Raw genomic sequence first — 111,713 nt, 5'->3', positions numbered from 1 at the left:
GCAACAAATAAATCTTCAACCTGCTCATCGGAATCTGCACCCGCCGCAACAGAGCCCTTCCGACGGAACTTGCCGTGGCAAGTGTCCGCCGGAAATTCTGCTCAGCGGGCGAGCCAGCCGCCGTCGACCGGCAGCACGACGCCGTGAACATAGTCCGATGCCGGCGACGCCAGGAAGACGGCAGCGCCGCCCAGTTCGTCCGGCCGGCCCCAATGTCCTGCGGGAATGCGGCCGAGGATCGCGGCGTTGCGATCCGGGTCCTTGCGCAGGGCCTCCGTATTGTTGGTCTCGAAGTAACCCGGGGCAATCGCGTTGACGTTGATACCCTTGCCCGCCCATTCGCAGGCCAGAAGGCGGGTAAGGCCCGCAAGGCCGCTCTTGGACGCGGTATAGGAGGGGATGCGGATGCCTCCCTGGAAGGAAAGCAGCGAGGCGATGTTGACGATCTTGCCGCCCTTGCCTTCCGCGATCAGGTGGCGGGCGAAGGCCTGGCTCAGGAAGAAGACGCTCTTCAGGTTGACGTCCATGACGTCGTCCCAGTCGGCCTCCGTAAAGTCCACGGCATCGGCGCGGCGGATGATGCCGGCATTGTTGACGAGGATGTCCGCCCTGCCGCTCCATGCGAGCGTTTGCGCGATCACGTCCTGCACTGGTTCGATCGTCGAAAGGTTCGCCTTGATGAAGTGGCCCCTGCCGCGGCCGTCCTTGGCGATGGCGGCTTCCGTTTCGGCCATGGACGAGCGGCCGACCAGCGCGACGTCTGCGCCCGCCCCCGCGAGTGCCACCGCGATCGCTTGGCCGAGGCCGGTATTCGCTCCGGTCACGATCGCCGTCTTGCCGGTCAGGTCGAATGATATGGTCACGTCTTGCTCCTCCGCATGTGACAAGAAAAAGCCGCCGGAAATCTCTTTCCGGCGGCCCCTGATGCTGTGCCCCGTCGCTTAGAGCGTGCGGGTGATGTGCTCCACGCGGAAGCACTCGATGACGTCGCCTGCGCGAATGTCCTCGTAGTTCTCGAAGGCCATGCCGCATTCCTGGCCGACCGGCACTTCCGCCACTTCGTCCTTGAAGCGCTTGAGCGTCTTGAGCTTGCCTTCGTGGATGACGACGTTGTCGCGCAGAAGGCGAACGCCTGCACCACGCTCGACCTTGCCTTCGGTTACGCGGCAACCCGCGACCTTGCCGATCTTGGTGATGTTGAACACCTCCAGGATCTCGGCATTGCCGAGGAAGGTTTCGCGCCGTTCAGGCGACAGCAGGCCGGACATAGCCGCCTTCACGTCATCCACCAGGTCGTAGATGATGTTGTAGTAGCGAATCTCGATACCGGAGCGCTCGGAGGCCGCACGGGCCTGCGCATTGGCGCGAACGTTGAAGCCGATGATCGCGGCGTTCGACGCCTCCGCCAGCGAGATGTCGGACTCGGTGATGGCGCCTGCGCCCGAATGGACGATCCGGACCCGCACTTCGTCGGTTCCGAGCTTCTCCAGCGCGCCGGCGATGGCTTCGATCGAGCCCTGCACGTCGCCCTTGATCAGCAGCGGGAATTCCTTCAGGCCGGAGCTCTGAAGCTGCGTCATCATCTGCTCGAGCGAACCGCGCGAGCCGGACTGGCGGGCAGCCGCCTTGTCGCGGGCAAGCCGCTGGCGGTACTCGGTGATCTCGCGTGCGCGGCTCTCGCTTTCGACGACCGCGAAGCGATCGCCGGCCGCGGGCGTACCCGACAGGCCGAGAACTTCCACCGGCGTGGCCGGCCCGGCTTCCTTCACATGCTCGCCCTTGTCCGTGACGAGCGCGCGAACGCGGCCCCACTGGTCGCCTGCGACCAGGATCTGGCCGGGCCTCAGCGTGCCCTTCTGGACGAGGACCGTCGCGACGGCGCCGCGGCCACGGTCGAGCTGCGCTTCGATGACCGTGCCTTCGGCCGTCCGGTTCGGATTGGCCTTCAGGTCGAGGATTTCGGCCTGCAGCAGGATCGCTTCGAGCAGCTTGTCGAGATTGGTCTTGTTCTTGGCCGAGACCTCGACGTCGAGCACTTCGCCGCCCATGCTTTCGACGAAGACCTCATGCTGCAGGAGTTCCGTGCGGACCTTCTGTGCATTGGCCGTCGGCTTGTCGACCTTGTTGATCGCCACGATGATCGGCACGTTGGCCGCCTTGGCGTGGTTGATGGACTCGATCGTCTGCGGCATCACGCTGTCGTCGGCCGCGACCACGAGGATCGCGATGTCGGTCGCCTGCGCACCACGGGCACGCATTGCGGTGAAGGCCGCGTGGCCGGGCGTATCGATGAAGGTGATCTTCTGACCGTTCTGCTCGACCTGGTAGGCACCGATATGCTGGGTGATGCCACCTGCTTCGCCGGCGACCACATTGGCCTGGCGGATGGCGTCGAGCAGCGACGTCTTGCCGTGGTCGACGTGGCCCATGATGGTGACCACCGGTGGGCGCGGCAGCATCTCGCCTTCGTCGTCCGCGACATCGAAAATGCCTTCCTCGACGTCGGATTCGGATACGCGCTTGACGGTGTGGCCGAATTCGACGGCGATGAGTTCAGCGAGGTCGGCGTCGATGACGTCGCCCGGCTTCATCATCTGGCCTTCCTTCATCAGGAACTTGATGACGTCGACGGCGCGTTCGGACATGCGCTGCGACAGTTCCTGGATGGTGATGGTTTCCGGCAGGATGACCTCGCGCATGACCTTTTCGCGCGGTTCCTGCATCTGGCTACGGCGGAACTTCTCCTGCCGACGGCGCATCGATGCGAGCGAGCGACCGCGCGACGGCGTTCCCTCGTCGTCGGTGCTGACGGTGGTGACGGTCAGCTTGCCGCGGCGGCGCTCCTCGTCGGTCTTGGGACGCGGCGGGACCTTGGCCGGTGCGGGCACGGGAGCGCGACCACGCGAAGGCAGGCCACGCGGTGCAGCGCGGTCCTCTTCCTCCTCGTCGCCGGCTCTGCGGCCGCGGCCAGCGACCGGAGTTGCCGGCGCAGCAGGCTGCGGACGGGCAGCGGCCGGCCTTGCGGCAGCCGCGGCCGGAGCGGCGGCGACCGGTGCCTCGGCCTGGGGTGCGGGCTCCTCGACCGGAGCGGGCTCGGCAGCGCGACGGGCTGCCTCGGCTGCTTCCTCGGCCTTGCGGCGTTCTTCTTCAACCTTGCGGCGTGCTTCGTCCTCGGCCCTCTGCTTGGCCTCGATCACTTCGCGCGCCTGGGCTTCCTGGAGGGCGCGGCGACGCGCTTCCATCTCGCCGGCGGAAAGGTCGTGCAGAACCGCGCCGCGCGGGCGTTCCGGCTGGCGTCCCTGCGACGACGGTGCGGCGGGACGCTGGCCCTGGGGAGACGGTTGATGGACGCGGGGTACGGGTGCCTGCGGCTGGCGCGGCGCGGGCGCTACCGGTTCCGGTGCGCGTGCTGCTGCGGGAGCCGGTGCCGTGAATGCCGGTTTGTCGTCTTCGGGGCGGATCGGACGGCGCTTGCGGGTCTCGACCACCACCGCCTTGGTGCGGCCGCGGCCCATGTCCTGGCGCACCGTGCCCTGGCTCACTCCCGAAGGCTTCAGGGTGAGGGTCTTCTTGACTCCGAGCGTCTTGTCGTCGTTGTTGTCGGTCATTCCGTTCCTGTTCCTTCAAACGAGGACGGATGACGGACATCAGACCTCGTTTTTCAATGCGTGTCTCTCGGTGCGGCGGCCGGCTGCTGCCGGTGACCGCGTCATGTCTGTGGCCGGCGTGCGCCGCCACCTGCTCCCGATTGACCGGCACCGCGGTACTTTTCGAGCATGGTTGCGCGCTTCACTACACCCTCACCCGCCTGTCCGGCAAGCGCCGCGGCATGGATAAAAGCATTCTGGCCTAACAGATCGTCCATTTCCGCTCCCGTGAAGAACGAAAAGGACGGTATGTCTTCTTCGGCATTCGTGCCGAGTTTCCAGGCCTTGCGGGCCTGGTCTATCTTGCGTACGCCGTCGGCGGCCGCATCGGCGGCGTGGAATACCGCGAGCGCCTCTCCGGACCGGACAGCCGCGTCCACTTTCATGGCGCCGCTGACGAACTGGCCCGCTTTCCGGGCGAGGTTCATCATCCCCACGAGATCGGCCGCCATCAGCCGATCGACGAGGGCCCCGAGTTCGGGGCCGGCCTTCACCTCCCGCTTGAGGGCACGGGAGAAAAGCTTGCGCTGCACGGCGCGATCGACAAGTTCCCGCTCCGCCTTGATCCAGCAGCCCCGTCCCGGCAGCTGCCGCTTGAGGTCCGGCGTCACCGTGCCGTCCGGTCCTGCAACGAACCGGATCAGCATTTCCGGCGAGACCGCCTCGCGGGTGACGATGCAGGTGCGATCATTCACGACCAGTTCCACATCGTCATGCTCCTGGGCGACGTCCTCCGCCATCATTCCTCGGTGGCGGCTTCCGCCTCCTCGACTTCTTCAGCCTGTTCAGCCGCGAGGTCTTCCTCGGTGATCCAGCCTGCGAGCAGGCGGGCCTGGACGATCATGTTCTCCGCCTCGGGGCGGGAAACGTCGAACTTGGAGAAGATGCCCTCGAACTTCTTGGTCTCTCCGTCCTTGCGTTCGCTCCATCCGACGAGGTCGTCTGCGGCGCAGCCGGCGAAGTCCTCGACGGTCTTGATGCCGTCCTCGCCGAGGGCAACCAGCATCTGGCCGTTCAGGCCGTCGATCTGGCGAAGCTCGTCCTGGACGCCGAGTTCCTTGCGCTTGGTATCCATTTCTTCCTCGATCTTCTCGAGGTATTCGCGGGCGCGGGTCTGGATCTCCTGCGCGGTGTCTTCGTCGAAGCCCTCGATGGAGGAAATTTCGTCGAGATCGACATAGGCGAGTTCCTCGACGGCGGCGAAGCCCTCCGAAGCAAGCACCTGGCCGACCATCTCGTCGACGTCGAGCGCTTCCATGAAGAGGTTGGTGCGCTCGTTGAATTCCTTCTGCCGGCGCTCCGACTCTTCCTGTTCCGTCAGGATGTCGATGTCCCAGCCGGTCAGCTGCGACGCAAGGCGGACGTTCTGGCCGCGGCGGCCGATGGCGAGCGACAGCTGCTCGTCGGGAACCACGACTTCGATGCGTTCCGCATCCTCATCGAGAACGACCTTGGCGACTTCGGCCGGCTGCAGCGCGTTGACGATGAAGGATGCCGGATCGTTGGACCACGGAATGATGTCGATCTTTTCGCCCTGCAATTCGCCGACGACCGCCTGGACGCGCGAACCGCGCATACCGACGCAGGCGCCGACCGGATCGATGGAGGAATCGTTCGAAATGACGGCGATCTTGGCGCGGGAGCCGGGGTCGCGGGCAACCGACTTGATCTCGATGATGCCGTCGTAGATTTCCGGAACTTCCATGGTGAAGAGCTTCACCATGAACTGCGGATGGGTACGCGATAGGAAGATTTGCGGGCCGCGCTGTTCGCGACGCACGTCGTAGACGTAGGCGCGGACGCGGTCGCCGTAGCGCATGGTCTCGCGCGGGATCATCTCGTCGCGGCGGATAATGCCTTCGCCGCGGCCAAGATCGACGATGACGTTGCCGTATTCGACGCGCTTGACGGTGCCGTTGACGATCTCGCCGACGCGGTCCTTGAACTCGTCGTACTGGCGGTCACGCTCGGCTTCGCGGACCTTCTGCACGATCACCTGCTTGGCGGACTGCGCCGCAATGCGGCCGAAGTCCATCGGCGGCAGCGGGTCGGCGATGAAGTCCCCGATCTTGGCGTCCGGGTTGCGGTCGCGCGCCAGTTCCAGCGGGATCTGCGTGCCGTAGTCCTCGGCCTGCTCGACGACTTCGAGAAGGCGCTGAAGGCGGATTTCGCCGGTCTTGGAGTTGATGTCGGCGCGGATGTTGGTTTCCGAACCGTAGCGGGAGCGCGCAGCCTTCTGGATGGCGTCGGCCATCGCGGCCAGCACGATCTCGCGGTCGATGACCTTCTCACGTGCCACTGCATCCGCGATCTGCAGAAGCTCAAGCCGGTTTGCACTCACTGCCATTGTCGTTCGTCTCCGTCAGTCGAAAGGGTAGCGGCCGATCGGCCGATTGTTATTCGTCGTCTTCGCCGTTCTGGTTTGCGGCCTGCGCCTTTGCCAGCTTGTCGGCGCGCAGCGCATCCCGGATCAGGTCATCCGTCAGGATCAGCTTTGCTTCCGAGAGCGCCGAGAAGGGGATGGTGACGCTCGGCGCCTCGCCATACGCTACCTGGTCGCGCTCTATCGTGAAGCCTTCTTCATTCGCCTCGGTGATCTTGCCGCGGAACCGCTTGCGGTTGTCGACCATGATCGATGTCTCGCACTTCACGATATGGCCCTGCCAGCGCGAGAAATCGGACTTGCGGACCATCGGCCGGTCTATGCCGGGCGACGACACCTCGAGATGATATGCCTTATCGATCGGATCTTCCACATCCAGGACGGGTGAAATCGCCGTGGAGATCGCTTCGCAGTCCTCGACGGTCATCGTGCCGTCGTGCCGCTCGGCCATGATCTGCAGCGTCAGGCCGTTCTGGTTCAGCATCCGCACCCGGATGAGCCTGTAGCCCATGCCGGAAAGCACCGGCTCGATGATTTCGGCGACCCTCAGGTCGAGCCCTGTCTCGATGATGATGCGCGGTTCGTTTTCGGTTTGCGACATGGAAACTTTCGGTCGTCGTTGCCAGATGAGCCTCGGCCCGTGTCGATCGCCTAACAAAAAAGAGCGGGTCCCGGTGAGGCCCCACTCTTCATCAAACGATCAAGAATATGGGTCCCATATACGTGCTCCGGTCGGCTTTTGCAAGTGCGGGCCCCCAGTCTCATCCGGGCTGGCATCTGTCCAAGCCCGCCCTATACTCGAGGCTTCACCTGCAGACAGTTGGATTCCTGCGTGACAGACTCCCGATCGCCGTTCGCCCCGCTACGCCACCCGACCTATCGCAGCATGTGGATTGCCAGCATGGCATCCAACCTGGGAGGTCTCGTACAGGCGGTCGGTGCGGCGTGGATGATGACCGCGCTCACCACGTCCGAAAACCTGGTTGCCCTGGTCCAGGCGTCGACGGCCCTGCCGATCATGCTGTTCTCCGTCGTCTCCGGCGCGCTGGCGGACAGCTTCGACCGGCGCAGGGTCATGTTGACGGCGCAGTTCCTGATGCTCGCCGCCTCTCTCCTGCTGACGACCGTCGCTGCGCTCGACCTCCTGACCCCCTGGCTGTTGCTGATGTTCACCTTCGTCATCGGATCGGGTACGGCCCTCCACAACCCGTCCTGGCAGGCCTCCGTCGGCGACATCGTCCCGCGACCGGACCTGCCGGAAGCGGTCTCGCTCAACAGCGCAGGCTTCAACATCACGAGAAGCGTCGGGCCCGCGCTCGGGGGTGTGATCGTCGCGGTGGCCGGGGCAGCCGCTGCCTTTGCGGTCAATGCCGTCAGCTACTTCGCGCTGATCTATGCGCTGCTCCGCTGGAGACCGGAGGTTCCGAATAACCCGCTCCCCCGAGAGGCACTGGGCAGTGCCATTTCGGCCGGCTTCCGCTATGTCGCCATGTCGCCGAACCTCGAAAAGGTCATGCTCCGTGGCTTCGTCTTCGGCCTGTCGGCAGGTTCGGTGCTGGCACTGCTCCCGGTCGTTGCCCGCGATATCCTGGACGGCGGGGCGCTGACCTATGGTATCATGTTCGGCGCCTTCGGCGTCGGCGGGATCGCCGGTGCCTTCCTGAACGCGCACATCCGGCAGCGGCTGCGAAGCGAGGCTATCGTCCGCGTAAGCTTCACGGGATTTGCTATCAGCGCGGCGATCATCGGCCTCAGCGGATCGAGCGCCATTACCTTCGTGGCGCTGGTTCTAGCAGGCATATGCTGGGTCGTGACCCTGTCGCTCCTCAATACGGTCGTGCAGCTTTCGACACCGCGCTGGGTCGTGGGTCGTGCGCTTTCCCTATACCAGACCGCCACCTTCGGAGGCATTGCGGCCGGCAGCTGGCTCTGGGGTCAATGGGCGGAAGACCTCGGTCCCGCCAATGCCCTGGTTTCGTCCAGCCTGTTGATGCTGGCCGGCGCCGCCCTGGGCCTACGGCTGCCCATGCCGGATTTCCGCTCCCTGAACCTCGATCCCCTCAACCGCTTCGTCGAGCCGTCGCTCAGCCTGGAGATCCAGCCCCGAAGCGGGCCGATCGTCATCCAGGTGGACTACGACATCGCCGACGAGGACCTGCCGGAATTCCTGTCGCTGATGGCCGAGCGCCGCCGCATCCGCATTCGCGACGGCGCGCGCAACTGGGCCCTGATGCGCGATCTCCAGTATCCGGAAATCTGGACCGAGACCTACCATGTGCCGACATGGGTGGAATATGTCCGGCACAACCAGCGCCGCACGCAGGCCGATGCTGAGACGACGGACCGGATACTGGCGCTTCACCGCGGCGAACAGGTGCGCGTCCACCGGATGATCGAGCGCCAGGCCATCCCGTCGACGACGAACGATGTCTTCCACCAGCCGCACATCGATCCGCATTGACGGACTATTGCAGGCGGCCCTTCAGCGATGCGCTCGGGAAACAGGTTGGGGCGAGGCCGTTCTTCGCCTGCCAGTCGCCGAGCGAACGGCGGGTCTTGTAGCCGGCAAGCCCGTCCACCTTTCCGACATCATAGCCCTGTGCCACGAGCGTCTTCTGCATCGCCAGCACGTCTGAGCGCTTCATCCGCCCGACATCGCCCCAGGACTGCCGGAACGATCCCCCGCCATGGGCGATCCGGTCCGCGAGGTTGCCGATGAAGAGGGCGTAGAGGTCCGAGTTGTTGTATTGCTTGAGGACGTAGAAATTCGGGGTCACGATGAACTGGGGCCCGTGCCTGCCGGCCGGCACGAGCATCATGCCCTCCGCCCGGAGTTCATCGTCGGGAAAGCCGCGCCCGGAGGCTCGCACGATCCCGCTGCCGGCCCAGGAGGAAATCGGCCTGGCAAGGTCGGGCCCTTCCTGGGCGCAGCTGACACTCTCGGGGAGCGTCACTTCAAATCCCCAGTCGCGGCCCTTCTGCCATCCTTCACGGGCCAGATAGTTGGCGATCGAGGCAAGGCTGTCAGGCACCGAGTTCCAGATGTCGCGGCGACCGTCGCCGTCGAAGTCCACGGCATATTTCAGGTAGCTCGAAGGAAGAAACTGCGGCTGGCCAAGCGCGCCGGCCCAGGAGCCCATCATCTTCGACGCGGTGATGTCGCCGCCCTCGATCATGTGCAGCGCCGCGATCAGTTCAGAGCCGAACATGTCCCTGCGGGTCGACATGAAGGCCTTCGTCGCCAGCACCTCGATTGCCGAGTGCGGAAGCTTTGCCCGGCCGAAGCCCGACTCGCGGCCCCATATGGCGACGATGATCTCGCCGGGGACGCCGTAGGTGGCCTCGACCCGGGCCAGTGTCTTGCTGTGCTGGGCGGCGAGGCTTCGTCCCCTGGCGGCGAGGCCCTGCAGGCGCTTCTCGGAAAAATAGGCGCCGGGCGACGAAAACTCCGCCTGGCTCTGGTCCTGGCTCGGGGGCGGCTTGCTGCCGGGCGGCACGAGGTCGGGCAGGTCCCAGTTGAGCGTCACGCCCTGGAATGCGCTGGCAAGCGTCTTGTCAGAAATGCCGTTCCGTTTGGCCTCGGCGGCCAGATCACCGGTGATCCATCGCTGGAACTGCATCTCGACGTCCTGGCGAGACGCGGCATCAGCCGAGGCGGGAAGAAGGGCAAGCACCGCGGCGACGGCGAGAGCGAATTTTCGCATGGTTTCCTCCTCAGATCGCCGTCCGCGCCCGAAGCGCTGCCGTCAGCGTTCCCTCGTCGAGGTAGTCGAGTTCGCCGCCCACCGGCACGCCATGGGCAAGCCGGGTGATCTTCACGTCGAGACCCGCCAACTGGTCGGTTATATAGTGTGCTGTCGTCTGTCCCTCGACCGTCGCGTTGACGGCGATGATGACCTCCCGGACGCCGCCTTCGCTCACCCTCTCGATCAGCGGGCGGATGTTTAGGTCATCCGGCCCGACCCCGTCGAGCGGCGAAAGCGTCCCCCCGAGCACGTGATAGGCGGCATTCATGGCTCCCGCCCGTTCGAGGGCCCAGAGGTCCGAGACGTCCTCGACGACGATGATCATCGACTGGTCCCGGCGCGTGTCGGTGCAGACGGTACAGGGATCGACCGTATCGACATTGCCGCAGCGCGAGCAGACCTTCACCTTGTCATAGGCCTCGCCCATCGCCTGGCCGAGCGGGCCGAGCAACTGCTCCTTCTTCTTGATCAGGTGAAGGGCCGCCCGTCGCGCCGAGCGGGGCCCGAGGCCGGGGACCTTTGCCAGCAACTGGATGAGCTTTTCGATTTCGGGACCGGTAACGCGCTTTGCCATGTCCTCCCTTTAGCCCATATGCCCGTCGAACGGAATCATTGAAGGACCGATCGCCATGAAACTTCTCGCTGTCTGTCTCGGTCGTCCGCAGGCACTGCCGGGCAGGCGTCTCAGGACGGGAATTTTCAAGGCGCCGGTGGACGGGCCCGTCATGATCGGCCGCGAGGGGCTTGCCGGCGATGCGATCTGCAACGGCAAGTACCACGGCGGCGAGGAGCAGGCCGTGCTGCTCGAGGGGTCGCTGACGCTCGACTGGTGGTCGGCGCAACTGAGCTACGAGATCGCGCCCGGTACCTTCGGCGAAAACATCGTGGTCGCCGGTCTCGATAACCGGGACGTTTCGGCGGGCGATCGCTTCATGATCGGCAGCGTCGTGCTTGAAGCCACATCCCCGCGCACCCCGTGCGCGACGCTCGCCGCACGGATGGAGAGCCCGGCCATCGTCAAGGACTATATCCGCGCCGGCCGGCCGGGGATCTATTGCAGGGTGATTGAACCCGGCACCGTCCGGGCGGGCGACGAGGTCCGGCACCACCCGTTCGAAGGCCCCAGGATAGGCATTCCGGAGATGATGACGAAGTTCGGAAAACGTCTCTCCGAAGAGGATGGGAGACGGTTCCTGTCCGCCCCCATCCACGCGGACATGCGTGCCGCGATCGAAGCTGGAAAGCCGGCGAAGTTCTAGTTCAGCGCGCCGCGATGGCCGCCGCCGCGCCTGCCATCGTGCCTGCCGAGACCCGGTTGGCGATCTTCACGGCCCGGCGGCTCCTCAGGAACTGCCGTGCACGCGCGGCAAGCATGACCCAGCTCAGGTGCACGACCACCAGCGTCAGGAACATCGCGCCCAGCAATTCCAGCCATCCCACCGGTGTGACGCCCGCAAGATCGATGATCGAGGGCAGAAGCGCCACGTAGAAGATCATGATCTTCGGATTGCCGAGCGTCACCGTCAGCCCGGCGATGAACATCTTGAGCGCCGAACGGCTTTCCGGAATGGCCTCGCCCGGTTCGGCGGGCTCGGAGAACCACATCTTCCAGGCCAGATAGAGAAGATAGCCGACGCCGATCCATTTGATGGCGACAAAGACCGGCTGGAAGCTTTCCGCGATCGCCGCAAGACCGGCGACCGCCAGCGACAGCCAGATCGCCTCGCCGACCCACATGGCCAGGAGGAACGGCAACACATCACGCGCGCCCCGCGAGAGGACGCGCGCCACGAGAGCAGCGATACTTGGGCCCGGAGATCCGGCAGCAACGAAAAGGGTAGTCGCAAAAACAAGCAGGGAGGCGAGTGTCATGGCGTCCTCCGACAACCAGGAAGGTCAGAAGGGCAGCTTCATCCCCGGAGGAATCGGCAGCCCGGCGGTGAGTTCCCGGGTCATTTCGGCGGCCGTGCTTTCGGCCTTCTTCTTGGCGTCCTGATGGGCCGCAACGATCAGGTCTTCGAGGATTTCGACGTCATCTTCCTTGAAGAGCGATGGATCGATCTTCAGGCCGAGCATGTCGCCCTTGCCGCTCAGGCGGACTGTCACCAGCCCGCCGCCAGACGTTCCCTCGACTTCCAGTGCGGCGATATCCGCCTGCACCTTCTCCATCTTGGCCTGCATTTCCTTGACCTTGCCCATCATGCCCATGATGTCGCGCATCGTCCAGTCCTTCTCTTATAGTTCGATGTCGTCGCCGGGCAGGATGTCTCCCTCGGCGGATTCTGCCACTGCCGGTGGCGCAATTTCGTCGTCTCCGGCATCGTCCTCGACGGCGCGAATCCGCACGTCCGTGATGCGGGCGCCGGGAAACTGCGCCAGGATGGCCGCCACGTCCGGATCGGCACGGGCATCCGTCAGCCGCGCCTCGCGCACACTGGCGTCCCTTTCCACGAGGGTGGCCTCGCCCTCCTCGTTGCTCAGGCTGATGACCCAGTGAATGCCGGTCCATTCCTTGAGCTTGACGCCGAGTTCACCGGGCAGCGAGGCGGGAGCGCCGTTGGTCATGCGCATGTCGAGCCGTCCGGGCTCGAGCTTCACCAGCCGCACGAAGTTGCGCACCAGGGCCTTCAGTTTCGGCTCGCGGTTCTTGGAGCAGAGATCGACGACGTCCTGGAGCGAGTTGACCGGGACGGCCGGCACCGGTTTCTGGGACGGCAGTTCCTCGACGCGCCCGACGGGCATGTCGCGCGGTTCCGGTGACGGCACGGCCTTCAGCATGGCGGTCGGCCCGCCTGCGGGCATGCGCTGGGGGGAGGCGGAGTGCGCCACCGCCTGGGTATTGACGGAGGGAGAGGCGGGGTGGCCGCCGTTGCCCGAGGGCAGGGAAGGGGCCCGACCTTCGCCATTGCCGAACTCTCCCAGACGCCGCGCCGCGTCCTCCGGTGCCGGAAGATGGGCGGCATGGGTAAGGCGGATGAGCACCATTTCCGTCGCGCCTGCCGGCCTCGACGAGTTCTCGGCCTCCGGGATGCCCTTGAGCAACATCTGCCAGATGCGTGAAAGCGTGCTGACGGCCACGGAATTCGCGAACTCCTGGCCGCGAACCCGTTCGACTTCGCTCAGCGACGGGTCCTGTGCCGCCTCCGGGATATACTTGATGCGTGTCACGAGATGCGTGAAGTCGGCAAGGTCGGTCAGCACGACGACGGGATTGGCGCCCGCCTGATACTGCGACTCGAACTCGCTGAGCGCTGCCGTCACGTCACCGCGGATGACATGTTCGAAGAGGTCGACGATGCGGGCCCTGTCAGCAAGGCCAAGCATTCCCCGGACGGTGTCGGCTTCGACGCGCCCGCCGCCGTGGGCGATCGCCTGGTCCAGCAGCGAAAGGCCGTCGCGTGCCGAGCCTTCGGCTGCGCGGGCGACCATCGACAGCGCTTCGGGGTCCGCGACGACGCCTTCCTTCTCCAGGATGGTGGTGAACAGGCCGACGAGGTCCGCGGCGCTGATGCGGCGCAGGTCGAAGCGCTGGCAGCGAGAGAGGACGGTGATCGGCACCTTGCGGATTTCGGTCGTTGCGAAGATGAACTTCACATGCTCCGGCGGCTCTTCGAGCGTCTTCAACAGACCATTGAAGGCCTGCGTCGAGAGCATGTGCACTTCGTCGATGATGTAGACCTTGTATCGCGCCGAGACCGGCCGGTAGCGGACCTGCTCGATGATCTCGCGGATGTCGTCGATGCCGGTATGGGAGGCGGCGTCCATCTCGATCACGTCGACATGCCGGCCTTCCATGATCGCCTGGCAGTGTTCGCCGGGGATGCGAAGGTCGATGGTCGGCTGGTCGATGTCCGCAGTCTGGTAGTTCAGCGCCCTGGCGAGAATGCGGGCGGTGGTCGTCTTGCCGACGCCGCGCACCCCGGTCAGCATGTAGGCCTGGGCTATCCGTCCCGTCTCGAAGGCATTGGTGAGCGTGCGGACCATCGGCTCCTGGCCGACCATGAGGTCAGAGAAGTCCTTCGGGCGATACTTGCGCGCAAGCACGCGATATCCGCTGCCGGGGGGAGGGAATGCTCTGGAATTGGGCCCGGTGTCGTTCATGATTCCTGCCAGCCTTCGCGGGCCGTTCCAGCCTCTTGACCGGACCGGAAGCTGACCAAGATGGTAGAGGGTGGGAGGCTGGCACGGCGACCCGTGCCGGGCTCGTTAGGGCTGCTTCCTTCCGGACCTGACCCGGTTGGCGAGTGGCTCGTCCACCACCAACCTCCCGCCGCACATATCGGCAATAACGCTCGCAAATGCAAGCCAAGCCTGTAAAAAACTGCTAGGCTCATGTCACGACGGAGGAATGGTAGTTGAGGCAATTCGTGCTGGACGAGAGGCTCGAGCGGGATTCGGAACTGGTGACGGTTTTCGGCCTGTGCCAGCTTCGATTGATGAAGGACCGTCGATGGCCCTGGCTGATGCTTGTCCCGCAGCGCCCCGGGATCAGCGAAATCTTCGAACTCACTCCGCTCGACCAGACCCTGCTGACCTTCGAGACCAATGAGGTGGCCGCAGCGCTGAAGAAGGCGACCGGTGCCCGCAAGATCAATGTCGGCGCCCTCGGCAACGTCGTCGGCCAGCTGCACGTGCATGTGGTGGCGCGCAACGAAGGCGACCCGAACTGGCCCGGGCCCATCTGGGGCCACGGCACCCCCGAGCCCTACGAGAACGGGGCGCAGCACAGGCTTCTCCAGACATTGATCGAAGCCCTCTGACATGACCGGATCCCTTTTCGATACCGACGCGCCGCATCCGGAAGCCAGCACCCTCACCGCGTTTTCAGGCAATACCCTCGACCGGCGATCGGAATACCGCGAGGAGAATTGCCTGGAGGAGGCGCTCAAGGTCGAGGGCACGCACCTGCTTGCCTTCACGGGGAGCCGGCTAATCCTCAAGCATGACGGGCAGGTTCTAGATCCGCTGTTTTCAGCCTACGAGTTGATGGAATTGCAGCCGGATTTCGAAAATGCCGTCCTTCTCGGCTATTGCGAGAACGGCGAGCCCCGTATCGCCGTGCCGGTCGGCGTGGCGGCCGAGGACCTGGCCGCCCACTTCAAGCCGACCGAGGCGCGTGCGCTCTATCGAGAGGGAATGCTCGACGGGGAACTGCTCGGGCAGGCGGCCCAGGCGGCAGCCCTTATCAACTGGAATGCGACCAATCGATACTGCGGCAAGTGCGGCGCAGCGACCGAAAGCCGGCTCGGCGGGTATCGCCGCGTCTGCATCGCCTGCGGAAACCTGACATTTCCGCGGACCGACCCCGTGGTGATCATGCTCGTCGTCGATGAGGAGCGCGATTGCTGCCTGCTCGGTCGGAGCCATCATTTCCAGGAGGGGATGTATTCGTGCCTGGCGGGCTTCGTGGAGCCAGGCGAAACGATCGAGCATGCCGTCCGGCGGGAAACGTTTGAGGAATCGGGCATACGCATCGGCCGCGTCCGCTATCACGCATCGCAGCCCTGGCCCATGCCCCACTCGCTGATGATCGGATGCTACGCGGAGGCGACGTCGACCGAGATCCGGATCGACGAGCAGGAGATTGCCGATTGCCGGTGGTTTTCGCGCGAGGAGGTCGGGGACATCCTCGCAGGCCGGCCGGGCGACAGGTTCTTCGCGCCCCCGGTGGGCGCGATCGCCTATCAGCTGATCCGCGACTGGGTCGACTGGCCGCGCTAGGGTCTCAATGCTTCTGCAGGGCGCCCCGCATGGGGTGACCCTTGTAGACGCCGAGGATCCGCACCTTTTCGGAGAAGAATCGCAGCTCCTCGAGCGCCCGCCGCACCGCCGGATCGTCCGGATGTCCCTCGATATCGGCGTAGAACTGGGTCGCCACGAACTTGCCGCCCAGCTGATAGCTCTCCAGCTTGGTCATGTTGACGCCGTTGGTGGCAAACCCTCCCATCGCCTTGTAGAGCGCGGCCGGGATGTTGCGGACATTGAAGACGAAGGTGGTGACGATGATTTCCGACGCGTCGTCCCGATTGGCCCAAGTCTCATCGCGCGAGAGGATGACGAAGCGGGTGACGTTGTTCTCGGTGTCCTCGACGTTTTCCGCGAGGATTTCCAGCCCGTAGAGATCCGCGGCAAGCCGGGGAGCAAGCGCCGCCATGGAGCGGTCCCCTTCCTCCGCCACCAGCTTGGCGGCGCCGGCCGTGTCCCCGGCGACGACCGCCTTCCAGCCGTTCGAGCGGATGATCTTGCGGCACTGGCCGAGCGCGTGAATGTGGCTGTGCACCGTGCGCACGTCTTCCCGGGTGGTCCCCGGAAGGACCATCAGCTGGAAGCGGATAGGCATGAAATATTCGCCGACGATGTGCAGTCGCGATTCCGGCAGCAGATAATGGATGTCGGCCACGCGCCCGGCGATCGTGTTCTCGATCGGGATCATTGCCAGATCCGCCTCTCCGCTCTCCAGCGCAACGAAGGCGTCCTCGAAAGTCGGGCAGGGGAGCGGCCGCATGGTCGGGAACATGTCCCGGCACGCCATGTCGGAATTGGCGCCGAAGTCGCCCTGGAAGGCGATCCTGTTGGTTTTCTGGGTCATGGGGAAAGCGCCTTCAGGAGGAGCGGCTGGAGAGAATTGCGCGGGCCTTTTCAAGATCGGCGGGAGTATCGACACCGAGCGGAACCGAGTCAACGATTTCCACGTCGATCCGCATGCCGGCTTCAAGCGCCCGCAGCTGCTCGAGCGACTCGCGCTTTTCGAGAGCGGACGGCCCGAGCGAGACGAACCGTTCCAGCGCCTTGCGGCGGTATGCGTAAAGCCCGATGTGGTGGTAGAGCGGGCCGGGGCCATGCGGGGCCGTGGCGCGGGTGAAGTAGAGCGCGCGCATCCGTGCCGGTGAAAGCGGCGAACCGACAACCTTGACGACGTTCGGATTGGTTTTCTCGTGCTCCTCGGTGATTTCCACCGTAAGCGTGGCGATGTCGACCTGCGGGTTTTCCAGGGGGCGCAGGGCTGCGCGGACGGCTTCCGGCTCGATCGTCGGAAGGTCGCCCTGCACGTTGACGACAACCTCGATCCTGCCCTCCGGGTCCACCTTCTGGACGGCCTCGTATATGCGGTCGGAACCCGACTGGTGGTCCTCGCGCGTCATCACGACCTCGAAGCCGGCCGAGGCGACCGCCTCGTATGTGTCCTGATGGTCGACCGCGACGATGATTCGCCCGACATCGGCTTCCCGGGCGCGCCTGGCGACCTGGACGATCATCGGCAGCCCGGCAATATCCGCCAGCGGCTTGCCGGGAAGCCGGGTCGAGGCCATGCGGGCGGGAATGAGCACCAGCGTCCGATCAGCAGCAAAATTGGTCATCTCGGTCCTTCAAAAGCGCATTGATCAGTGTCAAAAAGTCTCACGCGGCGCCGTATAATCGTGTTGCAACCGCAGTGCAAAAGACATAGGTTCCGCGCGATTTCAAGATGGCCCGCCTTTACTCCGGCGGTTGCAGGGGAGCGTTTGCATATGAACTCGTACGTGAACATGGCGGTAGGAGCGCTTCTTGCCACCGTTTTCGTGATGATGACGGTTTCGATCGCGTCTGAGGGTATCTGGCACTCGGAAGCGCCGGAACAGGCAGGCTTCGCCATTGTCGCGGCGGAGACGGGTGGAGAAGCTGGTGGCGCCGAGGAAGAGGCAGCCGTGCCGATCGCAACGCTTCTCGCGACTGCCGACGCGGCCGCCGGCCAGGCATCGTTCAAGAAGTGTGCGAGCTGTCACACCGCCGAGCAGGGCGGCGCCAACAAGGTTGGCCCGAACCTGTGGGGCACCGTAAACCGGCCGATCGCATCGCATGAGGGCTTCAGCTACTCGGCGGCAATGAAGGATTTCTCGCAGGGCGGTTCTGTCGTCTGGGACTATGAGCACCTGAACGGCTTCCTGCTGGCGCCGAAGCAGCACGTTCCCGGCACCGCCATGGGCTTTGCAGGCCTGAAGAAGGACGACGAGCGCGCCAACGTCATTGCCTACCTGCGTTCGCTCTCTGACAGCCCGGCGCCGCTGCCGGAAGCCCAGGCCGAAGCCGCGCCCGCAGAGGGCGAAGCTGCCGCTCCGGCTGCCGAAGGTGCGGCCCCCGCCGCAGAAGCCGCTCCGGCAACGGACGCTCCCGCTGCAGCAGAAGGTGAGGCCGCTGCTCCTGCTGCCGGCGAAACCCCGGCAGAGCCGGTTGCCGAAGCTCCCGCCGCTGAAGGTGCCGCACCTGCCGCCGAAGCGTCGACCGCTCCCGCAGCCGATGAGCCGGCCGCTGCCGATCAGCAGACGGCGCCGACCACCACCAACTGAGGTCGCCGACAAGCGATTTTGAAGCCCGGCCCCTGTGCCGGGCTTTTTCGTTGCGGGCCTTCAGCGACCCGAACGCTCTCCGCCTAAGACAGAAGCCAGGCCCAGAAACTGACCGAAACGATGCCGAGGGCGGTGGTCACGCTGATGGTCGATGCGGCTATGTTCTGCCCGGCACGGAAGCGTTGCGCGATCAGCCAGGCATTGATGCCGGTCGGCACCGACGAGGTCAGCACGAGCGCGGCGGCCCATGCGGGGCTCAGCCCCAGAAGCTTGCTCATCAGGAACACGGCGGCGGGCAGGAGAAGCAGCTTCAGCGCGGCGATCCCGCTCGTCAGCCCGATATTGCCGCGGACCGGGTAGCGCGTGAGTGCCATTCCGATCGAGATCAGTGCGGCGGGGCCCGCAGCATTCGAAAGCTGGGTCACGACGGTTGCGATGACCGGCGTCATCGTCAGGCCGGAGAGGCTGAAGGCGAGCCCCGCGGCAAGCGCGATGACCAGCGGATTGCGGACGAGGTTGAAGCCGACCTGCCCGAGGATGGCCTTCAGGCCGCGTCCGGTGCCGCCATCGACGATGACCCCGGCGCGTTCCATCAGGATCGTTCCGACGATCATCATCAGCGGCAGGTGGATGGCAAGAAGGATGGAAAGAGCCACCAGCCCTTCCTCGCCGACTGATCGCCCCACGAGCGGCAGGCCGATGAAGACGTTGTTCGCGAATGCTGCCGACATTCCGGCGATCACCCCGATCTTGTCGTCTCGCCCGAAGACGTGCTTGGCGATCAGGTGGCCGGCGGTCCAGGTGACCGCTACCCCGGCGAAATAGGCTGCCCACAGCCGAAACGGCGAGACGCCGTCGAAATGCGCATTCGCGAGCGTGCTGAAGATCAGCATCGGAACCGCGATCTTGAAGACGAATTCTCCAAGCGCGTCGCCCGTCGCCTCATTGAGGATTTTTGTCCGGGCGACGATCCAGCCGATGAGGATGAGGAGGAATACGGGGGCGACGTTTATGAGGACTGATGACAACTTGCGGTCTTTCCGGGGAAGTATGGGCTGAAGTATGTGATGCGTCGATCATGGCCGAAAAGCCTTAATCCAGAACAGGAATCGGCGGCGGGCTATGGGGTTTTTCCTTCGCATGTGCAAAAAGGATGGCGACGAACTGACAGGAAAGGTTTGGCAGCATGCCGCAGTTTGATGTTTTGACGGTTGGAAACGCGATAGTAGATATCATCGCCCGATGTGACGACCAGTTTCTTGCCGACAACGCGATCATCAAGGGCGCCATGAACCTGATCGACGCCGAACGCGCCGAACTCCTCTATTCGAGGATGGGGCCGGCGGTGGAGGCCTCCGGAGGCTCGGCCGGCAACACGGCGGCGGGCGTCGCCGGCATGGGTGGCAGGGCGGCCTATTTCGGAAAGGTCGCCGAGGACCAGCTGGGAAACATCTTCCAGCACGACATCCGCGCGCAGGGCGTGCATTACGCCACCGAACCGCAGGGGACCTTTCCGCCGACGGCCCGCTCGATGATCTTCGTCACCCCGGACGGCGAAAGGTCGATGAACACCTATCTCGGCGCATGCGTTGAATTCGGCCCAGGCGACGTCGAGCCAGCCATCGTCGCCCAGTCCGCCGTCACCTATTTCGAAGGCTATCTTTGGGATCCGCCGCGCGCCAAGGAGGCAATCCTCGAATGCGCCCGGATCGCGCACGAGAACGGGCGGGAAGTCTCGATGACCCTGTCGGACCCCTTCTGCGTCGACCGTTACCGCTCGGAATTCCTGGACCTCATGCGCTCGGGAACCGTCGATATCGTCTTCGCCAACAGGCAGGAGGTCCTGTCGCTCTATGAGACGGACGATTTCCAACTGGCGCTGGATCGGATCGCGGCGGATTGCAGTCTTGCCGCCGTTACCCTCAGCGAAGAGGGCGCCATCATCGTCCGGGGCGAAGAGCGCTTGAAGATCGATGCCTTCGCGGTGGACGAGGTAGTGGATACGACCGGTGCCGGCGATCTCTTCGCGGCCGGCTTCCTCTACGGATATACGCAAGGCCGGTCGCTTCTTGATTGCGGCAGGCTGGGTTGCCTGTCGGCGGCGATCGTTATCGCGCAGATCGGGCCGCGTCCCATGGGTTCTTTGCGCGAGGCGGCCATCCGCGAGGGCCTGATCGAGGCGGAAGCGGTTACCTGAACGCTTCTCCCGGATAGGCTCCCCAGATCTCCGCTTGGTTGACCCAGCCTTCGGTGCCGTTGACCGACGCATGACACCAGTCGCCGTTGCACTCGTCGATGGAGATTACCACGCCGGGCTGGAGCTTTGCGACGACGGAGGCCGAGGACTGGGGGTCGCGGCGCATGTTGACGAAGACGTCATCCTCCTTGCCGCGCATCCAGGGTGCCGCGACGGCCGTCCGCTCACCCGACAAAAGCGCCTGGTTCACCCACCCCTCTGTGCCGTCGGCATCCCGGACGCGGCGCCAGTTGTCGTATTCCTGGATGATCTCCATCGGCGTACCCGATTTCATGTACATCCAGGCGACGGCGTAGTCGGTGCTCGGCCCGATCCGGATGTTCACGCGCTTGGATTTCAGGCTGACGAACCGAGGCAGGGGCAGCCCGCTCGCGCCCTTGGTTCCCTGTGCGAAGGACGGAAACGCATGAAGCGCCGGAAGCGCTCCGATGAAGACTGCCAGCAGTGTGGAAAGTATGACGCTGCGCATGCGGGTTCTCTCGAGACGGTGCGGCGCCTGCGCGGCCGGCCGCAAGCTTCCGGGCGACCTCGGCAACCCTGCTCCTGCGAGGTTTTGTTTGTCTTCGCCGACGGGTCTGGTAGAAACGCCCTCTGTGCGTAGACTATCGCGCGACTTGGTTAAGGACCTCTGAATACGACGCCCATGACAGCGAAGAAGAAACCCAAGGTCTACATAACGCGCAAGCTGCCGGACGCCGTCGAGACCCGCATGCGCGAGTTGTTCGATGCCGAGCTGAATGTCGACGACGCGCCGCGCACCCGGGAGCAGCTCGCCGCCGCGATGAAGACGGCTGACGTCCTCGTGCCCACGGTGACGGACAGGATAGACGAGGCGCTCATCAACGAGGCGGGGCCCGACCTCAGGCTGATCGCCAGCTTCTCCAACGGCACCGACCACATCGACATCGACGCGGCTGCGCGCAAGGGCATCACCGTCACCAACACGCCGAACGTCCTTACCGAAGACACGGCCGACATGACCATGGCGCTCATCCTCGCCGTGTCACGCCGGCTGCCGGAGGGCGCCCGCATACTGACGGATCGCCCCGGCGACTGGGCCGGTTGGTCACCCACCTGGATGCTTGGACGCCGCATCTGGGGCAAGCGCATCGGTATCGTCGGCATGGGCCGGATCGGTACCGCGGTCGCGCGCCGGGCCAAGGCCTTCGGGCTGTCGATCCACTATCATAACCGCAAGCGGGTTCACCCCGCGACGGAAGAGGAGCTTGAGGCAACCTATTGGGACAGCCTCGATCAGATGCTGGCGCGCGTCGATATCGTCTCGGTCAACTGCCCGTCCACTCCGGCGACCTTCCACCTCCTGTCCGCCCGGCGCCTCGCCCTGCTGCAGCCGACGAGCCTTATCGTGAATACCGCCCGCGGCGACATCATCGACGAGGCCGCGATGATCCAGCTGCTGCGCGACGGCAAGATTGCCGGAGCCGGGCTCGATGTCTACGAGAACGAGCCCATGGTGAACCCGAAGCTGGTGAAGCTCGCAAACGAGGGGCGCGCCGTGCTGCTGCCCCACATGGGGTCGGCGACGATCGAGGGCCGGATCGACATGGGCGACAAGGTGATCATCAACATCCGCACCTTCTTCGACGGCCACAGGCCGCCGAACCGAGTGCTTCCCGGCCGCAACTGACGAGGACCGCCGGAGCGGCAACCGTCCCGTTCATTCGGCCGCAGCCGGCGCGGAACGCCGTTTGTATCGTATGGTATCGAACTTTGCGGTGAGTGCGTCGTAGAGGAGGAGGCGTCCGATCAGGGGCTCGCCGACGCCGGTGACGACCTTGATGGTTTCCATGGCCATGAGGGCGCCGATCACGCCAGTCAGCGCTCCGATGATGCCGGTTTCCGCACAGGCCGGGATCAGGTCCTGCGGAGGCTTTTCCGGAAAGAGATCGCGGTAGCTGGGGTTCTGGGCGCCGTCCGGCGCTGCTTCATAGGGCTTAAGGACCGTAAGTGAACCGTCGAAACGTCCCACCGCGCCGGTGACCAGGGGAATGCGCGCCGCAAGTGCCGCATCCGCGCAGGCGTAGCGGGTATCGAAATTGTCCGATCCGTCCACGAGGACGTCGAAGAGCGGCAGATGCTTCGATGCCCATCGTGCCGAAAATCGCTCCTCGTAGGAGAGCACGCGGATCATCGGGTTGAGCTGGGCCAGCGCTGCCCTCGCGCTCTGCGTCTTCATCTCGCCGATCGTGCCCGTGTCGTGGATGACCTGGCGCTGGAGGTTCGAAAGCGAGACGACATCGTCGTCGATGATGCCGATAGTGCCGACGCCGGCTGCGGCGAGGTAGAGAAGGGCAGGGGCACCCAGGCCGCCTGCTCCGACGACCAGAACCTTCGCGTTCTTCAGGCGTCGCTGCCCCTGGCCGCCGATCTCCGGAAGCAGGATATGGCGTCGATAGCGCTCGATCTCTTCAGGCGTCAGTTCCATGCCGGCAATCTAGCAGCCTTGGATGAGGTGGAAAAGCAAGGATCAGCCGCGGATGCTGCCGCCCTCGACGCTGAGGAACTGCGCCCGGTCCGCGAGCGCGGAGAACATCGACCGGTCCGTCCCGGTCATGAAGGATTGGCCTCCCAGTGCGTCCACGAGATCGAACAGAACTGTCCGCCGGCCCTCGTCGAGATGCGCGGCGATCTCGTCGAGCAGCAGGACCGGGGCGAAACCCGTCATATTCGCCGTCAGTCGTGCATGGGCCAGGATGAGGCCGATCAGCAGGGCCTTCTGCTCGCCGGTGGAGCATCGCCCGGCATCCATGGCCTTCTCGCGGTGGCGGACCAGGAGGTCGCTCCGGTGCGGACCGACAAGGGTGCGTCCGGCAGCAGCGTCGCGATGCCGGCCGTCCGCAAGCAATTCCAGGTAACGCTCTTCCAGTTCCGCTGCCGGCTGGTCCGTTGCATCGTCCATGAAGCCTTCCAGCTGAAGCTCCGGCGAGGGAAACGGCGTCTCGTTGGTGAGACTGCTGAGCAGACCCAGCATCTCCTGGCGGGCCGCCGCCATGGCGACACCCAGCCCGGCCATCTGGGCCTCGACCGCCGAGACCCAGGCAGGGTCGTAGCGTCCTTCCGACAGGAGGCGGTTGCGACTGCGCATCGCCTTCTCGTAGTCGCTAGCACGCCGGCCGTGAGCCGGATCGATCGAGAGAACCAGCCGGTCGAGGAAGCGGCGGCGATCCGAGGCCGGTCCGGTGAAGAGCCCGTCCATCGAGGGTGTGAGCCAGATCACGCTCAGGTGGTCGGACAATTCCTCCGTCGATTTCGCAGGAGTGCCGTTGATCCGCAATTTCCGGCTGACCGGTTCGCCAACAGCGTCGATCCCGGTCCCGAGCGACACCTCGCCTTCCATCCCCTCCAGGTCGACGAAGATGGAGAAGCCGCCGCTCGCCCCCACCCGTGTGACATCGGTCAGCGTTGCGCGACGAAGGCCGCGCCCCGGCGAGAGAAAGGAGACGGCTTCCAGGAGGTTCGTCTTGCCGGCGCCGTTGTCGCCGGTGAGCACGACATGCCGGCTGTCCAGCGAAATGCCCGCTTCGGAATAATTCCGGAAGTCGGTGAGCTTGAGACGGGAAAGAAATGCTTTCTGGGCCATGGGCATCCGTGCCTGATAGGCAGGAGCTAAGACTTCTGGGGGGCGAAGGCAAGCAAAGTTCGCGGCCTTGGAACCAATCGTCGCATAGGACGGTTCGTCGCGCGCGACCAGAGAAGGAGCCTGCTATTGTGCTCCCCCGTCGCCTGGGAGGCCGTCATGCCCCTACCGAAAGATCAGATGACAACCGACGAAGCTCGCCGCGACCATATCGATATGCTGAAGTTCCTCGCCGTCAACGCGATCTTCGGAGCACTGCTCGGCATCGGGGTCGCCTTTGCGCTCTACTGGTTCGACCTATATGGCCTAGGAAGCCGTATCGGCCGGTCGCGGACACCGGTCCTGTCCTTCGTGATGATCGCCGCTCCGCTTGCGCTGACCTTCGGCGGTGCGGTAACTGCATCGGCTATCATGCTGATGCCCTACAAGCGGAAGCGCGAGCTTTGAAGCTTGCCGTCCCTTCGGGCAATTGAGGAGTGCAGTACCGTGGTCGACGATGACGAACGGGTCGTAAGGCTGGAAGAGACGGTTGCCCATCAGGCAAAGACGATAGAGGAGCTTTCCGAACAGCTCGCCGAGCAGTGGAAGGTTCTCGAGCAGACCCGGGCGAAGCTCGACAGGCTGACCGAGCGTTTCCTGGTTCTCGAGGAAGCCTCCGTCGACGCTCCCGCGATCACCAGGCCGCCGCACTACTGAGAGAAAAAGCATCAGCGTCGCGATGGGCTGTCGTGCCCGTCGCGGCGCTGATGATGCACTTATGGCAGTCGGGAGGCGAACTCTCGCCTCAGCCTTCGAAGAATTCCTTCATCCGGGCAAAGAAGCCGGTGGATTCCGGATTGTTGTCCTTCGACGAGATTTCCTCGAACTCCTGCAGGAGTTCCCGCTGGCGCTTGGTGAGCTTCTGCGGGGTTTCGATCTGGATCTGGATATAGAGATCGCCCGTCTGTGAAGACCGCAATACCGGCATGCCCTTGCCCTTGAGGCGGAACTGCTTGCCCGGCTGCGTGCCTTCCGGCACCGTGACGCGCGACTTTGTCCCGTCGAGCGTCGCGACATCGAAGGTCCCGCCCAGTGCCGCCGTCGTCATCGAGATCGGCACGGTGCAGAACAGGTCCGCGCCGTCCCGCTGGAAGAACTGGTGCGGTTTCACCGACAGGAAGATGTAAAGGTCGCCGGCCGGCCCGCCGCGCGTCCCGGCCTCGCCCTCGCCCTGGAGGCGGATGCGGGTGCCATCCTCGATACCGGCGGGAATGTTTACGGAAAGCGACCGCTCTTCCGAGACGCGGCCCTGCCCGTGGCACTTGGTGCACGGATCGGAGATCGTCTGGCCTCGGCCGTGGCAGGTCGGACAGGTCCGCTCCACGGAAAAGAACCCCTGGCTTGCGCGCACCCGGCCGGACCCGTGGCAGGTGCCGCAGGTCTGCGGCTGCGTGCCCGGCTTCGCGCCGGAGCCCGAGCAGACGTCGCAGGTGATCGACGTGGGGACGCGGATCTGTGCGGTCTTGCCGCTGAACGCTTCCTCGAGCGTGATTTCCATGTTGTAGCGGAGATCGGCGCCGCGCTCGCGGCCGCCGGAAGAGCGCCGCGCCCGTCCGCCGCCCATCATCTCGCCGAAGATATCCTCGAAGATATCGGAGAAGCCGCCAGCGCCTGCTCCGCCGAACCCCCCGCCCATGCCGCCGGAGCCCATGCCGCCGGCCTCGAAGGCCGCGTGGCCGAACCGGTCGTAGGCGGCGCGCTTCTGGGGATCCTTCAAGGTCTCGTAGGCCTCGTTGATCTCCTTGAACTTCTTCTCGGCCTCGGCATCGCCCGGGTTCTTGTCGGGGTGATACTTCATTGCAAGCTTGCGGAAGGCGCTCTTCAGTTCCTTCTCGTCAGCGGACCGGCCGACACCCAAAGTTTCGTAAAAATCAGCTTTTGCCATGGAGGTAACGGTTCCCGAAAGGATTCCGGCTGCACGATGGCAGCCGGAGTTTCTAGTCGACTATCTCATGAGGTCGCCAACGGGCGAGCCTCAGGCCGACTTCTTGTCGTCCTTGATTTCCTCGTAGTCGGCATCGACGACACCGTCGTCATTCTTGCCGCCCTCGGTCCCTTCGGAAGCTTCGGCCTGCTGGGCCTCGTAGATGGCCTGGCCAAGCTTCATCGACACTTCCATCAGCGTCTGGGTCTTCGCCTGGATGTCGTCGGCATCAGGCTCGGAAGCCTCGATGGCAGACTTCAGCGCGGCGATGGCGTCCTCGATGGACTTGCGATCCGCTTCGGAGACCTTGTCGCCGAATTCCTGCAGCGACTTCTCGGTCGAATGAACCAGGCTTTCGGCATGGTTCTTCGCCTCGACGCCGGCACGGCGCTTCTTGTCGTCCTCGGCATGCGCCTCGGCGTCCTTCACCATCTTCTCGATGTCGGCGTCGGAGAGGCCGCCGGATGCCTGGATGCGGATCTGCTGTTCCTTGCCGGTACCCTTGTCCTTGGCCGAAACCTGGACGATGCCATTGGCGTCGATATCGAAGGTGACCTCGATCTGCGGAACGCCGCGCGGTGCCGGGGGAAGGCCCACGAGGTCGAACTGGCCGAGCAGCTTGTTGTCCGCCGCCATTTCACGCTCGCCCTGGCTGACCCGGATCGTCACGGCCGACTGGTTGTCGTCGGCGGTCGAGAAGACCTGGGACTTCTTCGTCGGGATCGTCGTGTTGCGGTCGATCAGGCGGGTGAACACGCCGCCGAGCGTCTCGATTCCGAGCGAGAGCGGCGTCACGTCGAGCAGCAGCACGTCCTTGACGTCGCCCTGCAGGACGCCGGCCTGGATGGCGGCACCCATGGCGACCACTTCGTCAGGGTTGACGCCCTTGTGGGGCTCCTTGCCGAACAGCTGCTTGACGGTTTCCTGGACCTTCGGCATGCGGCTCATGCCGCCGACGAGCACGACTTCGTCGATCTCGCCTGCAGTGACGCCGGCATCCTTGAGAGCGGCCTTGCAGGGCGCGACGGTGCGCTGGATCAGGTCGTCGACGAGGCTTTCGAACTTGGCGCGCGTCAGCTTCATCGTCAGGTGCTTCGGACCGGAGGCGTCAGCCGTGATGAACGGCAGGTTGATCTCGGTCTGCTGCGAGGACGACAGCTCGATCTTCGCCTTTTCTGCAGCTTCCTTCAGGCGCTGCAGGGCCAGCTTGTCGTTCTTCAGGTCGATGCCGTTGTCCTTCTTGAACTCGGCCGCCAGGTATTCGACGAGACGCATGTCGAAGTCTTCACCGCCGAGGAAGGTGTCGCCATTGGTCGACTTCACCTCGAAGACGCCATCGCCGATTTCCAGGACGGAGATATCGAAGGTACCGCCGCCAAGGTCGTAGACGGCGATCGTCTTGCCGTCCCTCTTGTCGAGGCCGTAGGCGAGCGCGGCAGCAGTAGGCTCGTTGATGATGCGCAGCACTTCAAGGCCGGCGATCCGGCCGGCATCCTTGGTTGCCTGGCGCTGGGCGTCGTTGAAGTATGCGGGAACGGTGATGACGGCCTTCTCGACCTTCTCGCCGAGGTAGGATTCGGCGGTTTCCTTCATCTTCTGAAGGATCATGGCGGAGATCTGGGCCGGAGAATAGGACTTGCCCTGGGCCTTTACCCAGGCGTCGCCGTTGTCGCCGTTGGTGATCTCGAAGGGAACAAGGCCCTTGTCCTTCTCGACGGTCGGGTCGTCGTAACGGCGGCCGATCAGGCGCTTGACGGCAAACAGCGTATTGGTGGGATTGGTTACGGCCTGGCGCTTTGCCGGCTGGCCGACGAGGCGTTCGCCGTCATCGGTGAAGGCGACCATCGAAGGCGTGGTGCGGGCGCCTTCCGCGTTCTCGATCACCTTCGCGTCCTTGCCGTCCATGATGGCGACGCAGGAGTTCGTCGTGCCGAGGTCGATGCCAATAACTTTAGCCATTTTTCTCTCTCCTTTAAGCGAACCGTCTGAACCCCGGGTAGGCATTCCGCTGACAGTTCCTCGAATGGGATGGTCTTGTGTATTCCGGCAGCATTCGCTGCGTCATGCGGCGTATATAAGGAGGGGATTTTTCGACTGCAAGGCAGGCCGCCATGTCGAAGCCAGTAAAAACACACGCAAATGTGAACGTCGGCAGGGGGCGCCTGGCGGGCTCCCCCTACTGGCCCATGATCAGGTCGTAGAGCGTGGTCTGCCGACGCGGTGCGGGTTCGCTGGGATATCCGACGTCCCCGGGCGGAATGGGGCCGGCGGCATAGCCGTCCCGGCCGCCCGGCGCATTCCGAGCGTCGTCATAGGGACCCCGGTATTCCCGGTAATCGCGGACGGGAGGTTCGCCATGGGGCGTCGGTTCCGCGACGTCGTGCGGCGCCGCGGGTGCGGAGGGGTATTCGCTTGTCGAGGACCGGCCGGGGAGGACGCCTGAAATGATGTCGCTGATCGTCGTCGGCTCCCTTTCCGGTTCGGTGGCCGGCGGCAGCGCAAAGCCGCCATGGCTGCCGAAGAGCGGCGTGGGGGAGTAGCCCGCATGGGCGGAGGTCATGTAGTCCTTCCACGCCTTCGCGGGCAGGCCTCCTCCCGTCACCTTCTTCATCGAGGTACCGTCGTCGTTGCCGAACCAGATCCCCGTGGTCATGATGCTGGTGTAACCCACAAAGATCGCGTCGCGGAAGGACTGGGTCGTGCCCGTCTTGCCGGCCGCCTGCCAGCCGTCCAGCCTCGCGGCCTTTCCCGTCCCCTCCTGGATGACGCGCGTCAGCATGCTGTTCATCGTCGCGACCACGGTTTCGCTGAGGACCCGCGGCGGGTTGTCATAGCTGCTCTCGTGAAGGACGTTGCCATCCGTGTCGAGGATGCGGCGCACGATGTGGGGCGTCGCCTTGTAGCCGCCGTTCATGAAGGGCGCGTAGGCGGCGGTCAGCTCCACGAGCGGTACTTCCGAGGTTCCGAGCGCGATGGAAGCGTTGGGCTGCATCTCCTGCTCGATCCCCATGCGATGGGCGAGACTGACCACTTCGTCCGCTCCGACCTCCATCACCAGTTGGGCGGCGATGGTGTTAAGCGACTGGGAAAGCGCGGAAGAGACGGTCACCTCGCCGCGGTACTTCTGGTCGTAGTTCTCAGGTGTCCATTTCCCGATCCGCACCGGCGCGTCGTTGCGGATGGAATCGGGGCGTATCCCGGCTTCGAGCGCCGCCGCATAGACGAACGGCTTGAACGCGGATCCGGGCTGCCGCTTCGCGGTGACGGCGCGGTTGAACTGGCTCTCGGCGTAGTCCCTCCCGCCGACAAGCGCCCGGATGGCGCCGGTTGCGTCCATCGATACGAGCGCCGCCTGGCTGGCATTGAGTTTGGCACCCTCGTCCTCGAGGACCTGGGTGAGGGCTTCCTCCGCCTTGCGCTCGAGCGAGAGGTCGATGGTCGTCTCCACCACGACGTCCTGGGTCACTTCGCCCAGCAGCTTGCGGACCTCGTCCATGACCATGTCGGCGGCATAGTGTTCTGCGCCGGACCAGTAGCTGCGCGCCTTCGTCGGCGGCTGGGACATGGCCGTCCTGATTTCGTCCTCGGTGACGTAACCCTCTTCCAGCATCGCCCCGAGAACGACCTGGGCGCGCGCTTCGGCAGCCTCGGGGTCGCGCGCCGGAGACAGGCGGGAAGGCGCCTTCAGCAGTCCCGCGAGGAGCGCGGCCTCGCCGAGGTTGACGTCACGGGCGGACTTGTTGAAATACCGCCGGGAAGCGGCTTCGACCCCGTATGCGTTCGAGCCGAAGAAGACCCTGTTGAGATACATCGCAAGGATCTGGTCCTTGTTGAACTTGTGCTCCAGCCAGAAGGCGAGCAGCACTTCCTGGATCTTGCGCTCGAAGGTCCGCTCCGGCGACAGGAACAGGTTCTTCGCGAGCTGCTGGGTGATGGTGGAGCCGCCCTGGATCGGCTGGCCCGTGATGTTGTTGATGAAAGCCCGCGTCAGCCCCAGCGGATCGACCCCGAAGTGCATGTAGAAGCGGCGATCCTCTATCGCCATGACCGCCTGCGGGATGAAGGGCGACATTTCCTCGAGCGCCAGTGCCTCGCCGCCCGTCGCGCCACGGTTGGCGATCACGGAGCCGTCGGTGGAAACGATCTTGATGTTGGGCGGCCGGTCGGGAATGGCCCAGGTGCTGGCAGCCGGCATCTGCGCGCCGTAATAGAGCACGAGCCCGCCCACGGCGATGCCCACCCATATGCCGAGAACCACGCACCAGTAGAAAAGCTTGCGAAGGGGCGCGAGAAGTCCCCCGGACTGTCGGCTGCGCTTGGTCTTGCGGGGAGCACGACGGGTGGTCTTGCGCGCGGAGGCGGCTCGTCTGTTGCCGCCGCCGCCAATCCGGTCGTCGGAGCCAAGCCGCAGGTCCGAGTCGACATACTCGTCGTCGTCGAAGGATGGCTCGACCCTTTGTCCCGATTTCCGCTTCGCCGCCATGTCGCGTCGGTCACCCCCGTCGTCAGCCGGCCGCGACCGGCGGTTGCACATCGCCCGCGCAATCCGCTGGACTTTAAATGCGGCGATTTAAGGGGGCGTTAACCGGAACACATCCCCGGACTTCTCCCGGCGAGGCGGAACAATGTGGCAATTGCTCCGTTGCGTTCCTGAATCACCTGAGGAGTGTGCCATGCCGAACAGAGATCCGATTCCTGCTCCGTCGCCCGAAACTCCCCGTGGGCCGACCTCGACTCCGGGCATTCCGGACAGGACGCAGGGTGAGCCACCCCTGACCCCGGTCCAGGATCCGGGCGACACGAAAAACCCCCAGGATCCGAACCTCGACCCGGCGCTTCTGCCGATCGGGGACCCGGCGGGGGCAGCCTGATCGAGCCCCCTGTCTACGCGGACGGGCGTCCCTTGCGACGCCCGTCTTCCTGCTCGCTGACGTGGCCCCGGGCAGCTTCCTGCAACCCCTGCGCAAGCTCGCCTTCATAAAGACAAAGTTTATGCAATCAATCCGCCTTGGAAACGAGGGGTGCAGATTCACCAAATGGCCGCGACGGCAGGGGAGGTTGGTGTGCCGACACAAACGGTTCGCAATCCGGTAGGGCCGGACCAGCTGAGCATGTTGCAGAAGGTCTTCGACCAGGCATGCGACGAACACCAGATCAGCAAGTCGAGCCCGGACGGGGAGGCGCTTGCCCTGATTCTCGTCCATTCGATGCAAAAGGGGCTGAGCGAACAGGAGAAGCTGGAATCGCTCGCGCATATCCTTGCCGAAAGCCGGGACGCCTGAGCATGCCCTTGCACTCCTGACGGAACCTATCGCAACGCCACAAGTTGACCGGGCGCACGATCAACGATGGAGGCTTGCATGGTCGATACGGTAGGAAGCGGAAATCCGATGGGCGAAGCCGATCGGGATCGGAACGACAGGATCGGCGAAGAGATCGCCGGCCTCAGGACTGAAATCGCCACCTTGAAGAAGCGCCTTGCGGAGCGCGCCGGAAATGCGGCCTCCTACGTGCAGGAGGAAGCAAGTTCCGTCGCCGGCGCCATTCGCGAGCACCCCGCCACCGCGACGACGCTGTTCACGCTCGTAGGAGCCATCGGCTTCGCAATCGGCTATCTCGTCGGGACCCAGTCGGTGGAAAATCGCAGTCCCTGGTATCGTCGCTACTACTGACGGTGCCGTAACCTCAGGCCGTCTGGCAGACGTCCACCCAAGTGGCGCCGGTCAGTTCCGCCATCCGCTCCGGCGATATGCGAACCGCTGAGTTCGCTGCGCCGGCAGCCGGGATCACTTCCGGCAAGGCCCGCAGCGATACGTCGCAGAAGACGGGAATGTCCAAGGCCAGCCCGAAAGGACATACGCCGCCGACAGGATGGCCTGTCAGCGCCGTCACGTCTTCCCCACCGAGCATACGCGGCTTGGCGCCGAAGTGATCGCGGAACTTCCTGTTGTCGAGGCGCGAGGTGCCCGCCATGACGATAAGGACTGCGCGTGGCCCTGCCTGAACCCCGATCGTCTTTGCGATCTGGACCGGCTCGACCCGGTGGGCGGACGCTGCGAGCGCCACGGTGGCAGAGCTTTCGCCCGTGACGAGGACCTCTATGTCGGGCGCATGGAGGGAGAAGAATGTGCGGACTGTGTCTATGGTCATGGCGAATGAATAGATTTTCGCCATCTTTGTGGCAAGCGAGGAACCGGTTATGCAGAGAGCGCAATGCTGCACTGCGAAAAATTAACTGGTCCCCGTGGCGGGGCGGTGTATAGTCAGAACATCGAAGGACGCACTCCTCCTCCCAGCATTCTTCGATGGGACCGGCAACACCTCCTCCTCCCAGTTGCTGGTCAGTTTTGGAAACCCGGCGCTCCTCCTCCCGCGCCGGGTTTTCTGCTTTGCTGGGGGTAGTCGCTCGACGCTCATTCTTGACAGGATAGGGTCCCGCTTCTATTTCCTTCGCGTCGCTATTTGTTTGATAAGCCTGCTCTAAGCGCCCCGGTGCTCTCGACGATCTTTCTGCAAATACGAACTTCCCCGTTCCGGCCTGGCCGGAACATCGCCGATATTTGCATTAGAAAGGCAACGATATGGCTACCGGTACTGTAAAGTGGTTCAACGCAACCAAGGGCTATGGCTTCATCCAGCCGGATGACGGCAGCGCCGACGTTTTCGTCCACATTTCCGCTGTCGAGCGCGCCGGCATGAGCTCGCTCAACGACGGCCAGAAGCTTTCCTACGAACTGGTTACCGACCGCCGTTCCGGCAAGGTCGCGGCTGACCAGCTCCAGGCAGCCTGATAAGGCTTTGAGCTCTTGAGGAAAAGGCCGGCTCCGTCCGGCCTTTTTTGTTTTGCCATTGCAAACAGGCCGATCAATGCCCAAATCCGGGCTCGTCGGCATTTCCGGCGCAGTGAGCAAATGCGGGAAACCGCGCCACCGCGTTGCCGGTCTTCATTCTCGTCATTTACGAAATGTTAACCAGCACGCGCGATGATGATCGCCAGAGCCGCGCATGGACACAAGCGCCGAAGCGGACGCGCCGGAAATGCCAGTCCCGATTCCTGGGTGACCACGGATGTACTGGCGCCAAATGAATCGGGAAGCAGAAAGGTCGGGGTAGCCCGACCTTTTTTGCGTTTGGGAGATGGGGCGCCGGCGCTTCTATCGCGCGCCAAGTGCGGCCATGATGCGCACCCACGAGCGGATGCCCTTGTGGAACGACTTCAGGTCGTATTTCTCGTTCGGCGAATGGATGCGGTCGTCGACGAGGCCGAAGCCCACGAGCAGGGACTCCATTCCGAGCATCTTCTGGAAATCGCCGACGATCGGGATCGAGCCGCCCATGCCGACGATCACCGCCGGGTTCGCCCATTCGTCCGAGAGCGCGTTCTTCGCCTTGGTCAGCACCGGTGAATCGTAGGACAGCTGGATCGCCGGCGAGCCCCCGTGCTCGTGAAACTCTACGGAGCAGTCGGCCGGGACCCTGGAGCGGACATAGGCGCGGAAGCTCTCGCGTATCTTTGCCGGGTCCTGGTGTCCCACGAGGCGGAACGAAACCTTGGCCGATGCCTTGGCGGCGATCACCGTCTTGAAGCCCTCACCGGTATAGCCGCCCCAGATTCCGTTGACCTCGCAGGTCGGACGCGCCCAGGTCAGTTCCAGGACGGATCGCCCCTTCTCGCCGACGGGGACGGACAGGCCGACATCGCCGAGGAAATTCTCGGCACTCCGGCCGAGCGTTTCCCAGCTTGCCTTGATGTTCGCCGGCGTCTCCTCAACACCATCGTAGAAACCTTCCAGGGTCACCCGGCCGGTCTCGTCGTGCAGGCCGGCGAGGATCTCAGTCAGGATATGGATCGGGTTGGCGGCCGCTCCGCCGAAGAGCCCGGAATGCAGGTCGCGATCGGCAGCCGAAATGGTGATCTCCTCGCCGACCAGGCCGCGCAGTGTGGCAGCGATCGCCGGTGTGTCGCCGTCCCACATGCTCGTATCGCAGACCAGCGCGGCGCCTGCCTTCAGTTCCTCGGCATTGGCCTCGAGAAACGGCTTCAGCGACGGGGAACCCGATTCCTCTTCGCCTTCGAACAGGATGGTGACTCGGAGCGGGAGGCTTCCGTTGATCTCCTTGTAGGCGCGGCAGGCCTCCACGAAGGTCATCAGCTGGCCCTTGTCGTCGGAGGTGCCGCGGCCGGTTATCACCTCGCGACCGTTGCCGAGATCCTTGAGCGCGGGAGCGAATGGATCGTCTTCCCAAAGCTCGATCGGGTCGACCGGCTGCACGTCGTAATGCCCGTAGAAGAGCACATGCGGTGCGTCATCCATGGCGCCCGCATGATGGGCGACGACCATGGGATGCCCGGCGGTCTCGCGGATCGAGGCCTCGAAACCGATGTCGGTCAGCGTCTCCACCAGCCAGTCGGCCGCGGCGCGGCAGTCGGCCTTGTAGGACGGGTCGGTCGAGATCGACTTGATGCGGACCAGCTGGAACAGCCGATCCAGGCTCTGGTGGATGTTGTGATCGGCACGATCGAGGACGGGGGAGATGTCGGTCATGGGGAATCCTGTCTTCAAAACAGGCGCTACCATATTGCAAAGCCCACTATGTTTCGAGCCCGGATGTCAGGTCGAGGCCTTGCGACCGTTCTCTATCGCCATGCGCATGAACTCGAGCATCAGTTCCCGCTCGAACTGCCTGAACCCCGCGAAGAGGGCGGCATCGGCCTCGGCAGCTGCGTCGACAGCCTTTGTCTCGAGGTCCCGTGCGCTTTCCGTCAGACGGACGATCTGCGCGCGCCCGTCGCGAGGATGCGGCTCGCGGCGCACCAGCCCGTCCCGCTCCATCCGCGCAAGTGTATTGGCGAGCGTCGCCTGCTCAACGTCCAGCCGGTCGAGCAACTGCTTCTGCGTCAATCCGTCTTCCTGCCACAGCTCGAGGAGAACGGGAAACTGGCCGGGGGAAAAGCCGAGCCCGGTCGCACGGCTCTGCAGCGAGCGCGCAAAGCACTTGGCCAGCTGGCCGGCAAGATAGGTTGCGCTATGCGAGCGGTCGAACGCCATGAACGGGGGCCCTGTCGCCAAGAACTGCGGGGGAGATAGCAGCCCATGCTTTCCCCAGGCCTGCGACGATGCGGCCCCAAAAAGAAAAACCGCCACGGCCGGGAGGGGGTCGGCCGTGACGGTCTCAACGAAAGGACAAAGGCCCGGAGAGGGGGGAAGGCCTTTGCCCGGTCCGGCGCGGCGGGGGACGAGCCAGCTACCGGACTGCGGCGTGATCAGTCGCCGTGACCAGGAGATGAGAAGCGGGATCAGGGTTTTCAAGGGAATGCCGAATTACAAATCGGTAACGTTTGGGTGACATCGCGCATGCGGCGAAGATGCCCGGATTTTCATGGACGGGGCCTATGCCCCACGCTATTCCATAGCCATGAAAAAAGGCGATCATCTCTTCCTCGTCGACGGCTCCGGCTTCATCTTTCGGGCCTTCCACGCCCTGCCTCCACTGACCCGCAAGTCGGACGGCTTGCCGGTCGGGGCGGTATCGGGCTTCTGCAACATGCTGTGGAAGCTGCTCACCGACGCGCGCGACACTTCCGTCGGGGTAACGCCGACGCATTTTGCCGTCATCTTCGACTATTCCGCAAAGACGTTCCGGAAGGATCTCTACAACGCCTACAAGGCGAACCGGTCCGAGCCGCCGGAAGACCTCGTTCCGCAGTTCGGCCTGATCCGCCAGGCGACCAGGGCGTTCAACCTGCCCTGCATCGAGACCGAAGGCTTCGAGGCCGACGATATCATCGCCACCTATGCAAGGCAGGCGGAAGCAGTCGGTGCCGACGTCACGATCATCTCGTCCGACAAGGACCTGATGCAGCTCGTGACGGCGAATGTCCACATGTACGACAGCATGAAGGACAAGCAGATCGGCGTTCCCGAGGTAATCGAGAAATGGGGCGTGCCGCCCGAAAAGATGATCGACCTGCAGGCCATGGTGGGCGATTCCGTCGACAACGTGCCGGGCATTCCCGGCATCGGCCCCAAGACCGCGGCACAGCTCCTGGAGGAGTTCGGCGACCTCGACACGCTCCTGGAACGCGCGTCGGAGATCAAGCAGGTCAAGCGGCGTGAGAACATCGTCGCCAATGCCGAACTTGCCAGGCTGTCGCGCAGGCTTGTCAGGCTCAGCACCGACGTGTCGTTGGAAATTCCCCTGGACGGACTGGTGCTGGAGCCGCAGGACGGACCGAAGCTGATCGGTTTCCTCAAGGCCATGGAGTTCGGGACCCTGACGCGCCGCGTCGCGGAAGCCTGCGACTGCGATGCCAGCGCAATCGAGCCGGGCGAGGTAAGGGTCGAATGGGGTGCCGCAGCACGCGGCCCTGATCTCGATGCCGGTAGCGGCAGTTCGGGGAGTGCCGTCGTGACGGGTGGCAACGGCAAGGCCGCGGCGCTGGATATCTATGCGCCTTCCATGCCGGGCGATCTTGCCAAGGCGCGTGCGGAAGCCTTCGCGAGCGCAGGGATCGACAAGAGCCGCTATGTCACCATCGATGATCCGGAGGATCTCGACGACTGGATACGATCTGCACGGGAAACGGGACTGGTTGCCTTCGAAGCCGAAGGCACGTCGGTCGACCCCATGCAGGCGGAACTCGTCGGCATGTCCCTGGCGATTGCCGACAATACCCATAATCCGACCGGGCTGGACGTCCGCGCCGCCTACATTCCCTTCGGCCACCAGAGCGGCAGCAACGATCTGCTGGGCAATGGCCGGGCGGAAAACCAGATGACCCCGCAGGAGGTCATGGAGCGGCTGAAGCCGCTGCTGGAGGATCCGTCCGTCCTCAAGGTCGGACATAACCTGAAATACGCCTACCTGGTCCTGAAGCGACACGGGATCGAGATCGCCGGCTACGACGACGTGATGCTGATGTCCTACGTGCTGGAGGCGGGCAAAGGCGGGCACGGCCTCGACTCGCTGTCCGACCGCTGGCTCGGCCACATGCCCGCGTCGTTCAAGGACGTTGCCGGAACCGGCAAATCGGGCGTCAGCTTCGACCTCGTCGAGATCGAACGCGCTTCCGCCTATGCCGCCGAGAAGGCCGATCTTACGCTCCGGCTGGCAATGGTGCTGAAGCCGCGCCTGGTCGCCGACCGCCTGACGCGGGTCTACGAGCGGCTGGAGCGTCCCATGGTCTCGACGCTCGCCCGCATGGAAGAACGCGGCATCACCGTCGATCGACAGATCCTGTCCCGGCTGTCCGGCGAACTCGCGCAGAAGGCCGCGGCGATCGAGGACGAAATCTACCAGATTGCCGGCGAGCGCTTCACCATCGGCTCGCCGAAGCAACTGGGCGACATCCTGTTCGGCAAGATGGGCCTGCCCGGCGGCGCCAAGACGAAGACCGGACAGTGGTCCACCTCGGCGCAGGTGCTGGAAGATCTCGCCGCCGCCGGCCACGAGTTCCCGCGCAAGATCGTCGATTGGCGGCAGTTGACCAAGCTCAAGTCCACCTACACGGACGCCCTGCCGGGCTACATCCACCCGCAGACGAAGCGGGTCCACACGTCCTATTCCCTCGCTTCGACCACGACCGGCCGCCTTTCGTCGGTCGAGCCCAACCTGCAGAATATCCCGATCCGCACGACCGAGGGCCGCAAGATTCGCACGGCTTTCATCGCAGCGCCCGGCTGCCAGCTCGTCTCCGCGGACTACAGCCAGATCGAACTGCGGGTGCTTGCCCACGTTGCTGACATCCCGCAGCTGCGCCAGGCATTCGCCGACGGCGTCGACATCCACGCCATGACCGCATCGGAAATGTTCGGCGTGCCGGTGGAAGGCATGCCGAGCGAGATCCGCCGGCGCGCGAAGGCGATCAACTTCGGCATCATCTACGGTATGTCGGCCTTCGGCCTCGCCAACCAGCTGTCCATCGACCGGTCGGAAGCGGGCGAATACATCAGGAAGTATTTCGAGCGCTTCCCGGGCATCCGCGATTACATGGACAGCACCAAGGAATTTGCCCGCCAGCACGGCTATGTCGAGACGATTTTCGGCCGCCGCGCCCACTATCCCGAGATCCGCTCCTCCAACCCGCAGGTGCGCTCCTTCAACGAGCGGGCGGCGATCAATGCCCCGATCCAGGGCTCGGCCGCCGACATCATTCGCCGCGCCATGGTCAAGATGGAGCCTGCTCTGCAGGAGGCGAAGCTGTCGGCTCGCATGCTGCTCCAGGTCCACGACGAACTGATCTTCGAAGTCGAGGACGGCGAGGTGGAGAAGACGCTGCCGGTGATCACGGCGACCATGGAGGACGCGGCCATGCCCGCGATCGCCATGACGGTGCCGCTCAAGGTCGATGCGCGCGCCGCGTCAAACTGGGATGAGGCGCACTAACTCTCATTAGTCCTTGGAGGCCGGGAGGTAGGCCCTCAAGGCTGAAACCATGGCGTCGCCTGCGGCCTTTAGTTCGCCGCTGTTGTCGATGGTGACCAGGTCGAAGGTGCCGGAAATCTCCGGCGTCGTGCGCTCCAGTCGGTGGAGGATTTCCTCGCGGGTCTCCCGCCCCCGTGCCTGAAGCCGCTCCGCCAATACCTCGGGTCGCGCCGTCACGGTGATCACCGTCAGTCGGGGGAAGGCCTGCTCGAAGTGGGGAAGGGCCTCCCGCGAGCCGTTAACGATCGCCACCTTGCCTGCGGCGAGATCACCGCGGACATCGGCAGGAATGCCGTAGTTGAGCCCATGGGCGCCCCAGGAAACGGCGAAAGCACCCTCCTGCGCCAGTCGCTCGAACTCTGTCTCGGATACCGAAACGAAGTCTTCGCCGCCCGCATTGGGGTCGCGCGTGATCACACGCCGAACGAAGGTGAGGTCGGGGCAATGCGCCAACCGGCGCGCCGCATAGGACATCAGCGTGTCCTTGCCGGCACCGCTCGGGCCGACCACGACGATCAGCATGCTCGCTCCCTCCGGATCGGGTGAGGCCCTACCTTCCATCACGCCACCCGTCGACCTTCGCGCCAGGTGGCGCGCGCAACCGGCACCCCCTCGTCTCGCTTGACCCGGACGAGGTCGGCGCGCAGTCCCGGAGCGATCCGGCCGCGGTCGTCGAGGCCGACGGTCCGCGCGGGCGTCGAGGTCACCATGGCGATCGACTTCGGCAGCGAAATTCCCAGCTCGTCGGAAAGAACGAAGGGGGCATGCAGGAGACTGAGAGGCACATAGTCGGAGGAGAGAACGTCGAGCACGCCGCGCTCCGCCAGATCGCGAGCGGCGATGTTGCCGGAATGGGATTTCCCGCGAACGATGTTCGGAGCCCCCATCAGCACGCTCATGCCGGCCTTGTGAGAGGCTTCGGCCGCATCGAAGCTCGTGGGGAATTCCGCCAGCCGGACGCCGTGGCCGATCGCCTCCTCGACGTGGTCGAGCGTCGCGTCGTCATGGCTGGCGACGGTGATGCCGCGTTCGGCGCAGATCCTTGCAAGTTCGTTGCGGTGAGGGGCCGAATATGTCGCGGACGCTGCCTTCCTGCGGTCCACGAACTGGGCGAAAGCCTCGTCGCTGAGGCCACGCTTTTCCTTGTAGTAGAGGATGTACTGGTCCATCGACTGGAACTGGCGCTGACCGGGCGCATGGTCCATCAGCGAGACGAGACGGACATGGGGGTCCTTCTCGAAATCCGCGAAATGCTCGAGCACGTTGTCGGAAGAGACTTCGCAGCGCAGGTGGAAGAGATGCTCGGCGCGCAGGCGTCCGTCGGCCTGCGCGGCCTTGATGGCATCGGCAAGACTGCGCATCTCGCCCCTTTCGAAACCTCCGTCCTCGTCCGCCCCCATGCGCAGGCAGTCGAACACCGTGGTGATCCCGGAGGTCGCGACCTGGGCGTCGTGGGCCTGGATGGCGGCCGTGGTGTTCCAGCGGACGCCGGGACGCGGCGAATAATGCTGCTCCAGATGATCGGTGTGCAGTTCGATCAGGCCGGGAAGCAGGTAATCGCCCTCGCAATCCTCACCCGTGCGGGATGCTCCTCCGCTGAGTTCGGCAATCTCTCCGTCGCGGATGACGAGCGAGCCGTAAATGACCTCGTCTTCAACGACGATGCGGGCATTCGAAAGAATGGTTTCGGCGCTCATGGAAGGGTCTTTCTGTTGGCTCGCGGCGCACCGGTTGGCAGCCACCGATGGATGGTGAAGGGCTCCCCGCGGCTGCGCTCGATGAACAGCGCAAGGCCGCCGATGGTAAGCGGACGGTCGTCGAAAGTGGCGAAGCGGTGCCGCAGCTCGGCGAGGACCTGCGGAGCGCGAGAAACATCAACAGGCCCGGTCAGAGTCATGTGGAAGCGGAATTCGTCCATGACATAGGGATAGCCCCACCGTGCAAGGTTACCGCGCTCCGCGGCGGTGAGGCGATCCGGCTTGCGGCGGGCGAGGTCGGTTTCCGAGAGTGGCGCACGGAACGGCTCGAAGGCCTCGACCACGGAGGCGGCGTAGGCCTGGAGCAGAGGATCAGGATCGCGGGGAACCAGGGCGAAGAAGGGGCCGAGCTGGCCGACGACTATGCGGGGAATGGTGAAGGGTTCGGTCTCGGAGGCGAAGCGCGCCATCGCATCGACAAGCTCCGCTTCCGTCCGTCCCTCGCGAAGCGCGAACGGTGCCTTCAGCGTGGCGTGGAACCCGTACCGCCGGGGCTCGACAACCAGCCCCTCCCACTCTTCGGCCGGAAGCGAGAGCGATGCGGGAGGATCAAGCAGGCGTCCCGAAAAAGCGTCGCGGCCCAGCCACTCGCTTGCCGTCGCGGTGAGAGGGTCGTCGGGGGGCGGCGAGAAATAGAGTGCGTAGCGCATGAACAGGTTAAGGCCTCGGGGTCACTGTCGGACGGCTGCGGGAAGGCGCATGCACCGACCTCGGTGCTGCGCTAGGCGATTTGGATGACAGAATCATGATGGCACGCGGCGAACTAACCTGTCTCTAGCCTCTCGGTCAAAGGTGAGGGCTGCGCATGGCGGCTCAGGAACTCCTCCGCCGTGAGGCTGCGAAAGTCATCGAGCGCAGCGCGCAGTCTTTTATGGTCCCACTCCCACCATGCCAGTTCGTCCATGCGTGCGCCGATCTCCTGCGCGAAGCGCTCGCGGATGAGCTTGGCGGGAACGCCGCCGACGATGGTGTAGGGCGCGACATCCTTCGAGACGACGGCGCCGGCACCGATGACCGCGCCATTGCCCACGGTCACGCCGGGAAGAATGGTCGCGCCATGGCCGATCCACACGTCGTGGCCGATTATCACCCTGTTCCCCCGCCGCCATTCGAAGAACTCCTCCTCGTTCTCGGCATCGTGCCAGTAGTTCGCGGCACGATAGGTGAAGTGGTGGAGCGTCGCGCGCGAGGTCGGGTGATTGGTGGCGTTTATCCGGACCGATGCCGCGATATTGACGAACTTGCCGATCGTTGCGCACCACACCGATCCGTCCTGCATGACATAGGAGTAATCCCCGATCTCAGCCTCGTCGATCCGGCATCGCTCGGCGATTTCCGTATAGCGTCCGAGCACGGAGTTGCTGACGCTGGCGCTCGGGTGGATGGAGGGCTCGAGTCCGACCTTGGCGTTCATGCGGCTATCTTTCGTGGTGAGAATTCCGTGACGTCAAGGATACGATCGGAGACGGCGTCGCGCACCTCCTCGTCGTGGAAGATCCCGAGAAGCGCGACGCCTTTCTCCTTCTTGCGGGCGATCATCTCGATGACGACGCGCCTGTTGCGGGCATCCAGCGAGGCAGTCGGCTCGTCGAGCAGCAGAATGCCGTGGTCGGTGATGAAGCCGCGCGCGATGTTGACGCGCTGCTGCTCGCCTCCCGAGAAGGTTGCCGGCGGCAATCCCCAGAGTTCCCTGGGCAGGTTGAGCTGGGAGAGCAGCACGGCAGCCTCTTCCCTGGCCTGGGCGGCAGGCACGCCCCGCGCCAGCAAGGGCTCGGCGACGACGTCGAGGGCGCAGACGCGGGGAACGGTCCGCAGGAACTGGCTTACATAGCCGAGGGTATGGCGACGCACGTCCAGCACCGTGCGCGGATCGGCACTGGCGATGTTGACGATCCTGTCGCGGTGGGCGACCAGGATCTGGCCCGTATCGACGGCATAATTGCCGTAGAGCATCTTGAGGATGGAGCTCTTGCCGATGCCCGAAGGACCTCCCAGCACCACGCATTCGCCGCTGGCGACCGAAAAGTTGACATCGTTGACGACCGGCAGGCGGATGCCGTCGCGCAGGTGCATGGTGAAGCTCTTGAAGACTTCCGAGACGACGAGGGGAGTGGCCATGGTGCTCTCCTAGACCTGCAGGATGGACGAGACGAGGAGCTGCGTATAGGGCTCGCGCGGATCATCGAGCACGCGGTCGGTCAGTCCGTGCTCGATCACGTGCCCGTCCTTCATGACCATCATCCGGTGCGACAGGAGCCGCGCGACGGCGAGGTCGTGGGTAACGATGATGGCGGCAAGCCCCAGGTCGTTGACGAGGCCGCGGACGAGGTCGAGGAGGCGTGCCTGCACGGAGACGTCGAGACCGCCGGTCGGCTCGTCCATGAAGACGAGGCGGGGACCCGTCACCAGGTTGCGGGCGATCTGCAGCCGCTGGCGCATTCCGCCGGAAAAGGCGCGGGGCGCGTCGTCGATCCGGTCGGTGCCGATCTCCACCCGCGTCAGCCAGTCCGTCGCCGTTGCGCGGATGTTGCCGTAGTGGCGGTTGCCCACCGCCATAAGCCGCTCCCCGACGTTTGCGCCGGCCGAAACCGTCATGCGCAGGCCGTCCGCCGGGTTCTGGTGGACGAAGCCCCAGTCGGTCCGCATCAGGAAGCGGCGTTCCGCTTCGCTCATGTGGTAGAGATCGCGGATGCTGCCATCGCGCATGGCATATTCCACGCTGCCGGTCGTCGGCATGAGACGCGTCGAGATGCAGTTGAGGAGCGTCGTCTTGCCCGATCCGGATTCGCCGACGATCGCCAGCACCTCGCCGGGCCACAGCTCGAAGGAGACGGCCTTGCAGCCGATGCGCTGCCCGTAGAACTTGGAAACGTCATGGACCCTCAGAAGCGGTGTATCGCTCATTCCGCGGCCTCCTGGCGTGCGAGCATTTCTCCGGCGTGGCCCTGCTCCCGGCGGTCCTCACAATGATCCGTATCGGAGCAGACGAACATCCGGCCACCCTTGTCGTCGAGGATGACCTCGTCGAGGTAGACGTTCTCGGCGCCGCAGAGTGCGCAGGGCTTCTCGAAACGCTGTATCTCGAAGGGATGATCCTCGAAGTCGAGGCTTACCACCTCCGTATGGGGCGGGATGGCGTAGATGCGCTTCTCGCGTCCGGCACCGAAGAGTTGCAGGGCATCCGACATGTGCATTTTCGGATTGTCGAACTTCGGCGTCGGCGAAGGGTCCATGACGTAGCGCCCGGCAACCTTCACCGGATAGGCATAAGTCTTGGAGATCCGGCCGTTATGCGCGATGTCCTCGTAGAGCTTGACGTGCATGAGGCCGTATTCCTCGAGCGCGTGCATTTTGCGCGTCTCGGTCTCGCGGGGCTCGAGGAAACGCAGCGGTTCCGGGATCGGAACCTGGTAGACCAGCACCTGTCCTTCGGAAAGCCTCTGCTCGGGAATGCGGTGACGGGTCTGGATGACCGTCGCTTCGCCCGTATGGGTGGTCACCGCCACGTTCGCCACCTTCTGGAAGAAGGCGCGGATGGAGACGGCATTGGTCGTATCATCCGCCCCCTGGTCGATGACCTTGAGCACGTCATCGGGACCGATGATGGACGCGGTCACCTGTACGCCCCCGGTGCCCCATCCATAGGGCATGGGCATTTCGCGTGACGCGAACGGGACCTGGTAGCCGGGAATGGCGATCGCCTTGAGGATCGCGCGGCGGATCATCCGCTTGGTCTGCTCGTCCAGATAGGCGAAGTTATAGGCGGCCAATCCGCCCTCGGACGGAACCTCAGGAGACATGGCGTGTTTCTCCCACTCGAAAGGAGATGCTGATCATGGATACGGGCCTTCTCATCACGGTGTTCTTCTCGGTATTTGCAGCAACGGGCATCTGCTGTGCCTATTGGTATGGTGAAGCCGGCCGCGACTGATCGCGACTGACAGCTATCTCCCGGCGGCGCCGGGAATGGCTCCCGCACTGCCGTCATGCGTCGCCTCGATATCGGCGCGCATCTTCCTGACCAGCGCCAGTTCTGCCTGGAAATCCACGTAATGCGGCAGCTTGAGGTGCTCGACGAAACCCGTCGCCTGCACGTTGTCGGAATGCGAAATCACGAATTCCTCGTCCTGCGCCGGCGCGGTAACGTCCTCTCCCAATTCCTCCGCGCGAAGCGCCCGGTCGACCAGCGACATGCTCATCGCCTTGCGTTCGCTCTGGCCGAAGACCAGTCCGTACCCGCGGGTGAACTGCGGTGGCGCCTTGGCCGATCCCTTGAACTGGTTCACCATCTGGCACTCGGTCACCTGGATGCGCCCCAACGAAACGGCGAAGCCAAGCTCCGGCACATCCATCTCGACCTCGACCTCCCCGATGCGGATCTCTCCGACGAAGGGATGATTGCGGCCATACCCGCGCTGGGTCGAATAGCCGAGCGCCAGCAGGAAGCCCTCGTCGCCGCGGGCGAGCGCCTGAAGCCGCAGGTCGCGGGACAAGGGGAATTCCATCGGTTCCCGGGTGAGATCGCCGGGAGGGCGATCGTCCGGCAGATCCCCGTCCTCCTCGATCAACCCTTCCGCGGCAAGGATATCGGAGACCCGTGAGGTCGCGCCGGCAAGAGGCTCCTTCCGGGAGGGCGCCGGCACCGGCTCGTCGGCCAGGAGGGCGGGATCGAGCAGTCGGTGGGTGTAGTCGAAGGTCGGACCCAGGACCTGCCCGCCGGGGAGGTCCTTGTAGGTGGCGGATATCCGGCGCTCTATCGCCATCCTCGCGGTATCGACGGGAACGGACGTTCCGAAACGCGGCAGCGTGGTGCGATAGGCCCGCAGCAGGAAGATCGCCTCGATCAGGTCGCCGCGCGACTGCCGCACGGCAAGCGCCGCCAGCGCACGATCATAGAGCGAGGCTTCGGCCATGACGCGATCGACGGCGAGGGCAAGCTGTTCGACGATCTGCTCTATGGTGACGGAAGGCAGCGACCGGTCGCCGCGGCGGCGGTCTGCGAGGAGGCTGTGGGCGGCGTTGATGGCGGCCTCGCCTCCCTTGACGGCTACGTACATGCGGGCCTCCTCAGCCGATCTCGATTGTTCGGGGCAGGCAGAGCAGACGCTCGCCGGCCGTCAGGATGACATCAACTCCGCGGGGAAAGATCGCGCGATTGGCTTTCCAGATATCGCCGAACATGTCCGGCAGGCCCGCGACGCTGACGATTCTCTGCCCCTTGATGCCCGGACCGTGGAGAACCATCGCCTTGCCGTCTCCGATTGCGGTCACTTCGATCACCACGGTTGCCGAGCGATCGGGATATTCCTGCGTGCCGGAAGCCAAGAGGTCGAAGGAATGGAAACCGGAGGTCGCCTGCAGGAAGACAAAACTCGCCTCGCTCTTTTCGTCCGCGAACGGTGCGCCCGTATGAAAGCCGATCCACTCCGCCACGGCGGATTTCGCAAAGCAGGACGAGAGCCATACGGGAGTGTCTGCGTCACACAGCGAAAGCGCGACGGCCCCCGCTGCCTTTCCCAAGGGGGAGGGTTGCCCGATCTCGGTGGTGATCGTCTGGACGGTGCCCGGCCGCGACATGCCGTCCATCAGCGACCGGAAAACGGCCTGTGCATCGAATACGGGTTGGGAAAAGCCGCCGGTCAGCGCCTGCATGTTCATGTCGTCAATCCTCTCCGCGGACCATGGTGAAGAAGTCGACGCGCGTTGCCGCCGTCTTCTCCGCCTTGCGCCGATCTTCTTCGGCAATGCGCGCCTCGATGCGCCCAAGGATTTCCGTCTCGACGAAGACCTGCGTCGGGCCTTCCTGCCAGAGAGCGTCGAAGATCGCCGCCATCCGCACCTTCGTCTTGTCGGTCCCGAGAGCATGGGCGTGACCGGCCGTTCCCGAACCGAGCAGGATTGTCGCCCGGGTGACCGTGGCCTCGCCGAGATTGAACGGATCGCCCCCACCGCCGATCCGTCCGCGGACCATCACCAGGCCCGTTTCCGGCCCGCGGACCGGCCGGACCTCCGGTTTTTCGGAAAGCTTATCCCAAGCGGCATTGAGTTCATCGGATGTCGCGCGGGCAAGCAGTGCGGCCGCGCGCTGGCGGCCTTCACGGCGATGCTCCCGGACGTCGGTCAAAGGTTCCGTCATCGGCTTCCCATCAAATGTCTATTGATATAGACAACCATACAAGGTAGCCTATAGGTAACGAGACTGCGTAACAAGAGTATGACAATGGCGGCGGATCGGGGCGTTCAACGGCAGAGCGGAGTGGCCTTGTGGCGACAGATCGCCGACCGCATCCGCGGCTCCATTGCAAACGGCGACTATGACGAAACCGGCAGGGTCCCGCCGGAACTCGTCCTGGCGGCCCAGTTTGGCGTCAATCGCCACACGGTCCGCAGCGCCATTGCGGCGCTTGCCCAGGAAGGCATCGTCCGCGCGGTTCAGGGGCTCGGCACCATCATCGAGCGCAAGGAACGGCTGAACTTTCCGATTTCACGTCGCACGCGGTTTATCGAAGGTTTGGGCGAGCAGGCACGGGAGACGGAAGGCCTGCTTCTGGAAAGCGCCGGGGAGCCCGCGTCGGAGGATCTCGCGCAAAGGCTTCGCCTTGCGGAGGGGGCCTCGCTCATCCGCCTCGAAATCCTGCGAAAGGCCGATGGCCGGCCCGTTTCGCGGGGAACGGCCTGGTTTCCGGCGGCAAGGTTTGAAGGGATCGACCATGCCTACCGCCGGAGCGGCTCGATCACGGCGGCGCTCAACTCGCTCGGGCTTTCCGATTATGTGAGGGTAACGACGGAAATAACGGCCAGCCACGCGGAGCAGGCCGACATGCGGGATCTCGGTCTGTCGGCGGGGGCGATCCTGCTGGTGACGCGGTCACTGAACGCCGATGCAAGCGGCGTCCCCATCCAGTATGCGGTCAGCCGCTTCCCCGCAGACAGGGTCCAGTTCACGATCGAGAACTGAACCCTCTGCCGAACTGCTCAGTGTGCGCCCGACATGTCGCCGAGGACCTGCTTGGAGGCGACCGTCGAATCGGCGTTGAGCCGGTAGACCATCGGCACCCCGGTCGCGAGGTTCAGCTTCAGGATCTCTTCCTTGCTCAGCCGGTCCAGAACCATGACCAGCGCCCGCAGCGAGTTTCCGTGGGCGGCGACCAGGACGGTCTCGCCGCGCAGGACGCGGGGAAGGATCTCGGTCATGTAATAGGGCCAGACGCGTGCGCCGGTATCGCGCAGGCTCTCGCCGCCGGGCGGCGGGATGTCGTAGGAGCGGCGCCAGACGTGCACCTGTTCCTCGCCCCACTTCTTGCGGGCATCGTCCTTGTTCAGCCCGGAGAGGTCGCCGTAGTCGCGCTCGTTCAGCGCCTCGTCGCGGATCGTTTCGAGATCCGGCTGGCCTACCTTGTCGAGGACGATCTTCAGCGTGTCCTGCGCGCGCTTGAGGAGCGAGGTGAAGGCGATGTCGAACTTCAGCCCCGCATCGGCAAGTGCCTGGCCGCCGATCTCGGCTTCCTTGATCCCGAGTTCGGTAAGTTCCGGGTCGCGCCAGCCGGTGAAGAGGTTCTTCAGGTTCCATTCGCTCTGGCCGTGGCGAACGAGGACAAGGGTACCGCTCATGAAATTCAATTCCTCCGGATCGTCAGTGGTTGAGCCCGAGCACGTCGAGCATGTCGTAAAGGCCGGGCTTCCGGTCACGCCCCCAGAGGGCCGCCGTAACCGCGCCGCGTGCGAAGATGGAGCGGTCGAGCGCGCTGTGCGAGAGGGTGACGAGTTCGCCTTCGCCCGCAAAAAGTACCGAATGGTCGCCGACGACGGAACCGCCGCGTAGCGTCGCAAACCCAATCGTACCGGTCTCTCGCGGGCCGGTATGGCCGTCGCGTACCTTGACCGCATGGGACAGCATGTCGATTCCGCGTCCCTTTGCGGCAGCCTCGCCCAGCAGCAGGGCCGTCCCCGAGGGGGCGTCGACCTTGTGCTTGTGATGCATTTCGAGAACTTCGACGTCCCACCGGGCCGGGTCGAGCGCGCGCGCAGCCTGTTCGACCAGGACGCCGAGCAGGTTGACGCCGAGGCTCATATTGCCGGACTTGATGATGCGCGCGTGGCGGGCTGCGGCCTTGATCTTTTCTTCGTCGTCGGCGGAGCATCCGGTCGTGCCGATCACGTGGACGATCCGCGCCTGGGCGGCCAGTCCGGCAAAGGCGACGGTTGCGGCCGGGCTCGTGAAGTCGAGAACGCCATCGGCGTGGACGAAGGCCTGCAGCGGATCGACGGTCATCGGGACCCCGAGCGTTCCGACGCCCGCGATTTCGCCGGCATCCTTGCCGACGAAAGGTGAGCCCTCCCGCTCGATGGCGGCGTGCAGGACCGCGCCGGCGGTTTCATGGATGACCCTGATCAGCGTCTGGCCCATGCGTCCGGCCGCGCCCACGACCACGAGTTTCATCGGATTGTCGCTCATGCCGGCAATGCTCTCATCTTTACGGGCTTGCTTCCTGGGTCTGCAGATTGTTGAGGCGAGCGTAGAGACCGTCCTTGCGCTGCGCAAGCGTCTCGTGGGTACCCTCCTCGACGGCCCGCCCCTCGTGCATGACGACGATCTTGTCGGCATTGACGACGGTGGAAAGCCGGTGGGCGATGACGATGACCGTCCGCCCGCTCATCGCGGTCTCGAGAGCCTTCTGGACGGCGGCCTCGGACTCGTTGTCGAGCGCCGACGTCGCCTCGTCGAGGAGCAGGATCGGTGCGTTGCGAACCAGCGCGCGGGCGATCGACAGTCGCTGCCGCTGGCCGCCCGAAAGCGTTATGCCGTTTTCTCCGACCGGTGTCTCGTAGCCGAACGGCTGGGCGAGGATGAAGTCATGCGCGTAGGCGAGCCGAGCTGCCTCCTCGACCTCCGCATCCGTGGCTTCCGGCCGGCCGTATCGGATGTTGTCTCGGATCGTCCCCTCGAAGAGGTAGGGCTGCTGCGACACGTATGCGATGTGCTGGCGAAGCGACATCTTGGTGACGTGGCTGATGTCCTGCCCGTCGATCAGGATGACGCCTTCCGAAGGATCGTAGAAGCGCGGGATCAGGTTGATGATCGTCGACTTGCCTGCGCCGGAAGGACCGACAAGCGCCGTCGTCTTGCCGCCTTCGGCCACAAGGTCGACACCGCGAAGGACCGGGTCGCCGCTCGCATAGGAGAACGAGACGTCGCGGAACTCGATCCGCGCTTCTGTCACCACGAGGTCCCTGGCGCCCGGCTTTTCCCGCTGCTGAGGCTGCAGGTCGAGGAGCGCATAGATCATCCGCGCGTTGACCACGGCGCGCTCCAGGTGGACCTGGAGCTTCGCCAGCCGCCGCGCCGGGTCATAGGCCATCAGCAATGCCGTCACGAAGGCGAAGAAGGCACCCGGCGGAACTCCGTCGTAGATCGACCGGAAGGCGGCATAGGCCAGCACGCTGGAGATCGCGAATCCGGCAAAGGTCTCGGTCAGCGGCGCCGTCCGCTCGGTCAGCCGGGCGATCCGGTTGGCGCGGTTTTCCGCCTGGCTGATCAGCTTCTCGACCTTGCTGCCGAGGGCCTTTTCCATGGTGAAAGCCTTCACGATGGAAATGCCCTGGATCGTCTCCTGCATGGCGCCGAGCACGTGGCTGTTCAGTTCCACGGATTCGCGCGTCGCGCTCCGCAGCCGTCGCGACACGTAGCGCAGCGCGAGGATGAGCGGAGGCGCCACCACGAAGACGATCAGCGAAAGGATGGGATCCTTGCTGACCATGACGCCGATGAGCGCGACCAGGGTGAGGAGGTCGCGTGCAGTGGAGGTGACCGTGAGGTTGAGGACGTCGCGGACCCCGTTGACGTTCTGGCTGATCTGCGCCGCGAGATGCGCTGAGCGGGCTTCGCTGAAGAAGCCGACCGACAGGCCCATGAGGTGGGTGTAGAGCCGCCGCTGGTAGCGCGCCACGATGTTGTTGCCGATCTTCGAAAGCGTGACCGACTGGCCGTAGGTGGCAAGCCCGCGCAAGACGAATGCCACGAAGATCGCACCGCAGATGAGCCAGACGACGTCGGCGCGCTGGTTTGCGAAGGCCTCGTTGACAACCGCCTCCATGATCCAAGCGGTAAAGGCGGTCGTCGCCGCTACGACCACCAAGCAGAAGATCGCGAACGCGTAGCCCCTTATGTGGTCACGGCCGTTCTCCGCGATCACGCGCTTGAGGACGCTTGTCACGGTCCCGGAATCGAGGTGCGGCTTCTTGTCTTTAGATGAGCCCAATAGGCGTCTTCCCGTGTGTGGACGGCCGAAAGCGGTCGTCCTTGGCCGGTCTATAGCGAGCGAGCAACGGCTTGGCTAGTGCGGGCGCGCCGCGGTGGCGGGAGGAATGATCAGCGCTTCCAGCGCCGGCCCTGGGTCGAAATCCCGTAGGCCCCCGGCGTGCGTGCATAGCTGCCGAGCCCGGCAAGTGCCGCGAGCGGATGGGTGACGACGAAGGTGGGAATATGCCGCATCAGTTCGGAATGCGGCGCCTTGTCCTCGAAGGCGGCACGGAATTCCGGCTGCATGAGCGCGGGAATGATCCTTTGCGAAATGCCGCCGGCGAGAAAGACGCCGCCCTTTGCCATGAAGACGAGTGCGAGGTCCCCCGCGAGCCTTCCGAGATAGGTGGCAAACAGCGAGACCGTCTCGGCGGCCTGTCGGTCGCTCCCCGAATGCCAGGCGGCGGTAACGTCGGCGGGAAGAGCGAGCGTTGGCGCGATGCCATCGGCGGCACAGACGGCACGGTAAATGTTGACCAAGCCGCGGCCGCACAGCAACTGTTCCGCCGAAATCCGTCCTTCGATGGGCTCCAGATGCGGGAAAATCTCGAAGTCACGCCGGGACCGGGGACCGATATCGACATGACCGCCTTCGCCCGGGACCGGAAACCACGTCTCGCGGGCGTGGACGAGGCCCGCAACGCCGAGACCCGTGCCCGGCCCGAGGACGACGCGGGAAGCCGTCACGGGCGGGAACGATGGGCCGATGACCTCGCGGTAGTCGTCCGTCAGGCAGGCCACGGCGAGCGCCTGCGCCTCGAAATCGTTCAGCACCAGCACGTCGTCGAAGCCGAGCTCGGAAATGAGTATCCTCGGTCGGACCACCCAGTCGCAGTTGGTCAGGTCGATCTCGTCGCCTTCGATGGGGCCGGCGACGGCGAGGATCGCGGAACGCGGCCGCACAGGCGTTTTCTCCAGCACGTCCTGCCGGATCGCATCGTCGATCGTCAGATAGTCCGCGGTCCGCACGTTCGCGAACCGGATCGGTTCCGCGGTCTCGTCCGCGAGGATGGAGAAGCGGGCATTGGTTCCGCCGATGTCGCCGAGCAGGATCGGGAAGGGAAGGCGCTCGTTCTCTGTGGCGTGGTGCATCGTCGCGTCCATCTATTGGAAGTCGATCAGTTTTTCGGCGGTCGCACGATTGAGGGCCATCGGGATGTCGTAGACCGTGGCGAGACGCGTCAGCGCCTTGACGTCGACATCATGCGGAAGCGCGGTGAGCGGATCGATGAAGAAGAGAAGCATGTCCACCTCGCCGGTGGCGATCATTGCCCCGATCTGCTGGTCGCCGCCGAGGGGGCCGCTCTTGAGGCGGGTAATCTCCAGTTCGGGGCAGGCCTCCTTAACCCTGCCGCCGGTGGTTCCCGTGGCCACGATCCGGAACCGGGACAACACGGCCTGGTGCCGGCGCGCGAACTCCGCCATGTCGTCCTTTTTCTCGTCATGTGCGATGAGCGCAATGCAGCCGGTCACGTCCCATTCCTTGTCGGGCTTAAATCGATTTACATGGCTTCTACAGCGGCAGCCAATGGTTGAAAAGCCCGATCAGGGCAAGGGGCGAGGCTTCGGCATCGGACCGAAATCCGGCAGCACCGTGCCGTTGATGATCGCCTCGATGTTCTGGGCGGGCGCCGCGCCTGCCGAGCCGCCGGAATAGGCGGCCACGCTCGATCCGGGGGGAGCATCGTCCGCGCCGCGGGCAGGAGCTGCCAGCACCGCCGCGCAGGCTTTCGGCAGGTCGGAAAGCATCATCGGGCGCGGCTTGACCGGTTTTGCCTTCGGATCCTTCTTCGGCTTGGCCCACGGCTCGTCCGTGAACCACCAGGCAAGCGACTTGTCGCAGCCGTCGCCGTCCGCAACCCGGGCCTGCGGCTTGCAGCCGGCCGCGCCCGCCGGGCAATGGAGGCGGATATGGAAATGCTCGTCATGGCCGTAGACGGGCCGCACCTTGCCGAGGAGCGACCGGTCGCCGCGCCAGGTATCGCAGAGCTTCTTCTTGATCGCGGGGTTCACGAAGACGCGCTCCACCTGCGGATAGCTCGCCGCCTGCATCACGACCCGCGCGTGCGTGTCGGTCCAGCGTCGCGGATCGACCGTGAGGAAGCGCTTCTTGTCGAGCATCGAGGTGAAGGGCAGGTCTTCCCGCTGTTGCGGCGAAAGCGGCTGGGAGGGCTTCGGCGTGAACCAGATGTCGGCGTCGAGCCCGATCTGGTGCGAGGCGTGCCCGAAAAGCATCGGTCCTCCGCGGGGCTGCGAAATGTCGCCCAGCAGGATGCCCGTCCCCCAGCCGAGGCTCGCGGCGTCCCGTGAGAAGCGTTCGAGAAGGGCGATCATTTCCGGATGGCCCCAACGCCGGTTGCGGGAAAGGCGCATCGCCTGCCAGGTGGGACCGTCGGTCGGAATGGCGACGGCACCCGCGATGCATCCCTTCGCGTAGGAACCGTGGGGAGCCGGCTCGTTGCGGCTCGGCAGCTTTGCGCCCCCGAAGAGTTCCTTGGCCGGCGTGTCCGCCGCCGCATGGCCGGCGATCAGGAACAGGGCCGCTCCAGCCGCTAGCAGCCGAGCCGTGAAACCTCTGGTTTTGCGCATGCTTGCCGTCTTCCCCGCAAATCATTTCACCCGAATCTAGCGTGAAAGAAGATTTTGTTGAAACGGAGATGGGCGGTCCCTCATCGATAATACGCTTGTGAGCGTCCCGCGCCTGTTTTTTGCCGCGCTTTGGCCTATGCTCCGGCGCAACACAACAGCAAAGGGATTCAGCATGCAATTGGCCCGATCGAAGGCATGTGTTGCAATCGCTCTGGCGGTAATTGTTCTGGGATCAACTGCCACGGTCGCCCAGGAGCCGCGATGGCGTCACGGGATGGCGGTAATCGGCGATCTGGAACTACCCGAGGATTTCAAGCAACTCCCTTATGTAAACGCCGAGGCGCCGAAGGCAGGTGAGTTACGTTTGGCGGATGAAGGGACGTTCGACAATCTAAACCCGGTGATCGACCGAGGGGCTCTGGCCGCGGGCAGCACCATGGTCTTCGACACGCTAATGAAACGGTCGGAAGACGAGGTGTTCGCAACCTATGGCTTGCTTGCAGAGGCCGTAACGTACCCCGATGACATTTCTTCGGTGACGTTCAGGCTGCGGCCCGAGGCCAAATGGGCCGATGGTCAGCCCGTGACGCCCGAGGACGTGATTTTCAGCATGGAGATGCTCAAGGAACATAGCGCGTTCTATTCCGGCTACTACCGCCACGTCACCGCCGCCGAAAAGACCGGCGATCGCGACGTCACCTTCCGCTTCGACGAGAAGAACAACCGTGAACTGCCGTCAATCGTCGGCGACTTTCCAATTCTTCCAAAACACTGGTGGGAAGGCAAGGATGCTCAGGGCAAGACGCGCGATATCACGCGGACAACGCTCGAGCCGACGATGGGATCGGGCCCTTACAAGATCGCCTCTGTTCAGCCTGGCGCCACGATCCACTACGAGTTACGCGACGATTATTGGGGCAGGAACCTGCCGATCAATCGCGGCCAGTACAATTTCCGGACGATTAGCTACACATATTTCGCCGATGCCGAGGTCGAGTTCGAAGCGTTCCGTGCAGGAACGTTCGATTTCCGTCAGGAGAATAGCTCCAGCCGGTGGGCCACCCGTTACGATTTCGACGCGGTGAAGGACGGGCGCGTAATCAAGGAAGCGCTGTCGAATCCGTTGAGGGCCACCGGTATCATGCAGGCCTTCGTGCCCAACATGCGTCGGGACATATTCAAGGACGCACGTGTCCGAGAGGCCCTGAACTATGCCTACGACTTCGAGGACCTCAACAAGAACCTCGCCCATGGCGGACTGAAGCGCGTCGACAGCTTCTTCTGGGGCACAGAACTCGCGTCCTCGGGGCTGCCGCAGGGCCGTGAACTGGCGCTGCTAGAGGAGCTGAAGGACCAGATTCCGGCGCGCGTCCTCACCACTCCTTATACCAACCCCGTCGGCGGTGACCCTCAGAAGGTCCGCGACAACCTGCGAAAGGCGATCGGACTGCTGAAGGAAGCCGGGTGGGAGTTGAAGGGTAATCGGATGGTCAACGCAAACAGCGGCCAGCCCCTGAGCTTCGAGATACTGCTGAGCAGTCCGTCGCAGGAGCGCACCGTGTTGCCCTATGTGGCAAGCCTCAAGAAGATAGGCATTGAGGCGCGTCTCCGTTCTGTTGACGCTTCCCAGTATATCAACCGTATCCGCAGCTTCGATTATGACATGATGTACGGCGTGTGGGCTCAGTCAATGAACCCCGGGAATGAGCAGGTGGATTTCTGGGGCTCCGAATCGGTGGATCGTCAGGGGTCGCGCAATTATGCGGGGATCTCCGACCCGGCAGTCGATTCCCTCATCCGAAAGATCATATTCACAGACGACCGTGAAGAGCAGGTAGCAGCCATCAAGGCCCTGGACCGTGTGCTGCTGGCCAACCACTATGTCGTCCCGATGTTCTATTCCGGCGAAGTGAAGATCGCCTACTGGAGCCGCCTCTCACATCCCGAACGATGGCCGAACTATGGTCTCGGCTTTCCGTCGGCCTGGTGGTCCACCGGGGCATCGAACTAGCCTCGTGTCGGGTGCTGTGGCATCACTATCGGTGCGAATCACCAAACATGCGGCCCGCCGCGAAGAAGGACAATATCGGTTGACGCTGACGACGCCGAGCGTTCGTGCTCCCGCCATGCCAGGGGCTAGCTGCTGATGGGTGCCTATATCCTCAGACGCCTGCTGTTGATGATCCCGACCATGGTCGGGATCATGGGCATTTCCTTCCTGGTGGTGCAGTTCGCGCCGGGCGGCCCGGTCGAACAGGTGATCGCGCAACTGACCGGGCAGGGCGACAGCGCCTCCGACAGGCTGTCGGGCGGCGGAGACCTGCTCGGCTCCCAGGGCGGCTTCGAGGACAATTCACGCTATCGCGGCGCCCAGGGACTGGATCCGGATTTCATCGCCAAGCTCGAGCAGCAGTTCGGCTTCGACAAGCCGCCGCTCACCCGCTTCCTCGACATGATGTGGGACTATATCCGCTTCGATTTCGGCGAGAGCTTCTTCCGCAACGCCTCGGTGATCGATCTGATCATCGACAAGATGCCGGTCTCGATCTCGCTCGGCTTCTGGATCCTGATCATCTCGTACCTGATCTCCATCCCGCTCGGCATCCGCAAGGCCGTCAGGGATGGCTCCGCCTTCGACATCTGGACCTCCGGGATCATCATCGTCGGCTATGCGGTCCCGAGCTTCCTCTTCGGCATCCTGCTGATCGTCCTTTTTGCCGGGGGCTCTTTCTTCGACTGGTTTCCGCTGCGCGGCCTGGTGTCGGAGAATTTCGCAGAGCTGTCGTGGTGGGAGAAGATCATCGACTACTTCTGGCACCTGACGCTGCCGCTGATCGCGCTTTCGCTCTCGGCCTTCGCGACGACGACGCTCCTCACCAAGAATTCGTTCCTCGATGAAATCCGCAAGCAGTACGTGATCACCGCCCGCGCCAAGGGATTGTCCGAGCGGCGCGTCCTCTACGGCCACGTGTTTCGCAACGCCATGCTGATCGTCATCGCGGGCTTCCCGGGCGCCTTCATCTCCGCCTTCTTCACCGGCTCGCTGCTGATCGAGAACATCTTCTCGCTCGACGGGCTGGGCCGCCTCGGCTACCTCGCCGTGGTCAACCGCGACTATCCGATCGTCTTCGGCACGCTCTACATCTTCTCGCTCATGGGCCTCGTCGTCAGCCTCGTCTCCGACCTCATCTACACGTGGATCGATCCGCGCATCGATTTCGAGCGGAGGGACGTGTGATGGAGGCTTCCGCAAACAGGCCGGCTTCCGCGTCGCGTCCGAAGCGCGACTGGCTGTCGCCGACCAATCGCCGGCGGCTGCAGAATTTCAAGGCGAATCGGCGCGGCTACTGGTCCTTCTGGATCTTCATGGTCATCTTCGTCCTCAGCCTGTTTGCGGAGTTCATCGCCAACGACCGGCCGATCGTCGCTTCCTACAAGGGCGAGGTGCTCTTCCCGGTGCTGGTGGACTATCCGGAGGAAAAGTTCGGCGGCTTCCTGGCGACGACCGACTATCGCTCCTCCTTCATTGCCGACGAGATCGAGGCCAACGGCTGGATGATCTGGCCGCCGATCCGCTACTCCTACCAGACCGTCAATTCCAACATCCCGCATTCCGCCCCCACAGCCCCCTTCTGGCTGTTGGACAAGGAACAGCGCTGCGCCGGATATCCGCTGGGATCGGAGGACCCCGCCTGCGTCCTCGGAAATCTCAACTGGCTCGGTACGGACGACCAGGCGCGGGACGTTGCGGCCCGCATCATCTACGGCTTCCGCGTCTCGGTTCTTTTCGGGCTGATACTCACCATTGCCTCGGCCGTGATCGGCGTGACCGCGGGTGCCGTACAGGGCTATTTCGGCGGCTGGACGGATCTCCTGTTCCAGCGCTTCATCGAGATCTGGTCGTCGATGCCGGTCCTCTACATCCTGTTGATCATCGCGGCGATCCTGCCGCCGGGCTTCTTCGTCCTGCTCGGCATCATGCTGCTGTTCTCCTGGGTAGGCTTCGTCGGGATCGTCCGCGCCGAATTCCTCAGGGCGCGGAACTTCGAATACGTGAATGCGGCGCGCGCGCTCGGTGTCGGCAACGGCACGATCATCTTCCGACACCTCCTGCCCAATGCCATGGTCGCCACCCTGACGTTCCTGCCCTTCATCCTGTCTGGCTCGATCGCCACTTTGACCTCGCTGGACTTCCTCGGGTTCGGCATGCCGCCCGGCTCGCCGTCCCTCGGTGAGATGATCGCACAGGGCAAGAACAACCTGCAGGCCCCGTGGCTCGGGCTGACCGCCTTCTTCACCATGTCGATCATGCTGTCGCTGCTGATCTTCGTCGGCGAGGCGATCCGCGATGCCTTCGACCCGCGAAAAACCTTCCGGTGAACCGATGAACGAGCCTCTGCTTTCCGTCCGGAACCTGTCGGTTGCCTTTCACCAGGGCAAGGAAACCACGCGCGCCGTGGACGGCGTATCCTTCGACATCATGCCGGGGGAAGTCGTGGCACTTGTCGGCGAGTCGGGCTCCGGCAAGTCGGTCACCGCCAACTCCATCCTGCGGCTGCTTCCCTATCCCGCCGCAAGCCACCCCTCCGGCGAGATATTCTTCGGCGGACAGGACCTGCTGAAAGCCTCCGATCCGGTGTTGAGGCAGGTTCGCGGCAACGACATCACGATGATCTTCCAGGAGCCGATGACCTCGCTCAATCCGCTCCATACGATCGAGAAGCAGATCGGCGAGATCCTCGATCTCCATCAGGGGATCACCGGTCAGGCGGCGCGCACGCGCATCCTGGAACTGCTGAACCAGGTCGGCATCCGCGAACCCGAGAAGCGCCTGCAGGCCTATCCGCACCAGCTCTCGGGTGGCCAGCGGCAACGCGTAATGATCGCCATGGCGCTGGCAAACCGTCCGAAGCTCCTGGTGGCCGATGAGCCGACGACGGCGCTCGACGTCACCGTCCAGGCCCAGATCCTCGAACTGTTGCGCCGGCTGAAGGGCGAGCACGGCATGTCCATGCTCTTCATCACCCACGATCTCGGCATTGTCCGGAAGTTCGCGGACCGGGTCTGCGTTATGACCGGGGGACGGATCGTCGAAAGCGGCAATGTCGAGGACGTCTTCCTCAATCCGCAGCACGAATACACCCGCCACCTCCTGGCTTCCGAACCGCGGGGCGAGCCGCCGGTGGCGGACCCCTCCAAGCCGGTCGTGATGGAAGGACAGGATATTCGCGTCTGGTTCCCCATCAAGGCGGGTCTGATGCGTCGCGTGGTGGATCACGTGAAAGCCGTGGACGGCGTGAGCCTGTCGCTGCGGGCCGGCGAAACGCTGGGCGTCGTCGGCGAATCCGGCTCCGGCAAGACCACGCTCGGGCTGGCGCTGGCGCGCCTGATCTCCTCGGAAGGCCGGATAGCCTTCATCGGCAACGACATCGGCAGCTACTCCTACAAGCAGATGCGGCCGCTTCGCGACCGCCTCCAGGTCGTGTTCCAGGATCCCTACGGCTCGCTGAGCCCGCGAATGTCGGTGGGGGAAATCATCGCGGAGGGGCTCAGGGTTCATGAGCCGTCGCTCTCGCCGGACGAGCGCGACGAACGGGTGCGCTGGGCGCTTGCGGAGGTCGGTCTCGATCCCGAGACGCGCTGGCGCTATCCGCACGAGTTCTCCGGCGGCCAGCGCCAGCGCATCGCCATTGCGCGGGCCATGGTGCTGAAGCCGCGTTTCGTGATGCTCGACGAGCCGACGTCGGCGCTCGACATGACGGTGCAGGCCCAGGTCGTCGACCTCCTGCGCGACCTGCAGAAGAAGCACGACCTCGCCTATCTCTTCATCAGCCACGATCTGAAGGTCGTGAAGGCGCTGGCCAACCATGTCATCGTCATGCGCGGTGGAAAGGTGGTCGAGGAAGGGCCGGCGGAACGGATATTCCACGCGCCGGAGCAGGACTATACAAGGGCGCTGATGGCCGCCGCATTCGATCTCACGGCGGTCGATTCGGCTGCCATCAGCCAGTAGCGCGACGGAAACCCCCATGACCTCCTCCAAGCCTTCGATCGTCATAGACCTGAAATTCCAGCGCCGTGACGTCGAGCGGGCGCTTGCCGGCGCATTCGAGGGACGCGAGGTGATGCTGGCCGCCGACAAGGACCGGGATATTTCCTCGGCCCGCTACGCTGTCATATGGAAGCCTGATCGCGACCTGTTCCTGCGCGCACCCGATCTCGAGGTTCTGTTCTCCGGCGGCGCCGGCGTGGATCACATCCTCGCTCTTGGCGACCTGCCGGCGTCTCCTATCGTCCGTTTTGTCGATGAAAGCTTGACGACCCGCATGAGCGAGTGGGTCGTGCTCCAGTGCCTCAGCCACCTGCGGCAGGTGCCGGCCTATCTGGGCCAGCAGCGGGAGCATCTGTGGCGCGAACTGCCGCAGCCGGAGGCGAAGGACGTCACGGTCGGCATCATGGGCTTGGGTACGCTCGGGCGGGACGCCGCGGCAAAGCTGAAGGTGATGGGCTTCAACGTCCTCGGATGGTCGCGGACCAGGAAGGAGATCGAGGGCATAGAAACCTTCGACTCGGTCGGTCTGGATCAGTTCCTCTCGAGAACCGATATCCTGGTGGGCCTCCTCCCGCTGACGCCGGATACCCGCGCAATCTTCGACGGGAACCTTTTCCGCAGGCTTCGCCGCGATGGCGCGCTCGGCGGACCGGTCTTCGTCAATGCCGGGCGGGGCGGAAGCCAGGTGGAGACAGACCTCCTGGAAGCCCTGAAGGACGGGACGCTCGTCGGCGCCTCACTGGATGTCTTCGAGGTCGAGCCCCTGCCGGCCGAGAGCGCGTTCTGGGATACGGACAATGTCATCGTCACGCCGCACGCGGCCTCCGCGAGCGACGTAGCGGCCCTCTTCCGCCACGTCGAGCGCCAGATCGACCGTTTCGAGGCGGGGCTGCCCCTGCAGCACGTCGTGGACCGCGCCAGCGGCTATTGACCCGGCGGAACCTCGCGGCGCGCCAATCGTTCCCCTGCCACGCCACCGGCCGAATCGGCCGTGCAGAGGAGCAACCCGATGAACACGCATTTCGATCCGAACGATCCCGATCCCGCCCGCCGACAGACCGGCCCGGCCGGCACGCCCGCGGAGCAACCCTTGAGCGCCACGGAGGCGCGTCAGGGGCGGGAAGGCTTCCCGGTCCTGAAGGTGCTGATCGCGGGCCTGGTGCTTGCCCTGATCGCATGGGGTGTTGCCGAGATGTGGGGGCAATCCACCGAACCGCCTGCAGAGCAGACCGCGACACCGCCCGCGGCGGATACCGTATCGCCCGGTCGGGATGCGCAGCCATCGGCCGATCCGGCCCAGGCGCCTCCCGCAGCCGGTGCGCCGGCCGACTGAGACCCGCTTCGACATCGGTCGCGGTTCGCCGCGGCCGAATTGCCGTGTGGACTTGCCGGTCTTTTTTGCCTAAGTCTTGCGACCGGGAGGCGGTTTTCCGATTTGCCTTCGTTCCGATTGAGACGAGCCGGCCCTCTCTGGCCAAGGCAGCACAGGCATGACGAAGACCGATATCGCGACCCGGGTTTACAACCACACCTGGAAGCTCGACCCGATCATCCGCAGCCTGATCGATACGGACTTCTACAAGCTCCTCATGCTGCAGATGATCTGGAAGCTCTATCCGGACGTCGAGGCGACATTCTCCCTCATCAACCGCACGACCTCGGTACGTCTGGCGGACGAGATCGACGAGGGGGAACTGCGCGAGCAGCTGGATCATGCCCGTGCCCTTCACCTGTCGAAGAAGGAGATGATCTGGCTTGCGGGTAACACCTTCTACGGCCGCAAGCAGATATTCGAGCCGGAGTTCCTGAACTGGCTCGCCACCTACCAGCTGCCGGAATACGAACTGTCGAAGCGCGACGGCCAGTACGAGCTGAACTTCCACGGTCGCTGGATGGAAACCACGATGTGGGAAATTCCGGCGCTCGCCATCATCAACGAACTGCGCTCCCGCGCAGCCATGCGCCACATGGGTCCCTTTGTCCTCGACGTGCTGTATGCACGGGCAAAGGCGAAGATGTGGGAAAAGGTCGAGCGCCTGCGGGCGCTTCCCGGCCTGCGAATTTCCGATTTCGGCACCCGCCGGCGCCACAGCTTCCTCTGGCAGCGCTGGTGCGTGGAGGCCCTCAAGGAAGGCATCGGCCCGGCATTCACCGGCACCAGCAACGTGCTGCTCGCGATGGATTCCGATCTCGAGGCGGTGGGGACCAATGCGCACGAGCTTCCCATGGTCATGGCGGCGCTGGCAAACACCGACGAGGAACTGCGGGCGGCACCCTACAAGGTCCTGAAGGATTGGAACCGGCTTTACGGCGGGAACCTTCTCATCGTCCTGCCGGATGCCTTCGGCACCGCTGCCTTCCTGCGTGATGCACCCGAATGGGTGGCGGACTGGACGGGCTTCCGTCCGGACAGCGCGCCACCCATCGAGGGCGGCGAGAAGATCATCGACTGGTGGCGCCGAATGGGGCGGGACCCGAAGAGCAAGCTTCTGATCTTCTCGGACGGCCTCGATGTAGATGCGATCATCGATACCTACCGTCATTTCGAGGGTCGGGTCCGGATGAGCTTCGGCTGGGGCACCAACCTCACCAACGATTTCGCCGGTTGCGCGCCCCGCAACGTGGAGAGCCTGAAGCCGATCTCGCTCGTCTGCAAGGTGAGCGACGCGAACGGCCGGCCGGCCGTCAAGCTTTCCGACAACCCCCGGAAGGCGACAGGCGATCCCGCCGTGGTGGAACGCTACCTTCGCGTCTTCGGGACCGAAGACCGCGTCGAGCAGGCCGTGCTCGTGTAGGAACGGAAAAGCCCCGCCGGTGGCGGGGCCCTGAAACAGAATGAAGCTCTGCCGGATTAGCGGATCACCTGCACCACCTTGCGGGTCTGTGGGTCGACGATCACGCGCTGCTCGTTGACGACAGCGTAGGAGTAGGTGTCGTACTCCGGCACGGGCGTTAGAACGACCGTTTCGGGCAACGGCTTGCCGACGACAATTTCCTCCTCGACGACGACGCGGCTGGACGGAACCGGCTGGGTTTCAACGTAGCGGACGACTTCCTGCGGAGGCGGGTCGATCGCGGTGCCGAGCGCGGCGCCGGCAATACCGCCGACCGCTGCACCGATCGGACCGCCGACGATCGCGCCGGTTACTGCGCCACCGGCTGCTCCGGTTGCGGTTCCCTCCTGGGCGGATGCGCCGGTCGCGAAAGTGGCTGCGAGGATCGCGCCGGAAACAATGAGGATCTTTTTCATGTCTTTCTCCTTTTGTTGCCCTTCCGCGCAGAAGAACCCCCAGAGAGAAAGCTTGTTCCCCATTTTCTGTAACCGTTGATAAACGGGCGTCATGCTTTGCGAGCGAGCCGCAGTGAGTTCTTTAGTGCAGGATTTCGCCCCGGATCTCGTTGTGCAGGATCGAAAGCGCCTCTTCCAGTGCGTCGACGAGCACATCGGTTACCGCGTCGAGGTCGTTCTCTTCAAGGAAGAGCGCCAGGGTCTGTTCGGAAAGGGTGCCTGGAAGGTCGAGGTCTTGTGACATTTCATTGTCCTTGCTGGAACCGCTCATCGGTTCCGCCCTCTATGCAGGCCTTTCCTTGCGCGGACCTAGTCACGGCGCTCGAAGCTATTCGATGCGACAGCAGGCGGAGAGGATCTCGCGAAGACGTTTTGATCGGCAGCGCCTTGTGCGGGAAGATCTCGCCAAGGCCTCATCGGCCCTGCCTGTGAACAGCGTTTCTCGGCGAATCCCGAAAACGCGGGCAGCGTCAGCCTGATGACGAAATGTCGGGCCAGGATCGTCAGCTTCATGCACTATGATCTGGGATATATCGATCTCGAGCAGAGAACGTTGCAAACCATCGACAACCCGTTCGGCACGAGGTTGTCACCCATGTCTTAGGTACAAACCGTTACCTATGTATCCGGGTCGGACAGCCGAGGGAATGGCGGACAGAGAGGGATTCGAACCCTCGATACGGTTTCCCGTATACACGCGTTCCAGGCGTGCGCCTTCAACCACTCGGCCACCTGTCCTTGGAGTAAGGGCTGCATGCGCGGACGCGAAGCAGCGGTCGGGCGCGATATATAACGAGGATTTCGCGTCGATCAACCGGAATTTGCACGCACCTGTCATAAGGCGTTTCCTGGCGGCCGCAGGCGTGCTGCCTGTTGCGCGGCAAGCCTGCGCGCGTTATCGCTTGACGCAACCGATTGTCCCCGCCGTTGCGGATTGCGAGGTCAGGAGCCGGCCCTTGATACGCAGCGTCTTTCGCCTTCTCAGCCTCTTGGCGCTTGTCGCGGCGATCCTCGTGGGCACGCTTGATTCCATCCAGTCGGTCGCCTCCTCCTCGGTGGTGATGACGTCGCTCGGAAATCACTGGCAGAACCTGGACGTGGTGAGCCTTGCTATGGCGGAGGCCGCCGCCGCGCACTATATCCATGCCGATGCATGGCGGTGGGCCGTGGCGCCGGTTCTGGCGCAGCCTGCCTTTGCCGTATTCCTCGTGCTTGCCCTGCTGTTCTGGATGATCGGCTACAGGCGTCCGCGATTTGCCGGTCGGTTCTCGGCCTGATCGAGCATCCGGATACCGAGGCAGGCATTTCCTCGCACGCCAGGAGGCGATGATGTTCGTGACCGACATGTTCAACAAGAAGACAGCCATGCCGACGGCCGAGACGGCGCTTGCGGGTCGGGATCAACCGATCCCGACGTCGGACCGTCACTTCGTCAATGGCCACTCCCTGCATGAGCCCTTTCCGGCCGGCATGGAAATCGCCTATTTCGGCATGGGGTGCTTCTGGGGCGCCGAGCGGCTGTTCTGGAACATTCCCGGCGTCTACGTGACCTCGGTCGGTTATGCCGGCGGGATCACCCCGCATCCGACCTACCACGAAACGACCACCGGGCTTACCGGCCACGCGGAGATCGTCAAGGTCGTGTTCGACCCGTCCGTCGTCACCTATCGCACCCTGCTGAAGACCTTCTTCGAGGAGCACGATCCGACGCAGGGCATGCGCCAGGGCAACGACATTGGCACCACCTACCGTTCGGCGATCTATACGACCACGCCGGAACAGGCAGCGGAAGCGGCCGAGGCGATGGCGGCCTTTCAGGCAGCGCTCGATGCAGCGGGCAAGAACGCGCGGATCACGACGGAGATCGCGCCGCTCGACGTCTACTACTATGCCGAGGATTACCATCAGCAGTACCTCGCCAAGAATCCGGGCGGCTATTGCGGTCTGCGCGGCACCGGGGTGAGCTGCCCGATCGGCTAGCTTCCGATTGCATTGAGCGATACCTGAAAGGATGCCCCGAGCCTGCAGTTCGCGGCATCCTGGTTCCATGGAGCGGCCGGCATCGGAATTTTACCAAAGGAAAAAAACCGGGTGAATTTTTCCATCGCACATGCAAAAGTGCGAGAAGCCAGTCTGCGGTAGGGGAAGACCGGTTGCCGCAGATTTGCCGCCGATCGGCCTGCGGGTGGCACCCAGCGAACAAACATCTAGAACAGGGCTGAACGATGAAGAAAACCCTTTTGACCCTCATGGCCGCTGCAGCAATGTCGGCAACCGCGCTGGCAGCGGAAATCAAGCCGGCCTTGGTATACGGAACCGGCGGCAAGTTCGACAAGTCCTTCAACGAAGCGGCGTACAATGGCGCCGAGCAGTTCAAGAAGGAAACGGGGGTCGAGTACCGGGATTTCGAGCCCACCAGCGATACGCAGGGCGAGCAGGCGATCCGCAATTTCGCGAGCCGCGGCTTCAACCCGGTCGTCGCGGTTTCCTTCGCATGGACCTCGGCCATGGAAAAGGTCGCAGCCGAGTTTCCTGACACCAAGTTCGTGATCGTCGACTCCGTTGTCGACCTGCCCAACGTCCGCTCCGTCGTCTACAAGGAAGAGGAAGGCTCCTATCTCGCGGGTCTCCTCGCCGGCATGGCCTCGCAGACCGGAAAGGTCGGCTTCGTCGGCGGCATGGATATTCCGCTGATCCGCAAGTTCGGCTGCGGCTATGTCCAGGGCGTGAAGGCGGCAAAGCCCGACGCGACGGTCTTCCAGAACATGGTCGGCACCACCGGTGCGGCCTGGAATGACCCGGTCCGCGCCGGCGAACTCACCAAGAACCAGATCGACCAGGGTGCGGATGTCATCTACGCGGCAGCCGGCGCGAGCGGCCTCGGCGTCCTGCAGACGGCCGCCGACAACGGCAAGCTCGGCATCGGCGTGGACTCCAACCAGAACCACCTGCATCCGGGCAAGGTGCTGACCTCGATGGTCAAGCGCGTTGACCTCGCCGTCCACGACGCCTTCAAGGATACCCAGGACGACAAGTTCACCGCCGGCGTGCAGGCGCGCGGCGTCAAGGAAGATGGCGTCACCTACGCGGTCGACGAGAACAACAAGGCGCTCATCACCCCGGAAATGTCCGAGGCCGTTGAAAAGGCCAAGGCCGACATCATTGCCGGAACCGTCAAGGTTCACGATTACATGTCGGACAATTCCTGCCCGAACTGATCGAACGGAGGGCGCCTGCGGCAGTGCCGCCGGCGCCCGGCCAAATACGCGATTTGAGAGGCGACGCTTGAGCCTGGACCCTTCAGCCGTACCGGCGATTGAACTTGTGGGCATCGACAAGAGCTTCGGCCCCGTTCATGCCAACAGGAATATCAACCTCGAGATCGCCAAGGGCACGATTCACGGGATTATCGGCGAGAACGGCGCCGGCAAGTCCACGCTGATGTCGATCCTCTACGGCTTCTACCAGGCCGACCGCGGCGAGATCCGCATTTCCGGCAAGCCCGTCATGATCCGCGACAGCCAGGCGGCGATTGCCGCCGGCATCGGCATGGTTCACCAGCATTTCATGCTCGTCGAGAATTTCACCGTCCTGGAGAACGTCATGCTCGGCGTGGAGGGTGGCCCGCTGCTCGCCCGGTCTTCCGAGAAGGCGAGGGCAGAACTCGAGCGCCTGGAAAGGGAGTACGGGCTGGAGGTCGATCCGGACGCCATCGTCGAGGAGCTTCCGGTCGGAGCGCAGCAGCGCGTCGAGATCCTGAAGGCGCTCCATCGCGGTGCCGATATCCTCATCCTCGACGAGCCCACCGGCGTCCTGACGCCGGCCGAGGCCGACCACCTCTTCAATATCCTGCGGGTCCTGCGCGAACAGGGAAAGACGATCATCCTGATTACCCACAAGCTGCGGGAGATCATGGCGATCACCGACTCGGTTTCGGTCATGCGCCGTGGCGAGATGGTCGCCACCCGCAAGACGGCGGAGACGACGGTGACGGAACTGGCGGAATTGATGGTGGGCCGCCACGTCCTCCTTCACCTGGAAAAGGGAGAGGCGCATCCCGGGAAGGTACTGCTGTCGGTCCGCAACCTGACCGTCAAGGATTCCCGTGGCGTCACCATGGTCGACAATGTTTCCTTCGACGTTCGGGCAGGGGAGATCGTTGGCATTGCGGGCGTCGCCGGCAACGGGCAGTCGGAACTGCTGGAGGCGATCGCCGGGATACGCAAGCCCGCATCGGGCGAGATCATCATGGACGGCCAGCCGCTGGCGGGCCTCGACGCTGCCCGGCGTCGCGAACTCGGGCTTGCCCACATCCCGGAAGACCGGCATCACATGGGACTGGTCCTGAAATTCGAGGAATACGAGAACTCTATCCTCGGCTACCACCGTGATCCGAGATACGGTCGCGGGGCCTTGCTCGACCTCGATGCGATCCGGAAGGATGCCGAGGACAAGATCGCGAAATACGACATCCGCCCTCCGAATCCGCGCCTCAAGACGGCCAACTTTTCCGGCGGCAACCAGCAGAAGATCGTCGTCGCCCGTGAGATCGAGCGGGACCCGAAGCTGCTCATCGTCGGCCAGCCGACGCGCGGCGTGGATGTCGGCGCCATTGAATTCATACACCGCCGCATCATAGAAACGCGCGATGCAGGCAAGGCAGTGCTCCTGGTCTCCGTCGAGCTTGACGAGATCCGTTCGCTTTCGGACCGTATCCTCGTGATGTTCGCCGGCCGCGTCGTCGGCGAGAAGACCGGCAAGGCGGACGAACAGACGCTTGGCCTGATGATGGCCGGTATCGCGGCGTGAGGCCCAAATGACGACAGCATCCGTGCCGCTTCCCAACTGGATCAGCTATGGGGTGATCCCCCTGCTCAACCTGCTGCTTGCCTTCTTCTTTTCCGGTCTCGTCGTCTGGTGGATCGGCGAAAGCCCCTGGCAGGCGCTCAAGTTCCTCATCCAGGGCTCGCTCGGCCGGGGAGACGCGATCGGTTTCACGCTCTTCTATGCCACGAGCTTCATCTTTACCGGCCTCTCGGTCGCCGTCGCCTTCCATGCGGGCCTCTTCAACATCGGTTCTGAAGGGCAGGCCTATGTCGGCGGACTTGGCGCGGCGCTCGCGGCGCTCGCCCTCGACCATTACGTGCCGTGGTACGTGACGATGCCGTTCGCGATGGCCGGCGCCGCGCTCTTCGGTGCGGCCTGGGCCTTCATTCCGGCCTGGCTGCAGGCCAGGCGCGGCAGCCACATCGTCATCACCACGATCATGTTCAATTTCATCGCCGCCGCGCTGATGGTCTATCTTCTGGTCAACGTCCTGATCGTGCCCGGCAAGATGGCGCCGGAGACCCGGACCTTCCTGGAGGGCGGGCAGCTTCCCAGGCTCGACTGGCTGATGGCGCTGTTCGGGCTGAAGCTCGGGCCCGCGCCGTTCAACGTGTCGTTCCTGATCGCGCTTGTGATGTGCTACCTCGTGTGGCTGCTGATCTGGCGCACCAAGCTCGGCTACGAGATGCGCACGCTCGGCATCAGCCCCTCCGCCGCGATCTATGCGGGTGTTCCCTATACCCGGACCGTGATCATCGCCATGCTGATCTCCGGAGCGCTGGCCGGCATGATGGCGCTGAACGCCGTCAACGGCGCCGCCGCCCGCCTGCAGGTGGAATTCGTCGCCGGCGCCGGATTCGTGGGGATCGCCGTATCGCTCATGGGGCGAAGTCATCCGGTCGGGATCATCCTTGCGGCGATCCTCTTCGGCATCCTCTACCAGGGCGGCGCAGACTTGTCCTTCGAGATGCCGACCATCACCCGCGACATGATCGTCGTCATCCAGGGTCTTGTGATCCTGTTTGCCGGCGCGCTCGAATACATGTTGCGACCCGCCGTCGTGCGCGTCTACCAGAAGTTCGCGAAAGCCTGAGGAGGAAGCGATGGACTATTTCGACATCTTCGTCAGCATCCTCGGCTCGACCATCCGCCTGTCGATCCCGCTGCTCTTCACCGCGCTTGCGGGGCTTTTCTCCGAACGCGCCGGGATTTTCGACATCGGGCTCGAGGGCAAGATGCTGGCCGCGGCCTTCGCATCGGCGGTCGCCGCTTATGTCACCGGTTCGGCCTGGCTCGGCCTTCTCGCCGGGATCGGCGTATCGATCGCATTCTCGCTGGTGCATGGTTTTGCGTCGATCACCAACCGCGGCAACCAGATCGTCTCGGGCGTCGCGCTCAACTTCGTGGCCATGGGCCTGACCGTCGTGCTTGGCCAGGCTTGGTTCGGCCAGGGTGGGCGCACGCCGCAGGTTTCGGGCGACGCCCGCTTTGCGCCGATCATCCTTCCCGGTGCCGATGCCATGCGCGAAGTGCCGATCATCGGCCCGCTCTACGCCAACGTCATTTCCGGAAACAACATCCTGACCTACATGGCCTTCGCGGCGGTTCCGCTTGCCTGGTGGGTCCTGTTCCGGACCCGTTTCGGGCTGAGGCTGCGCGCCGTGGGGGAAAACCCGGGCGCCGTCGACACCGCCGGCATCTCCGTTGCGTGGATGCGCTATCGCGCCGTCATCGTGGCGGGGTTCCTGTGCGGCTTTGCGGGAACCTACCTCGCGATCGCCCAGTCCGCCGCCTTCATCAACAACATGTCGGCCGGCAAGGGCTATATCGCGCTCGCCGCCCTGATCTTCGCCAAATGGCGGCCGGTGCCGGTGATGTTCGCCTGCCTTCTCTTCGGCTTCCTCGACGCGGTCGCGAACTTCATGCAGGGCAAGTCCCTGCCGGTCATCGGCGAAGTGCCCGTCCAGATATTCCAGGCGCTGCCCTATATCCTCACCATCATCCTCCTTGCCGGCTTCATCGGCGTCGCCCGTGCGCCGAAGGCGGGTGGTGTCCCCTATGTAAAGGAGCGCTGAATCCATGTCGCACGAGCTGTTCGAAGCTGCCCGTTCCGCGATGGAAAAGTCCCATTCGCCCTATTCGAAGTTCCCCGTGGGAGCCGCGATCCGGGCCGACGACGGCAATGTCTACCTCGGCGCCAATATCGAGAACCTGTCCTTCCCTCAGGGCTGGTGCGCGGAGCCCACGGCAATCGGCGCCATGATCATGGGCGGTGGGCGGCAGATCAGGGAACTTGCCGTGATCGCCGAGAAGCTGCCGCTCTGCACCCCCTGCGGCGGCTGCCGACAGAAGATTTCCGAATTTGCCTCCGCCGACACGCGGGTCTACCTCTGCGACGATCAGGGGGTCCAGAAGACGGTCACGATGGCTGAACTCCTGCCCTATGCCTTCGAGACGGACGTCATCGGATGAGGGAGGTCGTCGATGTCCTCGTCGACCGGCTGAACGGGTTGATGCCGCGATGTGCCATCGTGCTCGGGTCCGGCCTCGGCTCGCTTGTCGATAACGTCACCGAGGCCGTCCGCGTCCCCTATGGCGATCTTCCCGGATTTCCGGCGAGCGGCGTTACCGGGCATGCGGGAGAGCTGGTGGCGGGGTATCTCGGAAGGGAGCCGGTGATCATGCTCTCCGGACGGGCGCACTATTACGAGAAGGGCGACCCTCGCGCCATGCGCTTCCCGATCGCGGTCCTGAAGGGGCTTGGCGTCCAGTCCCTCGTGCTTACAAACTCCGCCGGTTCAGTCCGCCAGGACATGCCGCCCGGTTCGGTGATGCAGATTACCGACCACATCAACTATTCGGGCATGAACCCGCTGATCGGCGAGGAGGGCGATGGGCGTTTCGTCGGAATGACCAGCGCCTACGACCCCGAACTGGCGACCGACATGCGCAACGCGGCGATACGCTGCGGCATCCCGCTGTTCACCGGTGTCTACATGTGGTTTTCCGGTCCGAGCTTCGAGACGCCCGCCGAGATCCGGATGGCGCGGACGCTCGGCGCGGATGCCGTCGGCATGTCGACCGTTCCGGAGGTGATCCTGGCGCGCTTCTTCGGACTGCGGGTGGCGGCGGCTTCGGTCATCACGAACTTCGGCGCCGGCATGACCGGGGGTGAACTCAGCCACGAGGAGACAAAGGAAATGGCCCCCGTGGGCGGTCGCCACCTCGCCGCCATCCTTCAGGAAATGCTGATGGAAAAAGGCCAGTGATTTCAGGCCATTCGGTCCGCATCCATCCCCTCGGCCCCCGAATGCGAGATTCGGCGGGTTGCGTTAAATCGTTTGAACGCCGATGATGAAGCCTTACGAGGAGGTATCAGCCATGGAGATGAAGACTCCGCGGGAAGCGGCCAGTTGCGCCCTTTCTCTGCTCGACCTCACCAATCTTCGCGACGATTGCGATGCGGCTGCGATCGAGACATTGTGCCGGCGGGCGCAGACTCCCTACGGCTCCGCGGCGGCGATCTGCATCTGGCCGCGGTTCGTGGCCCAGGCAAGGAAGCTCCTCGGGGACGGGCATCCGGTACGGATCGCGACCGTCGTCAACTTTCCTTCGGGCGACCTTTCGGTTGCCGAAGCGGTGGAGGAAACGCGGCAGGCGATCGCAGATGGCGCAGACGAGATCGACCTCGTCATTCCCTACCGGCGCCTGATCGAGGGGGATGAAGCGGCGACGACCGAGATGGTCAGGGCGGTACGCGAAGCCTGCCCGGGGGCCTGCCTCAAGGTGATCATCGAAACGGGTGAACTGAAGAACAGCGCCCTCATCACCCGGGCGTCCGAACTGGCGATCGCGGCAGGCGCCGACTTCATCAAGACCTCGACCGGCAAGGTGCCCGTCAATGCAACGCTCGAGGCGGCCGATATCATGCTTCGCGCCATTCGTGCGTCGAAGAAGCGTGTCGGCTTCAAGCCGGCGGGGGGCATCGCCACGGTTTCGGATGCGGACCTCTACCTGCGGCTTGCCGAGACCATCATGGGGCCGGACTGGATCATGCCGTCGACCTTCCGGTTCGGCGCATCCGGCCTTCTCGACGATATTCTGGCAGTGCTGAGCGGGACGGCGCCGCCGCGTGCGGCGACGGTCTACTGACGGCATGATCCCGCAGGAGATCATCCGCCGGAAGCGCGACGGGCAGGAACTCGCTCCCGGGGATATCGCCGCCTTCGTCGAAGGACTGACCCGCGGGGAGATCACCGAGGGGCAGGCGGCCGCCTTCGCCATGGCGGTATTCTTCCAGGGCATGTCCCGCGAGGAAACGGTCGCGCTGACGCTTGCCATGCGCGATTCCGGCGATGTCATGGACTGGCCCGGCATCTCCCGTCCCGTTTCCGACAAGCACTCGACCGGCGGTGTAGGAGACAATGTCTCGCTCATGCTTGCGCCAATCGCTGCCGCCTGTGGCCTTGCGGTGCCGATGATCTCCGGAAGAGGCCTTGGCCACACCGGCGGCACGCTGGACAAGCTCCAGTCGATCCCCGGCTACGATGTCACGCCGGATCCCGACCTGCTTCGCCGGGTCGTTTCCGAGGTCGGTTGCGCAATCATCGGCCAGACCGGCGATCTGGCCCCGGCGGATCGGCGGCTTTACGCGATCCGCGGCGTCACGGCGACCGTGGAATCCGTGCCCCTGATTACCGCCTCCATACTGTCGAAGAAACTCGCCGCCGGACTTCAGACGCTCGTTCTCGACGTGAAGGTGGGCAGCGGCGCGTTCATGGAGGATCCCGCGCAGGCGGCGGCGCTCGCCCGCTCCCTGGTGGACGTCGCGAACGGAGCGGGGGTTCGCACCAGCGCGCTGCTCACCGACATGAACCAGCCGCTTGCCGATGCCGCCGGCAATGCCGTCGAGGTCGGGAACGCTCTCGAATTCCTCATGGGAGGAAAGAACGGCACCCGGCTGCACGACGTTGTAATCGCTCTCGCGGTAGAGATGCTCATGCAGGCGGGCCTCTGCGAGGGTGCGGACGAGGCGCGGGCGGCCGCTATCAATGCCCTCGACGGTGGCAGGGCCCTGGAAGTCTTCGCCCGCATGGTCCACGCGCTTGGAGGGCCTTCGGATTTCGTGGAGAGCCCGGACCGCTACCTGCGGAAGGCTGCGGTCATCATCCCGGTCCCGGCACCGGACGACGGATGGCTCGCCGCCTGTGCGACACGCGACATCGGGCTCGCCGTCGTCGAACTCGGCGGCGGACGCAAGCGCCCACAGGACCCGATCGATCACGCCGTCGGGATCGATTGCATCCTGCCGCTCGGGGCTAAGCTGTCGAGGGGGGACCCGATCGCCTTCGTGCACGCAAACAGCGAGGCACAGGCACAAAGCGCCGCGGCCGCGGTCATCCGGGCCTACCGGATTTCGGACGTGGCGCCGCAAGCGACCCCTGTCGTCCTCGATCGGATCGCCTGACCACTGCGGAGCGAGAAGATCGTCCTATTTCGTCCCGTACATCCGGTCGCCGGCGTCACCGAGGCCGGGAACGATATAGCCGTTCTCGTTGAGGCGGCTGTCGATGGACGCCGTGTAGACCGGCACGTCGGGATGATGCTTGCGGAAGCTCTCGAGCCCTTCCGGCGCGGCCAGCAGACACAGGAAGCGGATGTTGTGGGCACCGCGTTCCTTCAGCTTGTCGATCGCCGCGATCGCCGAGTTGCCGGTCGCCAGCATCGGGTCGACGACGATGATGAGCCGTTCCGCAATGTCTTCCGGGGCCTTGAAGAAATACTCGACCGCCTGCAGCGTCTTGTGATCCCGATAGACGCCGATATGCGAGACCCGTGCGGACGGAACCAGTTCCAGCATCCCCTCGAGCAGGCCGTTCCCGGCACGCAGGATCGATGCAAAGACGAGTTTCTTTCCCTCAAGGACGGGGGAATCCATTGTCTGCAGCGGGGTTTCGATGGTTTCCATCGTCAGTTCGAGATCGCGGGTGACCTCGTAGCAGAGCAGGGTGGAGATCTCGCGCAACAGACGCCGGAAGCCCGCCGTGGATGTTTCCTTCTTGCGCATGATCGTCAGCTTGTGCTGCACCAGCGGATGATCGATGACAGTGACGCCGTTCATCGGAACCTGCCTTCTCCTGTTTGTTGATGTGTCTCTTCTTTTATCGGTTGGCGGGAAACCGCAACCCCCTGTGCCTCGTTTGCCTGTGGTCGAGCAATTGAAGCGCCGTCGGCCAACCTCGAGAGAAGCCGGAGGCGTGTCGGTTCGTCGACGAAGGCGGCCTCGATCGCTGTCCGGGTCATGGCATTTATCTCGGCCTCCGAGAAACGCATCACGCGCTGGGCGACCTCGTATTCCCGCGCGAGCGAGGTACCGAAGAAGGGCGGATCGTCCGAGTTCAGGCAGACCCTGACGCCCGCCTCGTGAAGCTCTCGCAGCGGATGGCGCTCGAAATCGGGATAGACGTTCAGAGCAATGTTGGAACCCGGGCACACTTCCAGCACCGTGCCGAGATCGCGAAGACGCGCGACGAGTTCCGCATCTTCAGCGGCTCGGACCCCGTGGCCGATCCGCGAGGGACGGACCATGTCGAGCGCGTCGATGACGCTGGAAGGACCGCATACCTCGCCGGCGTGGATCGTGAGGCCAAGCCCGGCGTCCCGCGCAATATCGAACGCCCGGGCGTAGTCGGCGACGCGCCCCATGCGCTCCTCGCCCGCCATGTTGAACCCCGTCACCAGAGGGGTGCGGTTGCGCGCCGCATATTCGGCGGCGGCGATGACGCGTTCCGGCCCGAAATGGCGTTCGCCCGTGACGATGATGCGCGCTTCGATGCCGGTATTCTCGCGGGCCCGGCGGATGCCTTCGCAGATGCCGGCGAGATAGGCGTCGGCGCCAAGCCCGATCCGGTCGCCGTGATCGGGCGAGACGATGAGCTCGCTGTATATCGTGTTCACGCCTGCCAGTTCGGTGAGGTAGCTCTCGGTCAGCAGCGCATAGTCCTCATCGGTCTTGAAGAGGGCCGCGACACGGTCATAGCAGACGAGGAACTCGGAAAAGTCTTTCCAGATGTAGGCTCCATCGCGCAGGAAGCCGCTGGTGTCGACGCCGTATTTCTCCGCCTGGATGGCCGCAAGGGCCGGTGGTGCAGCCCCTTCGATATGGCAATGGATCTCCGCCTTCAGAAGATGCTGGGTCAAAGGAAACTCCATCCGTGCGATCCGGCGGGTATGCCGAGATGGGCCGCGATGGATTCCCCGATGTCGGCGTAAGTCGGACGGATGCCGATGTCGCGGGAGCGGATGCCGGGGCCGAAGACCATGATCGGCACGCGCTCGCGCGTATGATCCGTCCCGCGCCAGGTGGGATCGCAGCCGTGATCGGCGGTCAGGATCACCATGTCGCCCGCCCTGAGGCGCCGATGGACTTCCGGCAGGGCACGGTCGAAGGCTTCCAGGGCGGCGGCATAGCCCGCGACGTCCCGCCGGTGTCCGTAGAGCTGGTCGAAGTCCACGAAATTGGTGAAGATCAGGTCGCCGCTTTCGGCAATTTCCATCGTCTCCAGCGTCGCGGCCATCAGTGCGGCGTTGCCGTTGGCCTTGACCACTCGTGAAACGCCCTGATGGGCGAAGATGTCGCCGATCTTGCCGATCGCGTGGACCTTGCGCCCGGCCTCGGTAAGGCGGTCGAGAAGGGTCGGCTCCGGCGGCGGCACCGAAAAGTCCTGCCGGTTTCCCGTCCTCTCGAAGTCCGACGGGGATTCTCCGATAAAGGGGCGGGCGATGACCCTGCCGATGTTGAGCGGATCGACGAGACGCCGGACCGTCCTGCAGAGATCGATCAGTCTCTCCAGGCCGAAATGGGCCTCGTGTGCGGCGACCTGCAGGACAGAGTCGGTCGACGTATAGCAGATCGGCTTGCCTGTCCTGATGTGCTCCTCGCCCAGACGGGCGATGATCTCGGTCCCGGAGGCGTGGCAGTTGCCGAGAATGCCGGGCACGCCGCCCTCATTGCAGATTGCCTCAACCAGTTCGGGGGGAAAGGCGTCTCCTTCGGAAGGGAAGTAACCCCAGTCGAACATCACCGGCGTGCCGGCAATCTCCCAGTGGCCGGAGGGCGTGTCCTTGCCCCGAGAGACCTCTTCGGCGGCACCATGCAGTCCGAAGGTTCGCTCGGGAAGGGGCATGCCGGCCGGATAGTCGCCGCTCGCCAGCCTGGCGATCTCAAGCAGGCCGAGCGTCGACATGTTGGGGAGCTTCAGGGGCCCCGTCCGCACTCCGGCGCGATCGGCAGCGCCGGCAGCACAGAATTCGGCGATGTGGCCGAGCGTATTGGAGCCGAGATCTCCGTAGGCCGCGGCGTCACGGGCGCCGCCGACGCCGAAGGAATCCAGAACAAAGAGAAAGGCACGCGCCATCGGTCACCCGGGAAGAAGGATCGCGCTGCCGGGGGGCAGTCGCGCATCGGGCTACATATAGTTTAGCGCCTGCTTTGGCAAAGGGCGAGGTCGCCGATCAACAGTCACCGCACTCGATGGCGGTGCCGTTGCGGGAACGGTAATAAAAATCGCGGCGGATGGTGATGTCGCGAACTTCGCTCGGCAACAATCCGGGCATGAACATCAGGAGCCGGTGCGGGACCGACAATTCCGCATGAACGATGAAGGAGTCGGGCACTTTCATCTGCTCGGGAATGTCGATGACGCTTCCCTTGCCGTGCGGCTTGCCTCCGGCCTCGTTCCACGACCAGGCGACGGTCGAGTTCGTCGCCCCGACCTTTATTCCTGTTATGTCGAGCGAGATATCCGAGGCGCCGTAGGGCACGAAGATGCTTTCCGCGACATTGATCATGGCAGCGAGCGAGCTCTTGGTGACGCTGGGTTGCTGGGTCACGAGGTCGGCGATCGCCCCGGAAGCGCGGGCCATCCGCTTCGAGACGCTGAGGCCGATCGTCAGCTCGAAGACGGTTATGTAGATCATCAGGAGCAGCGGCGCGATCAGCGCGAATTCGACGGCGCCGGCGCCCCGGCGGTCCCGCCACAGCCCGACAACGGCGTTCCAGGCGTCAACTGCAGCACGGATCGGTCTCGCCCTTCCCATCATTTGTAGTCCTCGGTGCGGAAGGAAGCGGTGGCAACGATCAGGAACTCTTTTGGAAGCGATCCGTCCGCCGGCCTGAGACCGGAAATGTAGGGGCGTACGAGGTCGGTGACGACGCTCCACTTGTAGTAGGCGCGCATCATGTTGATGCTCGTCGGGCCGCCGGGAGCGAAGGTGTCGGTCGCATCGAGGGCGCCGCCCTTGCGCGGGATGTCGTTGGGAATATGCTCGAACGTGGAAAAGCTTCGGACGTCGAGGATCAGTTTGCTGCTGTCTTCCGCGCTGCATCTGATGAGGATGGACACCTCGTCGCAGAACTTGTCGCGAAAGGCCTTTTTGGTCGTGTTGGCCGCGGTGATCTGCCCCGTCCGCATCTGGCGGGAAAGCGTGTCGACCGCGTTGGAGACCAGCTGCTCGCCCGTGAAGGCGATGAAGGTTTCGATGATCGCGAAGACGATCAGGAAATAGGGAATAGCCAGCAACGCGAATTCGATCGCCGCGGCGCCGTCGCGCGAACGGGCGAAGCGCGCTCCCAGCGATTTGCGGGGCGCACGAGGCACGTCACCAGTGGCTTTGTCATTGTTCTGGCACATGATCGCTCGACCTGCTGTGGCGCAGGGCGATGGTAGGCCTGGAGTATTGATAAAGGGTTGCAGCAGAAGCTGCATTCTTCATCAAAGCTCTATCACCGTCGGGCTAGAGTGCCCCTTGCGGAAACTCCGCATGTTCTTCGCAGATCGGCGTGCAGGAAAGTACCGAACGTTCGGACGGGCGGAACACGCGGACGGTGTTCCCCTCGTCGATCGATACGAGCACCCTCTCGTCGGCGATTGCGTTGCCGTCGATGTCGAGGAGGACGAGGTTGGTGGTCCCGAAGCTCCGCCCGGTCAGGACGATGGTCGTAGGGTCGGCCACGGTTGCATCGGCGACCCTGGCATTGCCGACGATGACCTTGCTGACGGGCCGGTCGAGGCGCAGGATCCGGGCGTGATTCATAAAGACGCGCAGAATGCCATCATCCTGGGCCGATGCCGGCCATGCGCAGCCGACGATGACGACGAGCGCAAGGCAGAGACGGATGGCGTGCGACGAGAACATTTCCGAGCCTTTGGATGGATATTGCCACGACGACAATGCGGCACAGTGGTGAATGAAGGCTTAAGGTCGTCAGGAAGCGGGAAGCCCGAGAGCCCGATACCACACCTCGCCCTGAGGTCGAAATCAGCGACATGGTGACCAAGCCATTGTTTCTAAATGAAATATCGAATTCCCGATCGCGCCGGGAGGAGGATCGGAAATTATCACGCAATTAACGATCTTCTTTAAGCGGATCGCAATCGGCCGCCGCTAGGGTGATCTCATCCGAACAATGGAAACAAGTTGTCGGGATTTGCTGATTCACCCAGTGTCGTAGGAGAGTTCCAATGTCGAAATTTTTTGCTCGCTTCAAGAGCGATGAATCTGGTGCGACCGCCATTGAATATGGTCTGATCGCAGCCCTCATTTCCGTTGCCCTGATCGCCGGCGCCACCACGCTCGGCAATACGCTGAATGACACGTTCACGTCGATCTCCGGCAAGATGCAGGATGCCAACAACAAGACCTACTAATCCCTCGGGTTTTTTGGGGATACATACAGACCGCTCCGCTTGGGAGCGGTTTGAACCTCTTCGATAGGGAAGGGTGCGGCGGCCACGCCGCGAGAGAGGACATATGAGCTCTGCAGCAGTCCTGTTGGTCCTGCCCATGTGCCTGCTCATCGCGGCCGTCAGTGACCTCTTCACCATGACGATCCCAAACAGGGTATCAATCTTCCTGATCGCTTCCTTTGCCGTTCTCGCGCCGGTTTCCGGCCTTCCCTGGGCTGAAATCAGCATGAGCTTCGCCGCCGGTGCGGTCGTGCTCGCCGTCTGCTTCGGCTTCTTCGCCCTCAACATCATGGGCGGCGGCGACGTGAAGCTCCTCGCCGCGTCGGCCGTGTGGTTCGGATTCAGCGCCGCTCTCGGCGCATTCATCGTCCAGACGGCGCTCTGGGGCGGCATCGTCACGCTGATCGTCATGTTGCTCCGTTCGCAGGCCGATCGCTTCGTGATGATCGGAAACATCGTCCCCGCGCAGATCCTCGGATCGAAGAAGGTTCCCTACGGCGTCGCCATCGGCATTGCCGGCATGCTGACCTTCTGGAGTTCACCGATCGCGGTGAGCGCCCTGGCCCTTCTCCAGAAGTGACGCGACCAACATATCGTTAACCATTTACGTAACGATATCATTAACCTTACCTACACCATTGGCAGCCATTCTGCGGGCAGATTGAGTCCCGCGAGGAATGGTGATGAAGCCCGCTCGTATCCTGATTTTGACGGTTGCCGTCGTAGCCGCTGGCCTTGCCGGCGTGCTGGCCATGCGGCTGGCCGGTACGAGCGCACCCCAGATCGCGGAAGCTGTCATCGAGAGGCAGCCGAGCGTCAGTGTTCTCGTTTCCTCCGCAAACCTGCCCGTCGGCAGCCGCCTCAGCGATGAAAACCTGCGCTGGCTGGCCTGGCCGCAGGATGGCGTGGTCGACGGTCTTATCACGCAGTCGGTCCGACCAGAGGCGATCACCGAACTGAGCGGCATGGTCGTCCGCCTGCCGCTGTTCGAGGGCGAGCCGGTCCGCGCCGAAAAGATCGCTGACTCCTCCAACCGCATCATGTCCTCGCTCCTGCCCGCGGGCAAGCGGGCCGTGTCGACGGAGATATCCGTCGCAACCGGCGCCGGCGGTTTCGTTCTGCCGAACGATCGCGTCGATGTCATCATGGTCCGCCGCGGCGATGACGGGCGTTACCTGACCGAGGAAGTGCTGACGAACATTCGCGTGCTGGCGGTCGACCAGCAGATCCAGGAAAGCCCGGATGGCCAGAAGACCGTTATCGGCACCACGGCCACGCTCGAACTCACGCCGGATCAGGCCAGGGTCATTGCCGTCGCCCAACAGATGGCGGACCGGCTGACGCTCGCGCTGCGCTCGGTCGCCGATGCGCAGGAGCCGGATACTATCGCGGCCGACCATCTCCTGAGCCGTGGAGGCCGGGCCGAAATCCAGATCATCAAGTCGGGCGCCATCGTCAATGGCCAGCAGGCGGCGGGGGCAAATGCACAATAACGGAGCGCGGACGGTGAGGATCAAGCGACGCATGGGGCGGGCGTCCATGACGCTATGCCTGTCATTGGCCATGGCGGTTTCGGGCATTCCCGCCGCGCCGGGAGGGGGCGGTCTATTCGCGTCCGTGGCACTGGCCCAGGAAAGCAGCATCGTGCGCATCTCCGAGATGGGCACGGGAGCGAGGAAGCGCCTCAAGATCGGCCTCAACAAGGCCATCGTGGTGGACCTTCCCGCCGACGCCCATGACGTTCTGGTGGCAGACCCGTCCATGGCCGACGCCGTCACGCGCACTTCCCGGCGCATCTATCTCTTCGGCAAGACCGTGGGCCAGACCAATATCTTCATCTTCGGTCGAAACGGCGAGGAGATCGTCGTGGTCGACCTCGAGATCGAGCGCGACATTTCGGGCCTCGAAACCAATCTCCGCCGCTTCCTGCCGGATTCCAACATCAAGGTAGAGATCATCTCGGACAACATCGTGCTCAGCGGCACTGTTCGCACGCCCCAGGATGCCACTCAGGCGACGAGGCTGGCCTCGATCTTCCTCAAGGGAGGCGAGGCGACGACCCGCAACACGATCGCGACAAGCGAGAGCAGTGGCGATGGCGCAGTCGCGATCTTCGCCGAGGGACGCCAGCAATCGCAGGTCGTGAACCTGTTGACCATCGAAGGCGAGGACCAGGTCATGCTCAAGGTGACCGTGGCGGAAATCCGTCGCGAAGTCCTCAAGCAGCTCGGTTTCAATACGACCTTCACACGTGAGCCGGCAGGCACGTCCTCGGGCCTCGACGTGCTGACCGTAGGCGCCGGTGCCGGCGGGCTGTCGGGAACCGTTGCCGGCACGATCGGTCGACTGGGGATCGAGACGGCGCTGAGTGCGCTGGAGCAGGCGAGGGCGATCCGCACTCTCGCGGAGCCGACCTTGACCGCGATCTCGGGTCAATCCGCGACCTTCAACTCGGGTGGCGAGCGTCTCTACACCTCCACCAATGCCGACGGCGAAACCGTGATACTGCCCTATGAGTACGGGATATCGTTGGGCTTCACCCCGACGGTGCTCTCGTCGGGCCGCATCAGCCTTCGGATCCAGACCCGCGTCTCGGAGCCTGTGATAGCAGGCGGTCGCGGCGTGGAGTTCCGCAAGCGCGACGCCGAAACGGTCCTGGAACTGCCCTCGGGCGGCTCCATTGCGCTCGCCGGCCTCATCCGCGACGAGATCCAGCAGGATTCGAGCGGCACGCCGGGCGCCTCCAAGGTGCCGCTCTTCGGCGCTCTTTTCAGGGGAAAGACGCTGGAGCGTACTGAGACGGAACTCGTGATCATCGCGACTCCGTACCTCGTGCGGCCCGTCGCCCGCAACGACTTGTCGCGTCCGGATGACAACTTCAACCCCGCGAGCGATGTCGCAAGCGTCTTCCTCGGACATGTGAACCGCATCTACGGCCGCAAGGACGCTCCGCCACCAGCCCTGCCATATGAGGGCAATGTCGGGTTCATCTACAAATGATCAACGCCGCTTCCCATTCCCGCACCAGCCAGAGGCAGCACGAAAGGCGCCGGACGATGAGCAATCCTGTCGAAACGGGGATGAGGGTCGCCGGACGGCGGGTCGTCTCGTCGATCCTGATCGGTGTCGCAATCCTGGTATCGGGCTGCGCCAATCGCGACGGCGTCACCACCGGGGCGCTTCCGGACGATTACCGCACCCGCCATCCCATCACGGTGGGCGAGGCGGAGAAGGTGATCGACATCCCCGTCGCCGTTGGCGACCATGGCCTGACCATGGGACAGCGAGAGGTCATCGCCGGCTTCGCCCAGGAATACCAGCGCTCGTCGAAGGGCATCATCAGGATCATGACGCCGCAGGGCGCTCTCAATTCCGGTGCCGCTGCCTACGCGGCCGGAGACATCCGCCGGCTGATGGTCCGCATGGGCGTGCCGAAGAACCGCATCCTGCAGACCGGTTTCGCAGCCCATGATTATGGCGCCCCCGCTCCGGTGCGGCTCAGCTACGTCGCGATCACTGCCCAGACCAGCCCTTGCGGCGAATGGCCGGAGGACATCGCGCTCAACACGACGCAGAACCGGAACTACCACAATTTCGGATGCGCCACCCAGAGGAACCTGGCGGCCCAGATCGCCAACCCCAACGATCTCCTCGGCCCGCGTCGCATGACGCCTGCTGATGCGGACCAGCGCGGCCAGGCGATGGAGCGCTACCGGGAAAGCTATACCGAACTGAGGGACATGGAATGATCCTCCTTTTTCCGGCACGGCAGGTGGCCTCATGACCCAGATAAACTATAGCATTCCGGCAAGCCCGGACGATCAGCGCGGACCCGCGATCGAGGTCGAGGCACAGTCCCAGGCCGACCTCATGTCCCTGCGGCCCTTGCCCCGCATTTCCATTCATGCCTTCTGCGAGGGCGATGCGCTTCAGAAGACGGTGGAGCGCATGGCGCGCGACCGGCGGATGACGAAAGTCAACATGCGCATCACCAATGGCAGCGTCGGGGCCGCAGCCAACATGTTTGCCTCTTCGCCGACCCCCAACCTGATCATCATCGAGACCGACGCCGAGCCCCGCAACCTCCTCGGCGAACTGGCCCCGCTGGCCGAAGTCTGCGATCCGTCCACCCGCGTGATCCTTGTCGGCCGCTACAACGATATCGCCCTCTACCGGGAACTGATCCGCAACGGCATTTCCGAATACCTGGTAGGCCCGGTCCAGATGGCAGACCTGCTTGCCTCGGTGGCTGCGATCTTCGTGGATCCCGAAGCGGAACCGCTCGGCAAGTCCATCGCCTTCATCGGCGCCAAGGGCGGCGTCGGGTCGTCGACCATTGCGCACAATTGCGCCTTCGGTATTTCCAGCCTGTTCTCGACCGAAACGATCCTCGCCGACCTGGACCTTCCGTTCGGCACGGCCAATATCGATTTCGACCAGGACCCGGCACAGGGGATTGCAGAGGCGGTGTTCGCTCCCGACCGCCTGGACGAGGTCTTCCTGGATCGCCTGTTGACCCGGTGTTCAGAGCATCTGTCCCTTCTGGCAGCGCCTTCCATTCTGGACCGTGCCTATGATTACGGCGGTACCGCCTTTCAGCCGGTAATCGAGATACTGCAGCGGAGCGCTCCCGTCGCCGTCCTCGACCTGCCGCACGCCTGGTCCGAGTGGAGCCGCTCGGTGCTGGCAGAGGCGGATGAAGTGGTGATCACGGCCGTGCCCGATCTTGCCAACCTCCGCAACGCGAAGAACATGCTCGACGCGCTTCGCCGGCTGAGGCCGAACGATCCCCTGCCGCATCTCGTGCTCAACCAGGTGGGCATGCCGAAGCGGCCGGAGATCGCACCGTCCGATTTCATGGAGGCGCTGGAGATCGAGCCGGCGGCAATCCTGCCGTTCGATGCCCCGCTGTTCGGCAATGCCGCAAACAGCGGCAGGATGATCACGGAAGTGGACGCGAAGTCGGCCGCTGCCGAAACCTTCTCGCAGGTCTGCCACATCGTCACCGGCCGTGCCGAACTGAGGAAGGCAAGAAAAGGCGGGCTTTCGAGGGTGCTTGGGCTGCTTCGCCGCAAGTAGGGGACCCGATTAGGACAGGATGCACTGATGTTCGGAAAACGTGGACAGGATGGCTTCGGGAAGGGTTCTGGCGCGACAGCACCGGTCGCACCGACGCCTGTGGCCGCCGCAGTGGCGGCAGCCCCGGTAGCGGGCCCGGAAGTGTTTGCCGAGCCCCAGCAGGAGTCCCCGCTCGTCCGCCAGCAGGTGGCGCCTCCGCCGCTTGCAGGAGCGTCCGCCCGCAAGAAGACCCCTCGCACCGAGCTCTATTACGACACGAAGAGCCAGGTCTTTTCCGCGCTCATCGACACGATCGACCTCTCGCAGCTCGCCAAGCTCGACGGCGAAAGCGCGCGCGAGGAAATCCGCGACATCGTCAACGACATCATCACCATCAAGAACTTCGCGATGTCGATCTCCGAGCAGGAGGAACTGCTCGAGGACATCTGCAACGACGTGCTCGGCTACGGCCCGCTCGAGCCGCTTCTGGCGCGGGACGACATCGCCGACATCATGGTCAACGGGTCGGGCCAGACCTTCATCGAAGTCGGCGGCAAGACGCTCGAATCCGACATCCGTTTCCGCGACAACGCCCAGCTCCTGTCGATCTGCCAGCGGATCGTCAGCCAGGTCGGCCGCCGGGTGGACGAATCCTCGCCCATCTGCGATGCCCGCCTACCCGATGGTTCGCGCGTCAACGTCATCGCGCCGCCGCTCGCCATCGATGGTCCGGCGCTGACGATCCGCAAATTCAAGAAGGACAAACTCACCCTCGATCAGCTCGTCCGGTTCGGATCGATCACCGCGGAAGGGGCGACGCTTCTCCAGATCATCGGCCGGGTCCGCTGCAACGTCGTCATCTCCGGCGGTACCGGCTCTGGCAAGACGACGCTGCTCAACTGCCTCACCCGCCACATCGACGAGGACGAGCGGGTGATCACCTGCGAGGACACCGCGGAACTGCAACTCCAGCAGCCGCATGTCGTGCGTCTCGAAACGCGGCCTCCCAACATTGAGGGCGAGGGCGAGATCACCATGCGTGACCTGGTCAAGAACTGCCTCCGCATGCGTCCCGAACGCATCATCGTCGGCGAAGTCCGCGGACCGGAGGTGTTCGACCTCCTGCAGGCGATGAACACCGGCCATGACGGGTCGATGGGAACAATCCACGCCAACTCGCCGCGTGAATGCTTGAGCCGAATGGAATCAATGATCGCCATGGGTGGCTTCGGGCTTCCGGCGAAAACCGTTCGCGAGATAATCGCGGGTTCAGTGGACGTCATCGTCCAGGCCGTGCGGTTGCGCGACGGATCGCGCCGCATCACCCACGTGACGGAGGTCATCGGTATGGAAGGCGACGTGATCGTCACCCAGGACCTCATGCGGTTCGAGATCGAAGGCGAGGATGCCAATGGCAGGCTGATCGGCAAACATGTCTCGACCGGCATCGCAAAGCCGCACTTCTGGGATCGCGCCCGCTACTTCAATGAAGAGCGGCGGCTGGCGGCCGCCTTGGATGCTATGGAACAGGCGGCGGGGTAGGCGTTGATGTTCGGTCTCGATCCCAACGTCCTGTTGGTCACGACCCTGGCCGCGATTGCTGCGGGCGCTCTCTGCTACGCGCTCCTGTTCTCCCGCATCGAGACCGAAAAGAAGACCGATGCTCGTCTGAGCCGCGTCAAGTCGGCCGAGACCGACATGGGGAAGGTCAAGGCCGCCCGCGACCGCGTCCAGGAAATGTCAAAGCGGCGCAAGTCGGTACAGGACAGCCTGAAGGAGCTCGAGAAGAAGCAGGAAGAGAAGTCCAGAAAGATCGGCAATTCCAGCATCAAGTCTCGGCTAGTGCAGACCGGCCTACCGCTCACCTTGTTTCATTTCTACATGCTAAGCGCCGCTCTTGGTATCGTCGTGCTGCTTGCGAATGTGATCGCTGGAGCGCCACCGGCGATCGCGATCGTCGCAGGGCTGGCGGCGGCCATTGGCACGCCGCGCTGGATACTGGGCTTCCTCGTCAAGCGCCGGCAGAAGCGCTTTCTTGCCGAATTTCCGAACGCGCTGGACGTCATGGTGCGCTCCATCAAATCCGGTCTTCCGCTGAACGACGCACTCCGGCTCATCGCGTCCGACGGCCAGGAGCCGGTGAAGACCGAATTTCGCCGGGTGATCGAGTCCCAGCAGGTCGGCCTCAGCATCCCAGAGGCCTGTGTGCGGATGATGCAGACCATGCCGCTCCCGGAGGTCAACTTCTTCTCCATCGTCATCACGATCCAGAGCCAGGCCGGCGGTAATCTGTCGGAAGCGCTCGGCAACCTCTCTCGCGTCCTGCGCGAGCGCAAGAAGATGAAGGCCAAGGTGCAGGCCTTGTCGATGGAGGCCAAGGCTTCGGCCGCTATCATCGGGGCTCTGCCCTTCATCGTCGCGACACTCGTCTACCTGACGTCGCCGGATTACATGACCATCCTGTTCACCGATCCGCGCGGCCACATCATCATGCTCTTCTCGGGGGTCTGGATGTCGGTCGGTATCCTGATCATGCGCAACATGATCAACTTCGAGATCTAGGGGAGCGGACGTGACCAAGGACCTTGCCACAACGCTGACGGACCCCGGCCTCCTCCTCGCTCTCCTGGTCGCGATCGCCGCTTTCGCCACGCTCTATTCGATCCTGAGCCCGCTTCTCGAAAGAGGGGACCTGAACAAGCGGATGAAGTCGGTCTCCACCGAGCGCGAGCAGATGCGCGCCCGCGAGAGGGCCCGCATGAACGCCGACGCGTCGAAGGCGTCGCTGCGGACCCAGAACAACAGGTCCGCCCTCCATCTCGTCGAGCGTTTCAATCTCCGCAAGGCCCTGGTCGACGACAACACCGTCAATCGGCTGCGCGCCGCCGGCCTGCGTTCCCAGAACGCGCTGAACATCTTCCTCGCGGCGCGCTTCCTGCTGCCGTTCGTCTTTCTCGTCCTCGCCATCGTCTGGATCTTCGTACTCGGCAACATGGCGGACCACGCGATCGCGATCCGGATGCTGGTCGCGGTCGTCTGCGCCTACGCGGGCTTCTACCTGCCGAACATCTACGTCAGCAACCTCGTCACCAAGCGCCAGAAGTCCATCAAGCGCGCCTGGCCCGACGCGCTTGACCTGATGCTGATCTGCGTGGAATCGGGCATCTCGATCGAGGCGGCCATGCGCCGTGTGGCGGAGGAAATGGGCACCCAGTCGCCGCCGCTCGCCGAGGAAATGGTGCTGACGACCGCCGAACTCTCCTTCCTCCAGGATCGCCGGGTGGCGCTCGAGAACCTCGGGATCAGGACGCAGCTCGACATCGTGAAGAACGTCACCCAGGCCCTCATCCAGGCCGAGCGCTACGGCACGCCGATCGCGCAGGCCCTGCGGGTTCTTGCCCAGGAAGGGCGTGACGAGCGGATGAACGAGGCGGAGAAAAAGGCCGCCGCACTTCCGCCGAAGCTCACCGTGCCGATGATCCTGTTCTTCCTGCCGGTGCTGGTTGCGGTCATCCTGGGTCCGGCCGGCATCCAGGTCGCCGACCGCTTCTGAAAATCATCGAATGACGTAAAAGCGCGCCGGCGCACCGCCGATCACGTAAGTCAGCCTATCCGTGAGAGGCGGCGGCGAACCTAGTTCGTCGCCTTCTTGCCGTCGTCCTTGTCGGAAAGCTTCGTCCAGGAATTCTGCTGGGACAGCATGGAGCGGAGATAGGTGACGTTGGCATCCGCCTGCTGGGCGGAAAGTTCGCGCCGGGCGATCTCCTCGGCCTCCTTGAACCGGCCCTGCAGGCCGACGACGAGGGCGAGGTTCTGCCGGACGCGGCTGTCGGCGGCAGGCTGCTGTGCCGCCGAGCGCATGTAGGTCTCGGCAGTCCGCAGGTCGCCGTCGAGCACGTATGACATGCCGAGGTTGGAAATGACCGTCGGTTCGTTGGGCTGCGCGTCGAGCGCCAGCCGATACTTCCGGCGCGCCTCGTCGGAGCGGCCGAGCTGGTCGAGGACTGCGCCTTCGGCCGAATAGAGCCGCCAGTCCGGGCGGTCGGGCGTCTGGGCGCGCTGGATGGTGGCGAGCGCCTGCTCCAGCTGGCCCGCGGCTGCCTGGGCCTTGCCGTAGGCGGCCAGTACGTCGCGATCCTTCGGATAGGTGATCACCACCTGCTGCATCACGGCGAGCGCCTGGACGTGCTTGCCGGTCATGCCGAGCACCTGCGCGTACCGAAGTCCGGTGGTGCGGTCCTTGGGATTACGTTCGTAGGCTGCGCCGATGGAGCGTTCCGCGTTGGCGAGCTGTTCCGCGCCCATGCTTTCGATCGGCGTTCCCGAGATCGGGACCGACCCGGTGGTGGTCTTGTCCGTCTTCGTCGCGCATCCCGTCAGTGCCGCCGCCAGCAGCAGCATCGCGGTCGCCTGTGCGAGGCGGGCCTTGCGGTGCGTCGGGTATGCTGTAGCGGCCATGATCGGTCTCGTGCTTTCTGTTGCGCCCTGGCTTCCGGTGAGCTTCCCGCCGATGGCACATTGCTTGTTAAAGCAGTAGACTGTTAACCCTAATAGACCGTTAAGGCACTGATTCCCCACGAGAAGGCGCTCATGAACAGCTTCAGCCATATCGAACGACAATTCCCATTCGCCGCGCGCTCCGCTGCGTCCCGCCCGGTCTATGCCGTGGCGCCGTCGGACATCGAGAACGGCGCGGTCGAAGCCTCAGCACTCGCCTGGGCGCGCAGTGCCGGCTACACCGCAGAGCCGGGCAGCCTGCTTCTTGTCCCGGGTGCGGATGGCGAAATGGCCGCCGCCCTCTTCGGTCTCAAGCCGGAAGCGGACGGGGCATTCGCGGCCGGCAGGCTTGCAAGGCTCCTTCCGGCAGGCGACTGGCACGTCGAAAGCCCGCTTCCTCCCGAAAGGATCGCGCTCGCCTTCGGCCTCGGGAGCTACGTCTTCAACCGCTACCGCAAGGACCAGCAGAAGAAGGTCCGGCTTTCCATCGCCGATGACGTTCGCGTCGAGGTCGAACGGCAGCTTGCGGGCATCTTCCTCGCCCGGGACCTCATCAATACGCCCACCAACGACATGGGACCGGAGGAGCTTGAGGCGGTATTGCGCGCACTCGGGGACCATTACCGGGCAAGCGTCACATCCATTATCGGCGATGAACTCCTGGCGCGGAATTTTCCCCTCGTTCACGCGGTCGGACGTGCCAGCGCGCAGGCACCCCGGCTCCTGGAACTGCGCTGGGGCAGGGAGGGCGCGCCACGCATCGCCCTCGTCGGCAAGGGTGTGTGCTTCGACACCGGCGGTCTCGATATCAAGGGCGCCGCCAACATGGCCCTGATGAAGAAGGACATGGGCGGGGCCGCGAATGTCATGGGGCTTGCGCTGATGATCATGGATGCGGGCCTGGACTTGGAATTGCGGGTACTCATCCCTGCGGTCGAGAACTCCATTGCCGGCAATGCTTTTCGTCCCGGCGACATCTATCGCAGCCGCAAGGGCCTCACCGTCCAGATCGACAATACCGATGCGGAGGGCAGGCTTGTGCTCGCGGATGCGCTCGCCTTCGCCGACGAGACCCCCTGCGACCTTCTGGTGGACATGGCGACGCTGACCGGAGCGGCGCGCGTCGCGCTCGGGCCGGACGTCGCGCCCTTCTTCACCGACGACGAAGCTCTGGCGGCGCGGCTGTCGACCATTTCCTCCGAGGAGAACGATCCCATGTGGCGGCTCCCGCTTTGGATGGGGTACGAAAAGGACCTGAAGTCACGTGCCGCCGACCTGACCAATGCGCCCTCCGGCGGTATGGCGGGATCGATCACGGCCGCCCTCTTTCTCAAGCGCTTCGTCGGTCCGGAAACCCGTTGGGCGCATTTCGATATCTACGGCTGGACGCTTGCGGAAAAGCCGCACTCTCCGGTCGGCGGCGAGGCCTTCGCGATCCGCACGCTGTACCGCTACGTGCGTGAACTGGCCGGACAATGACCAGCCGACCGCTTCGCAGGTGCATCCTCCTCCTGTAGGCTGGACCGGACATGGGAAACGAGATGACATTGGACAGACGCCTTTACGCCTTCCGGGCGGATATCGCAGACGAGGCCCTACGGGGACGGGTGGAGGCGGAGCGCTTCGTGGCCGGCGAACCTGCGCAGGTCGGGGTGCCGGTCGCTGCCCTGAGGGCAAGGCCAGACCCCGACTGCGGCGTCGACACGGAACTCCTGCTTGGCGAGGCGGTGCGGGTCTTCGACCGCCGCGACGGCTGGGCATGGGTACAGTCCCGCGAGGACGGCTATGTCGGCTATCTGCGGGATGAGTGGCTTGCGGAGCCCGAGGAGCCGACGCATATCGTCTGCGTGCAGCGGACCTTCCTCTATCCCCGTCCGGAGTTGCGTCGGCCCCCTGTTTCCGCACTCTCCATGGGAAGCCGCGTCCGGGTCGTGGGGGCGGCCGAGACCCGCGGCACGACATACTCCGTCCTCGCCGACGGAACAGCCTTCATCGCATCGCATGCCCGGCCTCTCTCCGGACGAGCGGCGCAGGACTATGTGGATGTCGCCGCCCGTTTTCTGGAGACACCCTATCTCTGGGGCGGACGCTCGGGCTTCGGTATCGATTGCTCGGCGCTCGTGCAGCTGTCGCTGATGATGGCCGGGCAGTCGGCGCCGCGTGATTCCGACATGCAGGCAGGAATGGGGACGCCCATCACCCGCGAGGAGCTGCGCCGTGGCGACCTCGTGTTCTGGAAGGGTCACGTCGGCATCATGGAAGACGGCGTGACGCTGCTTCATGCGAACGGCCACACGATGACTGTGGCGCGGGAAAACCTCGATGCCGCGATCGAGCGCATAGGTTGGCTCTACGATCGGCCGACCGGCTTTCGCCGCCTCCCGGACTTCACGCAAACGTAAGCCGGCGCCCATGGCAACGCCGGCTGCGAGCGCATATCTTCATCCCGATTCGAGGGATGAAGATGCTGAAACGTGCCTGGATATTGCCGCTCCTGATGCTGATCGCAGTCGGTTTTGCGGCGCTGGTTCCCGCAAGGGCCGCGGATGATGCGTTTCAGCGCCGCCCGCCGACCGCCTACAGGGATCTTCCGGGTGTTGTTCCCCAGCAGGATCGCGTCCGTACCGACAGCTACAGCTGCACGACGGACATCGAGGAGGTCTATGTGGGACGCGGGCGCTACCGCATTCTCAATGGCGATGTCGCGCCGCGCCGGGTCTACCGCTGCGAGAGCGAGAACGGGGTGACCTATTCCGGTACTCAGCCGCCCAACACGCACTGGGTGCCGGGCCTCAATCCGCTCCATCTCCCCAAGTAGACAATCCCGCCGTCTTCCGGCCTCGTAGGTCGCGCTTGTCCTTCGAGCTCGCGGGTGGGTCATTGACGGCGGGGCGGGCGTGCCCCACCCTTCTCCGGACGAGAGCCGAGCCCGGGGAGGAGACCGGTGTTTCACGCATCGATGCGATTTGCAGTCGGCGAGGAGGTCGAGGCGGTACGCGAGACCGTCCAACGTTTCGCCCAGGAGAGGCTTCGTCCCCGCGCCGACGAGATCGATCGCAGCAACGAGTTTCCGCGCGATCTCTGGCCGCAACTCGGCACGCTCGGGCTCCTCGGCATCACGGCCGATCCGGAGTTCGGCGGTTCCGGGCTGGGCTATCTTGCCCATGTCGTCGCCGTCGAGGAAATCGCCCGAGCCTCGGCCTCCACGGCATTGAGCTATGGCGCCCATTCCAACCTCTGCGTCAACCAGATCAACCGGAACGCTTCTCAAGGGCAGAAGGCTCGCTATCTGCCCGGTCTCTGTTCGGGCGAGCATGTCGGAGCGCTCGCCATGTCGGAGCCCGGCGCCGGGTCGGATGTCGTCGCGATGGCGCTGCGGGCCGAGAAACGTGGCGACCGCTACGTCCTGAATGGCAGCAAGATGTGGATCACCAACGGTCCAGACGCGGATGTGCTGGTGGTCTACGCCAAGACCGACCCTGCCGCAGGGGCGAAGGGCATCACCGCCTTCCTGATCGAGAAAGGCTTCGACGGGTTTTCGACGGCGCAGAAGCTGGACAAGCTAGGGATGCGCGGCTCCAACACCTGCGAACTCGTCTTTTCCGATTGCGAGGTGCCGGCCGAGAATGTCATGGGCTCCGAGGGAGAGGGCGTCCGGGTGCTGATGTCCGGCCTCGACTACGAGCGGGTCGTGCTTGCCGGGATCGGTATCGGCATCATGCATGCCTGCCTCGACGTGGTGATGCCCTATGTCCACGAACGCCGGCAGTTCGGCCAGGCGATCGGGGAATTCCAGCTTATCCAGGCGAAGATCGCCGACATGTATACGTCCATGAACTCGGCGCGTGCCTATGTTTATGCCGTCGCGGCAGCCTGTGACCGGGGCGAGGTGACACGCCAGGACGCCGCCGCCTGCTGCCTCTACGCATCGGAGCAGGCAACGCAGCAGGCCCTCCAGGCGATCCAGGTCCTCGGTGGCAATGGCTACATCAACGACAACCCGACGGGTCGCCTGCTGAGGGATGCAAAGCTGATGGAAATCGGCGCCGGGACCTCGGAAATTCGCCGGATGCTGATTGGCCGGGAGCTCTTCCGGGAGACGTCCTGACTCGCGTGCTCGCTTAACGCGAAGGTCGCCGGCGCGGCACTGGTAACCTCCACAAATGGCTTGCGCATGCCGCCGGCATCACCGATGACTGGCGGCCGCCGGCCGCCGGCCGCCGGCGTGACGTGGAACGTGACCCGCCGCCGGCTTAAGTCTGAATGCACGAGGAGGAACCATGTCAACGAAGCTCATCATTCCAGATCTTGCCGGAAAGGCGGTGCTGATCACCGGCGCCTCGACCGGCATTGGCGCAGCACTGGCCCGCGGGTTTGCCGCGCAGGGTGCCATGGTCGGCCTTCATTACAATTCGAGCACGGACGCCGCCAATTCCCTGGCGAGCGAGATCGAGGGGGCCGGAGGAACGGTTCACCTCGTCCGCGGTGATGCTTCGAAATCCGGCGAGATGGCCCGTGTCGTCGAGGAGACGGCTGCCTCTTTCGGCCGCCTCGACGGGCTCATCAACAATGCGGGCGGCATGGTGGCGCGCGTTCCCTATGCCGAAATGACGGACGAGCACTATGACGCGGTGATGGATCTCAATGCCCGCTCGGTCCTGGCCGCGTCCACGGCGGCCATCCCCCACCTGAAGAAACAGGGCGGCTTCATCATCAACACCACCTCCATCGCCGCACGCAATGGCGCGTCGAACGGCGCGGGCATCTACGGTTCGTCGAAGGCCTTCGTGTCCAACGTGACGCGCGGAATGGCGAAGGAACTGATCCCGTTCGGCATTCGCGTCAACGGCGTTGCCCCGGGCACCATCACCACGCCCTTCCACGAGCGTTATTCGACGGCGCAGCAGTTGCAGGCGGCGCTGGCGACCATCCCGCAGGGCCGGCTCGGCGTGGCCGAGGATTGCGTCGGCGCCTACCTCTTCCTCGCTTCCGAGAGGCTGTCGGGCTACATCATCGGCCAGATCATTGAGGTCAACGGCGGCCAGCTCATGCCATAGGGCATGAGAGAATTCGCAGGCCCGATCGGTCGAGACGGAAGCGGCCGTCCTCCTCGCGGGGGACGGCCGCTTGTCATTGGAAGAGGGTCGGACCGGATCCGATGAGGCCGATCAGTCCCGTTCCCAGTACCAGGCCGCATACATCTTCTTCCGGTCATGTCCGCGGCCCTTGAGCACGCTGCGGATGGCGCGAACGTCGTCCTTTTCGCAGGCCACCCACACGAAGGTCTGCGCGTCCATCCTGTCGATCACGGCCCTGGCCGTCTCCACCAGGACACCGGACGCCCCGGCCGGATAGTCGTTCCGGTGCAGCCAGCGGACATCCAACGAACCGGACGTTGGAAGCGGCTGTTCTTCGGCGCCGTCGGCAATCTCGATGATGGCCTGCATCCGGGTGCCGGCCGGCACCTCCTCGGCGATGCGGGCGATTGCCGGCAGGGCGCTCTCGTCGCCCACGAACAGGATGGATTCAGCCGACGGCGTATCGCCGCCGCCCGGCCCCATAAGTCCGACGATCTGCCCCGGTTCCGCGTCACGGGCGAAATCGGCGCCGGGTGTCGCGACGCCCGGCTTGGGGTGCTGGAGGAAATCGATCCACAGTTCGCGTCGCTCCACATCCACGCGGCGGATGGTGTAGGCCCGCACCACGAGTTCGTCCTCGCCCTGGGGCCAGGCGATGCGCCCGTTTTGCTGCAGCCCGGGCCAGACCGGCGTTCGGCCCTTCGGCGGCACGAGGATACGCAGATGCATGTCGCCGCCGACGAAGGGTTCGATGTCGTCGCAGGTGAACTTTACCCGGCGCATGCGCGGAGTGACGTCCTCGGCGGAGATGACCCTCGCCTCCTGGAGGTTGGGCGGCCGGTAAAGTGTCGATGGATCGGACCATGTCAGCTCGAACGGATCTTCGCCGGCGAAATAGAAGAGATGCTCGGCGAGCATGGTCCGCGTCACCTGCAGCGTCTCCTCGGTCGTGCAGGAAAGATCGATTAGCAGCTTGCCCTCTTCGAGTCGGATGCCCGCCGTGCCGACCTCGCTTTTCAGCAGCACGAGATTTCCGTTCCGCTGGACTTCCGAATGCTCCACGAAGTGCTCGCAGACCTCGTCCAGCATGCCGGGCGCGTCCTTCGGCAGTGCAATGCCTGAAAGCCTGAAGTTCTGGGCTGCAATCATGGCTGGTCGTCCTTCTGGAAAGGGTCGTTGTGGTGGGAAGGGTGAGGAGCCGTTTCGCCGGCGTTCCCGATCGTGACCCGGTGGCGCCCGATCGGCAACATGATCGGCCGTTTCGACAACGGGTCGAGGATGATGCGGCTGGAGAGGCCGAAGACGTGCCGGACGGTTTCCTCGGTCAGCACCTCTTCCGGAGTTCCGCTGACATGCAGGCGGCCGTGCGCCATGGCAACCAGGTGGTCCGCATAGCGTGCCGCCAGGTTGAGGTCGTGCAGGACCATGACGATCGTCGTGCCGCGCGAGTGGTTGAGGTCGGTCAGAAGGTCGAGAACCTCGATCTGGTGGCTGACATCCAGGAATGTCGTCGGCTCGTCCAGCAGTAGCAGGTCGGTGCGTTGGGCGAGCGCCATGGCGATCCAGACGCGCTGCCGCTGCCCGCCGGAAAGCTCGTCGACCGGACGTTCCGCAAGCTCGGCCGTCTTCGTCATGTCGAGCGCTGCAGCGACCGCCTCGTCATCGGCGCGCGACCAGCGCGAAAACAGTTTCTGATGGGGATGCCGCCCGCGGCTGACGAGGTCGGCGACCGTGATGCCTTCCGGGGCGATCGGCGATTGCGGCAGGAGGCCCAGCGTCCGCGCCAACTGCCGCGGCGGCATGTGGTGGATCGACTTGCCGTCCAGCAGAACCTGACCCGCCAGGGGCGAAAGAAGCCGGGACATGGCCCGCAACAGGGTGGATTTTCCGCATGCATTGGCGCCCACGATCGCGGTGATCCGGCCGGGGGGCACGTCGAGGTCAAGGTCTTCCAGCACGACAGCGTCGGCATATCCCGCTGAGAGAGCCCGCGCGTTCAGGGTGTGGGTGGTCATAGCGACCCTCCGCTGCGATTGACGCGTATGATGAGGTAGATGAGGTAGGGGGCGCCCAACGCCCCGGTTACCACGCCGACGGGATACCGGCTCGGCAGCAGGAATTGTCCCGCATAGTCGGCGAGCATGACCAGCGCGGCGCCGACGAGGGCGGCGGGGAAAAGGATCGAGCCGTTGCCGCGAACCAGCCGGGCGGCGATCGACCCTGAGAGGAAGGCGACGAATGATACGGGTCCGGCGACCGCCGTTGCGACGGCGATCACTCCGACCCCGGCGATCATGACGAGGATGCGCGTCGCGGCGATATTGGTCCCGAGCGCTGCGGCCGTATCGTCTCCGAGCTTCAGCGTGTCGAGGTCGCGCGCGCGGGCGAGGAGCAGTCCGCCGAAGAGGATGAGCGAGACCAGCAAGGGGAGCGCCTGGTCGATCTGCGCCCCATTCAGGCTTCCCGCCAGCCAGCGCATCGCCTCCTGCAGGTTCCAGGCTGGCGCGCGCGACAGCGTGTAGGCGATGAAGCTCTCGAGCATGGCGGCCACGCCGATGCCGATCAGGATGAGGCGCGTCCCGGCAACGCCGTTCTTGAAGGACAGGCCGTAGATGGCCATCGCGACCCCCAGCCCGGCGAGGACCGCGAAAACAGATACGGCGGGCCCGTTCGTCTGCAGGACGACGATCGCGAACACGGCGGCTGCGCTGGCCCCGAGGTTGATGCCGATGATGTCCGGGCTCGCAAGCGGATTGCGGAGCATGGTCTGGAAGGCCGCCCCGCCCAGGCCGAAGCTCAGGCCGGTCAACAGGGCGAGCACGGCCCGCGGCAGACGCAATTGCCCGACCGTGAAGCTTGCGCCCGGGACATTCTCGCCGAGCAACACGCGGGCGACATCCCCGGGAGGCGTGTAATTCTGGCCGAGCATCAGCGTCAGGGTGAAAAGCAGCGCAATCAGCGTGAGGAGCGAACCGATCACCCATCGCCGACGGCGTGTCCGTTCGAGGCGCCCGTTCCAGACGATGTCGATGGAGGAGGCCTGCATGGTCAAAGCTCGCGAACCCGCTGGCGTCTGACGATCCAGATGAAGAAGGGCGCCCCGACGAAGGCCGTCACGACGCCGACTTCCAGTTCGTTGGGCCGGGCGACGATGCGGCCGAGGACATCCGCGCCGAGCAGCAGGCAGGCTCCCGCAAGTGCCGAGAAAGGCAGCAGCCAGCGGTGGTCGACCCCGACCAGCAGGCGGCAGAGGTGCGGCACGACGAGCCCGACGAAGCCGATCGGACCGCAGACGGCCGTGGTCGCGCCGCAAAGAAGGATCGCCGCGAGCGCGGCGGTAGCGCGGGCGAGGGCCACCCGCTCGCCAAGACCGGCCGCCATCTCGTCGCCGAGCGCGAGGGAGTTCAGCCGCCGCGCGGAGAGAAGGCTGAGCAGCAGGCCGGCGACAAGAAACGGCGTGACCTCGCCGATCGCCGCGAAGGTCGCCCCGCCGACGCCGCCGATCCGCCAGGACTGGATGCCTCCGGCGATGTCGGCGCGGGGCAGGACGATCGCCACGACCAGCGATGCAAATGCGATGGAGGTGGCGACCCCGGCAAGCGCCAGCTTGAGGGGCGTCGCGCCGCCGCGTCCGAGTGAGCCTATCGTGTAGACGAAGGCGGCCGTGACGCCCGCGCCGAGGATGGCGGTCCAGATATAGGCCTGCGACGTGGTGATGCCGAACCACGCGATCCCCGCCACGACGGCGAGCGATGCACCCAGATTGATGCCCAGTATGCCGGGATCGGCGAGCGGATTGCGGGTCACGCCCTGCATGATGGCGCCCGCAAGCCCGAGCGCTGCGCCGGCTGCGCCTGCGAGCACCGTGCGCGGGATGCGCACCGCGACCGCCGCCTGGTCGATCGTCTCGCTCGTGCCGCCCAGCGCCGCCACGATGTCCGTCCAGCCGACGGACCGGGTGCCAACCGCGATGGAGAGCCCGAGCAGGACGGCAAGGCCGGCGACCGTCGTCGCCAGCCAAAGCAACCGCATGCCCTGCGTTCCCGTCGTCATTCGGTTCTTGCCGCAGCCTTTGCCAGCAGTTCCACGTAGTCCTTCAGCACCCAGCGGATCGAGAGCGGCGTGGGATTGGCCGCCGTGCCGAGCGGATTGCGGCCCAGCATGACGACGGCGTCGCGAGCGACCGCCGGCATCCTCGCCATCAGCGGATCGGCCGCCAGCGCCTGCTTCAGCTCCTCTCCGCCATACGTCACGACGATGTCGACATCGTCAAAGGCATCGATCCTCTCGGCGCTGATGCCGCCGGAGAACTCGCCCGGCCTGGAGGCCGCGGCGACGCTTCTCGGCGTGGTGAGACCGAGGTCCTGGAAGAACTTCACCCGCGTGTCGTTGGTCGTGTAGAAATTGACGATGCTGAGATTGGTCGTGTCCAGGTGGGTGACGAACATCGCCGACCTGCCCTTGATCTCGGGATGCCTGGCGGTCGCCTCGGCAATGTCCGCCTCGATCCGCTCGATCAGCGCTTGCCCCTCCTTCGCCATGCCGAGACCCGCGCTGTTGAAGCGGATCATGTCGCGCCAGTCGGTTGCCCAGGGCGACTGGGGATAGGCGATTACCGGTGCGATCCGGCTCAGCGTCTCGTAGTCGGCCCGCGTCAGCCCGGAATAGGCGGCAAGGATAACGTCGGGATTGGTGGCGGCGACGGCCTCGAAGTCGATCCCGTCGCCCTCGTCGAAGAGGACCGGCGGCTCAGCCCCGAGCTCGGCCAGTCGTTCCTCCACCCAGGGAAGCAGTCCGTCGCCGTCATCGTCGCCGAAATTGGCGGCCGCAAATCCGACGGGCACGATGCCGAGAGCGAGCGGAACCTCGTGGTTCGCCCATGCGACGGTCGCAACGCGTTCCGGCTTGCTTTCGATGGTCGTGGTTCCGAATGCGTGCGTGACGCTGATCGGGTAGGTCGCATCCTCGGCCGTAGAGCCGGTCGCATTGAGGACTGAGATAGCGAGCGTCAGGGCGGACACGAAAACGAGGCGCAGCATCGGGAGAAATCTCCTGGGCGTTAACTGGAGCGTCCGTGTCAGCTTAAGCCGGCTCCGTCAAGTGCGGCGCTCGCTTCTCCTCCTGCCCGGCTGAACTTTCCGGGGCTTCGTACAAAACCGGAGGAATCGACAATACTGGATTAAAGCGATCAAGTTAATGGCGTGAAAGGCGCAGGTGGGGTTGCTGCCGTCGTGCGGGTTCCGAGGGGCGCCCTGCGGACGAGATGCCCGGTCGCGCGCCCGCCGGCTGCATTCGTCGCCGGTCACCAGCAAGCCAGTTGATCAGTATCCGGATTGAATGATGAAAAGCGATAGACGGGGCGGTTACGCCAGGGGGAACGGCATGGCAGGATGGCAAGCTGTCCTGCTGAGTTGCACGGCAATGGCGGCCATCATGGCCACGCCCGCAAGGGCCCAGGAGGCCGCGGACGCCGCCGGCGGAACGCAGCTCGAAACGATCGTCCTCGATGGGAGCGGCAACGGCGACGACGACGCCCGCACGATCGTCGCGCGGAAGGCCACCGGCGTCGGCAAGATGCCGGCCGAGGTCCTCGAGACGCCCGCCTCCGTCTCCGTCATCACGTCGAAGGAAATCGAGGAGCGCGGCGCGGCCACCATCGAGCAGGTCGTCCAGTACACGGCCGGCGTCGTGACCGACTTTTACGGCTCGGATGACCGTTACGACTATTTCGACATCCGCGGCTTCACGCCCTACACCTACCGCGATGGCCTTCCCATCGGCCGGACTTTCGGGGCGGCCCGGGAAGAGCCCTATGCCTTCGAGCGGATCGAGGTCCTGAAGGGCGCCAGTTCGGCGGGCTTCGGCGCGGCGGAACCCGGCGGCTCCGTCAACTATGTCACGAAGCTTCCGAAGACCGAACGCTTCGGCGAGGTCTATGGCACGGTAGGCTCCTTCGCGCACCGGGAAGCCGGCTTCGATTTCGGCGACAACATCACCGAGGATGATACGCTCTCCTACCGCCTGACCGGCATCTACCAGGACGCCGACGCGGAATACGACTACTCCCGTGACGACAAGCGGTTCATCATGGGTGGCCTGACATGGCGCCCTACCGACATGACCAGCCTGTCCTTCGTCTACGACCATCTGAATGCGGACGGCGTTCCCGGCAGCGGTGGCCACCCCTTGGGGACCGACTTCGATCGGGACCGGTTCTTCGGCGAGCCGGACTATTATTTCCGGACGATCAACCGCAACACCTACAGCATGATGTTCGATCATGACTTCGGCAACGGCCTGAGCTTCGGCTCCAATGCAAGGTACATGAAAGCCGCCGATGGCTTCGGCAGTGCCTACCTGTCGAAGACCCGGACCGACGGTTCGAACGTGGCTGAGCGCTATTATTTCGGCAGCGACAAGTCGAGCGAGCAGTTCGTCATCGATGCCAACCTGCTGTACGAAACCAGCTTCGACAACATCGAAAGCCGGACCCTGGCGGGCGTCGACTACAACAACTTCAACGCCCAGACCTACGGCCTCTACATCGCGAGCGCCCCGACCATCAACTGGCGCAATCCCGTCTATTCCGGAGGTCCGGCCTCGACCGCGCCGACGTCCGGTACACGCAACGGCCAGACCACTAAGGCAATCTACCTTCAGCAGGACCTGGTGTTCTTCGACAGGCTGACGGCGAGCCTCGGCCTGCGCAACGACTGGCTCGACCTGCGCGAAGTCAACCTCTTCACCGGCAGCGTCAAGGCGGATGACTATAGCGAGTTCACCACGCGTTTCGGCCTGAGCTACCTGCTGACCGACGAACTGGCGGCCTACGCGAGCTATGCTGAATCGGTTGCACCTCCGGGCGTCGGCAACGAGCCGACGACGGGCAAGCAGTACGAGGTCGGCCTCAAGTACCAGCCGGAGGCGTTCCCGGCGTTGTTCACCGCTTCGCTCTATGACCTCACCAAGGGCAACATCACCGTCTTCGACAGCGTGACCTATCTGCCCCAGACGGTCGAGGAAGTGCGGCATCGCGGCATCGAACTCGAGGCCAAGGCGGAAATCACCGACAATATCAGCCTGATTGCCGCCTATACCTACATCAACTCCGACATCAAGGAGACCGGCGGCTCGAATGACGGCAACCGCCTGATGCGGGTCCCCGAGCATATGGCGTCCATCTGGGGCAGCTACACGCTGCCGGGCGACGGCGTTCGGGGCGACATGACGTTCGGACTGGGCGCGCGCTACATCGACGCCTATTTCACCAACATCACCAACACGATCGCTTCCGAAAGCGCCGTGGTCTTCGATGCCGCGTTCACGTACCAGATCGCGGAAAATACGACGTTCCAGCTCAATGCCAGCAACATCTTCGACGAGAAGCATCGCGCAAGCGAGGATAGCGGCGGCGTCTACTATAACCCGGGCCGCGCGATCTACGCGACGCTCCGCCAGACCTGGTAAGGTAGCAATTCCCGTCCGGATCGTCCGGGCGGGAAATCTAGCGGAGCCGCTGCAGGCGGCGCCAGGATGCGGGCGTATCGCCGGCGACCTGGCGGAAGGCCTTGGTGAGATGCGCCTGGTCCGCGAAGCCGAGCTGCAGGGCGATATCGGCAACCGTCAGGTCCGTTTCCGTCAGCAGTTTTTGCGCAAGCTCTATCCGCCGCCCGCGCTGCCACTGCTGCGGCGTCCTGCCGGTCGTCTGCTTGAAGACATGGGTGAACCAGCTTTCCGACAACCCCACCGTCCTGGCCATTTCCGAAACACTGAGCCGACCGTCCGCGCGCGCATCGAAACGGGCGTTAAGCTTGTTCAGCTGCGCCTGCGTCAGCCGGCCGTCGGCAGGCGTCCTTTCGTCTGCGGGAAGATCGAGCATCGCCGTGGCGATGCTGCCGACAAGGCTTTCGCCATAGGCCGCGTGCCGGCTGGGCGCCGAAAGCTCCTTGACCAGGAGGCCGGCCAGGGTCTCGATCGGCCCGACATCCTCGATCTCCACCGGTCGGCGCAGGATCGTTCGTGCGGCAGAGCCGCCCACGGCCGGCGCGATGAAGCGCAGAAGCCGGTCGTTGTGTAGATGGATGTCCAGATGCGAGAAACGATGCGACGAGGTGAAGGCCGTCCAGAGCGGAACGCCTGCGGGGACATAGATCGCCCGCGTCATCGGCCGCCCGTCCCGCGCGATGCCCCCCTCGCGGTTCGTCATCCGGATATGTGGCGACACTTCGTTGAAGAAGATGACAATCCGGGGATCGGGCGAGAGGTAATAGGCCTTGGCGCCGCAAATGCCTTCCGCGTCCCAGTATACGCCGACCATACCCTCGAAGCCTCTCCACTGGGCCGGCACGAGGGGGCGTATACCCTCCGTATAGCAGGTCATCGAGTGTCGGTAGGTCAAGTTCCGCTTCCTGAAAACGTCGCGACGCCATGTCGGGAACCATAAAGTCCTGCCGCAGCCACACAGTCTCTTGCGGCATCCGGCCCCTGTTCATGATCCTGAACGATGGTGTCTTAACATGACTACTATCATCATCTTTGTCCATGCCCGCCGGATTCTCTGCCGAGAAGGCATGGCGGAAAAGAACGGCTTGGCGTCGGGCCGGAAAAGGGTGATGCTCGGAAGCCTGTAGGACGGATGTCGTCGCGGGAAGAGGCCTGCGACGACGATACCGGGTGAGCCTTACCTCTTTTGGTGCGTGCAAGGGTGGAGACAAGATGGAACTGAAGGACGAAATCCGCATCGAGGCGCCGAAGCACGAGATCTACGCCGCGCTCAACGATCCGGACGTGCTGAAGGCAGCCATCCCGGGCTGTCAGCAGCTCGACAAGCTCTCCGACAACGAACTGGAGGCGAAGGTGACCTTGAAGATCGGTCCCGTGAAGGCGACCTTCGGCGGCAAGGTCACGCTCGATACAACGGGCGCTCCGGACCGCTTCTCGCTCGTGGGCGAAGGCAATGGCGGCGTTGCAGGTTTTGCGAAAGGCGGTGCCGATGTCGAGCTGGCGGCCGACGGCGACGCCACCATCCTGCGCTACGTGGCCAAGGCCGATGTGGGCGGCAAGCTCGCCATGCTGGGGAGCCGGCTGATCGACAGCACCGCGCAGAAGCTCGCCGGCCAGTTCTTCGAGAACTTCTCGCAAAAGGTGACGCCGAACCAGGAAGCGGGCTGATCACCGTCCATCTTCCGCTTCTTCTTCGGACGTGGCCCGGTACCAACAAGGGGGTGCCGGCAGCGCGAACGTATCTCCGCACGTCGACGGTCTCCCGATGATCCGGGACCCTGCAAACCTTTAGTTCAGGGGATGAATTTGCGCAGTTCAGAACCGGCTTCACGCCAGGCGGCGGCCCCGCGGGCCGTCATCTACACTGCATAATTGAACCGACAATGTCAGTTCCTGAGTGGGAAATGGTGCCCAGAAGAGGACTCGAACCTCCACACCCTTGCGAGTACCAGCACCTGAAGCTGGCGCGTCTACCAATTCCGCCATCTGGGCGACGGAGAGCCATGTACGGGGGTGGCCGCCGGCTGTCAACCGGGTTTTTGAACTTTGCAGGTCGGGACCGAAAAAAAGACCTGCGGCCTTTCCAGGATGCCTCCTACAGGCTGTCGCCCGAAGGGGAAGAGCGGTCCAGATGGCCAAGGTCCCGCTCCGGTTCGATCACGTCGCGAACCCTCTGCTTGAGTTCCTTCGGCCCGGGAAAGCCGCCATCGCGCTTGCGTTCCCAGATGAGCTGGTCGTCGACGCGGATCTCGAAATTGCCGCCGGTACCAGGGATCAGCGCCACTTCGCCAAGACTGTCCGAAAACGTCTGCAACAGTTCCTGGGCCATCCAGCCGGCTCGCAGCAGCCAGTTGCACTGCGTGCAGTAGAGGATGGTAACGCGCGGCTTGTTCATGGGTCTTCTCTTCCTTCGACAGGCTATCGTGACGGACACGACTATGGCCCGGAAGGAGGAGAAATGCCATCGCGCCAGACCATCGGAGGCGCCCTAACGAAGCGTGGGAGAGAATGCGAGAAGCCCCCCGCGAGATGCGGAGGGCCTCCGTAGAGATCGGCTCGATTGGGTCTTGGAACTACTAGTGCGGAAGCGGATCGTTGCGAACTGTGCCCGTGCCCTGGTCCAGACCCTGGTCCAAGCCTTGGCCCGGGCCCTTGTCCATGCCCCTGTCGACCCCTCGGGCCTCCTCGGCGATGCGCTCCCGCGCCACGTCGTGGACATCCGAGGCGACGGCCGCGGCCTTCCCGTATAGGTCCGACGCGACCGCTTCGGCCTTATCCAGCGCGTCGGCGGCCTTCGTCGATAACTGGTTGCGCACGCCTTCGGCCATTTCACCCATGGCCTCGTCCTCGCGGCGGGTATGGGGAAGGGCGGCGCCGATGGCCGCGCCGAGAGCGAAGGCCAGAGCCCCGCCGATCAGCGGCTGGTCGCGGAAATGCCGCGCGATGCTCTCGTTGAGTTCGCCCGCATAATCGCGCACATGGTCGCCTGCGGACAGGGCACCGTCACCGACGGCCCGCGCGCCGCTCATCACCGAATGACCGGCCTTGCCGGCCGTCGAGCTCAGCCTGCCCCAGGTCTTGGCCGCCCAGCCGGAGGCCTCGTCGAAGAGACGGCCCGTCTCGTCGCGGATGTCGTGTATCTGCTGGCCGGTCGCGTCGGCAAAGCCGCGATAGGTCTTCCCGGCCTCGTCCATGAAATGGCCGGCGCGGCGGCCGCTTTCGTCGGTCAGTGCCCGGAACCTGCTCCCGGCTTCATCGGTGAAGTGGCTGTAGCGGCCTCCACCGTTTCCCTGGGCCGGCCCCACCCGCCGGACGCTGCCGGTGACGGGTGCGAGCGGGTGCTCGACCTCGTCCTCCCCATGTGCGACCGCGACGCGGCTGCCGCGCGGATTGGCCATGAGCCAGGCCATGCTGACGCCCATCAGGGCGACGGGGATCGGGTTCGTCTTCATGGCATTGCCGAGATTGGCGGCATATTCGCCGCCACCGCTGGCTTTCGCGTAGGAAAGGGCCTCGTCCAGAAGCTGGCCTGGCGACATCTTCGCTTGGATCGCGTCCATGCGCTCCTCGATGCGGCGGCGATCCTCTTCGATCTCCCGCTCGAGCTGTTCGGCCCTGATGGTGTCGGTCGTGGACATCAGACGCGCTCCTTGATCATCTGGGCATCGCGTCGAATGGACGACGAGGTGCGGTCAAGCTTCAGGTTTTCGCCCCGCAACGTCGACAGGCCGCGGTGGATCATCGCCCAGGCGATGAGCGCAACGACGACGCCGACAATGACCGATGCCAGCGCGTCGGCGCTCGCCTCGGTCATGCCCCGCGCCATCAGGAACGCCGCGAGCCCCTTGACGAGGGCCGCGAGAAGAACGCCGACGGCTGCAACGGCGAATACCAGCCCCGCGGCGAAGGCTTCGACGCCGGTCAGCGCCTGGGACATCTTTTCCGACGCCTCGGTCTTGGCGAGCGTGATCTCCTTCCGGAAAAGCCCGGTTATGTCGGAAACCAGTCCACTGACGAGTTCGGATAGGGGGCGGTTTTCCATATTGTTAGCCATTGTGATTTCCTTCCCGGTAGCCCGCCGGATAACCGGCGCCCGTCGGGGGCGTTGTCGCTTGCGCGGCGGGCGCGCTGGTGGACGAGGAGGTGAATGTGGAGGCAGACGCGGTGGCCGTGCTGCCGCCGGCCCGGGTGATGCCGTCCGACTTCGCCGAAGCCCGCGGACGGCGGTCGGCCGAGGCGGTGAGGAAGCGGCTCGCGGCGAAGCCCGCCAGTGCCGCGATGCCGAGGAATGCACCTGGCTGCCTGCGGCCGAAATCCTCCGCCATGGCGGCAACCTCGCCGAGATCCTTGCCCTTCAGATCATCCGCGAACCGCTGCAGGCTCTCGCCGATCTGGCGCGCATAGCGGCCCACTTCCCTCTGATCGCCCTGTTCCAGTTCGCTGCCGACGCGCTCGATTGCGCTCGCAATGCCGCTGACGCGGGTGGCGGCGAAATCCTTCTGCTCGCCGGCCGCCTCGCGGGCCTGCTGGCCGGCCCGGCTGATCTGTTCCTGTGCGGTCGTCTTCACTGCCTGCCAGTCCTCGGCGGCTTTCTCCTTGAGGCTGCCACCTGCTTCTCCCGCCGCAGCGGAGGCCGGGAGTGGTGGTTGCGCGACCTGTCCGGAGGGCTGGCCGGGGGACGGGTCGCGGGCGGGATTTCCGCCGCTTGGGTAGGTGGAGCCAGGCTGGAAGCCCTCTCCCCGGGTCGTGTCTCGTTCTGTCATTGAACTCTCCCAGAATCTGAACGGGATCGGTATGACGACATCGGCTGATGCGATCAGGCACCGAACCGGCGCAACCGTCTAAAGTTCCTGGACTGCCATAGGCGCCGCCGCTCCCGCCCGCGGTGAAGCTCGGCGTTAAGATTGGATTCAACCTTTGGCGGTAATCTTCTGTTAGCTTTGCCCTTCGCGCATCGAGGTGTCGCGAGCGGCTCCCTTCGATCCCTGTTTTGCGTACGTGGGTGCCAATGCGTCGTTCCGCCATCTCCGTCTTTGCCATGATCGCGTTCGTCCTGTCGGGCTGCACGTCGGCCTCGGGACCCGAGAGCCTCGTGGCCGGAATTCCCTCCCGGGAGGTGACGAGTTCCGTCACGCCGGCGGCCCCGGTTCCCGCCGCGACGGTTGGAACGCCAAGGCCCCTCGCCTGGGCCGAGGCGGATGCCGCGGATCCGGCGGTCGCGGCCATGACCACCACGGTGGGGATGCCGACGCCCTCGTCCCGTCCCGTTGCCATGATGCTGCCGGACAATCCGGCGGGTGCCGGACCCGTGACCCGCGCCCGGGTCTACAGCCAGCAGTTCCGGGATGCCAAGCCCATCAACTTCGGCAAGGTCCAGCCGCAGCACTATGCCGTCCACGGCGTCGACGTCTCCCGCTGGCAGGGGGAGATCGACTGGCCGAAGCTGAGGACGCAGGGCGCGAACTTCGCCTATATCAAGGCGACGGATGGCGGCGACCATCTCGACCCGATGTTCAAGACCAACTGGCGGCGGGCCAAGGAGGCCGGGATCCGCCGCGGCGCCTACCACTTCTTCTACTGGTGCCGGCGCGCCAGCGAACAGGCCGACTGGTTCATCCGCAACGTTCCGCGCGATCCCGACGCCCTGCCGCCGGTCATCGATGTGGAATGGAACGGCGATTCCGCCTGCAAGCGCCGTCCCTCCCGCGCCGACGTCCTGGAAAAGATGCAGGTCTTCATGGACAAGCTTGAGCGGCACTACGGCCAGCGGCCGGTCATCTACACGGCCCCGGACTTCTACAAGGACAACCTCGTCGGCGCCTTCGAGAACTATCCGTTCTGGCTGCGTGCCGTCGCCCAGCACCCCTCAAAGGTCTATCCCGGCCGCAAGTTCGTCTTCTGGCAGTATTCCGGCTCCGGTCTGTCGCAGGGCGTCGACGGCAAGATCGACCTCAACGTCTTCAACGGCTCGGTGGAAGGCTGGCACAACTGGGTCGAGGCGCGGACGATGAGCGCCCGCAACTAAGGAAACCGGCCTCTTCCTATGCCGGGTGGTGGCGGCGCTTTCGCGCCTCTGCATGCCCACACGGAACAAATTTCCGTGACTCTCCGTTTCAATGGCAGGTTAAACGGAGGAAAGAACCCATGACCTATGATCCGAATGACAACCGTCCGGACCTGCGGGACCGCCGCCCGGACCTCGTGAATAACAACATCGATGCCCGCCGCGGAGCCTCCTGGGTGCCGTGGGTCGCGGTTCTCGCTGTCCTGCTGATCGGCGTCTTCATCTGGGGCAACATGGGCGGCGAGCCCGGCACCGACCCGGCCACCACGTCCTCGACCGCCACTCCGGAAGCCAGCGACACGGCACCGGCGCCGATCGCGCCTGCACCCGGCGGCGCCACCAACAACGCCACTCCGGCTCCGGCCACTCCGCCGGCGGCTGGCGGTACCACCAACGGCGGCTGATCGCACCGGGACCGATCCCACGCCTTCCGAACCGTCCGCCATCCAATGGCGGGCGGTTTTTTTGTGTGCTCTAGGATCGAAAATCTCGCGCGTCCCGCTCATCCCCATCCTCCCTGTCAATCGTTCGCAGGCGGGGTCAAGTTGGGGGCAAGAAATGCTTTAGCGGATGAAGCAGATCGGAAACAAGATGACGGCGCCTGTCCGATATATGAGAGGTGACTAAATAGAGGGTTGCTAAAACCACTATCTTTTACTGGTAAAAATTCGCCGAACCATTTCTGGGTAACCTGTTGATTCGTCTATGGGGGGCGAATAGGGCAGCCGGGGGCAGGGTTGAACAAGACACGGATAGCGATGTTGGCGTCCGTTGCGGTCGTCGCGACGGTACAGGCGCCGAAGGGTCATGCGACCGACCTGACGATCAGGAATGGCGAGACAATAAACGTGACCCAGACCCTTGCCGGGTCGGAGGACAGCCTCACCGTCGAGAGTGGCGGTAGCCTTGCCACGGGGTCGACGGCGATCGTCGTGAACGGTGCGAACTCCACCGTCGACAACCGCGGCTCCGTTTCGGCCAGCAACATGTCCGCCTACGGCCTGCAGTCGAGCGCTGCCCGTACCCTTTTCACGAATTCCGGAAACCTCAGCACCACGGGCGAGTGTGCCTATGGCGTATACGCCACGGGGACCCATTTCACCCTGATCAACGATGGCACGATCTCGACGAGCGCCGACAACAATTCTTGGGGCGTCCATGTGAACGCCAGCGATGCGACGATCGTCAACAACCGGACGATCGACACCAGGGGCGTCGACGCGGACGGGATCAACGTTTGGGGCGCGAATGCCAATATAACCAATCACGGGACGCTGTCGACGAGCGGCAACAGTGCCATCGGCGTGTATGTCTGGCATACGACGGGTGTCGACAGCCGAAACGTGCTGACCAATACCGGCACCATCCGGGCGACCGGCGACGGCGCACAGGGGATCTGGGCCAACGCGCGCGGAATGACCGTGGTCAACAGCGGTACGATCGCAAGCCGGGATGCAGAAGCCATCTACATGGGCCAGGCGGACCAGACGCTAACCCTGCTGCAGGGGTCGGTCATCGAGGGGGTGGTCCGGTTTGACCAGACGGAATCGGCCACCCTCAATATCGCACGCGGACTGGATGCCTCGCTGACGCTCAACGGCGTCCCCGGGACGATCGATACGAACGGGCAGCCCTACGTCATCAGCGACAATGTTCTTACCGTGGTTGCAGCCGAGCCGATAACCGCGGGCGCGACGACGACCGCGGCGACGAGCGCGGCAGTCTCCAACGCCGTCGGCCGTCACGTTGCGGGGCGTCGCCAGGGCGCGAAAGGAAGCGGATTTGTGCCGCTCGCCTATGCGCCGACGCCCGCGACCCCGTTCTTCCCGGACTTCGCGCCCAGCTATGACCATGGTGCGTGGACGAGTGCCTATGGATCCTTTTCCGTGCCGCTCGAAAGTGAGGGGCTGCGCGTGAATCAGGGCGGCGTTCTCTTCGGCCTCGATACCCGCTTCGACGACGGAACCATCGCCGGCGTTTTTGCCGGCTTCGGCTATGGCAGTGCTTTCCAGGACAACGGGGCGACCGTGGACACCGCGACGGTACTCGGCGGCGGCTACGGGACATTCGATCTAGGAGCAGGTTTCGTGGAGGCGACCGCGACCTTCGGGGCGACCTTCAACGACAGTAGTAGGCGGATCGTGAACAACTCCGTCGCGGGAGGCGTCGAACGGGCAAGCGGAGATTTATAACGGCGCCTTTTTCAGCCCCGCCGTGACCTTCGGGGTGGATAGCGAACTGGCAAATATGCGTATCACGCCCAGCATGACGCTCTCCTATGCTGGTATCTACCAGGAGGGCTACACGGAGACCGGCTCGAACGCCAACCTGACCATCGGATCGCAGTATACGAACGTGGTGACGGCACGGGGCGAGATCGAACTGGGGTCCCTCCGGTTCGACGATGCACCGGATGGCTGGATCGGGAATGTCAGGCTCGGCGCCGAAGGCACGTGGCTCGACGGAGACGACGTAAAGGGTGCCGTGCTCGGCACGGCCCTGACGATCGACGGGACTTCGTCCCTCCAGGGGCGAGGCTTCGTGGGCGCCGACTTCGGGTTCAAGCAGGGCCGCTACGAATTCTCCGCCAAGACGGAGGTCGGCTATACGTCGAGCGGCACACTGACCGTGGATGTCACCAGCGGAATTCGGGTGGCTTTCTGAACCGGCCAAAGGCTGCATGAGGACCGTTCATCGGCCTCATGCAGCAACGCGTTATCGAAACAATTCGCGAAGAAGCGGAACCGGTTCCGTCTCCTCACTCGTCTCCCATCTTCAGCGCCGCGATGAACGCTTCCTGCGGGATTTCGACCTTGCCGAACTGGCGCATGCGCTTCTTGCCTTCCTTCTGCTTGTCGAGGAGCTTGCGCTTGCGGGTGGCGTCGCCGCCGTAGCACTTCGCGGTCACGTCCTTGCGAAGCGCGCGGACGGTCTCGCGGGCGATCACCTTGCCGCCGATGGCGGCCTGGATCGGGATCTGGAACATGTGCGGCGGGATGAGTTCCTTGAGCTTCTCGCACATGCCGCGACCGCGACGGTCGGCGGCGGAGCGGTGGACGAGCATGGAAAGCGCGTCGACCGGATCTCCGTTGACAAGGATCGACATCTTTACGAGGTCGCCGGCGCGGTAGTCGACGATGTTGTAGTCGAAGGAGGCGTAGCCCTTGGAGATCGACTTCAGCCGGTCGTAGAAGTCGAAGACCACTTCGTTGAGCGGCAGCTCGTAGGTGATCATCGCCCGGTTGCCGACATAGGTGAGTTCGGTCTGGATGCCGCGCCGGTCCTGGCAGAGCTTCAGGATGCCGCCGAGATACTCGTCCGGCGTCATGATTGTCGCCTTGATCCACGGCTCGCGGATCTCCTGGATCTTGACCACGTCCGGCATGTCGGCCGGGTTGTGCAGCTCCTTCTCCGTGCCGTCCGTCAGCGTCATCTGGTAGACGACGGACGGTGCCGTGGCGACGAGGTCGAGGTTGAACTCGCGCTCCAGCCGCTCCTGGATGATCTCGAGGTGCAGGAGGCCGAGGAAGCCGCAGCGGAAGCCGAAGCCGAGGGCTGCGGAGGATTCCATCTCGAACGAGAAGGACGCGTCGTTGAGGCGGAGCTTGCCCATGGCGGCGCGCAGGTCCTCGAAATCGGCCGCGTCGACCGGGAAGAGGCCGCAGAACACCACGGGCTGGGCCGGCTTGAAGCCGGGGAGCGCCTTTTCGGTCGGGCGCCGGTCGTCGGTGATCGTATCGCCGACGCGCGTATCGGCCACTTCCTTGATGGAGGCGGTGATGACGCCGATCTCGCCCGGACCGAGCGAATCCACCTGCAGCATCTTCGGGGTCAGCACGCCGACGCGCTCGACGCCGTAACGAGCACCGGTGCCCATCATGCGAATTTGCTGGCCCTTGGTGAGAACGCCGTCGATGACGCGCACGAGAACCATGACGCCGAGATAGGTGTCGTACCAGGAATCGACGAGGAGCGCCTTGAGGGGAGCCTTCTCGCCGCCTTCGCTCTTCGGCGGGGGAAGCTTGTGGACGATGGCTTCAAGGACGTCCGGAATGCCGAGACCCGTCTTGGCGGAGATCATCACGGCGTCCGAGGCATCGATACCTATCACCTCCTCGATCTGTTCCTTGATGCGGTCGGGCTCGGCCGCCGGCAGGTCGATCTTGTTGAGGACGGTGACGATCTCGTGGTCGTTGTCGATCGCCTGGTAGACGTTGGCGAGCGTCTGGGCTTCGACGCCCTGCGACGCGTCGACGACCAGCAGCGAACCCTCGCAGGCCGACAGCGACCGGGAGACCTCATAGGCGAAATCGACGTGGCCGGGCGTGTCGATGAGGTTCAGGACATAGGTGTCGCCGTCCTTGGCCTTGTAGTGCAGGCGCACGGTCTGCGCCTTGATGGTGATGCCGCGCTCCCGCTCGATATCCATGGAATCGAGCACCTGTTCCGACATCTCCCGCTCGGCAAGGCCGCCGCAGGTCTGGATCAGCCGGTCGGCAAGGGTCGACTTGCCGTGGTCGATATGGGCCACGATGGAGAAGTTGCGGATATGGTCGAGGGGCGTGCGATCGGTGCTCATGGTCCGCGCATATAGCAGCGGTCAAGGGCGCCGCATAGCCGGTAGTGGCCGGCATTTGCGACAAATGCGCGCCTTTTAGCCGGCAAACTGTTCCGGCCAGTCACGCCGGGTGGCCACCTGGCCCTCGGTGCGGAGCAGCGCGACGCCGGAAAGGTCAATGTCGACGAGGAGCCAGGAGCTTTCCTCCACCGTGTCGGACAGGCTTTCCGCAAGGACACCGGACGGCGGCATGCCGTAGTCGGGCGGAACGTAGAGCGCTGCCCGACCGCGGTTCTCGTCCATCGCCGGCGACCAGGCGGCCGTGCCGGCGGTGGGGGAGGAAAGCACGGCATACTGGTTTTCCAGCGCCCGCGCCTGCGCGCCGATGCGCACGCGATAGGCGCCGGCAAGCGTGTCCGTACAGGAGGGGGCGAGCACCAGTTCGACCCCGAGTTCAGCAAGGCGCCGTCCGAGCATCGGGAACTCGTTATCGTAGCAGATCAGGATACCGAGGATGCCGAGCGGGGTCTCGAAGGCGCGCAGCCCGTCGGTGCCGGCGGCAATTCCCCATTGCTCCCGCTCGAAGCGCGTCATGATCTGCTTGTCCTGGTGACCGATCAGCCCGTCCGGCCCGAAAAGCCAGGCGCGGTTGCGGTACTGTCCGTCATCGTCGACGACGGGAGCCGAGCCCGGCTGGAAATGGACGCGGTAGCGCCGCGCGAGCGTCTCGCAGAGCTCCAGCCATTGCGGGATGATCGGCTGGATACCGGCGATCGATCCGTGAAGGTCAGAGCGGGCGGCCGCGTCCAGCTGGCCGGCGAGCACCATGCCGGCATATTCGGGCATGAGCAACAGTTGCGCGCCCTGGTCGGCAGCCTGTTCCACGAGACGCGTCAGGTGTCGGGCATAGTCGTCGAAGCTCTCGATAAGCTCGATGGCATACTGGCAGGCGGCAAGCTTGATCATGCGGCGTGATCCTTGATCCAGAAGGAAAGGGGTTTCGGGCTTTCGCGTGCCTCGTCGAGGTCGCGCCACGTGAACGTGGTGCG

112 protein-coding genes, 2 tRNA genes and 1 other RNA gene (1 of these 115 cut by a window edge) are annotated in these 111,713 nt (G+C 64.3%); 52 read left to right on the top strand and 63 right to left on the bottom strand.

The window, feature by feature from the left end:
- Window positions 1–101: 101 nt before the first annotated feature.
- The 5 genes from kduD to rimP all read right to left on the bottom strand — a co-directional run bounded on the left by kduD (window position 102) and on the right by rimP (window position 6,631).
- A complete protein-coding gene (kduD, locus tag ACWGPT_RS04420; protein ID WP_452604366.1) occupies window positions 102–863 on the bottom strand; it encodes a 2-dehydro-3-deoxy-D-gluconate 5-dehydrogenase KduD in 762 nt (253 codons plus the stop codon).
- Between the two features lie 78 nt (window positions 864–941).
- Complete coding sequence (gene infB, locus ACWGPT_RS04415) at window positions 942–3,608, bottom strand: translation initiation factor IF-2 (RefSeq protein WP_452604365.1); 2,667 nt, start codon at window positions 3,606–3,608, stop codon at window positions 942–944.
- Window positions 3,609–3,709: 101 nt separating this feature from the next.
- A complete protein-coding gene (locus ACWGPT_RS04410) occupies window positions 3,710–4,387 on the bottom strand; it encodes an RNA-binding protein (protein ID WP_452604364.1) in 678 nt (225 codons plus the stop codon).
- Window positions 4,387–5,994 carry a transcription termination factor NusA gene (nusA, locus tag ACWGPT_RS04405; protein ID WP_452604363.1) on the bottom strand — a complete coding sequence of 536 codons (1,608 nt, stop codon included), beginning with the start codon at window positions 5,992–5,994 and terminating at the stop codon, window positions 4,387–4,389. Before nusA ends, ACWGPT_RS04410 begins: the two co-directional genes overlap by 1 nt.
- Before the next feature lie 49 nt (window positions 5,995–6,043).
- Complete coding sequence (gene rimP / locus ACWGPT_RS04400; RefSeq protein WP_452604362.1) at window positions 6,044–6,631, bottom strand: ribosome maturation factor RimP; 588 nt, start codon at window positions 6,629–6,631, stop codon at window positions 6,044–6,046.
- Between the two features lie 231 nt (window positions 6,632–6,862).
- On the opposite strand from rimP, the gene ACWGPT_RS04395 reads away from it, so the two are divergent.
- Entirely contained in the window at window positions 6,863–8,491 is a 1,629-nt protein-coding gene (locus tag ACWGPT_RS04395) for an MFS transporter (protein WP_452604361.1), read from the top strand.
- A 4-nt stretch (window positions 8,492–8,495) separates the two neighbouring features.
- On the opposite strand, the gene ACWGPT_RS04390 is transcribed toward ACWGPT_RS04395, so the two are convergent.
- Window positions 8,496–9,734, bottom strand: a complete 1,239-nt coding sequence (locus ACWGPT_RS04390; protein WP_452604360.1) for a lytic murein transglycosylase — start codon at window positions 9,732–9,734, stop codon at window positions 8,496–8,498.
- 10 nt (window positions 9,735–9,744) lie between these two features.
- Complete coding sequence (gene recR, locus ACWGPT_RS04385; protein ID WP_452604359.1) at window positions 9,745–10,350, bottom strand: recombination mediator RecR; 606 nt, start codon at window positions 10,348–10,350, stop codon at window positions 9,745–9,747.
- A gap of 55 nt (window positions 10,351–10,405) precedes the next feature.
- Between recR and ACWGPT_RS04380 the strand changes: the two genes are divergently transcribed.
- The gene (locus tag ACWGPT_RS04380; protein WP_452604358.1) at window positions 10,406–11,035 is read left to right on the top strand and encodes an MOSC domain-containing protein; all 630 of its coding nucleotides are present in this window, start codon (window positions 10,406–10,408) and stop codon (window positions 11,033–11,035) included.
- Window position 11,036: 1 nt separating this feature from the next.
- On the opposite strand, the gene ACWGPT_RS04375 is transcribed toward ACWGPT_RS04380, so the two are convergent.
- From ACWGPT_RS04375 to ffs, 4 genes are all read right to left on the bottom strand, one after another.
- Window positions 11,037–11,648, bottom strand: coding sequence for a LysE family translocator (locus tag ACWGPT_RS04375; RefSeq protein WP_452604357.1), 612 nt, complete (start codon window positions 11,646–11,648; stop codon window positions 11,037–11,039).
- A 24-nt stretch (window positions 11,649–11,672) separates the two neighbouring features.
- A complete protein-coding gene (locus ACWGPT_RS04370) occupies window positions 11,673–11,996 on the bottom strand; it encodes a YbaB/EbfC family nucleoid-associated protein (RefSeq protein ID WP_452604356.1) in 324 nt (107 codons plus the stop codon).
- Window positions 11,997–12,011: 15 nt separating this feature from the next.
- Window positions 12,012–13,877 carry a DNA polymerase III subunit gamma/tau gene (locus tag ACWGPT_RS04365; RefSeq protein ID WP_452604355.1) on the bottom strand — a complete coding sequence of 622 codons (1,866 nt, stop codon included), beginning with the start codon at window positions 13,875–13,877 and terminating at the stop codon, window positions 12,012–12,014.
- Between the two features lie 70 nt (window positions 13,878–13,947).
- Window positions 13,948–14,044: signal recognition particle sRNA small type (ffs, locus tag ACWGPT_RS04360), an RNA gene on the bottom strand.
- Between the two features lie 87 nt (window positions 14,045–14,131).
- On the opposite strand from ffs, the gene ACWGPT_RS04355 reads away from it, so the two are divergent.
- Together ACWGPT_RS04355 and nudC are read left to right on the top strand one after the other, a co-directional pair.
- On the top strand, window positions 14,132–14,536 hold the full coding sequence (locus tag ACWGPT_RS04355) for an HIT family protein (protein ID WP_452604354.1): 405 nt from the start codon (window positions 14,132–14,134) through the stop codon (window positions 14,534–14,536).
- A 1-nt stretch (window position 14,537) separates the two neighbouring features.
- The gene (nudC, locus tag ACWGPT_RS04350) at window positions 14,538–15,497 is read left to right on the top strand and encodes an NAD(+) diphosphatase (RefSeq protein WP_452604353.1); all 960 of its coding nucleotides are present in this window, start codon (window positions 14,538–14,540) and stop codon (window positions 15,495–15,497) included.
- 4 nt (window positions 15,498–15,501) lie between these two features.
- Here nudC and ACWGPT_RS04345 read toward each other — a convergent pair whose 3' ends face one another.
- Both ACWGPT_RS04345 and ACWGPT_RS04340 read right to left on the bottom strand, forming a co-directional pair.
- Window positions 15,502–16,365 (bottom strand): prephenate dehydratase, encoded by an 864-nt coding sequence (locus ACWGPT_RS04345; RefSeq protein WP_452604352.1) that lies wholly within the window; start codon window positions 16,363–16,365, stop codon window positions 15,502–15,504.
- Between the two features lie 13 nt (window positions 16,366–16,378).
- Window positions 16,379–17,134 carry a 3-deoxy-manno-octulosonate cytidylyltransferase gene (locus ACWGPT_RS04340; RefSeq protein WP_452604351.1) on the bottom strand — a complete coding sequence of 252 codons (756 nt, stop codon included), beginning with the start codon at window positions 17,132–17,134 and terminating at the stop codon, window positions 16,379–16,381.
- Between the two features lie 150 nt (window positions 17,135–17,284).
- Here ACWGPT_RS04340 and ACWGPT_RS04335 point away from each other — a divergent pair, with 150 nt between their 5' ends.
- A complete protein-coding gene (locus ACWGPT_RS04335) occupies window positions 17,285–18,100 on the top strand; it encodes a c-type cytochrome (RefSeq protein ID WP_452604350.1) in 816 nt (271 codons plus the stop codon).
- 83 nt (window positions 18,101–18,183) lie between these two features.
- Here the strand turns inward: ACWGPT_RS04335 and ACWGPT_RS04330 are convergent, their stop codons facing one another.
- Window positions 18,184–19,128: an AEC family transporter gene (locus ACWGPT_RS04330; RefSeq protein ID WP_452604349.1), complete on the bottom strand. Its 945-nt coding sequence runs from the start codon at window positions 19,126–19,128 to the stop codon at window positions 18,184–18,186.
- Between the two features lie 158 nt (window positions 19,129–19,286).
- Here ACWGPT_RS04330 and ACWGPT_RS04325 point away from each other — a divergent pair, with 158 nt between their 5' ends.
- Complete coding sequence (locus ACWGPT_RS04325) at window positions 19,287–20,297, top strand: adenosine kinase (RefSeq protein WP_452604348.1); 1,011 nt, start codon at window positions 19,287–19,289, stop codon at window positions 20,295–20,297.
- Here the strand turns inward: ACWGPT_RS04325 and ACWGPT_RS04320 are convergent.
- Entirely contained in the window at window positions 20,290–20,826 is a 537-nt protein-coding gene (locus ACWGPT_RS04320; RefSeq protein WP_452604347.1) for an SH3 domain-containing protein, read from the bottom strand. The two genes, ACWGPT_RS04325 and ACWGPT_RS04320, sit on opposite strands and share 8 nt — an antisense overlap.
- 174 nt (window positions 20,827–21,000) lie before the next feature.
- Here ACWGPT_RS04320 and ACWGPT_RS04315 point away from each other — a divergent pair, with 174 nt between their 5' ends.
- Complete coding sequence (locus tag ACWGPT_RS04315) at window positions 21,001–22,005, top strand: 2-hydroxyacid dehydrogenase (RefSeq protein ID WP_452604346.1); 1,005 nt, start codon at window positions 21,001–21,003, stop codon at window positions 22,003–22,005.
- A 30-nt stretch (window positions 22,006–22,035) separates the two neighbouring features.
- On the opposite strand, the gene moeB is transcribed toward ACWGPT_RS04315, so the two are convergent.
- Both moeB and recF read right to left on the bottom strand, forming a co-directional pair.
- Entirely contained in the window at window positions 22,036–22,803 is a 768-nt protein-coding gene (moeB, locus tag ACWGPT_RS04310) for a molybdopterin-synthase adenylyltransferase MoeB (RefSeq protein WP_452604345.1), read from the bottom strand.
- A 42-nt stretch (window positions 22,804–22,845) separates the two neighbouring features.
- Window positions 22,846–23,958: a DNA replication/repair protein RecF gene (gene recF, locus ACWGPT_RS04305; protein ID WP_452604344.1), complete on the bottom strand. Its 1,113-nt coding sequence runs from the start codon at window positions 23,956–23,958 to the stop codon at window positions 22,846–22,848.
- A gap of 177 nt (window positions 23,959–24,135) precedes the next feature.
- Between recF and ACWGPT_RS04300 the strand changes: the two genes are divergently transcribed.
- Both ACWGPT_RS04300 and ACWGPT_RS04295 read left to right on the top strand, forming a co-directional pair.
- Complete coding sequence (locus ACWGPT_RS04300) at window positions 24,136–24,402, top strand: hypothetical protein (protein WP_452604343.1); 267 nt, start codon at window positions 24,136–24,138, stop codon at window positions 24,400–24,402.
- A 39-nt stretch (window positions 24,403–24,441) separates the two neighbouring features.
- Window positions 24,442–24,651 (top strand): SlyX family protein, encoded by a 210-nt coding sequence (locus ACWGPT_RS04295; protein ID WP_452604342.1) that lies wholly within the window; start codon window positions 24,442–24,444, stop codon window positions 24,649–24,651.
- A gap of 88 nt (window positions 24,652–24,739) precedes the next feature.
- Here ACWGPT_RS04295 and dnaJ read toward each other — a convergent pair whose 3' ends face one another.
- The 3 genes from dnaJ to ACWGPT_RS04280 all read right to left on the bottom strand — a co-directional run bounded on the left by dnaJ (window position 24,740) and on the right by ACWGPT_RS04280 (window position 30,401).
- Window positions 24,740–25,879: a molecular chaperone DnaJ gene (gene dnaJ / locus ACWGPT_RS04290; protein WP_452604341.1), complete on the bottom strand. Its 1,140-nt coding sequence runs from the start codon at window positions 25,877–25,879 to the stop codon at window positions 24,740–24,742.
- Window positions 25,880–25,969: 90 nt separating this feature from the next.
- Window positions 25,970–27,877, bottom strand: coding sequence for a molecular chaperone DnaK (gene dnaK / locus ACWGPT_RS04285; protein WP_452604340.1), 1,908 nt, complete (start codon window positions 27,875–27,877; stop codon window positions 25,970–25,972).
- Window positions 27,878–28,094: 217 nt separating this feature from the next.
- Entirely contained in the window at window positions 28,095–30,401 is a 2,307-nt protein-coding gene (locus tag ACWGPT_RS04280) for a PBP1A family penicillin-binding protein (protein ID WP_452604339.1), read from the bottom strand.
- A gap of 190 nt (window positions 30,402–30,591) precedes the next feature.
- On the opposite strand from ACWGPT_RS04280, the gene ACWGPT_RS04275 reads away from it, so the two are divergent.
- The 3 genes from ACWGPT_RS04275 (at window position 30,592) to ACWGPT_RS04265 (ending at window position 31,590) form a co-directional block, all read left to right on the top strand.
- On the top strand, window positions 30,592–30,789 hold the full coding sequence (locus tag ACWGPT_RS04275) for a hypothetical protein (RefSeq protein ID WP_452604338.1): 198 nt from the start codon (window positions 30,592–30,594) through the stop codon (window positions 30,787–30,789).
- Window positions 30,790–30,981: 192 nt separating this feature from the next.
- Window positions 30,982–31,200, top strand: a complete 219-nt coding sequence (locus ACWGPT_RS04270; RefSeq protein WP_452604337.1) for a hypothetical protein — start codon at window positions 30,982–30,984, stop codon at window positions 31,198–31,200.
- Window positions 31,201–31,278: 78 nt separating this feature from the next.
- Window positions 31,279–31,590, top strand: a complete 312-nt coding sequence (locus tag ACWGPT_RS04265; RefSeq protein WP_452604336.1) for a hypothetical protein — start codon at window positions 31,279–31,281, stop codon at window positions 31,588–31,590.
- Between the two features lie 13 nt (window positions 31,591–31,603).
- Here the strand turns inward: ACWGPT_RS04265 and ACWGPT_RS04260 are convergent, their stop codons facing one another.
- Window positions 31,604–32,068, bottom strand: a complete 465-nt coding sequence (locus ACWGPT_RS04260) for a YbaK/EbsC family protein (protein ID WP_452604335.1) — start codon at window positions 32,066–32,068, stop codon at window positions 31,604–31,606.
- A 431-nt stretch (window positions 32,069–32,499) separates the two neighbouring features.
- Between ACWGPT_RS04260 and ACWGPT_RS04255 the strand changes: the two genes are divergently transcribed.
- Window positions 32,500–32,709 (top strand): cold-shock protein, encoded by a 210-nt coding sequence (locus tag ACWGPT_RS04255; protein ID WP_077548527.1) that lies wholly within the window; start codon window positions 32,500–32,502, stop codon window positions 32,707–32,709.
- Window positions 32,710–33,072: 363 nt separating this feature from the next.
- Here ACWGPT_RS04255 and ACWGPT_RS04250 read toward each other — a convergent pair whose 3' ends face one another.
- Both ACWGPT_RS04250 and ACWGPT_RS04245 read right to left on the bottom strand, forming a co-directional pair.
- A complete protein-coding gene (locus ACWGPT_RS04250) occupies window positions 33,073–34,464 on the bottom strand; it encodes a dipeptidase (RefSeq protein WP_452604334.1) in 1,392 nt (463 codons plus the stop codon).
- Between the two features lie 66 nt (window positions 34,465–34,530).
- A complete protein-coding gene (locus ACWGPT_RS04245; RefSeq protein WP_452604333.1) occupies window positions 34,531–34,968 on the bottom strand; it encodes a MarR family winged helix-turn-helix transcriptional regulator in 438 nt (145 codons plus the stop codon).
- Between the two features lie 367 nt (window positions 34,969–35,335).
- Here ACWGPT_RS04245 and polA point away from each other — a divergent pair, with 367 nt between their 5' ends.
- Window positions 35,336–38,305: a DNA polymerase I gene (gene polA / locus ACWGPT_RS04240; RefSeq protein ID WP_452604521.1), complete on the top strand. Its 2,970-nt coding sequence runs from the start codon at window positions 35,336–35,338 to the stop codon at window positions 38,303–38,305.
- Window positions 38,306–38,311: 6 nt separating this feature from the next.
- Here polA and phnN read toward each other — a convergent pair whose 3' ends face one another.
- From phnN to phnG, 10 genes are all read right to left on the bottom strand, one after another.
- The gene (gene phnN / locus ACWGPT_RS04235; protein WP_452604332.1) at window positions 38,312–38,866 is read right to left on the bottom strand and encodes a phosphonate metabolism protein/1,5-bisphosphokinase (PRPP-forming) PhnN; all 555 of its coding nucleotides are present in this window, start codon (window positions 38,864–38,866) and stop codon (window positions 38,312–38,314) included.
- Window positions 38,867–38,904: 38 nt separating this feature from the next.
- Complete coding sequence (locus ACWGPT_RS04230) at window positions 38,905–40,041, bottom strand: alpha-D-ribose 1-methylphosphonate 5-triphosphate diphosphatase (RefSeq protein ID WP_452604331.1); 1,137 nt, start codon at window positions 40,039–40,041, stop codon at window positions 38,905–38,907.
- Window positions 40,038–40,751: a DUF1045 domain-containing protein gene (locus tag ACWGPT_RS04225; RefSeq protein ID WP_452604330.1), complete on the bottom strand. Its 714-nt coding sequence runs from the start codon at window positions 40,749–40,751 to the stop codon at window positions 40,038–40,040. Before ACWGPT_RS04225 ends, ACWGPT_RS04230 begins: the two co-directional genes overlap by 4 nt.
- A 113-nt stretch (window positions 40,752–40,864) precedes the next feature.
- A complete protein-coding gene (locus tag ACWGPT_RS04220) occupies window positions 40,865–41,515 on the bottom strand; it encodes a DapH/DapD/GlmU-related protein (RefSeq protein ID WP_452604329.1) in 651 nt (216 codons plus the stop codon).
- The gene (phnL, locus tag ACWGPT_RS04215) at window positions 41,512–42,219 is read right to left on the bottom strand and encodes a phosphonate C-P lyase system protein PhnL (protein ID WP_452604328.1); all 708 of its coding nucleotides are present in this window, start codon (window positions 42,217–42,219) and stop codon (window positions 41,512–41,514) included. Before phnL ends, ACWGPT_RS04220 begins: the two co-directional genes overlap by 4 nt.
- 9 nt (window positions 42,220–42,228) lie before the next feature.
- Entirely contained in the window at window positions 42,229–43,005 is a 777-nt protein-coding gene (phnK, locus tag ACWGPT_RS04210) for a phosphonate C-P lyase system protein PhnK (protein WP_452604327.1), read from the bottom strand.
- The gene (locus tag ACWGPT_RS04205; protein ID WP_452604326.1) at window positions 43,002–43,901 is read right to left on the bottom strand and encodes an alpha-D-ribose 1-methylphosphonate 5-phosphate C-P-lyase PhnJ; all 900 of its coding nucleotides are present in this window, start codon (window positions 43,899–43,901) and stop codon (window positions 43,002–43,004) included. The genes phnK and ACWGPT_RS04205 overlap by 4 nt, the downstream gene beginning before the upstream one ends.
- Window positions 43,902–44,045: 144 nt before the next feature.
- Complete coding sequence (locus ACWGPT_RS04200; RefSeq protein WP_452604325.1) at window positions 44,046–45,158, bottom strand: carbon-phosphorus lyase complex subunit PhnI; 1,113 nt, start codon at window positions 45,156–45,158, stop codon at window positions 44,046–44,048.
- Between the two features lie 10 nt (window positions 45,159–45,168).
- Window positions 45,169–45,759 carry a phosphonate C-P lyase system protein PhnH gene (gene phnH / locus ACWGPT_RS04195; protein ID WP_452604324.1) on the bottom strand — a complete coding sequence of 197 codons (591 nt, stop codon included), beginning with the start codon at window positions 45,757–45,759 and terminating at the stop codon, window positions 45,169–45,171.
- Window positions 45,760–45,763: 4 nt separating this feature from the next.
- Entirely contained in the window at window positions 45,764–46,237 is a 474-nt protein-coding gene (phnG, locus tag ACWGPT_RS04190) for a phosphonate C-P lyase system protein PhnG (protein ID WP_452604323.1), read from the bottom strand.
- 84 nt (window positions 46,238–46,321) lie between these two features.
- Here phnG and phnF point away from each other — a divergent pair, with 84 nt between their 5' ends.
- Window positions 46,322–47,059, top strand: a complete 738-nt coding sequence (gene phnF, locus ACWGPT_RS04185) for a phosphonate metabolism transcriptional regulator PhnF (RefSeq protein WP_452604322.1) — start codon at window positions 46,322–46,324, stop codon at window positions 47,057–47,059.
- Window positions 47,060–47,076: 17 nt separating this feature from the next.
- Here the strand turns inward: phnF and ACWGPT_RS04180 are convergent, their stop codons facing one another.
- The 6 genes from ACWGPT_RS04180 to mepA all read right to left on the bottom strand — a co-directional run bounded on the left by ACWGPT_RS04180 (window position 47,077) and on the right by mepA (window position 52,990).
- Entirely contained in the window at window positions 47,077–47,712 is a 636-nt protein-coding gene (locus ACWGPT_RS04180) for a 2,3-bisphosphoglycerate-dependent phosphoglycerate mutase (protein WP_452604321.1), read from the bottom strand.
- A 22-nt stretch (window positions 47,713–47,734) separates the two neighbouring features.
- Window positions 47,735–48,556: a 4-hydroxy-tetrahydrodipicolinate reductase gene (gene dapB, locus ACWGPT_RS04175; protein ID WP_452604320.1), complete on the bottom strand. Its 822-nt coding sequence runs from the start codon at window positions 48,554–48,556 to the stop codon at window positions 47,735–47,737.
- Between the two features lie 19 nt (window positions 48,557–48,575).
- Complete coding sequence (locus tag ACWGPT_RS04170) at window positions 48,576–50,360, bottom strand: ABC transporter ATP-binding protein (protein WP_452604319.1); 1,785 nt, start codon at window positions 50,358–50,360, stop codon at window positions 48,576–48,578.
- Between the two features lie 110 nt (window positions 50,361–50,470).
- Window positions 50,471–51,493: a glucokinase gene (locus ACWGPT_RS04165; RefSeq protein ID WP_452604318.1), complete on the bottom strand. Its 1,023-nt coding sequence runs from the start codon at window positions 51,491–51,493 to the stop codon at window positions 50,471–50,473.
- A gap of 12 nt (window positions 51,494–51,505) precedes the next feature.
- The gene (locus tag ACWGPT_RS04160) at window positions 51,506–51,874 is read right to left on the bottom strand and encodes a methylglyoxal synthase (RefSeq protein ID WP_452604317.1); all 369 of its coding nucleotides are present in this window, start codon (window positions 51,872–51,874) and stop codon (window positions 51,506–51,508) included.
- Between the two features lie 72 nt (window positions 51,875–51,946).
- Window positions 51,947–52,990 carry a penicillin-insensitive murein endopeptidase gene (gene mepA / locus ACWGPT_RS04155; protein ID WP_452604316.1) on the bottom strand — a complete coding sequence of 348 codons (1,044 nt, stop codon included), beginning with the start codon at window positions 52,988–52,990 and terminating at the stop codon, window positions 51,947–51,949.
- Between the two features lie 172 nt (window positions 52,991–53,162).
- Between mepA and ACWGPT_RS04150 the strand changes: the two genes are divergently transcribed.
- From ACWGPT_RS04150 to pncB, 7 genes are all read left to right on the top strand, one after another.
- On the top strand, window positions 53,163–55,001 hold the full coding sequence (locus ACWGPT_RS04150; protein WP_452604315.1) for an extracellular solute-binding protein: 1,839 nt from the start codon (window positions 53,163–53,165) through the stop codon (window positions 54,999–55,001).
- A 135-nt stretch (window positions 55,002–55,136) separates the two neighbouring features.
- Window positions 55,137–56,228 (top strand): microcin C ABC transporter permease YejB, encoded by a 1,092-nt coding sequence (locus ACWGPT_RS04145; protein WP_452604314.1) that lies wholly within the window; start codon window positions 55,137–55,139, stop codon window positions 56,226–56,228.
- A complete protein-coding gene (locus ACWGPT_RS04140) occupies window positions 56,228–57,370 on the top strand; it encodes an ABC transporter permease (protein WP_452604313.1) in 1,143 nt (380 codons plus the stop codon). The genes ACWGPT_RS04145 and ACWGPT_RS04140 overlap by 1 nt, the downstream gene beginning before the upstream one ends.
- Window positions 57,371–57,374: 4 nt before the next feature.
- Window positions 57,375–59,003 (top strand): ABC transporter ATP-binding protein, encoded by a 1,629-nt coding sequence (locus ACWGPT_RS04135; protein ID WP_452604312.1) that lies wholly within the window; start codon window positions 57,375–57,377, stop codon window positions 59,001–59,003.
- A 16-nt stretch (window positions 59,004–59,019) separates the two neighbouring features.
- Window positions 59,020–59,973 carry a 2-hydroxyacid dehydrogenase gene (locus ACWGPT_RS04130; protein WP_452604311.1) on the top strand — a complete coding sequence of 318 codons (954 nt, stop codon included), beginning with the start codon at window positions 59,020–59,022 and terminating at the stop codon, window positions 59,971–59,973.
- A gap of 78 nt (window positions 59,974–60,051) precedes the next feature.
- Window positions 60,052–60,375: a hypothetical protein gene (locus ACWGPT_RS04125; protein ID WP_452604310.1), complete on the top strand. Its 324-nt coding sequence runs from the start codon at window positions 60,052–60,054 to the stop codon at window positions 60,373–60,375.
- Between the two features lie 157 nt (window positions 60,376–60,532).
- Window positions 60,533–61,837 (top strand): nicotinate phosphoribosyltransferase, encoded by a 1,305-nt coding sequence (gene pncB / locus ACWGPT_RS04120; protein WP_452604309.1) that lies wholly within the window; start codon window positions 60,533–60,535, stop codon window positions 61,835–61,837.
- 56 nt (window positions 61,838–61,893) lie between these two features.
- Here the strand turns inward: pncB and ACWGPT_RS04115 are convergent, their stop codons facing one another.
- From ACWGPT_RS04115 to ACWGPT_RS04105, 3 genes are all read right to left on the bottom strand, one after another.
- Window positions 61,894–62,292 carry a DUF1236 domain-containing protein gene (locus tag ACWGPT_RS04115; RefSeq protein ID WP_452604308.1) on the bottom strand — a complete coding sequence of 133 codons (399 nt, stop codon included), beginning with the start codon at window positions 62,290–62,292 and terminating at the stop codon, window positions 61,894–61,896.
- A gap of 121 nt (window positions 62,293–62,413) precedes the next feature.
- Window positions 62,414–62,575, bottom strand: coding sequence for a hypothetical protein (locus ACWGPT_RS04110; protein ID WP_452604307.1), 162 nt, complete (start codon window positions 62,573–62,575; stop codon window positions 62,414–62,416).
- Between the two features lie 404 nt (window positions 62,576–62,979).
- Window positions 62,980–63,069 (bottom strand) — tRNA-Ser (locus ACWGPT_RS04105).
- Between the two features lie 221 nt (window positions 63,070–63,290).
- On the opposite strand from ACWGPT_RS04105, the gene ACWGPT_RS04100 reads away from it, so the two are divergent.
- From ACWGPT_RS04100 to deoA, 10 genes are all read left to right on the top strand, one after another.
- Window positions 63,291–63,608, top strand: a complete 318-nt coding sequence (locus ACWGPT_RS04100; RefSeq protein ID WP_452604520.1) for a hypothetical protein — start codon at window positions 63,291–63,293, stop codon at window positions 63,606–63,608.
- A 52-nt stretch (window positions 63,609–63,660) separates the two neighbouring features.
- Window positions 63,661–64,311 (top strand): peptide-methionine (S)-S-oxide reductase MsrA, encoded by a 651-nt coding sequence (msrA, locus tag ACWGPT_RS04095; protein WP_452604306.1) that lies wholly within the window; start codon window positions 63,661–63,663, stop codon window positions 64,309–64,311.
- Window positions 64,312–64,556: 245 nt separating this feature from the next.
- Window positions 64,557–65,549, top strand: a complete 993-nt coding sequence (locus ACWGPT_RS04090; RefSeq protein ID WP_452604305.1) for a BMP family lipoprotein — start codon at window positions 64,557–64,559, stop codon at window positions 65,547–65,549.
- A 67-nt stretch (window positions 65,550–65,616) separates the two neighbouring features.
- Entirely contained in the window at window positions 65,617–67,140 is a 1,524-nt protein-coding gene (locus ACWGPT_RS04085; RefSeq protein WP_452604304.1) for an ABC transporter ATP-binding protein, read from the top strand.
- Between the two features lie 7 nt (window positions 67,141–67,147).
- Window positions 67,148–68,251, top strand: a complete 1,104-nt coding sequence (locus tag ACWGPT_RS04080) for an ABC transporter permease (protein ID WP_452604303.1) — start codon at window positions 67,148–67,150, stop codon at window positions 68,249–68,251.
- Between the two features lie 10 nt (window positions 68,252–68,261).
- Window positions 68,262–69,233, top strand: a complete 972-nt coding sequence (locus ACWGPT_RS04075; RefSeq protein ID WP_452604302.1) for an ABC transporter permease — start codon at window positions 68,262–68,264, stop codon at window positions 69,231–69,233.
- A gap of 4 nt (window positions 69,234–69,237) precedes the next feature.
- Entirely contained in the window at window positions 69,238–69,630 is a 393-nt protein-coding gene (locus ACWGPT_RS04070; protein WP_452604301.1) for a cytidine deaminase, read from the top strand.
- Window positions 69,627–70,427 (top strand): purine-nucleoside phosphorylase, encoded by an 801-nt coding sequence (locus ACWGPT_RS04065; protein ID WP_452604300.1) that lies wholly within the window; start codon window positions 69,627–69,629, stop codon window positions 70,425–70,427. The genes ACWGPT_RS04070 and ACWGPT_RS04065 overlap by 4 nt, the downstream gene beginning before the upstream one ends.
- Window positions 70,428–70,539: 112 nt before the next feature.
- Window positions 70,540–71,310 carry a deoxyribose-phosphate aldolase gene (gene deoC, locus ACWGPT_RS04060; protein WP_452604299.1) on the top strand — a complete coding sequence of 257 codons (771 nt, stop codon included), beginning with the start codon at window positions 70,540–70,542 and terminating at the stop codon, window positions 71,308–71,310.
- A 4-nt stretch (window positions 71,311–71,314) separates the two neighbouring features.
- Window positions 71,315–72,625, top strand: a complete 1,311-nt coding sequence (gene deoA, locus ACWGPT_RS04055; RefSeq protein ID WP_452604519.1) for a thymidine phosphorylase — start codon at window positions 71,315–71,317, stop codon at window positions 72,623–72,625.
- A 24-nt stretch (window positions 72,626–72,649) separates the two neighbouring features.
- On the opposite strand, the gene upp is transcribed toward deoA, so the two are convergent.
- From upp to ACWGPT_RS04025, 6 genes are all read right to left on the bottom strand, one after another.
- Entirely contained in the window at window positions 72,650–73,279 is a 630-nt protein-coding gene (gene upp, locus ACWGPT_RS04050; RefSeq protein WP_452604298.1) for a uracil phosphoribosyltransferase, read from the bottom strand.
- A complete protein-coding gene (locus ACWGPT_RS04045) occupies window positions 73,276–74,358 on the bottom strand; it encodes an adenosine deaminase (RefSeq protein WP_452604297.1) in 1,083 nt (360 codons plus the stop codon). Before ACWGPT_RS04045 ends, upp begins: the two co-directional genes overlap by 4 nt.
- A complete protein-coding gene (locus ACWGPT_RS04040; protein ID WP_452604296.1) occupies window positions 74,355–75,575 on the bottom strand; it encodes a phosphopentomutase in 1,221 nt (406 codons plus the stop codon). The genes ACWGPT_RS04045 and ACWGPT_RS04040 overlap by 4 nt, the downstream gene beginning before the upstream one ends.
- 97 nt (window positions 75,576–75,672) lie before the next feature.
- Window positions 75,673–76,260, bottom strand: a complete 588-nt coding sequence (locus ACWGPT_RS04035; RefSeq protein ID WP_452604295.1) for a TadE/TadG family type IV pilus assembly protein — start codon at window positions 76,258–76,260, stop codon at window positions 75,673–75,675.
- Window positions 76,257–76,850: a TadE/TadG family type IV pilus assembly protein gene (locus tag ACWGPT_RS04030; protein ID WP_452604294.1), complete on the bottom strand. Its 594-nt coding sequence runs from the start codon at window positions 76,848–76,850 to the stop codon at window positions 76,257–76,259. Before ACWGPT_RS04030 ends, ACWGPT_RS04035 begins: the two co-directional genes overlap by 4 nt.
- A 103-nt stretch (window positions 76,851–76,953) precedes the next feature.
- Complete coding sequence (locus tag ACWGPT_RS04025; RefSeq protein ID WP_452604293.1) at window positions 76,954–77,355, bottom strand: pilus assembly protein N-terminal domain-containing protein; 402 nt, start codon at window positions 77,353–77,355, stop codon at window positions 76,954–76,956.
- Window positions 77,356–77,681: 326 nt separating this feature from the next.
- Here ACWGPT_RS04025 and ACWGPT_RS04020 point away from each other — a divergent pair, with 326 nt between their 5' ends.
- The 9 genes from ACWGPT_RS04020 (at window position 77,682) to ACWGPT_RS03980 (ending at window position 86,517) form a co-directional block, all read left to right on the top strand.
- Window positions 77,682–77,867: a Flp family type IVb pilin gene (locus tag ACWGPT_RS04020; protein ID WP_452604292.1), complete on the top strand. Its 186-nt coding sequence runs from the start codon at window positions 77,682–77,684 to the stop codon at window positions 77,865–77,867.
- 103 nt (window positions 77,868–77,970) lie between these two features.
- Window positions 77,971–78,486 (top strand): A24 family peptidase, encoded by a 516-nt coding sequence (locus ACWGPT_RS04015; protein WP_452604291.1) that lies wholly within the window; start codon window positions 77,971–77,973, stop codon window positions 78,484–78,486.
- Between the two features lie 103 nt (window positions 78,487–78,589).
- Window positions 78,590–79,399, top strand: a complete 810-nt coding sequence (gene cpaB / locus ACWGPT_RS04010; protein WP_452604290.1) for a Flp pilus assembly protein CpaB — start codon at window positions 78,590–78,592, stop codon at window positions 79,397–79,399.
- Window positions 79,389–80,906: a type II and III secretion system protein family protein gene (locus ACWGPT_RS04005; protein WP_452604289.1), complete on the top strand. Its 1,518-nt coding sequence runs from the start codon at window positions 79,389–79,391 to the stop codon at window positions 80,904–80,906. The genes cpaB and ACWGPT_RS04005 overlap by 11 nt, the downstream gene beginning before the upstream one ends.
- Before the next feature lie 80 nt (window positions 80,907–80,986).
- The gene (locus ACWGPT_RS04000) at window positions 80,987–81,655 is read left to right on the top strand and encodes a CpaD family pilus assembly protein (protein ID WP_452604518.1); all 669 of its coding nucleotides are present in this window, start codon (window positions 80,987–80,989) and stop codon (window positions 81,653–81,655) included.
- 31 nt (window positions 81,656–81,686) lie between these two features.
- Window positions 81,687–82,985, top strand: coding sequence for a CtpF protein (locus tag ACWGPT_RS03995; RefSeq protein ID WP_452604288.1), 1,299 nt, complete (start codon window positions 81,687–81,689; stop codon window positions 82,983–82,985).
- A 27-nt stretch (window positions 82,986–83,012) separates the two neighbouring features.
- The gene (locus ACWGPT_RS03990) at window positions 83,013–84,506 is read left to right on the top strand and encodes a CpaF family protein (protein ID WP_452604287.1); all 1,494 of its coding nucleotides are present in this window, start codon (window positions 83,013–83,015) and stop codon (window positions 84,504–84,506) included.
- Window positions 84,507–84,512: 6 nt separating this feature from the next.
- A complete protein-coding gene (locus tag ACWGPT_RS03985; RefSeq protein WP_452604286.1) occupies window positions 84,513–85,526 on the top strand; it encodes a type II secretion system F family protein in 1,014 nt (337 codons plus the stop codon).
- A 10-nt stretch (window positions 85,527–85,536) separates the two neighbouring features.
- Window positions 85,537–86,517 carry a type II secretion system F family protein gene (locus tag ACWGPT_RS03980; protein WP_452604285.1) on the top strand — a complete coding sequence of 327 codons (981 nt, stop codon included), beginning with the start codon at window positions 85,537–85,539 and terminating at the stop codon, window positions 86,515–86,517.
- Between the two features lie 80 nt (window positions 86,518–86,597).
- On the opposite strand, the gene ACWGPT_RS03975 is transcribed toward ACWGPT_RS03980, so the two are convergent.
- Complete coding sequence (locus ACWGPT_RS03975) at window positions 86,598–87,422, bottom strand: tetratricopeptide repeat protein (RefSeq protein WP_452604284.1); 825 nt, start codon at window positions 87,420–87,422, stop codon at window positions 86,598–86,600.
- Between the two features lie 132 nt (window positions 87,423–87,554).
- On the opposite strand from ACWGPT_RS03975, the gene ACWGPT_RS03970 reads away from it, so the two are divergent.
- From ACWGPT_RS03970 to ACWGPT_RS03950, 5 genes are all read left to right on the top strand, one after another.
- The gene (locus ACWGPT_RS03970) at window positions 87,555–88,940 is read left to right on the top strand and encodes a leucyl aminopeptidase family protein (RefSeq protein ID WP_452604283.1); all 1,386 of its coding nucleotides are present in this window, start codon (window positions 87,555–87,557) and stop codon (window positions 88,938–88,940) included.
- Window positions 88,941–89,002: 62 nt separating this feature from the next.
- A complete protein-coding gene (locus ACWGPT_RS03965) occupies window positions 89,003–89,863 on the top strand; it encodes a C40 family peptidase (RefSeq protein ID WP_452604282.1) in 861 nt (286 codons plus the stop codon).
- Between the two features lie 62 nt (window positions 89,864–89,925).
- Window positions 89,926–90,279, top strand: coding sequence for a hypothetical protein (locus ACWGPT_RS03960; RefSeq protein ID WP_452604281.1), 354 nt, complete (start codon window positions 89,926–89,928; stop codon window positions 90,277–90,279).
- 141 nt (window positions 90,280–90,420) lie between these two features.
- A complete protein-coding gene (locus ACWGPT_RS03955; RefSeq protein ID WP_452604517.1) occupies window positions 90,421–91,569 on the top strand; it encodes an isovaleryl-CoA dehydrogenase in 1,149 nt (382 codons plus the stop codon).
- A gap of 172 nt (window positions 91,570–91,741) precedes the next feature.
- A complete protein-coding gene (locus ACWGPT_RS03950; protein WP_452604280.1) occupies window positions 91,742–92,518 on the top strand; it encodes an SDR family NAD(P)-dependent oxidoreductase in 777 nt (258 codons plus the stop codon).
- A 111-nt stretch (window positions 92,519–92,629) separates the two neighbouring features.
- Here ACWGPT_RS03950 and ACWGPT_RS03945 read toward each other — a convergent pair whose 3' ends face one another.
- From ACWGPT_RS03945 to ACWGPT_RS03925, 5 genes are read right to left on the bottom strand one after another with little or no spacing between them, the layout of a single operon-like run.
- Window positions 92,630–93,688: a DUF2218 domain-containing protein gene (locus ACWGPT_RS03945; RefSeq protein WP_452604279.1), complete on the bottom strand. Its 1,059-nt coding sequence runs from the start codon at window positions 93,686–93,688 to the stop codon at window positions 92,630–92,632.
- Window positions 93,685–94,554 carry an ABC transporter ATP-binding protein gene (locus ACWGPT_RS03940; RefSeq protein WP_452604278.1) on the bottom strand — a complete coding sequence of 290 codons (870 nt, stop codon included), beginning with the start codon at window positions 94,552–94,554 and terminating at the stop codon, window positions 93,685–93,687. Before ACWGPT_RS03940 ends, ACWGPT_RS03945 begins: the two co-directional genes overlap by 4 nt.
- Complete coding sequence (locus tag ACWGPT_RS03935) at window positions 94,551–95,585, bottom strand: FecCD family ABC transporter permease (protein ID WP_452604277.1); 1,035 nt, start codon at window positions 95,583–95,585, stop codon at window positions 94,551–94,553. Before ACWGPT_RS03935 ends, ACWGPT_RS03940 begins: the two co-directional genes overlap by 4 nt.
- 2 nt (window positions 95,586–95,587) lie before the next feature.
- The gene (locus ACWGPT_RS03930) at window positions 95,588–96,592 is read right to left on the bottom strand and encodes a FecCD family ABC transporter permease (protein ID WP_452604276.1); all 1,005 of its coding nucleotides are present in this window, start codon (window positions 96,590–96,592) and stop codon (window positions 95,588–95,590) included.
- Entirely contained in the window at window positions 96,589–97,578 is a 990-nt protein-coding gene (locus ACWGPT_RS03925) for an iron-siderophore ABC transporter substrate-binding protein (protein ID WP_452604275.1), read from the bottom strand. The genes ACWGPT_RS03930 and ACWGPT_RS03925 overlap by 4 nt, the downstream gene beginning before the upstream one ends.
- Before the next feature lie 301 nt (window positions 97,579–97,879).
- Here ACWGPT_RS03925 and ACWGPT_RS03920 point away from each other — a divergent pair, with 301 nt between their 5' ends.
- Window positions 97,880–100,006: a TonB-dependent siderophore receptor gene (locus ACWGPT_RS03920; protein ID WP_452604274.1), complete on the top strand. Its 2,127-nt coding sequence runs from the start codon at window positions 97,880–97,882 to the stop codon at window positions 100,004–100,006.
- 37 nt (window positions 100,007–100,043) lie between these two features.
- Here the strand turns inward: ACWGPT_RS03920 and ACWGPT_RS03915 are convergent, their stop codons facing one another.
- On the bottom strand, window positions 100,044–100,937 hold the full coding sequence (locus ACWGPT_RS03915; protein WP_452604273.1) for a helix-turn-helix domain-containing protein: 894 nt from the start codon (window positions 100,935–100,937) through the stop codon (window positions 100,044–100,046).
- Between the two features lie 317 nt (window positions 100,938–101,254).
- Here ACWGPT_RS03915 and ACWGPT_RS03910 point away from each other — a divergent pair, with 317 nt between their 5' ends.
- Complete coding sequence (locus ACWGPT_RS03910) at window positions 101,255–101,710, top strand: CoxG family protein (RefSeq protein WP_452604272.1); 456 nt, start codon at window positions 101,255–101,257, stop codon at window positions 101,708–101,710.
- A 237-nt stretch (window positions 101,711–101,947) separates the two neighbouring features.
- On the opposite strand, the gene ACWGPT_RS03905 is transcribed toward ACWGPT_RS03910, so the two are convergent.
- The 5 genes from ACWGPT_RS03905 to ACWGPT_RS03885 all read right to left on the bottom strand — a co-directional run bounded on the left by ACWGPT_RS03905 (window position 101,948) and on the right by ACWGPT_RS03885 (window position 104,805).
- A tRNA-Leu gene (locus ACWGPT_RS03905) sits at window positions 101,948–102,034 on the bottom strand.
- A gap of 103 nt (window positions 102,035–102,137) precedes the next feature.
- Window positions 102,138–102,437: a SelT/SelW/SelH family protein gene (locus ACWGPT_RS03900; protein ID WP_452604271.1), complete on the bottom strand. Its 300-nt coding sequence runs from the start codon at window positions 102,435–102,437 to the stop codon at window positions 102,138–102,140.
- 181 nt (window positions 102,438–102,618) lie between these two features.
- Window positions 102,619–103,680 carry a DUF3618 domain-containing protein gene (locus ACWGPT_RS03895; protein WP_452604270.1) on the bottom strand — a complete coding sequence of 354 codons (1,062 nt, stop codon included), beginning with the start codon at window positions 103,678–103,680 and terminating at the stop codon, window positions 102,619–102,621.
- Entirely contained in the window at window positions 103,680–104,096 is a 417-nt protein-coding gene (locus tag ACWGPT_RS03890) for a phage holin family protein (protein WP_452604269.1), read from the bottom strand. The genes ACWGPT_RS03895 and ACWGPT_RS03890 overlap by 1 nt, the downstream gene beginning before the upstream one ends.
- Window positions 104,089–104,805, bottom strand: coding sequence for a nutrient deprivation-induced protein (locus ACWGPT_RS03885; RefSeq protein ID WP_452604268.1), 717 nt, complete (start codon window positions 104,803–104,805; stop codon window positions 104,089–104,091). Before ACWGPT_RS03885 ends, ACWGPT_RS03890 begins: the two co-directional genes overlap by 8 nt.
- 245 nt (window positions 104,806–105,050) lie before the next feature.
- On the opposite strand from ACWGPT_RS03885, the gene ACWGPT_RS03880 reads away from it, so the two are divergent.
- The 4 genes from ACWGPT_RS03880 to ACWGPT_RS03865 all read left to right on the top strand — a co-directional run bounded on the left by ACWGPT_RS03880 (window position 105,051) and on the right by ACWGPT_RS03865 (window position 108,770).
- The gene (locus tag ACWGPT_RS03880; protein ID WP_452604267.1) at window positions 105,051–106,067 is read left to right on the top strand and encodes a glycoside hydrolase family 25 protein; all 1,017 of its coding nucleotides are present in this window, start codon (window positions 105,051–105,053) and stop codon (window positions 106,065–106,067) included.
- A gap of 119 nt (window positions 106,068–106,186) precedes the next feature.
- Entirely contained in the window at window positions 106,187–106,510 is a 324-nt protein-coding gene (locus ACWGPT_RS03875; RefSeq protein ID WP_452604266.1) for a hypothetical protein, read from the top strand.
- A 354-nt stretch (window positions 106,511–106,864) separates the two neighbouring features.
- Entirely contained in the window at window positions 106,865–108,298 is a 1,434-nt protein-coding gene (locus tag ACWGPT_RS03870) for an autotransporter domain-containing protein (RefSeq protein ID WP_452604265.1), read from the top strand.
- A gap of 22 nt (window positions 108,299–108,320) precedes the next feature.
- Entirely contained in the window at window positions 108,321–108,770 is a 450-nt protein-coding gene (locus ACWGPT_RS03865) for an autotransporter domain-containing protein (protein WP_452604264.1), read from the top strand.
- Window positions 108,771–108,864: 94 nt separating this feature from the next.
- Here the strand turns inward: ACWGPT_RS03865 and lepA are convergent, their stop codons facing one another.
- The 3 genes from lepA to ACWGPT_RS03850 all read right to left on the bottom strand — a co-directional run.
- The gene (gene lepA, locus ACWGPT_RS03860) at window positions 108,865–110,685 is read right to left on the bottom strand and encodes a translation elongation factor 4 (RefSeq protein ID WP_452604263.1); all 1,821 of its coding nucleotides are present in this window, start codon (window positions 110,683–110,685) and stop codon (window positions 108,865–108,867) included.
- A gap of 75 nt (window positions 110,686–110,760) precedes the next feature.
- The gene (locus ACWGPT_RS03855; RefSeq protein WP_452604262.1) at window positions 110,761–111,630 is read right to left on the bottom strand and encodes a carbon-nitrogen hydrolase family protein; all 870 of its coding nucleotides are present in this window, start codon (window positions 111,628–111,630) and stop codon (window positions 110,761–110,763) included.
- Window positions 111,627–111,713, bottom strand: partial view of a GNAT family N-acetyltransferase gene (locus tag ACWGPT_RS03850; RefSeq protein WP_452604261.1) — the 3' portion only. 507 nt of this gene lie beyond the right edge of the window; only the last 87 of its 594 coding nucleotides appear in the window; its start codon lies beyond the right edge, outside the window; it ends in the stop codon at window positions 111,627–111,629. Before ACWGPT_RS03850 ends, ACWGPT_RS03855 begins: the two co-directional genes overlap by 4 nt.

Source organism: Pseudorhizobium sp. NPDC055634 (genome assembly GCF_053618655.1).
This window is presented reverse-complemented; position numbering and strand designations above follow the sequence as displayed.

Coding starts and splice junctions, on each gene's coding strand:
- infB (WP_452604365.1), bottom strand. CDS start 3,608: ATGACCGACAACAACGACGACAAGACGCTCGGAGTCAAGAAGACCCTC.
- ACWGPT_RS04410 (WP_452604364.1), bottom strand. CDS start 4,387: ATGGCGGAGGACGTCGCCCAGGAGCATGACGATGTGGAACTGGTCGTG.
- nusA (WP_452604363.1), bottom strand. CDS start 5,994: ATGGCAGTGAGTGCAAACCGGCTTGAGCTTCTGCAGATCGCGGATGCA.
- rimP (WP_452604362.1), bottom strand. CDS start 6,631: ATGTCGCAAACCGAAAACGAACCGCGCATCATCATCGAGACAGGGCTC.
- ACWGPT_RS04390 (WP_452604360.1), bottom strand. CDS start 9,734: ATGCGAAAATTCGCTCTCGCCGTCGCCGCGGTGCTTGCCCTTCTTCCC.
- recR (WP_452604359.1), bottom strand. CDS start 10,350: ATGGCAAAGCGCGTTACCGGTCCCGAAATCGAAAAGCTCATCCAGTTG.
- ACWGPT_RS04380 (WP_452604358.1), top strand. CDS start 10,406: ATGAAACTTCTCGCTGTCTGTCTCGGTCGTCCGCAGGCACTGCCGGGC.
- ACWGPT_RS04375 (WP_452604357.1), bottom strand. CDS start 11,648: ATGACACTCGCCTCCCTGCTTGTTTTTGCGACTACCCTTTTCGTTGCT.
- ACWGPT_RS04370 (WP_452604356.1), bottom strand. CDS start 11,996: ATGCGCGACATCATGGGCATGATGGGCAAGGTCAAGGAAATGCAGGCC.
- ACWGPT_RS04365 (WP_452604355.1), bottom strand. CDS start 13,877: ATGAACGACACCGGGCCCAATTCCAGAGCATTCCCTCCCCCCGGCAGC.
- nudC (WP_452604353.1), top strand. CDS start 14,538: ATGACCGGATCCCTTTTCGATACCGACGCGCCGCATCCGGAAGCCAGC.
- ACWGPT_RS04345 (WP_452604352.1), bottom strand. CDS start 16,365: ATGACCCAGAAAACCAACAGGATCGCCTTCCAGGGCGACTTCGGCGCC.
- ACWGPT_RS04340 (WP_452604351.1), bottom strand. CDS start 17,134: ATGACCAATTTTGCTGCTGATCGGACGCTGGTGCTCATTCCCGCCCGC.
- ACWGPT_RS04335 (WP_452604350.1), top strand. CDS start 17,285: ATGAACTCGTACGTGAACATGGCGGTAGGAGCGCTTCTTGCCACCGTT.
- ACWGPT_RS04325 (WP_452604348.1), top strand. CDS start 19,287: ATGCCGCAGTTTGATGTTTTGACGGTTGGAAACGCGATAGTAGATATC.
- ACWGPT_RS04320 (WP_452604347.1), bottom strand. CDS start 20,826: ATGCGCAGCGTCATACTTTCCACACTGCTGGCAGTCTTCATCGGAGCG.
- ACWGPT_RS04315 (WP_452604346.1), top strand. CDS start 21,001: ATGACAGCGAAGAAGAAACCCAAGGTCTACATAACGCGCAAGCTGCCG.
- moeB (WP_452604345.1), bottom strand. CDS start 22,803: ATGGAACTGACGCCTGAAGAGATCGAGCGCTATCGACGCCATATCCTG.
- recF (WP_452604344.1), bottom strand. CDS start 23,958: ATGGCCCAGAAAGCATTTCTTTCCCGTCTCAAGCTCACCGACTTCCGG.
- ACWGPT_RS04300 (WP_452604343.1), top strand. CDS start 24,136: ATGACAACCGACGAAGCTCGCCGCGACCATATCGATATGCTGAAGTTC.
- dnaJ (WP_452604341.1), bottom strand. CDS start 25,879: ATGGCAAAAGCTGATTTTTACGAAACTTTGGGTGTCGGCCGGTCCGCT.
- dnaK (WP_452604340.1), bottom strand. CDS start 27,877: ATGGCTAAAGTTATTGGCATCGACCTCGGCACGACGAACTCCTGCGTC.
- ACWGPT_RS04280 (WP_452604339.1), bottom strand. CDS start 30,401: ATGGCGGCGAAGCGGAAATCGGGACAAAGGGTCGAGCCATCCTTCGAC.
- ACWGPT_RS04275 (WP_452604338.1), top strand. CDS start 30,592: ATGCCGAACAGAGATCCGATTCCTGCTCCGTCGCCCGAAACTCCCCGT.
- ACWGPT_RS04265 (WP_452604336.1), top strand. CDS start 31,279: ATGGTCGATACGGTAGGAAGCGGAAATCCGATGGGCGAAGCCGATCGG.
- ACWGPT_RS04260 (WP_452604335.1), bottom strand. CDS start 32,068: ATGACCATAGACACAGTCCGCACATTCTTCTCCCTCCATGCGCCCGAC.
- ACWGPT_RS04255 (WP_077548527.1), top strand. CDS start 32,500: ATGGCTACCGGTACTGTAAAGTGGTTCAACGCAACCAAGGGCTATGGC.
- ACWGPT_RS04250 (WP_452604334.1), bottom strand. CDS start 34,464: ATGACCGACATCTCCCCCGTCCTCGATCGTGCCGATCACAACATCCAC.
- ACWGPT_RS04245 (WP_452604333.1), bottom strand. CDS start 34,968: ATGGCGTTCGACCGCTCGCATAGCGCAACCTATCTTGCCGGCCAGCTG.
- polA (WP_452604521.1), top strand. CDS start 35,336: ATGAAAAAAGGCGATCATCTCTTCCTCGTCGACGGCTCCGGCTTCATC.
- phnN (WP_452604332.1), bottom strand. CDS start 38,866: ATGCTGATCGTCGTGGTCGGCCCGAGCGGTGCCGGCAAGGACACGCTG.
- ACWGPT_RS04230 (WP_452604331.1), bottom strand. CDS start 40,041: ATGAGCGCCGAAACCATTCTTTCGAATGCCCGCATCGTCGTTGAAGAC.
- ACWGPT_RS04225 (WP_452604330.1), bottom strand. CDS start 40,751: ATGCGCTACGCACTCTATTTCTCGCCGCCCCCCGACGACCCTCTCACC.
- ACWGPT_RS04220 (WP_452604329.1), bottom strand. CDS start 41,515: ATGAACGCCAAGGTCGGACTCGAGCCCTCCATCCACCCGAGCGCCAGC.
- phnL (WP_452604328.1), bottom strand. CDS start 42,219: ATGGCCACTCCCCTCGTCGTCTCGGAAGTCTTCAAGAGCTTCACCATG.
- phnK (WP_452604327.1), bottom strand. CDS start 43,005: ATGAGCGATACACCGCTTCTGAGGGTCCATGACGTTTCCAAGTTCTAC.
- ACWGPT_RS04205 (WP_452604326.1), bottom strand. CDS start 43,901: ATGTCTCCTGAGGTTCCGTCCGAGGGCGGATTGGCCGCCTATAACTTC.
- ACWGPT_RS04200 (WP_452604325.1), bottom strand. CDS start 45,158: ATGTACGTAGCCGTCAAGGGAGGCGAGGCCGCCATCAACGCCGCCCAC.
- phnH (WP_452604324.1), bottom strand. CDS start 45,759: ATGAACATGCAGGCGCTGACCGGCGGCTTTTCCCAACCCGTATTCGAT.
- phnG (WP_452604323.1), bottom strand. CDS start 46,237: ATGACGGAACCTTTGACCGACGTCCGGGAGCATCGCCGTGAAGGCCGC.
- phnF (WP_452604322.1), top strand. CDS start 46,322: ATGGCGGCGGATCGGGGCGTTCAACGGCAGAGCGGAGTGGCCTTGTGG.
- ACWGPT_RS04180 (WP_452604321.1), bottom strand. CDS start 47,712: ATGAGCGGTACCCTTGTCCTCGTTCGCCACGGCCAGAGCGAATGGAAC.
- dapB (WP_452604320.1), bottom strand. CDS start 48,556: ATGAGCGACAATCCGATGAAACTCGTGGTCGTGGGCGCGGCCGGACGC.
- ACWGPT_RS04165 (WP_452604318.1), bottom strand. CDS start 51,493: ATGCACCACGCCACAGAGAACGAGCGCCTTCCCTTCCCGATCCTGCTC.
- mepA (WP_452604316.1), bottom strand. CDS start 52,990: ATGCGCAAAACCAGAGGTTTCACGGCTCGGCTGCTAGCGGCTGGAGCG.
- ACWGPT_RS04150 (WP_452604315.1), top strand. CDS start 53,163: ATGCAATTGGCCCGATCGAAGGCATGTGTTGCAATCGCTCTGGCGGTA.
- ACWGPT_RS04145 (WP_452604314.1), top strand. CDS start 55,137: ATGGGTGCCTATATCCTCAGACGCCTGCTGTTGATGATCCCGACCATG.
- ACWGPT_RS04140 (WP_452604313.1), top strand. CDS start 56,228: ATGGAGGCTTCCGCAAACAGGCCGGCTTCCGCGTCGCGTCCGAAGCGC.
- ACWGPT_RS04135 (WP_452604312.1), top strand. CDS start 57,375: ATGAACGAGCCTCTGCTTTCCGTCCGGAACCTGTCGGTTGCCTTTCAC.
- ACWGPT_RS04130 (WP_452604311.1), top strand. CDS start 59,020: ATGACCTCCTCCAAGCCTTCGATCGTCATAGACCTGAAATTCCAGCGC.
- ACWGPT_RS04125 (WP_452604310.1), top strand. CDS start 60,052: ATGAACACGCATTTCGATCCGAACGATCCCGATCCCGCCCGCCGACAG.
- pncB (WP_452604309.1), top strand. CDS start 60,533: ATGACGAAGACCGATATCGCGACCCGGGTTTACAACCACACCTGGAAG.
- ACWGPT_RS04115 (WP_452604308.1), bottom strand. CDS start 62,292: ATGAAAAAGATCCTCATTGTTTCCGGCGCGATCCTCGCAGCCACTTTC.
- ACWGPT_RS04110 (WP_452604307.1), bottom strand. CDS start 62,575: ATGTCACAAGACCTCGACCTTCCAGGCACCCTTTCCGAACAGACCCTG.
- msrA (WP_452604306.1), top strand. CDS start 63,661: ATGTTCGTGACCGACATGTTCAACAAGAAGACAGCCATGCCGACGGCC.
- ACWGPT_RS04090 (WP_452604305.1), top strand. CDS start 64,557: ATGAAGAAAACCCTTTTGACCCTCATGGCCGCTGCAGCAATGTCGGCA.
- ACWGPT_RS04080 (WP_452604303.1), top strand. CDS start 67,148: ATGACGACAGCATCCGTGCCGCTTCCCAACTGGATCAGCTATGGGGTG.
- ACWGPT_RS04075 (WP_452604302.1), top strand. CDS start 68,262: ATGGACTATTTCGACATCTTCGTCAGCATCCTCGGCTCGACCATCCGC.
- ACWGPT_RS04070 (WP_452604301.1), top strand. CDS start 69,238: ATGTCGCACGAGCTGTTCGAAGCTGCCCGTTCCGCGATGGAAAAGTCC.
- ACWGPT_RS04065 (WP_452604300.1), top strand. CDS start 69,627: ATGAGGGAGGTCGTCGATGTCCTCGTCGACCGGCTGAACGGGTTGATG.
- deoC (WP_452604299.1), top strand. CDS start 70,540: ATGGAGATGAAGACTCCGCGGGAAGCGGCCAGTTGCGCCCTTTCTCTG.
- deoA (WP_452604519.1), top strand. CDS start 71,315: ATGATCCCGCAGGAGATCATCCGCCGGAAGCGCGACGGGCAGGAACTC.
- upp (WP_452604298.1), bottom strand. CDS start 73,279: ATGAACGGCGTCACTGTCATCGATCATCCGCTGGTGCAGCACAAGCTG.
- ACWGPT_RS04040 (WP_452604296.1), bottom strand. CDS start 75,575: ATGGCGCGTGCCTTTCTCTTTGTTCTGGATTCCTTCGGCGTCGGCGGC.
- ACWGPT_RS04035 (WP_452604295.1), bottom strand. CDS start 76,260: ATGATGGGAAGGGCGAGACCGATCCGTGCTGCAGTTGACGCCTGGAAC.
- ACWGPT_RS04030 (WP_452604294.1), bottom strand. CDS start 76,850: ATGTGCCAGAACAATGACAAAGCCACTGGTGACGTGCCTCGTGCGCCC.
- ACWGPT_RS04025 (WP_452604293.1), bottom strand. CDS start 77,355: ATGTTCTCGTCGCACGCCATCCGTCTCTGCCTTGCGCTCGTCGTCATC.
- ACWGPT_RS04020 (WP_452604292.1), top strand. CDS start 77,682: ATGTCGAAATTTTTTGCTCGCTTCAAGAGCGATGAATCTGGTGCGACC.
- ACWGPT_RS04015 (WP_452604291.1), top strand. CDS start 77,971: ATGAGCTCTGCAGCAGTCCTGTTGGTCCTGCCCATGTGCCTGCTCATC.
- cpaB (WP_452604290.1), top strand. CDS start 78,590: ATGAAGCCCGCTCGTATCCTGATTTTGACGGTTGCCGTCGTAGCCGCT.
- ACWGPT_RS04005 (WP_452604289.1), top strand. CDS start 79,389: ATGCACAATAACGGAGCGCGGACGGTGAGGATCAAGCGACGCATGGGG.
- ACWGPT_RS04000 (WP_452604518.1), top strand. CDS start 80,987: ATGAGGGTCGCCGGACGGCGGGTCGTCTCGTCGATCCTGATCGGTGTC.
- ACWGPT_RS03995 (WP_452604288.1), top strand. CDS start 81,687: ATGACCCAGATAAACTATAGCATTCCGGCAAGCCCGGACGATCAGCGC.
- ACWGPT_RS03990 (WP_452604287.1), top strand. CDS start 83,013: ATGTTCGGAAAACGTGGACAGGATGGCTTCGGGAAGGGTTCTGGCGCG.
- ACWGPT_RS03985 (WP_452604286.1), top strand. CDS start 84,513: ATGTTCGGTCTCGATCCCAACGTCCTGTTGGTCACGACCCTGGCCGCG.
- ACWGPT_RS03975 (WP_452604284.1), bottom strand. CDS start 87,422: ATGGCCGCTACAGCATACCCGACGCACCGCAAGGCCCGCCTCGCACAG.
- ACWGPT_RS03970 (WP_452604283.1), top strand. CDS start 87,555: ATGAACAGCTTCAGCCATATCGAACGACAATTCCCATTCGCCGCGCGC.
- ACWGPT_RS03965 (WP_452604282.1), top strand. CDS start 89,003: ATGACATTGGACAGACGCCTTTACGCCTTCCGGGCGGATATCGCAGAC.
- ACWGPT_RS03960 (WP_452604281.1), top strand. CDS start 89,926: ATGCTGAAACGTGCCTGGATATTGCCGCTCCTGATGCTGATCGCAGTC.
- ACWGPT_RS03955 (WP_452604517.1), top strand. CDS start 90,421: ATGCGATTTGCAGTCGGCGAGGAGGTCGAGGCGGTACGCGAGACCGTC.
- ACWGPT_RS03950 (WP_452604280.1), top strand. CDS start 91,742: ATGTCAACGAAGCTCATCATTCCAGATCTTGCCGGAAAGGCGGTGCTG.
- ACWGPT_RS03945 (WP_452604279.1), bottom strand. CDS start 93,688: ATGATTGCAGCCCAGAACTTCAGGCTTTCAGGCATTGCACTGCCGAAG.
- ACWGPT_RS03940 (WP_452604278.1), bottom strand. CDS start 94,554: ATGACCACCCACACCCTGAACGCGCGGGCTCTCTCAGCGGGATATGCC.
- ACWGPT_RS03935 (WP_452604277.1), bottom strand. CDS start 95,585: ATGCAGGCCTCCTCCATCGACATCGTCTGGAACGGGCGCCTCGAACGG.
- ACWGPT_RS03930 (WP_452604276.1), bottom strand. CDS start 96,592: ATGACGACGGGAACGCAGGGCATGCGGTTGCTTTGGCTGGCGACGACG.
- ACWGPT_RS03925 (WP_452604275.1), bottom strand. CDS start 97,578: ATGCTGCGCCTCGTTTTCGTGTCCGCCCTGACGCTCGCTATCTCAGTC.
- ACWGPT_RS03920 (WP_452604274.1), top strand. CDS start 97,880: ATGAAAAGCGATAGACGGGGCGGTTACGCCAGGGGGAACGGCATGGCA.
- ACWGPT_RS03910 (WP_452604272.1), top strand. CDS start 101,255: ATGGAACTGAAGGACGAAATCCGCATCGAGGCGCCGAAGCACGAGATC.
- ACWGPT_RS03900 (WP_452604271.1), bottom strand. CDS start 102,437: ATGAACAAGCCGCGCGTTACCATCCTCTACTGCACGCAGTGCAACTGG.
- ACWGPT_RS03895 (WP_452604270.1), bottom strand. CDS start 103,680: ATGTCCACGACCGACACCATCAGGGCCGAACAGCTCGAGCGGGAGATC.
- ACWGPT_RS03890 (WP_452604269.1), bottom strand. CDS start 104,096: ATGGCTAACAATATGGAAAACCGCCCCCTATCCGAACTCGTCAGTGGA.
- ACWGPT_RS03885 (WP_452604268.1), bottom strand. CDS start 104,805: ATGACAGAACGAGACACGACCCGGGGAGAGGGCTTCCAGCCTGGCTCC.
- ACWGPT_RS03880 (WP_452604267.1), top strand. CDS start 105,051: ATGCGTCGTTCCGCCATCTCCGTCTTTGCCATGATCGCGTTCGTCCTG.
- ACWGPT_RS03875 (WP_452604266.1), top strand. CDS start 106,187: ATGACCTATGATCCGAATGACAACCGTCCGGACCTGCGGGACCGCCGC.
- ACWGPT_RS03870 (WP_452604265.1), top strand. CDS start 106,865: ATGTTGGCGTCCGTTGCGGTCGTCGCGACGGTACAGGCGCCGAAGGGT.
- lepA (WP_452604263.1), bottom strand. CDS start 110,685: ATGAGCACCGATCGCACGCCCCTCGACCATATCCGCAACTTCTCCATC.
- ACWGPT_RS03855 (WP_452604262.1), bottom strand. CDS start 111,630: ATGATCAAGCTTGCCGCCTGCCAGTATGCCATCGAGCTTATCGAGAGC.